This window comes from Lutimaribacter pacificus, from assembly GCF_900142185.1.
GTDB lineage: Bacteria > Pseudomonadota > Alphaproteobacteria > Rhodobacterales > Rhodobacteraceae > Lutimaribacter > Lutimaribacter pacificus.
Map to the genome: position 1 here is coordinate 55847 of NZ_FQZZ01000005.1, position 111914 is coordinate 167760.

Consider the following 111914-nt stretch of genomic DNA (forward strand, 5'->3'; position numbering starts at 1 on the left):
CTGCTGCTGAAAGGCTATGGGCTGACCACGGCGGAGTTCTTCTATCACATGCCCGATTATACCCATGTGCTGAACAGTTTCGTCTGGCAGGAGTACGACCTGGCCCCGGATCACCCGCGGCTGTTCAGCTTCATCGAGTTCTGGCAGGACGAGATCGAGGGCCCGCTGCATTCGGTGCGCTTTACCCATCGCCGGATGGTCGCGCCCGGCGAATGGCGCAACGTGGTGGGCGAGTTCACGCTGCACTGAAAAGGCCGGCGCCGTCCGGCACCAAAAAAACCGGCGACGGAATCCGTCGCCGGAGATTGGCCCGGGCGGGGGGAGTGAACCACCCGGGGAAAACTCTGCCGCTCAGGGGATGATGCGGGTGTATTTCACGCCTTCCAGCGTGGCCCCCACCAGCAGCCCGGCCTGGCCGAAGATCACCGCGAGCACCGGGGCGGTCGAGGTGGTGGTCTCGGCGCGGATATTCTCGCCCTTGTCGTTGAAGACATATTCGACATCGGCGCCGGCGGCCCAGCCCGAGGAGCGGCGGAAGCGCATCAGCGCCTCGTCGGTCATGAAGAACAGCACATGGGCGTATTGCTGCGCGCCGATCTGCAACCCGAAGCTGCCCTTGGTGGCGGAATAGTAATCCACCGTGGTGCCGCCCACGCGCAGTGCGCCGCGGCCATAGCCCGCGCCGAAGCCCAGCCCCGCCTCGGTCACCAGCGGCATCACCAGTTGCCCGGTGGATTTCGCCGATATGTCGCGGGTGGCGGGGTAGGAGGCGAACAGGTAGTTCAGCGTGGAATCGACGCGCGCGTCGATGGTTTCGGGGCCGGTACTGCCGATGCCGTTGCCGCAAGCTGCGGTTGCGCCTGCGCCGGCCAGGGCGGCCAGCGTGAAACTGCGTCGGGTGAAATGCGTCATGGCGATGCCTGTATTCTGTTTCATGTGCGGTTGACTGCTCTGCCGGCTTATGCCGCCGGTCTGGCGCTTAGTATAGGGGGTGAACGCGCATCTGTCACTACGGGTTGTGGCATTACGCGGGAAGCCGCGCCCGGCGGGGTCAGGGGGGGCGCTGCCCCCCTCTTGGGCCGCCGGCCCAATTCACCCCCCGGAGTATTGCGGGCAAGATGAAGCCGGGGCGCGGCCTATGCGTCGTTCAGGAGGCGCGCGACCTGAGGGGCGAAATAGGTCAGCACCCCGTCGCAGCCCGCGCGCCTGAAGCACATCAGGCTTTCCAGCATCGCCTTCTGCCCGTCGATCCAGCCGTTCTGCGCCGCGCCCGCGATCATCGCGTATTCGCCCGAGACCTGGTAGGCATAGGTGGGCGCACCGAAGGCGTCCTTTACCCTGCGGCAGATGTCGAGATAGGGCATGCCGGGTTTCACCATCACCATGTCCGCGCCCTCGCGCAGGTCGCGTTCGACAAGGCGCAGCGCCTCGTTCGAGTTGGCGGGGTTCATCTGGTATGTGCTCTTGTCGCCCTTGAGCGCGCCGGACGCGCCCACCGCGTCGCGGAACGGGCCGTAGAAGGCGCTGGCGTATTTGGCCGCGTAAGAGAGCAGCAGCACGTCCCGGAACCCTTCGGCTTCCAGCGCGCTGCGGATCGCGCCGATGCGGCTGTCCATCATGTCGCTGGGGCCGATGATGTCGGCGCCGGCGCGGGCCTGGCTGAGTGCCTGCTTGACCAGCGCCTCGACGGTTTCGTCATTGGGAATGCGGCCGTCCACCACGAAGCCGTCATGCCCGAGGCTGTTATAGGGGTCGAGCGCCACGTCGGTCATCACCGCGATCTCGATCCCGGCATCCCTGATCGCGCGGGTGGCGGTGTTGGACAGGTTGTCGGGGTTCCACGCCTCGGCGCAATCCTCGGACTTTTTCGCGGGGTCGGTATAGGGAAACAGGCAGATCGCGGGAATGCCCAGGTCCGCCGCCTCGCGCGCGGCCCTGACCGCGTTGTCGACCGAGAGCCGGTTGACCCCCGGCATCGAAGACACAGGCTCGGTCACGTTCGTGCCGTCGCGCAGGAAGATCGGCCAGATCAGATCGCCCGTGCCGAGCGTGTTTTCCTGCACCAGCGCACGGATCTGCGCATTCTGCCGCGTGCGGCGGAACCGTGTGGCGGGGAAGGGGGCCTGGCTGGGTTTCATGGTTTTCGTCCTCGGCTTGGGCGTTGCATTGCTCTGGCATGGAAATTCGCGCATCTCAAGGGTAGGAATTGCCGCAAAGGGGCGATAAGGAAGCGCGGTATCCTCGTGAGGCACGCCTTTGGACTGGTTCGACAATCTCACCGCCCTGATTGATCTGCGTTCGTTTTCCAGTGTCTGGTACTGGATCGCGCTGGCCGTCCTGTGGTCGACGGCAAGCCACTGGGTGCTGGGCATTCCCTTCGACATGGTCAGCCGCGCCGGCAGCCGGGGCGGGCAGGCCGAGGAGGACCTGGAGGATATCGCGCGGGTGATGACCAACCGCCTGCTGGGTATCTCGCGCGTTGCGGGGCTGTGGGTGCTGGGGCTGGCCTGTTTCCTGCTGACCTCGCTGGCGCTGATCGGGTTCCTTTACGGGATACAGATGGCGCAGGCGGTGTTCCTGATGGTCTTTCCCATGTCCGTCGTGGGGTTGCTGAGCCTGAACACCGCGCGGCTGATCCAGGAACGGCGCGCGCAGGGGCCGGACCTGCGCCGCATCCTGTGGCGGCACCGGGTCATGGTGCAGGTGATCGGCATGATCGCCATCTTCGTCACCGCCATGTGGGGGATGTACCAGAACCTGAGGGCCGGTATGGGCAATCATTTCGGCCCGCTGGGCGCGATCGAACAACAGGTGGACGATGACCCGAATAACGGTTGGGGGCGCCCCGGAGGGGTTTGACGCCCGCCTGATCCTGAACGAGGCGGCGCGCAGCGATGCGCCGGTGATCCATGTCGCGCGCGATGACAAGCGGATGGCGGCGATGGAGTCCGCCCTGCGCTTTTTCGCGCCCGACATGCCGGTCCTGCGCTTTCCCGGCTGGGATTGCCTGCCCTATGACCGCGTGAGCCCGCATGCCGATATCTCGGCTGCGCGGATGGCGACGCTGGCGGGGCTGGTACACGGTGCGCCGGGGCGGTTCGTGCTGCTGACGACGCTGAGCGCGGCGATGCAGCGCCTGCCCGCGCGCGATGTGCTGCGCGAGGCCGCGTTCACCGCCCGCGTGGGCGAGCGGGTGGACGAGGCGGCGCTGCGCGCCTTCCTGGTGCGGATGGGGTTCGTGCAGGCGCCCACGGTGACCGAGCCGGGCGATTACGCCGTGCGCGGCGGCATCATCGACATCTACCCGCCGGGCGAGGCCGGGCCGGTGCGGCTGGATTTCTTCGGCGACGTGCTGGACGGGGCGCGGCGTTTCGACCCGGTCAGCCAGCGCACCACGCAAAAGCTGGACCTGGTGGAACTGGCCCCGGTCAGCGAGGTGATCCTGGACGAGGCCGCGATCCTGCGGTTCCGGCAGAATTACCGGATCGAGTTCGGCGCGGCGGGCACCGACGACCCGCTTTACGAGGCGGTGAGCGCGGGGCGCAAGCATCAGGGCGTCGAACACTGGCTGCCGTTCTTCCACGAGCGGCTGGAGGTTCTGTTCGATTACCTGCCGGGGGCGAGCGTCACGCTGGACGACCAGGTGACGCCGACGCGGATAGGCCGCTGGGACGGGATCGTGGACCAGTACGAGACCCGCCGCCACGCGATGACGCAGAAGGGCCGGGGCGACACGGTCTACAAGCCGGTACCGCCGGGGCTGCTCTATCTCGACGATGCGGGATGGGAGGGCGCGCTGGCGGAGCGGCGCGTGCTGCAGTTCAGCCCGCTGCCGCAGGCCACCGGGCCGAATGTCATTGATGCGGGCGGGCGCGTCGGGCGCAGTTTCGCGCCCGAGCGGCAGGCCGAATCGTTGAGCCTGTTCGCGGCGCTGGCGGATCACGTGAAGGCGCGGCTGGAGGGCGGGCCGGTGGTGATCGCCTCGTATTCCGAGGGCGCGCGCGAACGGCTGGACGGGCTGATCGCCGACGAGGGGCTGATCGGCGCGGTGCATGTGCGCGACATGGGCGGTGTGGGCCGGCACGGGCTGCACCTGGCGGTCTGGGCGCTGGAACAGGGATTCGAGGCCGAGGGGCTGACCGTCATTTCCGAACAGGACGTCCTGGGCGACCGGCTGATCCGCGCGCCCAAGCGCCGCCGCCGGGCCGAGAATTTCCTGACCGAGGCGCAATCGCTGTCGCCCGGCGACCTGGTGGTGCATGTCGATCACGGGGTCGGGCGCTATCACGGGCTTGAGGTGGTGACGGCGGCGGGCGCCGCGCATGAATGCCTGTTGCTGGAATATGCCGAGGGCGCCAAGCTCTATCTCCCGGTCGAGAATATCGAGCTTCTGTCGAAATTCGGCCACGAAGAGGGGCTGCTGGACCGGCTGGGCGGGGGCGCGTGGCAGGCCAAGAAGGCGAAGCTGAAAGAACGTATCCGCGAGATGGCCGACCGGCTGATTCGCATCGCCGCCGAACGCGCGCTGCGCCGCGCGCCGGTGCTGGACCCGCCGCCCCACGCCTGGGAGGAATTCAGCGCGCGCTTTCCCTATACCGAAACCGACGACCAGCTGCGCGCGATCGGCGATGTGCTGGCCGACATGACCAGCGGGCAGCCGATGGACCGGCTGATCTGCGGCGATGTGGGATTCGGCAAGACCGAGGTGGCGATGCGCGCGGCCTTCGTCGCGGCGATGTCGGGGGTGCAGGTTGCGGTGATCGCGCCGACCACGCTGCTGGCACGCCAGCATTACAAGAGCTTCGCCGACAGGTTCCGCGGCTTCCCGCTGGATGTCCGGCCGCTGTCGCGCTTCGTGTCCGCGAAAGAGGCCGCGAAGACCCGCGAGGGGCTGGCGAAGGGCACCGTGGATATCGTGGTGGGCACCCATGCGCTGCTGGCGAAATCGGTGAAGTTCCAGAATCTCGGCCTGCTGGTCATCGACGAGGAACAGCATTTCGGCGTCGCCCACAAGGAGCGGCTGAAGCAGATGCGCTCGGACGTGCACGTGCTGACGCTGACCGCGACGCCGATCCCGCGCACGCTGCAACTGTCGCTGTCGGGCGTGCGGGATCTGTCGATCATCGGCACGCCGCCGGTCGACCGGCTGGCGATCCGCACCTATGTCAGCGAGTTCGACCCGGTCACCATCCGCGAGGCGCTGCTGCGCGAACATTTCCGGGGCGGGCAGTCCTTTTACGTGGTCCCCCGCATCAGCGACCTGCGCGAGATCGAGGAGTTCCTGCAGGCACAGGTGCCCGAAGTGTCCTACGTGGTGGCGCACGGGCAGATGGCGGCGGGCGAGCTGGACGACCGCATGAACGCCTTCTACGACGGCAAGTACGACGTGCTGCTGGCCACGACCATCGTCGAATCGGGGCTGGATATTCCCACCGCCAACACGATGGTGGTGCATCGCGCCGACATGTTCGGGCTGTCACAGCTTTACCAGATCCGTGGCCGGGTGGGACGCTCGAAAACGCGCGCCTATGCCTACCTTACCACCAAGCCGCGCACGCCGCTGACACCGGCGGCGGAAAAGCGGCTGCGCGTGCTGGGCAGCCTCGACAGTCTCGGCGCGGGGTTCACGCTGGCCAGCCAGGATCTGGATATCCGCGGCGCGGGCAACCTGCTGGGCGAAGAGCAGTCGGGCCAGATGCGCGACGTGGGTTACGAACTCTACCAGCAGATGCTGGAAGAGGCGATCGCCCGGATACGCGCGGGCGAGATGGAGGGGCTGACCGACGATGACGGGCAATGGGCGCCGCAGATCAACCTCGGCGTGCCGGTGCTGATCCCCGAGGATTACGTGCCCGACCTGGACGTCCGGCTGGGATTGTATCGCCGCCTCAGCAGCCTGCACAGCAAGGTCGAGCTGGAAGGCTTCGCCGCCGAGCTGATCGACCGCTTCGGCAAGCTGCCGAAAGAGGTGAACACGCTGCTTCTGGTCGTGCGGATCAAGGCGATGTGCAAGCGCGCCGGCATCGCCCGGCTCGATGGCGGGCCCAAGGGCGCGACGATCCAGTTCCACAACGACAGGTTCGCCTCGCCCCAGGGGCTGGTGGAATTCATCCAGGGGCAAAAGGGACTGGCCAAGGTCAAGGACAACAAGATCGTGGTGCGGCGCGACTGGAAGAACGAGGCCGACAAGATCAAGGGCGCCTTCGCTATCGCGCGCGACCTGGCCGAAAAGGTGATTGCCGAGGAAAAGGCGAAAAAGGCCAGGGCATAGCGCGGGGCGCGCGGGCGGGTTGTGAGTATTTTCAGAACGATGAAGGGCCGGGCGCACCCGCTGTTTCATCGTTCTGAAAATACTCAAAAAACCGCGTGGCGGGTCAGTGCGGCGTCCGGGCGGCGAACCACGTGCGGATGCGCGGGGCGATCCAGTCCCACAGGGCGGGCGCGCCGCGTGCGATGGGGGCGCCGACACGGGTTTCCACCTTGTCGAGCGTGGCATTGTGTTCCAGCCAGCTGACCCCGCCCGAGGCGAGGTTCTGGTTCGGCGGCTGGAACCGGTCGAGCGCCTTGGCGAATTGCGCGTCCGCGCTTTCGGCGGCTTCGAATTCGTCCCATAGCGCGCGCAGGTCGGCCGCCTGGTCGGACGGCAGCAGGCCGAAGATGCGGTCGGCCGCTTCCTGTTCGCGGGCGGCCACGGCGGCGTGGTCGATCTGGCCGTAGATCGGGTTGTCGCCGGCGTCGATTTCCACCAGGTCGTGCAGCAGCAGCATCCGTATGACGCGCGCGATGTCGACATCGCCGGGCGCGTGTTCGCCCAGCACCAGCGCGTAGAGCGCCAGGTGCCAGCTGTGTTCGGCCGAGTTCTCGGGGCGCGAGGCGTCGCAGAGCGTGGTGGCGCGGGTGACCGATTTCAGCCGGCAGGCCTCGTTCAGGAAGGCCATCTGCGCGTTGAGGCGGGCGGGGGCGGTCACGTGTCGTCCTGCGTCTTTTTCGCGGCGCGCGCCTTTTGCTGCAGCAGCTTGCGCGCGCGGGCGACGGCCAGCCGGACGCGGATCGCGGCCATGAACGCCTCTTGCGTGGGGGTGGAGGAGGCTTGCAACAGGTTGGACACCTCGGCGACGAGCCCCTCGTCGCCGGTGGCTTCCATGATCCTGATCGTGTCGCGTGCCAGTTCGTCGGCCAGATCCTCGGTCACGCCCATCGGATCACCGCGTGGTTTCTGTCAGGCGCCGCTTCACGTAGTCGGTCACGGTGTCGATCATCGTGTCCATATGCGGCTCTTCGAAGAAATGGCCGGCGCCCTCGATTTCCTCGTGGGTGATGGTGATGCCCTTTTGTTCGTGCAGCTTGTTCACCAGGCTGACGGTATCGGCGGGGGGCGCCACGCGGTCGGCGGTGCCGTTGATGATCAGCCCCGAGGCCGGGCAGGGGGCCAGGAACGAGAAATCGTACATGTTGGCGGGCGGCGCCACCGAGACGAAGCCGGTGATCTCGGGGCGGCGCATCAGGAGCTGCATCCCGATCCACGCGCCGAAGCTGAAGCCCGCGACCCAGCAATGCTTGGAGTTGTTGTTCATCGACTGCAGGTAGTCGAGCGCCGAGGCGGCATCCGACAACTCGCCCACGCCCTGGTCGTATTCGCCCTGGCTGCGCCCGACGCCACGGAAGTTGAAGCGCAGAACGGTAAAGCCCATATTGTAGAATGCGTAATGCAGGTTATACACCACCTTGTTGTTCATGGTGCCGCCGAATTGCGGATGGGGGTGCAGCACGATGGCGATCGGGGCATCCCGCTCTTTTTGCGGGTGATACCGGCCTTCGAGCCGACCTTCGGGTCCGGGAAAGATGACCTCGGGCATGGGTTTCCTTGTCAGCTGTGGCCTGGCGGGTAATCTTGACGAATTCGCTCAGGCACTTTAGAACCGTTCTAATCTTGCCGGCAGGGGCCGGCCGGGGCTTGATGCGAGATAAGCGTTTCGCCCTGCAAGGTCAATCTGTTGGCGGGGGTGGCCCATGAAACTGAGCACCAAGGGACGTTATGCGATGGTGGCGCTGGCCGATATCGCGCTGCAACCGAAGGGGCAACTGGTCACGCTGGGCGATATCTCGCGCCGGCAGGACGTGTCGCTGCCCTATCTCGAACAGCTGTTCGTCAAGCTGCGCCGGGCCGAGCTGGTGGAATCGGTGCGCGGGCCCGGCGGGGGCTACCGGCTGGCGAAACCCGCCAGCGATATCCGCATCGTCGATGTGCTGGCCGCGGTGGACGAGACCGTGGATGCCATGCACAAGGGCGCGGGCGCCAGCGGCGCGCTGTCGGGCAGCCGGGCGCAATCGCTGACCAACCGCCTGTGGGAGGGGCTGAGCGCGCATGTCTATGTCTTCCTGCACCAGACCCGGCTGTCGGACGTGATCGAGAACGACCTGGCGCCGTGCCCGGCGGTGCCGTCGCTGTTTTCCGTGGTTGACGAGGGATGAGGATATGTCACGCCGCGCCGGCGCGGCCCGCGTGGTATCGTCGGGCGGCCGGTGGACTGGCAAGGGCATCCTGTGCGAAGGCCGGGACATGAGAAGGCAGCAATTGTGACAAACCGTCGCGTATACCTGGATTACAACGCCACAGCCCCCCTGCGGCCCGAGGCGCGCGATGCCATGATCGCGGCGTTCGACCTTGTGGGCAACCCGTCGAGCGTCCATGCCGAGGGACGCGCGGCCAGGGGGCTGATCGAGCGTGCCCGCGGCCAGGTCGCCGCGGCGTTCGGGGCGGACGGGGCCGACGTGATCTTTACCTCGGGCGCGACCGAGGCGGCGGCGCTGGCCTGCGCGGGGCGGGGGCTGCACGGCGCGGGAATCGAACATGACGCGGTGGGCGCCTGGGTGGATGACAGCCTGCCCGTCGATGGCGATGGCCGGGTGACGGTGGCCGATCCGGCGCAGTCGGCAGTGCAGGCGGCCAATTCGGAAACCGGGGTGGTGCAGGATCTGCCGCAGGGGCTGGCGGTGGTCGATGCCACGCAGGCCTTCGGCAAGCTGCCCGTCGCGTTCAACTGGCTGGGTTGCGAGATGGCGCTGATCTCGGCGCACAAGCTGGGCGGGCCCAAGGGAATCGGCGCGCTGGTGGTGCGGCGCGGCACCGACGTGGCGGCGCAGCTGCGCGGCGGCGGGCAGGAGATGGGCCGCCGTGCGGGCACCGAGAACGTGGCCGCGATCGCCGGTTTCGGCGCGGCGGCCGAGGCCGCTGCGCGCGATCTGGCCGATGGCGTGTGGGACCGCGTATCTGGACTTAGAAAAATTCTAGAAAAGGCCATTGAGGCTGGATCAAAAGAGACTATTTTGGTCGGGAAAGCCGCGCGACGCCTGCCCAACACCTGTTGCTTCCTCACCCCCGGCTGGAAGGGTGAGACACAGGTGATGGCCATGGACCTTGCCGGTTTCGCCGTCAGCGCGGGCAGCGCCTGTTCCAGTGGCAAGGTGCGGGCCAGCAGGGTACTGACGGCAATGGGATATGACGAGGGGCAGGCGGCCTGCGCGATGCGCGTGTCGCTGGGCCCCGATACGAGCGAAGAAGACGTTCTGCGTTTCGCGGACGTCTGGTTGGACAAGTGGGAACGGCACCGCGCCCGCAGCGCGGCGTAACAGGAAAGGAAAGCCGATGACGGCACTGGACAAGGTAGAGGTGAAGGAAGGCGTCGATCAGGAAACGGTCGATGCGGTCAAATCCCTTGGCAAGTACAAGCATGGCTGGGAAACCGATATCGAGATGGAATACGCCCCCAAGGGGCTGACCCCCGATATCGTGCGGCTGATTTCCGACAAGAACGGCGAACCCGAATGGATGACCGAGTGGCGGCTGAAGGCGCTGGAACGCTGGGTCAACATGAAGGAACCCGACTGGGCGATGGTGGATTACCCGGAAATCGATTTCCAGGACCAGTATTACTATGCCCGCCCCAAGAGCATGGAGACCAAGCCGAAATCGCTGGACGAGGTCGACCCCAAGCTGCTGGCGACCTATGAAAAGCTGGGTATCCCGCTGAAGGAACAGATGATCCTGGCCGGCGTCGAGGGCGCCGAGGATGCCCCCGCCGAGGGCCGCAAGGTGGCCGTGGACGCGGTGTTCGACAGCGTATCGGTGGGCACCACCTTCCAGAAAGAGTTGCAGAAGGCCGGGGTGATCTTCTGCTCGATCTCGGAAGCGATCCGCGAACATCCTGAACTGGTTAAGAAATACCTCGGTTCGGTCGTTCCGGTGTCCGACAACTTCTATGCCACGCTGAACAGCGCGGTGTTTTCCGACGGCTCGTTCGTCTATGTGCCGCCGGGTGTGCGTTGCCCGATGGAACTGAGCACCTATTTCCGCATCAACGCCGAGAATACCGGCCAGTTCGAGCGCACGCTGATCATCGCCGACAAGGGCTCTTACGTCAGCTACCTGGAGGGCTGCACCGCGCCGCAGCGCGATATCGCGCAGCTTCATGCCGCGGTGGTGGAAATCATCGTCGAGGAAGACGCCGAGGTGAAATACTCGACCGTGCAGAACTGGTATCCGGGCGACGAGAACGGCAAGGGCGGCATCTACAACTTCGTCACCAAGCGCGCCGATTGCCGGGGCGACCGGGCCAAGGTGATGTGGACGCAGGTGGAAACCGGCAGCGCGGTGACGTGGAAATACCCGTCCTGCATCCTGCGCGGCGACGACAGCCAGGGCGAGTTCTATTCCATCGCCATCACCAACAACCACCAGCAGGCCGATACCGGCACCAAGATGACGCATCTGGGCAAGAACACCAAATCGCGCATCGTGTCGAAAGGTATCAGCGCGGGCTATGCGCAGAATACCTATCGCGGCCTCGTGTCGATGCACCCGAAGGCCAAGAACAGCCGCAACTATACCCAGTGCGACAGCCTGCTGATCGGCGACAAGTGCGGGGCGCATACGGTGCCTTACATCGAGGTGCGCAACAACTCGTCCCGCGTGGAACACGAGGCGACCACGTCGAAGGTGGATGACGACCAGATGTTCTATTGCCGCCAGCGCGGCATGGACGAGGAAGAGGCCGTGGCGCTGATCGTCAACGGTTTCGCCAAGGAGGTGTTGCAGGCGCTGCCGATGGAGTTCGCCATGGAGGCGCAGCAACTGGTCGCGATCTCGCTGGAAGGGTCGGTGGGCTGACGCCTGCCGCCGGACAGGGCATGGGCAATTCGCTTGGATATCTGGCGCGGACGCTGGCGCCGTTGCGCCCCGTGCGCATCGCCGATGTGGGGGCCAACCCCCTCGGGGCGCCGGTCTATGCCGGGGTGCTGCGTCATGACCTGGCCGAGGTCTGGGCGTTCGAGCCGCACCCGGATGCGGCCGCGGAACTGCGCGCCGGGGCACCTGCGAATGTGCATGTGCTGGAGCGCGCGGTGGGCCGGCCGGGGCGGGCGGTGTTCAACGCCTATCCTTCGGCGGAAATGTCGTCTTTGTATAAGATTTCGACACAATCCACCGGATATCTGGGGCATTTTCGTCGACATTTGAACAGTGAGGTTGAGGTGGAAATGACCCTCGACAGCCTCGACGGGATGCCGGACCTGCCCGCGATCGACTGCCTGAAGGTGGATGCGCAGGGCGCCGAGGTCGACGTGATCGAAGGCGCGCGGGCAAAGCTGTCGGGCGCCGTGGCCGTGGTGGCCGAGATGCGGTTCTATCGCCTGTATGACGGCGAGCCGGCATTGCACGATCTGGACCGCGCGCTGCGCGACCAGGGGTTCGTGCTGCACCGCTTCCTGCACCAGAAAGCAAGGATGCTGGGCAACAGCCAGGCCGCGCGGCTGAACCGCCGCGCCATCGGCAGCCAGTTGATAGACGGGGATGCGGTGTATATCCGCAACCTCGAAGACCGGGATGCGGTGACCGACGAACAACTGGCGCATCTGGCGCTGCTGGCCGATGGCGTGTTCGGCAGCCACGACCTTGCGCTGTGGTGCCTGGACGAGCTGGCGGCGCGTGGCGTCGTGCCGGGCAAGGCGGCGGCGAAATACGTGGACAAGCTGCCCGACGGGCTGAAGGCGGAAAGGATCGAGGCATGATCATCACAACGACCAACACGGTCGAAGGGCACCGCATCGTCGACTATCGCGGCATCGTCGTGGGCGAGGCGATCATGGGCGCCAATATCGTGCGCGACATATTCGCCAACGTGACCGATATCATCGGCGGCCGTTCGGGCGCCTATGAATCGAAATTGCAGGACGCGCGCGAAACCGCCCTGCGCGAGCTGGAGCATCGCGCGCTGGCGGCCGGCGGCAATGCGGTGGTGGGTGTCGACCTGGATTACGAGGTGGTGGGCCAGTCGATGCTGATGGTCTCGGCCTCGGGAACCGCGGTGGTGATCGAATGATCCGGCCCGCCGCCATGCCCTGAGATATCCCCGCGGGGGATGCAACTGATGACGCGGCCCGGACGGGCCGCCCCGAAACGCGAACTGGAAAGGAACGACCATGCTGGAAATCAAGAACCTGCACGTGCAGCTGGAGGAAGAGGACAAGAAGATCCTGAAAGGCGTCGACCTGACGGTCGAGCCGGGCAAGGTCCATGCGATCATGGGGCCGAACGGGTCGGGCAAGTCGACGCTCAGCTATGTGCTGTCGGGGCGCGACGGCTACGAGGTGACCGAGGGCACCGCCACGCTGGACGGTCAGGACCTGCTGGCGATGGAGCCCGAGGAACGCGCTGCTGCCGGCCTTTTCCTGGCCTTCCAGTACCCGGTTGAAATCCCCGGCGTCGGCAACATGACCTTCCTGCGCACCGCCGTGAACGCACAGCGCAAGGCGCGCGGGCAGGAAGAGATGTCGTCGACCGAGTTCCTCAAGGTGATCCGCGAAAAGGCGAAGGAGTTGCAGATCGACGCCGAGATGCTGAAACGCCCGGTCAATGTGGGCTTTTCCGGCGGCGAGAAAAAGCGCAACGAAATCCTGCAGATGGCCATGCTTGAGCCGCGGATGTGCATCCTGGACGAAACCGACAGCGGGCTGGACGTGGACGCGATGAAGCTGGTCAGCGATGGCGTGAACGCGCTGCGCGACGAGGGGCGCGGTTTCCTTGTCATCACCCACTACCAGCGCCTGCTGAACCACATCAGGCCGGACGTGGTGCACATCATGTCCAACGGCCGTATCGTCAAGACGGGCGGCCCGGAACTGGCGCTCGAGGTCGAGGAGAACGGATATGCCGATATCCTCGGGGAGGCGGTGTAATGGCTTTGCCACAGGTAAAACTCGACGCGACCGAGGCGCGGCTGGCGGCGCTGGCGCTGCCCGCGGGCGGTAGCTGGATCACCGCCGCGCGCGAGGCGGCACTGGCGCGCGTGCGCGAGATGGGCCTGCCGGGGCGGCGCGACGAATACTGGAAATTCACCCGCCCCGATACGCTGGTGCAGCCCGAGGCGCCGAAGGCCGCGCTGTTCAGCCATGACGAGGCCATGCCGTTCCTGGACCTGGACCGCATCTGCGTGGTGTTCGTGGACGGCGTGTTCGACGAGGAGGCCAGCGACGACCTGGGCGCCGCGGGTATCGAGATCGAGCGGCTGGCGATCGCGGGCGCGCAGGATATCCACTGGGCGCGCGACCTCTATGGCAAGCTGGAAGAGGCCGGGCAGAACCCGGTGATGCGCCCGCTGGCCGCGCTCAACACCGCCTTTGCGACGGATGGCGTGGCGATCCGGGTGACCGGCAAGGCGGAAAAGCCCGTGAGCCTGGTCTACCACCACCGTTCCGAGACCTCGGACGCGATGCTGCACCATGTCATCCGGCTGGAGCAGGGGGCGGAACTGACCGTGCTGGAAAACGGCCCCGCCGCGGCGCGGTTCAACAAGGTGATGGAGGTGGATGTCGCCGATGGCGCCACCTTCCACCACGTGCGCACGCAGGGGCGCGACCACGAACGCCGCGCGGCCACCCATATCTTTGCCCGGCTCGGCACCGAAAGCGTGTTCAAGAGTTTCACCATGACGGCGAACGGCGTGATGACGCGCAACGAATGCGTGATCGAGCTGACCGGCGACGACGCGGTGGCCCATGTGGCCGGCGCGGCGATGGGGGATGGCGATTTCCACCATGACGACACGGTGTTCATCACCCATGACGCGGTGAATTGCGAAAGCCGCCAGGTGTTCAAGAAGGTGCTGCGCAACGGTGCCACCGGCGTGTTCCAGGGCAAGATCCTGGTGCAGCCCGAGGCGCAGAAGACCGACGGCTACCAGATCAGCCAGTCGCTGCTGCTGGATGACGACAGCACCTTCCTGGCCAAGCCCGAGCTTGAGATCTATGCCGACGATGTGGCCTGTTCGCACGGCTCGACCACCGGCGCCATCGACGAGGACATGCTGTTCTACCTGCGCGCGCGCGGCGTGCCGCTGAAACGGGCGCAGGACCTGCTGGTGCTGGCCTTCCTCGCCGAGGCGGTCGAAGAGATCGAGAACCCGGCCCTGCGCGAAAGCATCACCGTGCGGCTGCAGGGCTGGCTGGAACGGCATTCGCACTGATGGCGCTGGTCACCGATATCGTGGCCACCTATCGCGGCCCGGGCCGCGTGGTGGCGCGGCTGCTGGCCGCGCCCGTCCACGAGGGCCGGGCGCTGGCGCTGCTGATGGGCGCGTGCATCCTGGTGTTCGTCAGCCAGTGGCCGGTCCTGGCCCGGCGCGCGCACCTGGAGGAGATGGACCTGCAGATGCTGTTGGGCGCATCGCTTCTGGCGTGGCTGTTCATCGCGCCGCTGATGTTCTACGTGCTGGCCTATGTGGCCTACCTGGTCATGCGGGCGATCGGTGGCCGGGGCGATGCCTATGCGGTGCGGCTGGCGATCTTCTGGGCATTCCTCGCGTCGTCGCCGCTGATCCTGCTGAACGGGCTGGTCGCGGGCTTCATCGGGCCGGGCATCCAGTTGCAGGTGGTCGGGGCCGCGTGGGTGGTGGTCTTTGCGTGGTTCGCCGTCACCGGGCTGCGCCGCGCCGGCTGGGGGGCTGTGTGATGCGATACGGGTTTGCCGACCTTGCGCGGGAAACCGTGTTCGACCCGCCCGGCGCCGCCGAGCGGGTGCTGACTTTCGAGATCGGGCGCAACGCGCTGTGGATGGCGCTGTTGCTGGCCACGGTGCTGAACGCGCTGCTGTTCAGCCTGTCGAACTATGTCTTCCCGTCGCAGATGCCGTTCTCGCCGATATTCGAGAACCCGATGCTCTATGCCATCGCGCAGGGCGGCGGGCTGGTGATCATGATCTTCGTGCTGACCTGGATCGGCAACATGATGGGCGGCAGCGGGCAGCTGGGCGACGTGCTGCGCGTCATGGTCTGGTTGCAGTTCATGCGGGTGCTGGCGCAGCTGGCGATCGTGTTCGTGGGGATCACGCTGCCGATGCTGGGCGGGATCGTGTCGATCCTGATCCTTGTCCTCAGCCTGTGGATACTGGTGCATTTCATCAACGCCGCGCATAGGTTCGGTTCGCTCGGCCGGGCCTTCGTGGTTCTGTTGCTGGCCGGGCTGGGGATCAGCTTTGGCTTTTCGATCATCCTCTTCGTTATCGGAGGGGCAGCCGTGGGGATCACTCCGAATGTATGATGTCGCAAAGATACGCGCCGATTTCCCGATCCTCGCGCGCGAGGTGAACGGCAAGCCGCTGGTCTATCTCGACAACGGCGCCAGCGCGCAGAAGCCGCAGGCGGTGATCGACGCCATAACGCGCGCCTATGGCCATGAATACGCCAACGTGCATCGCGGGCTTCATTACCTGTCGAACGTGGCGACCGAGAAATACGAAGCCGTGCGCGGCACCGTGGCGCGATTCCTGGGCGCGGCGGACGAAAGGGAGATCGTGCTGAACTCGGGCACGACCGAGGGGATCAACATGGTCGCCTATGGCTGGGCCATGCCCCGGATGGAGGCGGGGGACGAGATCGTCCTGTCGGTGATGGAACATCACGCCAATATCGTGCCCTGGCATTTCCTGCGCGAACGGCAGGGCGTGGCGCTGAAATGGGTCGATGTGGACAGCCGTGGCGCGCTGGACCCGCAAAAGGTGATCGACGCGATCGGGCCGAAGACGAAACTGGTCGCTATCACACACCTGTCGAACGTGCTGGGCACGGTGGTGGACGTCAAGGCGATCTGCCAGGCCGCGCGCGAACGGGGCGTGCCGGTGCTGGTCGATGGCAGCCAGGCGGCGGTGCACATGCCGGTCGACGTGGCCGATATCGGCTGCGATTTCTACGCGGTGACCGGGCACAAGCTGTACGGCCCGTCGGGATCGGGCGCGATCTATGTCCGCAAGGAGCGGATGGCCGAGATGCGCCCCTTCATGGGCGGCGGCGACATGATCCGCGAGGTGACGAAAGACGCCGTAAGCTATGCCGACCCGCCGATGAAATTCGAGGCGGGCACCCCCGGTATCGTGCAGACGATCGGGCTGGGCGTGGCGCTGGACTACATGATGGCGCTGGGGATGGAGAACATCGCCGCGCATGAGGCGGGGCTGGCGCGCTATGCCGCCGACCGCCTGTCGGGGCTGAACTGGCTGAACGTGCAGGGCACCGCGCCGGGCAAGGCGGCGATCTTTTCCTTTACCATGCAGGGCGCGGCCCACGCCCACGACATCAGCACGATTCTCGACAAGAAGGGCGTGGCGGTGCGCGCGGGCCATCACTGCGCCGGGCCGCTGATGGAGCATCTGGGCACGCCGGCGACCTGCCGCGCGTCCTTCGGACTCTATAATACCGAGGCCGAGGTGGACGCGCTGATCGACGCGCTGGAGCTGGCGCACGAGCTGTTCGGCTGAGCGATCGGCAAAGGTTCGCCGGGGCCGGGCCCCGCGACTGGCAAACTCACGCTTATCGGCGCCCGCCGGCGCAGGAGGCGCGTGCGCCGCACGGAATTGCGTCTAGCATCGCGGCATACAACCACCTGGAATGAGGGGATGCCGACATGATGAAACTGAAGATGACTGCCGTTCTGATCGCCCTGACCGCGCTGAGCGCCTGCGGACAGCCCGAGCCGGAGCCCACGCCGCAGCCGGTGATGCCGGAACCGGTGTACGACAAATACGGCAATCAGGTCGGCTGAAGCCGCAAGACTGCCTCGAAAATACGGGAAAGCGACCCGACCGGCCGCTTTCCGGCCTTCAAGCCTTCCGGGACCGGGGTGCCACCAGTGGCACCCCGGTTTCGGCTCCGGCCCGGACCGCCAAACCGCCCCCCTTGAGGATTTTTCGCCCCGCACCCGCCCATACCCGTTGCGGCGGGCAAAACGATGGCCTATAGACGCGGGCACGACGGACCCATAGCTCAGCTGGATAGAGCGCTGCCCTCCGAAGGCAGAGGCCAGAGGTTCGAATCCTCTTGGGTCCGCCATAGTTTCACCTATCGTTCGTCGCGGTGTTTATCCTTCTACGACACTCGACCCGGGCATCGCACGGCCGCCCCCCGGCCGGGCGATTGGTTGCCGTAAGGACTCCGCTTTGAGGGAGGATGTGGCTGCACGATAAACCGCCAGTCACAGCCGTTGGATCGCCCGACCCCGGTCGTGCTATGCCCCCTGTTGCGTATGGCCCGCTACCCCCGCCGCACGCCTGTGCGCAATTGCGTATAGGGGATCGTGGACAGGTCGCAGGGGTTGGCGCCGGGGGCGGTGGCGAACAGCACGCTGGGCGTGATCCGCTTGTAATCGGCCATGAAATGCACCGCGCTTTTCACGCAGATGATGGCGTGTTCGGCGGGTTCGATGCCGGCCACGCGAAAGAACTCCTGGTCGAGGTTCTGGCAGCGGGTGCTGCCCACCACCACGCGGATGCCGGTGCCGTCGAGGCGCAGCCCGGCGATGGGGCCGAGATCGGCCTGCGCGCCGCCGAACATCGGGCCGGAGCAGGTGAATTTCCCGTCCGACAGCGACTCGACCACCACGGTGGCGTGGACCGGCTCGGAATATTGCCGGTGCCCGCCGCCGAGGGCGATCCCGATCCGCGCGCCGATGCCGGCCTGGTGCGCGGCGGCCGCCGCGGCCGGGTCGTGCAGCATCGACAGCACCGCGTCGGGCGCACCGGCCGCGATCAGCGCGCGCAGGATGCCGGTGGTGTCGGATGTGCCGCCCGCGCCGGGATTGTCCTGCGGGTCGGCGATCAGCACCGGGCCCTGCATCGCCATCGCCTGCCGGACCGCCTGATCCGCCGGGACCAGCCGCGCGTCGAACAGCGGTTCGGCCGCGGCAAGCCGGGCCAGCATGTCGTCGGCGGCGGAATCCGCAGCCACCTGCGTGTCGGCATAGGCAAAGATCGACGGGCCGCAATCGGGAATATCGGCGGGCGGAAAGCCCATCGCCATGTCCACCGACACCGCATCCTGGCCGGGCAGGGCGGCATAAAGCTCCCTTGCCGGGCTGTGATCGGTGGTCTGCGCGGTGATCGGGGTCAGGAAATCGCCCTGCCGGTAGGCCCCGAACAGCGGCGCGGCCATCGCGCGCTCCAGCAGGGCGGCGGCGCGGGCGCCGGTTTCGGCGAAATCGGTATGCGGATAGGTGCGGTAGATCGTGACCACGCTGGCCAGCTCGAAAAAGGCGGGGCTGAGATTGCCGTGCAGGTCCAGGCTGACCGCGACCGGCAGGTCCGGCCCGATCCGGGCGCGGATGCGGCGCAGGATTTCCGCCTCGGCGTCAGGGTAGGCGCGGGTGACCATGGCGCCGTGCAGGTCGAGATAGACCGCGTCGGGGGCCGCCTGCGCGATGCCCTCGACGATGTCGCCGGTGATGGTGTCGAACGCCTCGTCGGTGACATAGCCGCCCGGCTCGGCCATCGCCCAGAGCACCGGCACCAACTCGTGACGGCAGGCGCGGATGAAGCCGGAAATCGGGATGTTCAGCCCGTCGAACACCGTGAAGATATCCGCCCCCCGGGTCAGCGCGGGCCAGGCGCCGGGATTGACGAACTGCTCCAGCGTGGTGGCGTCGGGGGCAAATGTGTTGGTCTCGTGCTGGAAGCCGGCGATGGCGATGCGGGTCATGTCCTGTCCTCGATTCTTTTCATCCGTTCCGATTCGTCCGTTTCCCCCGGCCCGGCAACCGTGGCGGCACGGTTTCGGGCGGCCGGCGGGGGCGGCGTTTCCTCGTCTGCCTAGTTTATTTGCATACAAACATCCCTGCTGCACGCATCGGGGCAGCCCCGTTTCGCACCGGCAGCATTACAAGCAGAGCTTGACATGTCACGGCACGTCAACCGAATGTTTTGAAAAGGATCAGGACGCCGGCCCTTAAGACCGGCAACAACACAGGGAGTCATCAATGCTTTTGGGTATGGGAACAATGACGCGGCGGGCCGTGCTGGCCGCCGCGCTGGCGGTGCCGGTGGCGGTGTCGTCCATCGCCTCGCCGGCGAATGCGGAAACGGTGATGCGGGTCATTCCGCATGCGGATCTCAAGAACCTCGATCCGATCTGGACCACCGCCTACATCTCGCGCAACCACGGCTACATGATCTATGACACGCTGTTCGCCATGGACGACAACTTTGTGCCGCAGCCGCAGATGGTCGATACCTGGACCACCTCGGATGACGGGCTGGTCTGGACGTTCGTGCTGCGCGACGGTCTGAAATTCCACGATGGCGCGCCGGTCACCGGCGAGGATGTCGTGGCGTCGCTGACGCGCTGGGGCGCGCGCGACGGCATGGGGCAGCAATTGTTCGGTGTGATCGACACGCTTGAGGCGCCGGATGAAAAGACCGTCGTGATGACGCTCAAGGAACCCTATGGCCTGGTGCTGGAATCGATCGGCAAGATTTCGTCGAACGTGCCCTTCATCATGCCCAAGCGCATCGCCGAAACCGACCCGTTCGAGCAGATCACCGAATACGTGGGCTCGGGCCCGTTCGTGTTCCAGGCCGACGAATGGGTGCCGGGTTCGACCGTGGTCTATACCAAGTTCGAGGATTACGTGCCCCGGGACGAGCCGGTTTCGGCCGCGGCGGGCGGCAAGATCGCCAAGGTCGACAAGGTGATCTGGCAGTATTTCCCCGACGCCACCACCGCGATGAACGCGCTGATGGCCGGCGAGGTCGATTTCTATGAACAGCCCGCGCCCGACCTGGCGCCGATCCTGTCGTCCAACCCCGATATCACGGTCGAGGTGAACGACCCGCTGGGCGGCATCGGTTTCGCGCGGTTCAACCACCTGTTGCCGCCCTTCGACGATGCCGATGTGCGCCGGGCCGCGATCATGGCGATGAAGCAGGAGGATTACCTGGCCGCCGGTGTGGGCGATCCGCAGTTCTGGAAAACCTGCTACTCGGTCTTTCCCTGCGGCACGCCGCTGGAAAACGATGCCGGTTCGGACGTGATGGCCACCGGCGATGTCGCGGCGGCCAAGACCGCGCTCGAGGCGACGGGCTATGACGGGACGCCCGTCGTGATCATGCAGCCCACCGATATCCCGATGCTTTCGGCCTTTTCGCTGGTGACGGCGGAAAAGCTGCGCAACGCGGGCTTTACCGTTCAGCTTGAGGCGATGGACTGGTCCACCCTGACCTCGCGCCGCGCGCTGCGCGACCCGGTGGGCGAGGGCGGCTGGAACATCTTTCACACCTGGTGGATCGGCGCCGACGTGATCGACCCGATGGCCATCGCCTTTTCGGGCAATCCCGACAAGGGCTGGTTCGGCTGGGCCGAGGATGCCGAGCTGGAAGAGGCGCGCACCGCCTTTGCCAAGGCCGGCAGCCTGGAGGAAAAGCAGGCGCTGGCCGCCAAGGTGCAGGAACGCCTGTGGGCGATCGGCGCGTCGGGCCAGCTGGGGCAGTTCTTTACCCCCGTGGCCTATCGCAACAACGTCAAGGGCCTGATCAAGTCGCCGGTGCAGTTCTTCTGGAACATGTCGGTCGAATGACGCCCTGAAACACCGGCCGCGCGCGGGGGGCGATCCCCCGCGCCGGTCCAGATAAAAAGACGCGGGGCCACATGCTTTTCTACATCTTCAAACGTGTCCTGATGACCATCCCCGTGATGATCGTCGTGGCGCTTTTCGTCTTCATGATGCTGCGGCTGTCGCCGGGCGACCCGGCGGCGGTGATCGCGGGCGATTACGCCACCGCCGAGGATGTGGAGCGTATCCGCGAACAACTGGGCCTGTCCGAGCCGATCGTCGTGCAGTTCACCAAGTGGCTGGGCCAGCTTGTCCAGGGCGACCTGGGCACCTCGATCTTTTCGAACAAGCCGGTGGCCGAGCTGATCGTGCAGCGGATCGAACCGACGATGCTGCTGGCGCTCAGCACCATCGTCTTCGCGGTGCTGGTCGCGGTGCCGCTGGGCACGCTGGCCGCCTATCGCGCCGGCAGCTGGGTCGACCGCTTCGTGATGCTGTTCTCGGTCGGCGGCTTTTCGGTGCCGGTCTTCGTGCTGGGATACGTGCTGATCTATATCCTGTCGCTCAAGCTGAAATGGCTGCCGGTGCAGGGCTACCGCTCGCCCTTTACCGAAGGGATCGGGCCGTTCTTCGCACATATCACCCTGCCGACCCTGACGTTGAGCGTGATCTTCATCGCGCTGATCGCGCGGATGACGCGCGCCTCGGTGATCGAGGTGCTGGAAGAGGATTACGTGCGCACCGCCCGCGCCAAGGGCCAGAGCGAGTTCAAGGTGCTGATGCGCCACGCGCTGCGCAACGCCGCCGTGCCGATCATCACCGTGATCGGCATTGGCATCGCGCTGCTGATCGGCGGCGTGGTGGTGACCGAAAGCGTCTACAACATCCCCGGGCTGGGGCGGCTGGTGCTGGATGCGGTGCTGGCGCGGGATTACCCGATCATCCAGGGGCTGATCCTGTTCTTCAGCTTCATCTACATCGTTCTGAACCTGCTGATCGACCTCAGCTATTCGCTTCTGGACCCGAGGATTCGTTACTGATGGCCGAGACTGCAACCCCCGCATCGCAGGCCGCCGCCCAGCCGAGCGTCTGGCGCATCGCGCTCAGGAACCGTTCGGTGTTCTGGGGCGGGCTCCTGCTTGTCATCATTGCGCTGATCGCGGTGTTCGGCGCGGTCTTTACGGTCGATCCGATAGCGATCAACCCGATTGCGCGGCTCAAGCCGCCGGGCGATTTCGGGCTGTTCGGCACCGACCAGCTGGGCCGCGACGTGTTCAGCCGCGTGGTGAACGGCGCGCGCATCTCGCTGACGGTGGGCGCGGCGGTGGCCGTGATCTCGATCGCCATCGGGCTGTTCCTGGGGCTGGTGGCGGGGTATTTCCGTTACATGGACGCGGTGATCATGCGGGTGATGGACGGGTTGATGTCGATCCCGGCGATCCTGCTGGCCATCGCGCTGATTTCGTTGTCGGGGGCGACGCTGCTGACGGTGATCACCGCCATCGTCATCCCCGAGATCCCGCGCGTGGTGCGCCTTGTGCGGTCCGTCGTGCTGACCGTGCGCGAGGAACCTTACGTCGAGGCCGCGATCGCCGCAGGCACGCGCACATGGCTGATCATGCTGCGCCACGTGCTGCCCAACACCATCGCGCCGCTGATCGTGCAGGCGACCTATGTCTGCGGCTCGGCCATGCTGACCGAGGCGATCCTGGGCTTTCTGGGCGCGGGCATCCCGCCGGAAATCCCGTCCTGGGGCAACATCATGTCCGAGGGCCGGACGTTTTTCCAACTGACACCGTGGATCATCTTCTTTCCCGGCGCAGCCCTGGCGGTGACCGTTCTGGCGGTCAACATCGTCGGCGACGGCCTGCGAGATTCCCTCGATCCGCGTATCGCGAGGACCATGCGATGAGCCCCATTCTCGATATTCGCGGCCTGACCGTCAGCCTGCCGAAACAGGCCGACCGGCCCTATGCGATCAAGGATATCAGTTTCAGCGTCAATGCCGGTGAAATCGTCTGCGTGGTGGGCGAATCCGGCTCGGGCAAATCCGTCACCTCGTTCACGGTGATGGGGCTGCACGACAAGCGCGCGCTGACGCCGGTGGCGGGCGAGATCCTGCTGCAGGGCGACAACATCCTGAACGCATCCGACGCCAAGATCCGCCGGCTGCGCGGCGAGAAGATGGCGATGATCTTTCAGGAGCCGATGACCGCGCTGAACCCGGTGGCCCCGGTGGGCGAGCAGATCGGTGAGATGCTGGAAATTCACACCAGCCTGTCGGGCTCCAGGCGCAAGGCCAAGGTGTTGCAGGCGATGCGCGACGTGCACCTGCCGGACCCGGAGAAGATGTATCACTCCTACCCGCACCAGTTGTCGGGCGGTCAGCGCCAGCGCATCGTGATCGCCATGTCGCTGGTGCTGGAGCCGGTGCTGCTGATCGCGGACGAACCCACCACCGCGCTGGACGTGACCACGCAGGCGCAGATCCTGTCGCTGATCAAGGAGTTGCAGGAACGCCGCGGCATGGGCGTGCTGTTCATCACCCACGATTTCGGGGTGGTGGCCGACATCGCCGACCGCGTGGTGGTCATGCAGAACGGCGAAATCGTCGAGCAGGGCCCGGTCGATCAGGTGCTGGGTGCGCCCGGCCATCCCTATACGAAGATGCTGATCGGGGCCGTGCCCTCGATGACGCCGCCGGACCGCGCCGAGGTTACCGGCGAAACCGCGCTGTCGGCCACGCATCTGAACAAGCAATACGGCCACAAGGGCATGTTCGGCCGCGGCCGGGTGGTGGATGCGGCCAATGACGTGAATTTCATCGTGCGGCGGGGCGAAACCCTGGGCATCGTGGGCGAATCCGGGTCGGGCAAATCGACCGTGGCGCGCTGCGTCATGCGCCTGATCGACCCAAGCTCGGGCGAGGTCATGATCGGCGATACCGACATTGCCACCTTGCGCGAGGACAAGCTGCGCCCGCATCGCCGCGACATCCAGATCGTGTTCCAGGACCCGTACCGCTCGCTCAACCCGCGTCGCACGGTGGGGCAGTCGATCACCGAGGGGCCGGTGAATTTCGGCGTCAGCCAGGCCGAGGCACTGGAGCGCGCCAGGCGGCTAATGTCGATCGTCGGGCTGGCGCCCGAGGCGCTCGACCGCTTTCCGCACCAGTTTTCCGGCGGCCAGCGGCAGCGTATCTGCATCGCGCGGGCGCTGGCGATGGAGCCGATGGTGCTGATCGCGGACGAGGCGGTATCGGCGCTGGACGTGTCGGTGCAGGCGCAGGTTCTGGACCTGCTCGAAGACGTGCGCGACGAATTCGACCTTGCCATGCTGTTCATCACCCACGACCTGCGGGTGGCGGCCCAGATCTGCGACCGCATCATGGTGATGCGCAAGGGCGTGGTGGTGGAAAATGGCCCCACCGCCGAGGTGTTTTCCAACCCGCAGCACGAATACACCAGGTCGCTGCTGGCCGCCGCGCCGGGGCACGGCGTGTTCGACAAGGAAACCGCCTGATCCGGGCCGGGGCGGCGTCAGCCGCCCCACGCCTGCGGCATGCCGAAGCCCTGTTCCAGGATCTCGCCCGCCATCAGCGCGATATCCTCGCGCCAGGGCGGGCTGACGATCTGCACGCCCGACGGCACGCCGTCCACGATCCCGCTGGCCACCGACAGGCCCGGCAGGTCCAGAAGCGGCAGCGCGATCTGGCTGAGCTGTGCCTCCCATATCCGGTCGAGCGCGGCCGCGCCGGTCAGGTCCTCGTCGCGCCTGAAGGGCAATTCGCCCGAAACCGGCATCAGCACCACGGGGTAATCTGCCAGGAACATCCGCCATTCGCGCATCAGCGCCAGCCGGCGTTGCAGGGCGGCGCCAAGCTGGCCGGGCCGGAATTCGGCCGCGCGCGGGGCGAAGCGCGCGATCAGGGCCTGCGCCCCGGCATCGCCCTCGGCCTCGGCGGTGGCGGCCTTGTCGGCGAAACCGTCCATCAGCCACAGGTCGATCTGCAGCTCCTTTGCCTCGGTCAGCGGCGGCACGCTTGCCGGTTCCTCGACCTCCCACCCGGCGGCGCGCAGCATGGCGGCGGCGCGGTCCAGATCGTCGAGGATGCGCGGATCGACCGCCATTCCGTCGGGCCGCCGGATCAGCGCGGCGCGGCGGGGCAGGTCGGGGCCGGTCAATGGCACCGGGCTGCACAGCGGATCGCGCGGGTCCTCGCCCGACATCACCTCGAGCGCGAGGCGCAGGTCGTCCACGCGCAGCGCCAGCGGTCCGCTGACCGCCATCAGCTGCGGCCCGATCAGGCGTGCGCCGCCGGTCAGGTTGTAGCTGGGCACGCGCCCGACCGTGGGGCGCAACCCCTGCACGCCGCAGGCATAGGCCGGATAGCGGATCGAGCCCGCGATATCGGTGCCATGCGCGATATGGCCCAGCCCCGCCGCCGTGGCCGCACCGGCCCCGCCCGACGATCCGCCCGGCGTCAGGTCGGGGTTGCGCGGGTTCAGCGTGGTGCCGTGCTGCGCATTGGATGTGAACCAGCGATAGGAAAACGCGGGTGTGTTGGTGCGCCCGACGATCACCGCATCCTCGTCCCGCATCCGCGCGACAAAGGGGCTGTCCTCTTCCGCCACCAGGTCGGCGGCCAGCCGGGTGCCGTTTGTCGTGGCGAAACCCGCCTGGTCGGCGATCACCTTGATCGTCACCGGCACGCCCGCCAGCTTGCCCGCGCGCCCGCCCGCCCTGATACGCTTTTCCAGCGCCCCGGCCGCTTCCATCGCCTGTTCCCCGCAATCCTGCACGATGGCGTTGATCTGCGGGTTCAGCGCGGCCACGCGATCCAGCGTCGCGCGCGTGACGGCAACCGGGCTGAGCGTGCCGCGCGTGACATGGTTGGCAAGGCTGCGGGCGGACAGGGACAGGGGATCTGTGGTCATGGGCAATTCCGGTTCTGGACGCGGCAGGATGCGCCGCAAACCCAGCTTAGACCGGAGATCGGGGGGACAAAACCGGCATTCGCACCCGTCATGCGATTGTCGGGCCGCTGGCCGCTCGACAGAGGGGGCGGGCGGGGCTACCGTCGGGATACCGCCACCGATCCTCAGGGAGTGCCCGATGACTGTCATGCCCCAAATCGCCGCCGCCGAAAGCGACCTGGTCGAGATTTTCGAAGACCTGCACGCCAACCCCGAAATCGGGTTCGAGGAAACCCGCACCGCGCAGATCGTCGCCGAAAAGCTGCGCGCCTGGGGTGTGGACGAGGTGCATACCGGCATCGGCGGCACCGGCGTCGTCGGGCTGATCCGGGGCAAGGGCACCGGCAACCGCTGCGTCGGGTTGCGCGCCGACATGGACGCGCTGCCGATCGACGAGGCATCGGGCCTGTCCTATGCCTCGAAAAACGCGGGCAGAATGCATGCCTGCGGCCATGACGGGCATACCACGATGCTGCTGGGCGCGGCGCGCTACCTGGCGGAAACCCGCGATTTCGACGGCACTGCCATGGTCGTGTTCCAGCCCGCCGAAGAGGGGCTGGGCGGTGCGCGCCGGATGCTGGCCGAGGGCCTGTTCGAGCGGTTCCCCTGCGACGAGATCTATGGCCTGCACAACAACCCGATGGCCGCCCCGGGCGAGGTGTCGCTGGTCAAGGGGCCGGCGATGGCGGGGGCGCAGTTCTTCGATATCACCGTGCGCGGGCAGGGCAGCCACGCCGCCATGCCGCACCAGTCGCGCGACGCGCTGGTGATCGCCGCCTCGCTGGTGGGCCAGATCCAGACCGTCGTCAGCCGCAACGTGCCCGCCACCGAAACCTGCGTGGTGTCGGTGACGCAGATCCATTCCGGCGCGGCCTATAACGTGGTGCCCGCCGAGGCGCGGCTGGCCGGGACGATCCGCTATTTCAGCGACGGGATGCGCGACCTGGCCGAGGCGCGCATGGCCGACCTGTGCAAGGGCGCCGCGCTGGCCTTTGGGGTCGAGGTCGATTTCGACAGCCACAACGTCTTTGACGTGCTGCTGAACGATGCCGACCTGTCCGACGCCTACCTGGATGCCGCGCGCGAGGTGGTGGGCGCCGACAAGGTGCGCGAACACGACACGCCGCTGACCGGGTCCGAGGATTTCGCCGATATGCTCAAGGTGGTGCCCGGCGCCTATTGCATGGTCGGCCATTCCGGCGACACGCCGCTGCACAATCCCGGTTTCGTGCTGGGCAAGGATATCCTGCCGGTGGGCGCGTCGCTGCTGGCGCGGATCGTGGAAAAGCGCCTGCCGCTGGGCTGAGCCCTAGCCGCGATAGCGCGCGACGAAATTGCGCAGGATCTTTTCGGGCTGGTCCACATGGGCGGCGCGGCAGGTGGCGATCAGGTTGTCGGCCTCATCAGGGTGGAAATATCCCTTGTTGCGATAGAGCCGGATGCGCGTTTCGAACACCGCGCCATCGGCCTCGGGGTGGAACTGCGTGGCGTAGATGTTGCGCCGGACCCGGATCATCTGGAACGGGCAGGGGGCCGAGGACAGCAGGTGCACCGCCCCGTCGGGCAGGTGCTGCACCGCCTCCTTGTGGCCGACGAAGGCGGCAAAGCGGTCGGGCAGCCCGGCCATCACCGGATCGTCCTGCGCCGCATCGGTCAGCGCGCATTCGACCGGGCCGACGGGTTCGCCGTAACGCTCCTTGCTGACGCGCGCGCCGAGGTGATGCGCCAGGATGCCGATGCCGTAACAGCAGCCCATGAAGGGCGTGTCGCTTTCGGTGATCGCAGGCATCAGCGACAGGATCTGCGCCTCGATCCGCGCCTCGGTGGGGTCTTTTTCGTCGGGCGCATCGCTGACGCAGCCGGGGCCGCCGCCCACGATGACACCGGAACAGGCCGCCAGATCAATGTCCGAAGGCAGGTTTTCCCGGTCCAGCCGGATGCGGCGGGTTTCGGCCGGCGACAGCCCGCCCTTGGCCAGGAAGGCCGCGTATTCATCGTCGGACGCTTCGGTTTCGGGGCGCAGTTGCAGGATCAGAAAGGGGCGCATGGCGGTCTCCGACAGGTGTCCGCGTTGTGACGCGCGCCGGGCGCAGGCGCAAGCCCCGGTGCCGGTTTGATCTGGATCAATGTCCGAATCTCCTGATTATATGCTACATTCGGAATATTCTTTTGATGGGAGGTTGCGATGCCGATGTCGCGCATGACGATCCTGGGCGGGGTGCTGGCCGTCGCACTGAGCGGCGCGGCAGGCGCGCAGCAGGCCCCGGCGATCCCCGGCAGCGACAGCACCGCCGACCATACCAAGTTCGAAATCCTGAAACAGGATTTCAAATCCGGCCCCGAGGTGACGGCCGCCTGCATCAGCTGCCATACCGAGGCAGACGACCAGATGATGCATTCGATCCATTTCAACTGGGATTTCGATCACCCCGAAACCGGCCAGAAGCTGGGAAAACGCAACGTCATCAACGCCTTCTGCGGATCGGTCGCGGGGAACGAGCCGCGCTGCACCTCCTGCCACGCGGGCTATGGCTGGGAGGATATGAACCAGCCGCCGCCGCAGCAATCGACCGCGGTCGATTGCCTTGTCTGTCACGACCGCTCGGGCCAGTATACCAAGACCGCGACCGGCGCGGGCCATCCGCCGCTCGACCCGGTGAAACCCGGCACCACGACGATCACCGGCGCGCCGGCCTGGGCGGTGGACCTGTCGAAAGCCGCGCAATCGGTGGGGATGCCGGGGCGCGACAATTGCGGCAACTGCCATTTCTACGGCGGAGGCGGCGATAACGTGAAGCACGGCGATCTCAGCTCGGTGCTCTACGATCCGCCGCGCGCCGTCGATGTGCACATGTCGGCCGAGGGCGAGAATTTCACCTGTTCCACCTGCCATGTCACCGACAAGCACCAGTGGGACGGTTCGCGCTATGCCGCCCATGCCTCGGACATGAAGGGCACCGGCAAGCCCGGCCAGCGCCGCGATGTCGCCACCTGCCAGAGCTGCCACGGCAACACCCCGCATGAGGCGAATATCATGGGGGCCAAGCTGAACGATCACACCGATGTGCTGGCCTGCCAGACCTGCCACATCCCCGAATTCGCGCGCGGCGGCGTGGCGACAAAAACATGGTGGGACTGGTCGACCGCCGGCAAGCTGAAGGACGGCCAGCCCTACCACGAAGAGGAGTTCACCCAGTCGGACGGGCAGCACCTGCATACCTACCTGTCGACCAAGGGCAATTTCCGCTGGGAAGAGAACGTCAAACCGATCTACGCCTGGTTCGACGGGCAGGTCGAATACACCACCGGCGACAAGGTGATCGACCCCGCGCAGGTGGTCGAGGTCAACAAGGTCAAGGGCGAACGCGGCGATGGCCGCAGCCGCATCTGGCCCTTCAAGCGGATGGAGGGGCGGCAGGCCTACGATTCGCAGCTCAACCACCTGGTCTTTACCCATGTCTGGGGGCCGACGACCGACACCGCCTTCTGGACGAATTTCGACTGGGGCAAGGCGATCGACGCCGGGATGAAGGCGGCGGGCCGCGAATACTCGGGCCAGTTCGATTTCGTCGACACCCATATGTACTGGCCGATCACCCATATGGTTGCCCCGGCCGAACAGGCGCTGAAATGCGGAAGCTGCCATTCCGAGGACGGGCGCATGGTGGGGCTGGCGGGCGTGTTCCTGCCGGGCACCGACAGCAACGGCATCGTCGGCATCCTGGGCAGGCTTCTGGTGCTGGCCACGCTGGCGGGCGTGTTGCTGCACGGCGTTCTGCGGATATTCAGCGGCAGGAAAGGGGGCCATCATGGCTAAGCGTTGCGTCAAGGTCTATCCGCGGTTCGAACGCTTCTGGCACTGGGCGCAGGTGGTGCTGATCCTGACGCTGCTGTTCACCGGGATGGGGCTGAACGGGGTGCATTCCGCGCTGCATTTCGGCCCGGCGGTGATGCTGCACACGGTCGCCGCGCTGGCGTTGCTGGCGCTGTGGATATTCGCGACCTTCTGGCTGTTCACCACCGGCACCTGGCGGCAGTTCATCCCCAAGATCGAGGGCATGATCGCGGTCGCGCGGTTCTATGCCTACGGTGTCTTCAGGGGCGAGGAGCATCCTTACAAAAAGATCTTCTGGCGCAAGCACAACCCGTTGCAGGCGGCCACCTATTTCGGGCTCAAATGGTTCGTCTTTCCCGCCATCTGGGTCACTGGCATCGCCTATCTGACCTATAATATCTGGGCCGGGTCGGTCGCGGCGCCGGTCGCCTGGATCACGGCCATCGCCAATGCGCACCTGCTGGCGGCCTATGTGATCGTGGCCTTCGTGATCGTGCATGTCTATCTGCTGACCGTCGGCCACGGGTTCCGCAGCCACGTGACGCCGATGATCACCGGCTATGACACCATCGACCTGACGCCGGAACAAGAGGCGTATCTGGAAACCAACGAACCGGGGCGGCTGAAACCGGCGGAATAGGGCGCGTCAGAACCGCGTGCCCATCAGCCGGTCGATCGGGGCGAAATCGTCGGTCAGCACCAGCGGCGCGCGGTTGGTCAGGATCGCCCCGATGGTGCTGTCGGCCAGCCGGGCAAAGCGGATCGGCGCGGGCGACTGGCCGTCCAGCTTGACGACGGGCGTTTCCGACCGGCCCGCCGCGAGGATGAACACCATCCGCTCGCCGGGGGCGGGGCGGCGCGCCTCGCTCCAGACCTCGACCACGGGAAAGACCTGCTGCAACGTCACGACCATCGAGGCGAGCGCGCGCAGGTTGTCGGCATGGTCCACCACGTTCATCAGGTACGATCCGCCCGGCTCCAGCCGGTCGCGCACAAGTTCGAAGAACTCGCGCGTGATCAGGTGCGGCGGCACGGCGATATCGGTGAAGGCATCGCCGACGATCACGTCATACCGGTCGGGCCGGTTGCGCAGGGCGGCGCGGGCATCCTCGGTCAGCACGGTTGCACGCGCGGGATCGAACCAGAAATCGCGGATCGCAACCTCGGTCACCGCGGGGTCGATCTCGGCCACGGTCACGGCGGCGGGCGGCGTGGTCTGTGCCCATTTGCGCGGCACCGAGAACGTGCCGCCGCCGATGAAGAAGGCCGAGAAATCGCGCCGCCCCATACGCGCCTGCGCCAGCAGGTCGAAAAGCGCGGCACTGTCATAGAACATCACATCCGGCAGGTCGCGCGCGCCGCGGCCATGCACAAGGTGATCCAGCACCATCATGTGCACCGGGCTGTTCGGATCGGCGCTGATATCGACGGTGCGGATGCAGAAATAATCGCTTTCGCGGGTGCAGGGGCTGGGTTGCGCCAGCGCGGCGCCCGCCAGCGCCAGCCCCGCCAGAAAGGACAACCCGGTCCAGAGCCAGGCCACCGCCGCGCCTGCGCGCCGCGCCCAGAGCAGCAGCAGCGCGGCGGCGGCAAGATAACTCAGCGTCACCGCCACCAGCGTACCCGCCGAGCCCAGCCACGAGATGAAGACGAACCCGGCCAGCAGCGTCCCGGCAATGGCCCCGATGGCCCCCGCGGCGAACATCGCCCCCAGCGCCCGGCCCGAGGTGCCGGGGTTGGCCGCCACGGCGATCTGGGCGAGCACGGGGGCGGGAACACCCGCGAAAAAGGACGGCAGGAAAAACGCGATCGAGCACAGCGCGACGATGGCGACGATCTGGTTTTCCGTCATCGGCAGCACGGCGGCGGCGCCCCAGCGCAACAGGAACAGCGCGGCGGCGGTGGACAGCGCCGCGCCGATCATGCCCCAGCCCGTCCAGCGCAGGGCGCGCGCGCTTTGCATCTCGGCGATGCGCCCGCCGGCCCAGTGACCGGCGGAAAACCCCGCCAGCACCACCGCGATGATCGAGGTCCAGGTATAAAGCGACATGCCGACATAGGGCGCCAGCATCCGCCCGGCGACGATCTCGACCACCAGGGAGGCGGCGGAAACCGCTGCCTGCACGATCACCAGCAGCGGTACGGAGGGAAGGTTGCGCGGGGCGGGAAGGGGTGCGTCGGTCATGGCGACGATATTCGCCGCAATTGCCGGTCACGCAACAAAAAACCGCCCCGGGCGGGACGGTCGGTGCGGGGTTCGGTGCTGCGGCCTGCGCTCAGCTGCCCCAGCTGCGGACCGGGCCGCAATCCATATGCACGAAGTTCGAGCGCGAATAGCGCCCCACGCCCCCGGCGCGGCAGGCCGAGGCGGCGCGCGCCATCTGGTTGACCGAGCGCGAGGCAAGCCGCAGGTCGGCAGCCTCGCCGCGCATGTGGAGGGAATTCTTGGCCACGCCGGACGAGCGGCGGCGCAGCATCGCGTTGGTTTCGGGGCTGCGATAGCCCGACAACAGCATGTAGGGTTCGTTCACGTCCAGCAGGTTATGGGCGGCGGCCATGATGTCGATCGTGCGCAGGTCGATGTTGATGATCTTGTTGTTGCGCCAGTCGCGCATGAAGAAATTGATCTCTTTCACCGCGTCGCCGATGTAATCGCCCTCGATCCAGTAGATCATGTCGAGCCGTTCGCCCGTCCGGCCGTTATACATCTTGACGCGCCGGATATCGCCCGACCCGCGAAGAAACCCTGCTGCGTTGGAGAATGTCGGCGCCGCCGTTACTGCTGTTGCTGCGAATGCGCCCAAAAGTGCCCTGCGGGTGAGGCCCGCGTCACGCTGTTCCGTCATATCCTTAGCGCCCGTCCCGTCGCTTACCTGTGTCTTGCCGTGACGTTGCACGGCTTCTGCCATCTCATCCCCAGATGCACCGTTTTTATGGCACATCTCGAATCGCTGTCCAAGCGCGGATTCATTACAATACGGAGTATCAAGGGTTTTCGGCGATTTTCTGCGCAAAGCGTGTCGCCTGTGCCCGATTTGCGCGAAACCCGCGGTGTTGGCGCATCATCTGCAAAAGCTTTCGCGCGCTGGACGGAATGTGAATGGACAGCGTCGCGGCGATCTCGCATCAGTGATCTGTCTGTCCGCACGATGTTGCCAAACGATTGAAGAGGATCACGATGTTCATTTCACCGACCCGTTCCGGGATTGTCCGGTTCATGGCCGGGTTTTTTGCCCTTTTCGTTTCGCTTTCCCTCGCCGCGCCGGTCGAGGCCGAGATGACGGCCTTCCGGCAGGCGGTGGCCAGCTCCGCCGCCCGGGACAAGGATATCGCCGCCTTCTACCAGTCGCGCGAATACAAGCCGTTCTGGACCGCCGCCAATGCCGGTGCCAGGCGCCGCGCCCTGATCGAGGCGCTGAGCGATGCGCCCGAGCACGGGCTGCCCGCGCGCCGCTACGATGTGGAGGGGCTGCTGGCCCGGCTCGACGCGGCCAGGACGCCCAAGGCGCGCGGCATCGTCGAGGTCGAGATGAGCCGCGTCTTCGTGCAATATGCGCGCGACGTGCAGACCGGCGTATTGGTGCCGGGCCGCGTCGTCAGCGACATCAAGCGCGAGGTGCCCTATCGCGAGCGGCTGTCCTACCTCGAGAATTTCGCCAGGTCGCACCCGCGCGGGTTCTTCCGCGCGCTGCCGCCGGACAGCAACGAATACACCCGCCTGATGAAAGAGAAAAAGAAGCTGGAGTCGCTTCTCGGGGCGGGCGGCTGGGGGGCGCAGGTGCCCGCCGGGGCGCTGAAACCGGCGGATACCGGCGCGGCCGTGGTGGCGCTGCGCAACCGCCTGATCGCCATGGGGTTCCTGCGCCGCACCACCACGCAGAGCTATGACGCGGCGATCCAGAAGGCGGTGCAGCAGTTCCAGCTCGCGCACGGGCTTGAGGCCGACGGTGTCGCGGGTGCCTCGACCATGGCCGAGATCAACAAGGATGCGGGCGAGCGGCTGCAATCCGTCCTCGTCGCCATGGAGCGCGAACGCTGGATGAACATGCCGCGCGGCGAGCGGCATATCCTTGTGAACCTGACCGATTTCACCGCAAGGGTGATGGATAACGACACGCTCACCTTCGAGACACGCTCGGTCGTGGGGGCGACCGCGTCCGACCGCCGCAGCCCGGAATTCTCGGACGTGATGGAGTTCATGGTCATCAACCCCACCTGGAACGTGCCGCGCTCGATCGCGGTCAAGGAATACCTGCCGATGTTCCAGCGTAACCCCAACGCTGCGGGCCATTTGCGGCTGGTGGATTCGCGGGGCCGCACCGTCAGCCGTTCGGCGGTGAATTTCGGGGCCTATACCGCGCGCACATTCCCGTTCAACATCAAGCAGCCGCCGGGGCAGCGCAACGCGCTGGGGCTGGTAAAGTTCATGTTCCCCAACAAATACAACATCTACCTGCACGACACCCCGGCCAAGAACCTGTTTTCCCGCGAGGTGCGGGCCTTTTCCCATGGCTGCATCCGCCTGCAGGAACCCTTCGATTTCGCCTATACGCTGCTGTCCAGGCAGACCGACGACCCCGAGGGCTTTTTCCGCGCCAAGCTGAACACCGGGGTCGAGACCGTGGTGCCGCTGGAACAGCCGGTGCCGGTGCACCTGATCTATCGCACCGCCTTCACCAAGGCGAAGGGGCACATGCAGTACCGCCGCGACATCTATGGCCGCGACGCGCAGATCTGGTCCGCGCTGAGCGAGGCAGGGGTGGCGCTGCGGGCGGTTCAGGGATAAGTCTGCCCCGACAAGTTCGGGGTCTGACATGAGCCACACGATCAGGGAAATCGCCGATGCGCTGGGGGCCGTGGCCCTTGGCGCGTCGGATATTCGCGTCACCGGCGTGGCCGAACCGGCGATGGCCGGGCCGGACGACCTGGCGCTGGCGATGAAACCCGCCTTTGCCGAAGGGCTGGCGCAGGGTCGCGCGCGCGCGGCGCTGGTCTGGGACGGGGCCGACTGGCAGGCGCTGGGGCTGAAGGCCGCGATCGTCGCGCCGCGCCCGCGCTACGCGATGGCGGGCCTTAGCGCGATGATGGACCCGGGCCAGGGCTTTGCCCCCGGCATCCACCCTTCGGCGGTGATCGACCCCTCGGCGGAACTGGGCGAGGGTGTCAGCGTCGGGCCTCTGGCGGTGATTTCCGCCGGCGCGCGGATCGGGGCCGGATCGGTGATCGGGCCGCATTGCTTTGTCGGCGTCGATACCGAAATCGGGCAGGGCGCGTTCCTGCGCGAGGGCGTGCGGATCGGCGCGCGCGTGCGGATCGGCGCGCGGTTCATCGCGCAGCCCGGTGCGGTGGTGGGCGCCGACGGGTTTTCCTTCGTCACGCCCGAGCAAAGCAACATCGAACGTGTCCGCGACAGCCTGGGCGACCAGGGCGAGATCGCCAGCCAGTCCTACGCGCGCATCCACAGCCTCGGCGGCGTCACCATCGGCGACGACGTGGAACTGGGCGCCAACAGCTGCATCGACCGCGGCACCGTGCGCGACACGGTGATCGGCAACGGGGTGAAATTCGACAACCTCGCCCAGATCGGCCACAACGTCACCATCGGCAACGACTGCCTGATCTGCGCGCAGGTCGGCGTGGCGGGCTCGACCCGGGTGGGCAACAACGTGGTGCTGGGCGGGCAGACCGGGGTCAGCGACAACCTGTTCATCGGCGACAACGTGATCACCGGCGGCGCGACAAAGGTGCTGGCCAACGTGCCCGCGGGCCGTGTCATGCTGGGCTATCCGGCGATGAAGATGGACGCCCATATCGAAACCTACAAGGCGCTGCGCCGCCTTCCGCGCCTGATCGGCCAGGTGGCCGCATTGCAGAAAGCGGTTTTCAAGCCGGGCGAGAGTGACTAAATCAGCGCCATGAAGTCAGGAGAGCCGGGCATGAGCGTCAAGGACAAGGTTATCGGGATCATCGCGGAGCAGGCGGTGCTGGAGCCGTCGGACGTCACGATGGACAGCACGCTTGAGGATTTGGGCATCGACAGCCTCGGGCTGGTGGAATCGATCTTCGCCATCGAAGAGGCGTTCGACATCTCGGTGCCCTTCAACGCCAACGAACCCGAACAAAGCGATTTCGACATCTCGTCGGTGGCGAAAATCGTCGAGGGCATCGAAAAACTCGTGGCCGAGCAACACGGATGAAGCGAGTCGTCATCACGGGCGCAGGCACGATCAACGCGCTTGGCCATGACGTGCCCGAAACGCTTGTGGCGATGCGCGAAGGGCGCTGCGGGATCGGCCCGCTGGAATTCCGCGATGTCGAGCGGCTGTCGATCGCCATCGGCGGCCAGGTCAAGGAGTTCGAGGCCGAAGGTCGCTTCAATCGCCAGCAGATGACGCTCTACGACCGTTTCACCCAGTTCACGCTGGTGGCCGCGAAAGAGGCCATCGCGCAATCGGGGCTGGAATTCATCGGCGAACTGGCCGCCCGCGCGGGCGTCGTGCTGGGCACCGCGGGCGGCGGCGTCAGCACCTGGGACGACAATTACCGCGCGGTCTATGAAGAGGGGAAGAACCGGGTTCACCCCTTCGTCGTGCCCAAGCTGATGAACAATGCGGCCTGTTCGCATATCAGCATCGAATACAACCTCAAGGGTCCGTCCTTTACCGTGTCCACCGCCTGCGCGTCGTCGAATCACGCGATGGCGCAGGCGTTCCAGATGGTGCGCTCGGGGATGGCGCCCGCGATGGTGACGGGCGGGTCGGAATCCATGCTGTGCTTTGGCGGGGTGAAGGCATGGGAAGGTCTGCGGGTGATGTCCAAGGACGCCTGCCGCCCGTTTTCCGCCAACCGCAACGGCATGGTGCAGGGCGAGGGGGCGGGCATCTTCGTCTTCGAGGAATACGAGCACGCCAGGAAACGCGGCGCCGAGATCCTGGCCGAGGTGGCGGGATTCGCCATGTCCTCGGACGCGTCCGACATCGTGATGCCGTCGAAACAGGGCGCGGCGCGCGCCATCTCGGGGGCGCTGGCGGATGCGCGGCTGAACCCCGAGGACGTGTGTTACATCAACGCCCACGGCACCGGCACGGCGGCAAACGACAAGACCGAATGCGCCGCGGTGGCCGATGTGTTCGGCCGCCACGCCGACGACCTGATGATTTCCTCGACCAAATCCATGCACGGCCACCTGATCGGCGCCACCGGCGCGGTGGAGTTGCTGGCCTGCATCATGGCGCTCCGCGACGGGGTGATCGCCCCCACCATCGGCTACGAGGAATTCGACCCCGAATGCGCGCTGGACGTGGTCCCGAACGAGGCGCGCGAGGCGAAGGTCGATGTAGCGCTGTCGAACGCCTTTGCCTTCGGCGGGCTGAACGCGGTGCTGGCGCTGCGCAAGGTCTGAGCGCCCCGGCACCGGTATCGCCCGGGCCGATGGCGTTTTTCTTGAGTATTTTCAGAACGATGAAGGGCCGGACCGCTCAGGCGTCCTCTTTCGGGCGCAGGGCGAGCCAGATCAGCGCGCCGCCCGCCAGCACCAGGAAGGGCGCCATGGCGAGGTTGACGCTGGCCCAGCCCTCGACCGGGCTGCCGCCCGAGCAGTTCATCAGCCCGCCCGAGGACAGCGAGGCAAAGGTCACGCCGCCAAAGACGATAAGATCGTTCATGCCCTGCATCCGGCCGCGTTCATGCGCCTCATGCGCGCCGGCCAGCATCGTGGTGGCGCCGATGAAGCCGAAATTCCAGCCCACGCCCAGCAGGATCAGCGCGATGAAGAAGTTTTCCAGTTCGACCCCCTGCAGCGCCACGACGCCGGCGGCGGCAAGGATGGTCAGCCCCGTGGCGACCACCTTGGTCACGCCGAAGCGCGCGATAAGGTGGCCGGTGAAGAAACTGGGCACATACATCGCAAGCACATGCGCGGTAACGATGTCGGCGGCGTCGCCTTCCTCGAACCCGCAGCCCACCACCGCCAGCGGCGTCGAGGTCATGACAAGGTTCATCAGCGCGTAGGACACCATCGCGCAGATCACCGCGACCGCGATCACCGGGGTGGTGATCAGCTCCCACCGGGTGCGGCCACGGGGGGCGTCCGCGCTCGGGACCGGGGGTTTGGGGATGTCGAGGAACAGGAACAGGACCGAGCCTATGACGTTCACCGCGATCACCGTCAGGTAGGTGCCGAGGAACGGGATGACCATCGCCTGGCTGGTGACCTTGACCAGCTGCGGGCCGATGATGGCCGAGGCCAGCCCGCCGGCCATGACGTAGGAAATCGCCTTGGGGCGAAACTCGTCCGAGGCGGTATCGGCGGCGGCGAAGCGATAGAACCCCTGCGCCGACATGTAGACGCCGGTGAACAGGCTGCCGGCCAGGAAGACCGGGAAGGAGTTGAGGTAGAGCCCGTAGGCGCTTATCCCGCCGCCGAGCGCGCCGCAGCCGGTGCCGACCCAGAACCCGGCGCGCCGCCCGTATTTCTGCATCAGGTGCGATACCGGCGTCGCCGCCATCATCGAGCCCAGAACGATCAGCGAGATCGGCAGCGTCGCCCAGCACGGGTTGCTGGCCAGCGCCTGACCGGCCAGCCCGCCGAAGGTGAAGATCATCGGCATCTGCGCGCCCAGGATGGCCTGGGCCAGCACGAGAACCACGACATTGCGCCTTGCGCGCGTGTCTGTGGAGGGAGTCTGGGCGATATCGGTCATGGGCAGATTGCTAGACCGGGCGCGCAACCTGCGCAAGATTGAATATGATCAATTGCCGGGACCGGCGCGGCGGCGGGTCAGCCCTTGTCCTTGCCGACGTTCTCGGCAAAGGCCACCTCGAAGGCGGCCTGTTTCTCCGGGCTGGCCCCGGTCTGGTTCTCGGCCTTCCACTGGTCGTAGGGCATTCCGTAATATATCTCGCGCGCGTCCTCCTTGGACATCTCGATGCCGCGCTCGGCGGCGGCCTCCTGGTACCAGCGCGACAGGCAGTTGCGGCAGAACCCGGCCAGGGTCATCAGGTCGATATTCTGCACGTCCCTGCGGTCTTCCATCAGGTGTTGGCGCAGGCGGCGAAAGGCGGCGGCCTCGATCTCGGTGCGGGTCTGGTCGTCCATATCGGTCTTCCTTCTGTCTGCCGGCAAATGTGGGGCCGCGGGCGCAGCGGGTCAATCGCCGATATGGGCCAGCGCGCGGGTCAGCAGCGGTACCAGCCGCGCGGCCCAGGCCTTTTGATCCTCTTCCGCCTCGATCAGGTCGTTGCGGATCTCGATCAGCGTGTTGTGGCGCTGATGCGCGATGGCGTGGCGCGCGATGGCGTCGCCCGGCAGGTGCCCGCCATAGGGCTCGTTCTCGCCCACGCAAAGATCGGGCTCGGCCCGCAACAGCTCCAGCAGCGGGCGCGAAAACCGCGTATCGGCGGCATAGAGCACGCCCACATGCCAGGGGCGCGGCGGGCGGCCCTGCAACTGGCGGGTATAGGAATGGACCGACACGATCACCGTATCGTCCCGTCGCGCCGCCATCCGCGCCACCGCGTCGTGATAGGGGCGATAGCAGCGCATCAGCCGTTCCTGCAGCGCCTCCGCGCCGGCGTGGCGGTTGCCGGGGATGATCGTGCCATCGTAAAGCTTCATCAGCAGGGTCGGGTCGTCCTCGCCCCGGTTGGGGTCGATCACCAGGCGCGAGAAATTGGACAGCACCGCCGGGGCGTCCAGCAGTCGCGCCAGTTCCCGCGTCACGCCCGCCGCGCCCACGTCATAGGCGATATGCCGGCCCATGTCGCCCGCGGCCAGCCCCAGGGTTCCGCCGTTCACGAAGGGCGGCACCGTGTTCGCCGCGTGATCGCAGGTGATCAGCCAGCGCGATTTTGCGGCGCCATTGACGATTTCAAAGGGTTCGTATGTCATCGGACTGTCATTTCCTTTCCGCACGCTCTAGGACAGAAACGGCCGGATTGGAATTGCCGCCGAGCGAAAAACGCGCCCGCGCGCGCAGGAAAAGGAAAGGGGCGGGATGAGACGCCACCGCAACGTGAAAATCGTGGCCACGCTGGGGCCCGCATCGAACGATTACGAGATGATCCGCGCGCTGCACGAGGCCGGGGCGGACGTGTTCCGCCTGAACATGAGCCATGGCAGCCATGACGAGATTCGCGCCCGCCACGCCATCATTCGCCAGGTCGAGCGCGACCTGGACAGCCCGATCGCGATCCTGGCCGACCTGCAGGGGCCGAAACTGCGCGTCGGCGAATTCGCCGATGGCGAGGAAGAGTTGCAGGAGGGCGCGTCCTTCCGGCTCGACCTCGATCCGGCGGCGGGGGACGGTGCGCGGGTCTGCCTGCCGCATCCCGAGATTTTCGCCGTGCTGGAACCCGGCGCGCGGCTGCTGGTCAACGATGGCAAGATCCGCCTGACGGTGCGCGACTGCGGCAAGGATTTCGCCGATTGCACCGTGACGGTGGGCGGCACGATCTCGAATCGCAAGGGGGTGAACGTGCCCGACGTGGTGCTGCCGCTGGCGGCGCTCTCCGAAAAGGACCGGGCCGACCTGGAATTCGTCTGCCAGCTGGGGATCGACTGGCTGGCGCTGTCCTTCGTGCAGCGTCCCGCCGACGTTGAAGAGGCGCGCGCGCTGGCCGATGGCCGCGCCGCGATCCTGTCGAAGATCGAGAAACCCGCCGCGGTCAAGGCGTTCGACGACATCCTTGCCGTCAGCGACGGGATCATGGTGGCGCGCGGCGACCTGGGGGTGGAACTGCCGGTGCAGAACGTGCCGCCGATCCAGAAACGCCTTGTGCGCCGGTGCCGCGCTGCCGCCAAGCCGGTGATCGTGGCGACCCAGATGCTGGAATCGATGATCGAGTCGCCGATGCCCACCCGGGCCGAGGTGTCGGACGTGGCCACCGCCATCTACGAGGGCGCCGACGCCATCATGCTGAGCGCGGAATCGGCCGCCGGCGATTACCCGGTCGAGGCGGTGACGACGATGGACAACGTCGCCGTCGAGGTCGAAAGCGACCCCACCTATATCGAGGTGATCGAGGCCAGCCGCCGGGCCGAGCGCCACACCATCGCCGACGGCATCGTCGCCGCCGCGCGCGAGATCGCCGAGACCACGGATATCAGGGCGATCTGCTGCTATACCGAAAGCGGCACCACCGCCGCGCTGACCGCGCGCGAACGCCCGCGCGTGCCGATCATCGGCATGACCTCGATCCGCGGCACCGCGCGGCGGCTGGCGCTGACCTGGGGGGTGAACTGCGTGATGACGGGCGAGCTCAACCGCTTCAAGATGGCGGTGGTCAATGCCGCCCGCGCGGCGCGCGCGCAGGGCTATGCCAGCGAAGAGGACCAGATCCTGGTGATCGCGGGCGTGCCCTTCAACGTGCCGGGCACCACCAACATCCTGCGCGTGGCACCCTGCGCCGAACATTTGATTTTCGCCTCCGACCCGGAGTAACCTGTCGCAACGCCAACAAACCGGGCAGGGCAGGGTAAATGGTTTTCGACAGCGACCTGATCTTCATCACGGGGCTTGTGCTCTGTGTCTTTGCGATCCCCTCGATCGTCAGCGCCTTTTCCGACCGTCGCGCCCCGCGCGTGGCGACGCTGGTGCTGATGGCGGGCGGCGCGATGGTGGTCTGGGCGATCCAGAGCCAGCCGGGCGGCTACCGGATCGAGGATATCCCCGACGTCTTCGTGCGCGTCCTGGCGCGCTTCATCTGAGCGCCAATTCGGCCTTGCCAATCGCGGCGCGGGCTTCTATACGGCGCACTCTACCTCGCGCGGCCGGCCGGAGTGGCATGCCGAGTCGTGCGTGAACCGACCTAAAAAAGGAGACGGAAATGCCCAAGCTGAAGACGAAATCGAGCTGCAAGAAGCGGTTCAAGGTGACGGCCAAGGGCCGCATCAAGGCAGGCCAGGCCGGCAAACGCCACGGCATGATCAAGCGCACCAACAAGTTCATCCGCGACGCGCGGGGAACCACGACGCTGTCCAAGGCTGATGAGCAGATCATCAAGCCGATGATGCCCTACGCGCGCTAAGGAGGTCTGAGACATGTCCCGAGTCAAAGGCGGAACCACCACCCACGCCCGTCACAAGAAGGTCATCAAGGCCGCCAAAGGTTACTATGGCCGCCGCAAGAACACCTTCAAGGTCGCCCGCCAGGCGGTCGACAAGGCCAACCAGTACGCCACCCGCGACCGCAAGAACCGCAAGCGCAATTTCCGCGCGCTGTGGATTCAGCGGATCAACGCCGCCGTGCGCGCCCATGATGAATCGCTGACCTATTCGCGTTTCATCAACGGCCTGACGCTGGCCGGCATCGAGGTGGACCGCAAGGTTCTGGCCGATCTCGCCGTGCACGAGCCCGAGGCGTTCGGCGCCATCGTGGACCAGGCGAAAGGCGCGCTGGCCGCCTGACCGGCCCGCCGCACCCCGTGATTTTCGACAGGACGCCGCCGGACCCCCGGCGGCGTCTTTCGTTGCGCCGTGGCGTGCCTGCCCGCGCGGGGCGCCTGCCTGCACGGGCAGGACGCCTCCGGCGGGAGTATTTGCGGAACGATGAAGCGGCGGGGGGCAACAGCAGGGCGCTTGCGCTTTGGCCCGGGGGCGGCTAGTCAGGCGCCGACCCTGCGGAACGAGGCTGAGATGGACGAGCTGCGCAACACATATATCGAGCGGATTGCCAAGGCGGCCGACGAGGCCGCGCTGGAGGATGTGCGGCTCCAGGCGCTTGGCAAGAAGGGCGAAATCAGCCTGAAGATGCGCGAGCTGGGCAGGATGGACCCCGAGGAGCGCAAGACGGCGGGCCCCGCGCTCAACGCGCTCAAGGACGAGATCAACAGCGCCATCGCGGCCCGAAAGGTGGCGCTGGAGGACAGCGCGCTGGACGAGCGGCTGAAAACCGAGTGGCTGGACGTGACGCTGCCCGCGCGCGAGCGTCGCCAGGGCACCATCCACCCGGTCAGCCAGGTCACCGAAGAGGTGACCGCGATCTTCGCCGATATGGGCTTTGCCGTGGCCGAGGGGCCGCGCATCGAAAGCGACTGGTACAATTTCGACGCGCTGAACATCCCCGGCCACCACCCCGCGCGCGCCGAGATGGACACGTTCTACATGCACCGCGAAGAGGGCGACGCGCGTCCGCCCTTCGTGCTGCGCACCCATACATCGCCGGTGCAGATCCGTTCGATGGAGGCGCAGGGCGCACCCATTCGTATCATCTGCCCCGGCGGCGTCTATCGCGCCGATTACGACCAGACCCACACGCCGATGTTCCACCAGGTCGAAGGGCTGGCGATCGACCGCGATATCTCGATGGCGAACCTGAAATGGGTGCTGGAAGAGTTCTTTTCGGCCTATTTCGGCACGAGCGTCAAAACCCGGTTCCGCGCCTCGCATTTCCCGTTCACCGAACCCTCGGCCGAGGTCGATATCCAGTGTTCGTGGCAGGACGGCACCGTGAAGGTGGGCGAGGGCGACGACTGGCTCGAGGTGCTGGGCAGCGGCATGGTGCATCCCCATGTGCTGCGCTCGGGCGGGATCGACCCGGACGAATGGCAGGGCTTTGCCTTCGGCATGGGGATCGACCGGATCGCCATGCTGAAATACGGCATCCCCGACCTGCGTGCGTTCTTCGACAGCGACCTGCGCTGGCTGCGCCATTACGGTTTCTCGGCGCTGGACGTGCCGACGATCCGCGGCGGGCTGAGCCGGTAGAACCGGGGGCTTGCCCCCCTGCGGGCATGGCGTGCAGGGTAGGGGCATCCCAACGATGGAGTGCCCATGCCCCTGTTTTCCCACGAGAACCGTGAACGCAATGCGGCCACGCGCCGGGTCTATGCCGCCTATGAGATTGCGCATACCGCCGTGGATTTCCTGGCGGCGATCTCGTTCCTGGTGGGCTCGGTCCTGTTTCTTTTCCCCGATTACGAGGGCCCGGCGGTCTGGCTGTTCATCGTCGGCTCGGTGTTTTTCTGCATGAAGCCAACCTTGCGGCTGGCGCGCGAAATCCAGCTTTGGCGCATGGGGCAGATCGAGGAACTGGCCGGGCGCATGGGCGAATAGGTGCAGGCCCTTTCGCCCGTGGCCGCGATGGGCTATGAGCAGGCCAACATGTCTCATAACCCGCAGCAGGCCCATGAAATTCACGCTTTCCTGGCTGAAACGCCACCTGGACACGACCGCGACGCTTGACGAAATCCTGTACGCCCTGACCGATCTGGGGCTCGAGGTCGAGGGGGTGACCGACCCCGCCGCGCGCCTGGGGGCCTTTACGCTGGCCCGTGTGCAATCGGCCGAACAGCATCCCGATGCCGACCGGCTGCGCGTCTGCATGGTGGAAACCGACGAGGGCGTGAAACAGATCGTCTGCGGCGCCCCCAACGCGAGGGCGGGGATCACCGTGGTTCTGGCGAAACCGGGCGATTACGTGCCGGGCATCGACGTGACCCTGTCGGTTGGCAAGATCCGCGGCGTGGAAAGCCACGGCATGATGGCCTCGGAACGTGAGCTTGAGCTGTCGGACGAACACGATGGCATCATCGAACTGCCCTCGGGCGAGGTGGGTCAGACATTCACCGACTGGCTGGCCCAGAACGCGCCGGAAAAGGTCGATCCGGTGATCGAGATCGCGATCACGCCGAACCGGCAGGATGCGTTGGGCGTGCGGGGCATCGCGCGCGATCTGGCGGCGCGCGGCCTTGGCACGATGAAACCGGTCGAGGAACACAAGATCGCGGGCAGCTATCCGTCGCCCATCGCCGTGTCGATTGACGAGGATACCCGGCAGGACGGGTGCGAGATCTTCGCCGGTCGCCTGATCCGGGGCGTGAAGAACGGCCCCAGCCCGAAATGGTTGCAGGACCAGCTGCGCGCCATCGGTCTGCGTCCGATCAGCGCGCTGGTGGATGTGACCAATTTCTTCACCTTCGACCGCAACCGCCCGCTGCATGTTTTCGACGCCGACAAGGTGCAGGGCAACCTGCGCATCCATCGCGCGACGGGTGGCGAGACGCTGATCGGCCTCGATGAAAAGGAATATACCTTCGCGCAAGGCCAGGTGGTGATTTCCGACGATACCGGGATCGAGTCGATTGCCGGGATCATGGGCGGGCTGGCCACCGGCTGCACCGGGGACACGGTGAACGTGTTTCTCGAGGCGGCGGTCTGGGACCGGGTGCAGATCGCCCATACCGGCCGCGCGCTGAAAATCAACTCGGACGCGCGGTATCGCAACGAACGCGGGATCGACCCGGACTACAACATGCAGGCGATCGAGGACGCCACCGCGATGATCCTCGAACTCTGCGGCGGCGAGCCGTCCGAGGTGGTCGTCGCGGGCGCGGTGCCCGATACCGCCCGCGCCTACGAGTTGAAGCCCGCGCGGGTGCAAAGCCTTGTGGGCATGGACATCCCCGAGGCACAGCAGCGCGCCACGCTCGAAGCGCTGGGGTTCCGGCTGGAGGGCAACATGGCCTGGGTGCCAAGCTGGCGCCCCGACGTGACCGGCGAGGCCGACCTGGTGGAAGAAGTGGCGCGCGTCGCCTCGCTGACCAAACTCGAAGGCAAGCCGATGCCGCGCGCCAATGTGGGCGTGCCCGCGCCGGTGATGACCGCCGCGCAAAAGCGCGAACAGATCGCGCGGCGCACGGCGGCGGCGCTGGGGTATAACGAATGCGTCACCTACAGCTTCATCGACAAGGCGTCGGCCACGCTGTTCGGCGGCGGCGATGACGCCACGATGCTGGCCAACCCGATCAGCTCGGAGATGAGCCATATGCGCCCCGACCTGCTGCCGGGGCTGTTGCAGGCCGCCGCGCGCAACCAGGCGCGCGGGATCATGGACCTGGCATTGTTCGAGGTCGGCCCCGCCTTTTCCGGCGGCGAGCCGGGCGAACAGGCGGTGGCGGTCAGCGGCGTGCTGATCGGGCGCAACGGGCCCAAGGACGTGCATGGCGCGGCGCGGCCGGTCGATCTGTTCGACGCCAAGGCCGACGCACAGGCGATCCTGTCGGCGCTTGGCGCGCCGGACAAGGCGCAGGTCATGCGCAACGGGCCGGGCTGGTTCCATCCCGGCCGCCACGGCGTGATCTGCCTTGGCCCGAAAAAGCAACTGGCGGTCTTCGGCGAATTGCACCCCAGGGTGCTGCGCGAGATGGATGTGAAGGGTCCCGCCGTGGCCTTCACGATCTGGCCCGCCGAGATCCCCGAGCCGAAGAACAAGACCGCCAGCCGCGGCGCGCTGACCCTGCATGACCTTCAGGCGGTTGAACGCGATTTCGCCTTTGTCGTCGATACGGATGTCGAGGCGCTGACGCTGGTCAACGCGGCCGCGGGCGCCGACAAGGCGCTGATCGACAGCGTGCGCGTCTTCGACGAATTCATCGGCGGCAGCCTGGGCGAAGGCAAGAAATCGCTGGCCATCACCGTGCGCCTGCAACCGACCGAAAAGACCCTGAAAGAGGCCGAGATCGAGGCGGTCAGCCGCAAGATCGTGGAAAAGGTGGTCAAGGCGACGGGCGGCGCGCTGCGCGGGTAAGCCGGGGCAAAGGGGGGCCGATGAAGGTACAAGACGCGGATTTCTGGGACGAGGCCGCCCTGCGCTATGCCGCGCGCGAGGTTATGGACCCCGCCGCCTATGAGGCCACGCTGGCGCGCACGCGGCACCACCTGTCGCCGGATCACCGGGTTCTGGAAATCGGCTGCGGAACCGCCGCGACGGCGCTGCGCCTGACCGATGCGGTGGCGGAATATGTCGCCAGCGACCGGTCGGCGGGCATGTTGCGGCAGGCCCGCGCAAGGCTGGACCGGGCCGATTGTCCCAACCTGTCGCTGTTGCAGGCGGGGCTGGACGATCCGGCGCTGGCCGGGGCCGGGCCGTTCGACGCGCTGCTGGCCTTCAACCTTCTGCACCTTCTGCCCGGGCTCGAGACCGGGCTGGCCTCTATCCGGGGGCTTCTGAAACCCGGCGGGCTGTTCATCTCGAAAACCATCTGCCCCAAATGCGCGCCGATGCCGCTGGCGTATCGCGCGGCGTTCCTGGCGTGGCCGCTGTTACGGCGGATGGGCAGGGTTCCGCCCGATTTCCGGCACCTGCAAGTGTCCGAACTGGATGCCGCGATTACCGGGGCGGGGTTCGAAGTTGTCGAGACCGGGTATTACCCCGCGCGCCCGCCCAGCCGTTTCGTGGTGGCGCGGCTGGTGGCTTGACCGCCGCTTGCCCGCCTGCCAGCATTTCCCCCAAGGGGGTGGCCCATGGCGCAGTTTCGCAACCGGCAAGAGGCAGGGCAGGCACTGGCCGACGCGGTGGCGGCGCTGAACCTGCCTGCGCCGGTGATTCTGGCCCTGCCGCGCGGCGGCGTGCCGGTGGCGGCGCCGGTGGCCGACCGGCTGGGCGCACCGCTTGACCTGGTGATGGTGCGCAAGATCGGGATGCCGGGAAACCCCGAACTGGCCGCCGGTGCCGTGGTGGACGGGCCCGCGCCCTACAGGCATTTCAACCGTGATATCATGGCCCATGCGGGGCTGGCCGAGGACGACCTTGCCGCCACCGTCGCGCATGAACTGGGGGTGATCGCCCGGCGCCGCGCGGTTTACCTTGAAAACCGCGCGCCCGTTTCCCTGTCGGGGCGCGACGTGGTGGTGGTGGATGACGGAATCGCCACCGGGGCCACGATGCGCGTGGCGCTGATGGCGGTGCGCGACCAGGGGCCGCGCAGCGTGACGGTGGCGGTGCCGGTGGGCGCGCCGGAGGCAGAGGCCGAATTCGCACGGCTGGCCGATCACGTGATCTGCCTGTTGCGGCCGCAGCCGTTTTTCGGCGTCGGACAGGGGTATGAGGATTTCGGCCAGACATCGGATGACGAGGTGGTGGCGCTGTTGCAGGGGCAGGGCGGGGCAGGTAAGCCTGAACCCGACACGACATGAGGGAGCGCGCAGATGCTTAAGGTTTACCTGTCGGGCGAGATCCACACCGACTGGCGCGAGCAGATCACCGAAGGGGCCAGGGGGCTGGACGTGGAATTTTCCGCGCCCGTCACCGACCATGCCGCCAGCGACGACTGCGGCGTGGCGATCCTCGGGGGTGAGGATGACAAATACTGGCACGACCACAAGGGCGCGATGGTGAACGCGATCCGCACCCGCAAGGGCATCGCCGATGCGGATGTGGTGGTGGTGCGCTTTGGCGAGAAATACCGGCAATGGAACGCGGCCTTCGACGCGGGCTATGCCGCGGCGCTGGGAAAGTCGCTGATCGTGCTGCAACAGCCCGATCACGATCATGCGCTGAAAGAGGTGAATGCCGCCGCCCTCGCCGTGGCGCGCGAGCCGGCGCAGGTGGTGCAGATCCTGCACTACGTGCTGACCGGCAAGCTGCCGGGGTGACGCGGATCATCGAAACCGACGCGGATGTGGCCGAAGGGGCGGCGTGGCTGGCGGCCCGTTGCCCGCGCATGGCCCATGCCCATGAGCTGTGCGCGCCCCTGCCGCTGCGCCGCCGCCCCGACGGGTTCGCCCAGTTGCTGAGCGCGATCGTCAGCCAGCAGGTCAGTGTCGCCTCGGCCAACGCGATCTGGGCAAAGCTGGAAGCGGCGGAACTGACCGAACCGCAGGCCATTCTTGCGCTCGGCGAGGACGATCTGCGCGCGCAGGGGCTGAGCCGGCAAAAGGCATCCTATGCCCGTGCGCTGGCAGGTGCCGGGATCGACTTTGCCGCGTTGCGCGATGCGCCGACGGCCGAGGTGATCGAAACCCTGACCGCGGTCAAGGGTATCGGCGTCTGGACGGCCGAGATCTATGCCAAGTTCAGCCTGGGCCATGCCGACGTGTTCGCGGCGGGCGACCTGGCGCTGCAGGAAGGGGCGCGGATGCTGTATGACCTGCCCGAACGGCCGACCGAACGGCAGGTTCGCCAGATGGCCGAGGCATGGTCGCCCTGGCGGTCGGTTGCGGCGCGCATCCTTTGGGCCTACTACCATGTCAGAAAACAACGCGAGGGGATCAGATGACACGGGTTTTGACCGCCGGGCGCAAGGAGCCGGTCTCGGGCAGTACGAGGTCCGTCGTGGTGTTCCTGCATGGCTATGGCGCGAACGGCGCCGACCTGCTGGGGCTGGCCGATGTTCTGGGTGAACACCTGCCGGATACGCTGTTCGTGGCGCCCGACGCGCCGGAATCGATCCCCGGCATGCCCTTCGGCTACCAGTGGTTCCCGATCCCCTGGCTGGACGGCTCGTCCGAGGAGGAGGCCGCGCGCGGCATGGCGGCGGCGGTCGATGACCTGAACGCGTTTCTCGACGCGCTGCTGGTGGACGAGGATCTGCTGCCCGAACAGATGGTGCTGTTCGGGTTCAGCCAGGGCACGATGATGAGCCTGCACGTCGCCCCCCGCCGCGAGGACGAGATCGCCGGGGTGGTGGGGTTCTCGGGGCGGCTTTTGAACCCCGAGCTTCTGGGTGACGAGGTGCAGAGCCGCCCGCCGGTTCTGCTGGTGCATGGCGATGCCGATGACGTGGTGCCGGTGCAATCGCTGCCCGAGGCCGCCGAGGCATTGCAGCAGGCCGGCTGGCAAGAGGTCTATGCCCATATCATGAAGGGCACCGCGCACGGGATCGCGCCCGACGGGCTGTCCGTCGCGCTGGCCTTCATGCGGGACAAGTGCGGGCTGTAACCCCTTGTAATCACGTCAAAAGGCGACGCCCCTGCCGGAAGGACCGGGCAGGGGCGTTCCTGGGTTTGTGGTCCGGCACCTCGGGGGTGAAATACGGCCCCCCGCCGCCTGCAACCGGGAAAATGCAATTTCTGCAATATGTCGGCTAAAGGCTTTGTTTGAAAAGTCTTTCTCCTCACAGCGCGAGTTAGCCGGGACGCGCACGATTCGGCATCATCAAGATTGATGATTGCGCAGCCGTGCGGGCCTGTTTTTCGCCCGCCGCCGCGCGCCGCGCTGCCACAGGCCGGTGGCGCGCTCCAGCACCGTCCGGGTGTGGCTGTAGAACAGGTACTGCCCGGCATCGGGCAGCACCTCGACCGGATAGGCGGCAAGGTCGGGCAACAGCCGCCGGGCCTGGTCGGGGCGATAGATCGCGTCCTCGGCCCCCAGCAGGACCAGTGCCGGGATCGCCGGGTCGAGCGCGCGGATCGTGTCGGAAAAATCGTGGAGCGACACGAACCCGTCCTTTGAAAATGCCTCGCCGCCCTGAACGATGGTGTGTTGCAGCATGGTGCCCAGGCTTTGCAGGATCTGCGGGTCGTCCGCCAGCCGCGCATCGGCGGGGCACAGGCCCAGTATCCGCCGCATCATGTGCTGTGGGCCGCGCACGTCGATCGAGGCGACGGCGACCCGCGTCAGGAACCGCAGCGCCAGCGCCGAGCGCAGGTAGGTCTGCGCCATCGTGCGGGTCGGGTTGGGCATCAGGGCGATCATCCGGTCATCCATCACCGCGCCATGGGCGACATTGAGCAGCCCGGCGCAGCGGCGCGGATACATATGCGCGAATGTCACCGCGATCCCGGCCGAAGACATCAGCCCCAGCACCAGCGCCGCGTCGATCCCGAGATGATCCAGCAACTCGCGGCAGTCGCGCGCGGTGCGTTCGACCAGCGCCATGCCGCTCAGGCTGACGCTGTCGGACGCGCCGAAGCCGGGGCGCGACGGCGCTATGATGCGCCAGCCGGTGTCGCGCGCAAGCCGCTGGATATGCGGGGGCAGGGCGGTGCCGCCCATCATGTTGTGCAGGAACAGCAGCGGCCGGCCCCGCGGATCGCCCATCTCGCGAAAGCTGAGCAGGCGGCCGTCCGAGGTCAGGATCGAGTGCAGGTCGTCATCCGCGCCGCCATCGTTCCGCCCGCCGAGCCGCGTGGCCAGCGCCACGGTTTCAAGCTGGGTGCAGATCAGCAGGGTCTGGCGGACCAGGTCGGCCAGCGAGGCCGCGCCGGTCTTTTCCAGCAGCCTGCGAATCTGCGTGCGGACCGTGTTGACCGACACGCCGCGCGCCGCGGCGATCCGGTCGGGCGTCTGGCCGCCGACCAGCCCGTGCAGCACCCCGGCCTCGGCGGCGCTCAGCTCGAACCGTTCGGACAGCCGGGTCCAGGCGGGGCTGTCGGCCTGGCCGGGTTTCGTCAGCACGACAAGGCAGGCGGGGTCGCCGGTTTCTGCCCCGTCCTCGCCGGTGCCGTCCTGCAGGCTGATGACCGCGCAATCGGTCAGCCGCCCCTCGCCATCGGGAAGCGGCACGATATCGGTCCGCCGCGTGGCGGTCAGGGTGCGGACCGCGCGGGCCAGGTCGGGCTGGCGGAGCGGATCGGCCTCGCCCCCGTCCAGCAGGGCGCGCGCCGCCGCGTTCATGTGGCGCAGGGTCATGTCGCGGCTGCACAGGAAGGCCGGCGTCGTGAACGAGGCGACAAGCTGCTCGTCGCGGCCGTGCTTGCGGCGGCGGCGGCCCATCGCGGCAAAGATCCCCAGCGCCCTGTTGAAATGGGTCAGGTGCGGGCCCTGCCGGTCGAGATCCGGCGTGCGCGCCATGTAGTTTTCCCAGACCTGCACGAGGTCGTCATAAAGCGCCGGGTCCGCTGTCGAGGAATAGGTCACCTCGAGCAGTCGCGAAAAAACCGCGTCCCTGTCTTCGTCCTTTGGCATTCCGATCCTGCCGCGCGCATTCACTGTCGCCCCAGATTAGTCGGCGGTCATGGGCCTTGTCGAGCGAAAGCCCCCTGCGGATTTGTCATTTGCCTGTTTCAATGGCAGGCTAAATGCTGCGGCGCATACTCTATATCGTAGGGCTTGCCCGGTGCGAAACGCGATATATAGTGATGCTTAGCTGGGGCGGGTCGTCCCGTTCTGGTGTCGAGGCATAAGGCAGACCGGACGGAGGACGAGTCCCCATGGATGGCGATTTCAGAACGGAATTTGTAAGGGAACCGACAGGGCTGCGGCGCCATCCCGCCCTGGTGCTGAACGCGGATTACCGGCCGCTGTCCTATTACCCGCTGTCGCTCTGGCCCTGGCAGGAGGCGGTCAAGGCGGCCTGGCTGGACCGGGTGGATATCGTCGCCGAATATGACGAGGTGGTGCGCAGCCCGTCGACGGTGATCAGGATACCCTCGGTCGTCGTCCTGAAGGATTACGTCAAACCCCGGAAGCGCGTGGCCTTCACGCGCTTCAATCTTTTTCTGAGGGACGAATTCTGCTGCCAGTATTGCGGCTCGCGCGGGGAGCTGACCTTCGATCACGTGGTGCCGCGCGCGGCGGGCGGCGTGACGAGCTGGGAAAACGTGGTGGCCGCCTGCGCGCCCTGCAACCTGCGCAAGGGCTCCAAGACGCTGCGGCAGTCGGGGCTGCACCTGCGCAAGCCGCCGCGCGCGCCGGGGGCAGAGGAGCTGCGCAATCTCGGGCGCAAGTTTCCGCCCGGGCACCTGCACGAAAGCTGGATCGACTTTCTGTATTGGGACGCGGAACTGGAGTCCTGAGAGCGGCGCGGCGCACCCGTCTGGAACAGCCGCGCAGCCGCCATGCGATGCCCTTTGTTGCGCCCTCCCGAAGGGCGAAAAACGGCGACTCCAAGAACGACGCCCCCGCAGTTTCCTGCGAGGGCGCTTTTTCGAACTGTCGGCGGTCGTTGACCGATCAGCCCTTTTGCGGCTCGCCTGCGCCTGTGCCCGGCGCGGTGGCGACGCTGGCGGTGGCCGCCTTGTTGCCGGGCTTGCCCGACAGCGGATCGTCCTGACGCTGCACCGAGCCTTCGAAATGCGCGCCGCTTTCGATGGCGATGGTCTTGTGGATGATGTCGCCCTCGACCCGCGCGGTCGAGCTGAGCCGCACCTTGAGGCCGCGCACGCGGCCCACGATACGGCCGTTGATCACCACGTCATCGGCGATCACCTCACCCTTGATGGTGGCGCTTTCGCCGATGGTCAGCAGGTGGGCGCGAATGTCGCCTTCGACATTGCCCTCGACCTGGATATCGCCGGTGGTCTTGATGTTGCCGGTGATATGCAGGTCGGCCGACAGAACCGATGCCGGCGGCTTGGGCTTGGGTGCGGATTGCGATTTGAAATCGGCGCTGGGTTTCGGCGCCGCGGTTTCGGGGGCTGCGGGTTTTGCAGCGTCTGCGGCCTTGGGGCCGGGCTCGTTGATTTTGCTCTTAGAAAACATCGTTTGCAGCCTTGATATAGATCATGGGATTGACGGCCTTGCCGCCGACGCGCACTTCGTAGTGCAGGTGGGGGCCGGTCACGCGTCCAGAGGCCCCCATATCACCGATACGCTCCCCGCGCGAGACCCTTTGGCCAACTTTCACGCTCAGCCGGGACATATGGGCATAGCGGGTTTCGATACCGAACTGATGCTGGATCTTGACCAGCCGGCCATAGCCCGAGGACCAGCCGGCATGGGTGACGACACCGTCGGCGGTGGCGTAAAGCGGTGTGCCGACGGGGCCGGCGAAATCGACGCCCTTGTGCAGGCGGCGGCCGCCGGTTTTGGGATCGCGGCGATAGCCGAAACCGCTGGTAAAGCGATAGCCCGCCTTGACCGGGATGGCGAAGGGGGCGGCCTCGGCGGCGATGCGGTAAAGGTTCAGCCGGTCCATCTGGTCCAGCAGCCGGTTGGCGCGGTCGGTGCCGTAGGCCGGCATTTCGCCCTTGGTGGAAAAGCTGATCGGCGTCAGTGGGCCGCCCTGGCCGGAATAGCCCTGCCGGACCTGGCTGATCAGGCTGTCGGTATTCATGCCGGCGGCGCGGAACATCTTGTCCAGCGGCTTGACCGAGATCGCCATCGCCTCTTCCAGCTGGCGGAAGATCTGGTCGTTCTGGTCCTGCATCAGCTTGAGCTTGAGCGTCAGTTCGTCGGCCTGCAACAGCGCGTCCTGCGCGTCGGCCTCGATCCTGTCGCGTTCGGCGGCGGTTTGCGCCAGCGCCATCGACAGCATGTCGAGCGTGCCCTCGGCAGCCTGACCGGCGCTGGCCAGCACGCCGTTGCCGGTATCCTCGGCGCCTTCGGATTTGAGCGTGGCCAGTTCGGTGCGCGCGGCATCGCGTTCATGCATGGTGCGGCGCAGGGTGGTCTGGATCACCTCGATCCCGGTTTCCAGCTCGCGGCGGCGGTTTTCCGATTCCAGCAATTGCGACTGCATCACCGAGATCTGCTGCAGCGCCGAGTTGAACCGCTCCTGCGCGGCGTGGGCCTCGGAAAAACGCAGGTCGCGCTGATGGGCCAGCACGTTCAGCCGTTCCTCGTACATGCGCTGATCGCGCTTGGCCTGTTCGCGGAAATTGCCCGATCCGATCGAATCCATCAGCAGGATCGCGGTGGCGATCGTCGCCCAGGCCACCAGGAGGGCACTGCCGGAAAAGGCCAGAAGCTGGGTATGCGGGCGCAGCCGGATGAATCTTGTGTCGTTGTCCGAGCGGAGAAAGAGCCGCTTTTCGGGGAACCAGCGTTCGAGGAATGCGTGGGTGCGTATTGCCAGCCGAGTTCTCAACAAACCGTCCCTTGTCCCATTGAGGCGAGGGCGCACCCTTTCGGGAGCGCCCAGAAGGTGCTTACCCAGAGCGCCCCCAAGGCGCAACATCTTTGGGGGCGGCATGGCGAGGTCTGGCCGATTCGGCAGAAAACCGCCGATATTCAATGGGGTGGATCGGGGCCGTCACACGGCGCGCGGCGGCACCTCGTCGGCCAGCGGCCAGTAGAAATCCGGCGGCAGCCCGGCCTCGGCGCGCTTTTCCTCGTTGAAGGGCGGTTTCAGCGCGCCGTGGAAATACCGCCGCACGAGGTCGTGGAACGCATCCTTGGGGTCGCGGTTGTCGCGCCCGCACAGGAAGTGGAACCACTTGGAGCCATAGGCGACATGCCCCACCTCTTCGGCGTAGATGGTTTCCAGCGCGGCAACCGCGCCTTCCTCTCCGGCCTTCCTGAAGATGTCGATCATGCCGGGCGTCACGTCCAGCCCGCGCGCCTCCAGCACCATGGGCACGACGGCCAGCCGGCCGGGCAGGTCGTCGCGCGTATCCTCGGCCGCGCGCCACATCCCGGCATGGGCCGGCAGTGCGCCGTAATGGCTGCCCAGTGCTTCAAGGCAGTCGCATATCAGGTTGAAATGCTTGGATTCCTCGTCCGCGGATTTCACCCAGTCGTCGTAGAAGCCGGGCGGCATCGGCACATGGCCGAAACGTGCGATGATGTCCCAGTGCAGGTCGACCGCGTTCAGTTCGATATGCGCCACCGCGTGCAGGATGGCGATGCGGCCCGCCGGGCTGCCGGGGCGGCGGCGGGGCACATCGCGCGGGTCCAGCAGTTCGGGCCTTTCGGGCCGGGCGGGGCGCAGCGGCGGGCTGGCCGTGCCCACCGGGATCGGCGTGCCCGCCTTGCGCGCGGCGAACCATGCCGCCGCGTGCCGGTGCGACAGCGCGGTCTTTTCGCGCCCGTCGGCGGTGGTCAGAACCTCGACCGCCATGTCCGTCAATGACTTGCTCACAGCGCCTTCGCGGCCTCCAGCACCTCTTCGGCGTGGCCATCGACCTTTACCTTTGGCCAGGCGCGGGCGATGTTTCCCTGACCGTCGATCAGGAAGGTTGACCGCTCGATCCCCATGAAGGTCTTGCCGTACATCTTCTTTTCCTTCCACACGCCGTAATCCTCGCATGTGGTGCCGGCCTCGTCCGACAGAAGCGGCACGGTCAGATCCTTCTTGGCGATGAATTTCTCGTGGCTGGCCACGCTGTCCTTGGATATGCCGAACACCTGAACCCCGAGATCGAGGAATGTCTGGTAAAGCCCGGAAAAGGCGATATTTTCCTTTGTGCAGCCCGAGGTGTCGTCGCGCGGGTAGAAGAACAGGACGACCGGCGCGGGCCTGAGCGCCGACAGGCTGACGCTGTCGCCGCCGTCGCGCGGCAGGGTAAAGTCGGGTGCGGTATCGTTTTCGGCGACCATCGGCAATTTCTCCCCTCGTATGAAATTCGTGAGTTCCATATTAGGACGGGGCAGGCAAGAATAAAGGCGGTAAGGCAGAACGCACGTGACAGAAGACACGCCGCAGACGGACACGCAGGTAACGACACGCCCCAGGCACCGATGGCTGCCCCGGCTGCTCTGGTCGCTGGGCGTGGTCCTTGTGCTGTTCGCGGCGACGATGGCGGCGCTGCAATGGACGGTCGGGCGCGATTTCGTGGCGCCCGGCTGGTTGCGGGACGAGGCGCAGGCGCGGCTGAACCGCAATTCCGGCGGCCTGTCCGTCAGCGTGGGCGATATCGTCGCCCGCGTCGAAGAGGGCTGGCGCCCGCGGGTGATCCTGCGCGATGTCGACGTGGCCGGGCCCGACGGGCAGTTGCTGGCCAGCCTGGCCAATGTGGATGCCGGGCTGGCGATGGCACCCTTGCTGCGCGGCAGGCTGCAACCGGCGCGCATCCGGCTGTCGGGCGCGTCGTTGCGGCTGCGCCGGCTGTCGGACGGCAGTTTCGACATCGCCTTTGGCGACACGCTGGCGCCGGTCGGGCAGGGCGCGACGCTGGGGCTGCTGATGAAGGGGCTGGACGACCTGCTGATGAGCCCCGAATTCGCCGCGCTGCGCCGGGTCGAGGTCGAGGCGCTGACATTGCGATACGAGGATATGCGCCTGAACCGCGGCTGGACCGTCGATGGCGGGCGGCTGCGGCTGGAACGCTCGGGCGATGCGCTGGACCTGAGCGCGGACCTTGCCCTGCTGGGCGGCGGCGATACCGTCACCACGCTGGAGCTGAACTATGACAGCGTGATCGGCAAGGCGGCGGCGCGGTTCGGCGCGAACCTGTCCGACATGGCGGCGCAGGATATCTCAGTCCATTCCCCGGCGCTGGCCTGGCTCGACGTGCTGCGCGCGCCGATCTCGGGGGCGATGCGGGTGGCGATAGGCGATGACGGGCAGCTTGGCCCGCTCAGCGCCGCGTTGCAGATCGGCGAGGGCGTGCTGCAGCCCACCGACGAAACCCGGCCGATCCCGTTCGAAAGCCTGCGCGCCTACATGACCTATACGCCGGGGGCGCAGCGGCTGGTCTTCGACGACCTGACGCTGGTCAGCAAATGGGCGACAGCCCGGGCCGAGGGTGTTTCGGTGATGAAGGGGATCGAGAACGGATGGCCCAATGAATTCATCACGCAACTGACCGTGACCGAGATCAGCGCCAATCCCGACGACCTTTACCCCGAGCCGGTGGCGCTGGAGGGGGCGGATGCCGATTTGCGCCTGCGGCTGTCGCCCTTCGATCTGGAAATCGGGCGCATGACGGTGCGCGACCAGGGTCAGGTCGCGCAGCTGAGCGGGCGGTTGCAGGCCGCCCCCGACGGCTGGGTGCTGGGGCTGCGCGGCGCCATGGACGAGGTCGCGCCCGAGCGTGTGCTGGCGCTCTGGCCCGGGCGGGTCAAGCCGCGCACCCGCACCTGGATCGAAGAGAATATCGGCACCGCCCGGCTGCGCGATATCGAACTGGCCTATCGCAGCGTCCCGCGCGAGGGGCCGGACCTGTACCTGGGGCTGGGGTTCGAGGATGCGGATATCCGCTATCTCAAGGGGTTTCCGCCGATCACCGGCGCGGCGGGGCAGGCCAGCCTGCATGACAGCCGCTTCGTGGCCAGCGCCGACCGCGGACAGGTCACCGCGCCGCAGGGCGGGCGGGTCGACGTGGCGGGCACCACCTTCGTGGTGCCCGATGTGCGCATCCGCCAGGCCCCGGCGCAGGTGATGCTGCGCGCACGCTCGACCATCACGGCGGCGCTGTCGCTTCTCGATCTCGATCCGTTCAATTTCCTGAGCAAGGCCGGGCAGCCGGTGACGCTGGCCGATGGCCGGGCCGAGATCGACGGCGCCATCGACATCGTTCTGAAGAAGGGCCTGCAACCCGAGGAAGTGCGCGTCGATGCCCGCGCCCGGCTGCGCGACGCACGCAGCGACAAGATCGTGCCGGGCCGCGTGCTGGCCGCGAAGGAGCTGGATGTCCGTGTCGCCGACGACATGCTGCGGATCGAGGGGCCGGGCCGGATCGGCAAGGTGCCGTTCGACGGCGCGTGGGAAAGCCCGCTGGGCAAGGGGGCGACCGGCAGCCGCGTCACCGGCGAGGTCGAACTGTCGCAGCTTTTCGCCGACGAGTTCAATATCGGCCTGCCCGGCGGCAGCCTGTCGGGCCGGGCCGCCGCCACCGTGGCGATCGAATTGCCCAAGGGCGGAGAGCCGGCATTCTCGCTGCGATCCGACCTCGGGGGGCTTGGCCTGTCGCTGCCGCAGATCGGCTGGTCGCTGCCGCAGGACCGCACCGGCACGCTGGAGGTTGCGGGGCTGCTGGGCACGCCGCCCCGGATCGACCGGCTGCTGCTGGACGCGCCGGGGCTGCGGGCGGGCGGGACGATCCGCCTGGGCGAAGGCGGGCAACTGGCCGAGGCGCGGTTCGACCGGGTGCAGGCGGGCGACTGGCTGGATGCGCCGGTTACGCTGACCGGGCGCGGGGCGGGCGCGGCCCCGGCGGTGTCGGTCACCGGCGGCACGGTCGACCTGCGCCGCACCTCGATCGGCGGCGGCGGCTCTGGCGGGGCCGGTGGCGGGCCGATCACCCTGGCGCTCGACCGGCTGCAGATCTCGGAAGGTATCGCGCTGACCGGGTTCCGGGGCGAGTTCGCCACCGCGCAGGGGATGGATGGCGCGTTCACCGGGCGGGTGAACGGCGCGGCGCCGGTTTCGGGCCGGGTCGCCCCGCGCGACGGGCGCAGCGCGTTCCGCATCCTGTCCGACGATGCCGGCGCGGTCTTTGCCGCCGCCGGGCTGCTGAAACGCGCGCATCAGGGCGCACTGGACCTGACCCTGCTGCCCGCCGGCGGGCGCGGCAGCTATGACGGGTTTCTCAAGGTCCGGCAGGTGCGCCTGCGCGAGGCCCCGGCGCTGGCCGAGCTTCTGAACGCGGTCAGCGTGGTGGGGCTGCTGGAACAGCTCAGCGGCACCGGCATCCTGTTCAACGAGGTCGATGCCGAGTTCCGCCTGACCCCCGAGCAGGTGATCGTCACCGGGTCTTCGGCCACCGGCGCGTCGCTGGGCATCTCGATGGACGGCACCTATGACATGGTGAACGACCGGATGGACATGCAGGGGGTGTTTTCGCCGCTTTACCTGCTCAACGGTATCGGATCGGTGCTGACCCGCAAGGGCGAGGGGTTGATCGGCTTCAATTACCGGCTTACGGGAACCGCCGAGGCGCCGCGCGTTCAGGTCAACCCGCTGTCGATCCTGACGCCCGGCATGTTCCGCGATATCTTTCGCAGGCCCGCCCCAAAGGTGACGCAATAGACGATGAAACTTGCCGATTTCGATTTCGACCTGCCCGAGCGGCTGATCGCCACGCGCCCGGCGCGGCCGCGCAGTTCGGCCCGCCTGCTGGTGGCCGAAGGCGACGCGATCCGCGATGCCCATGTGTTCGACCTGCCCGGTATCCTGCGCCCGGGTGACCGGCTGGTGCTGAACGACACCCGCGTGATCCCCGCGCGGCTGACCGGCCAGCGCCACCGCGACAGCGGGCAGGGGCCGGTCAGCGCCCGGATCGAGGTGACGCTGCTGGAGCCGCGTGCCGACGGCACGTGGGCGGCGCTGCTCAAGCCGCTGCGCAAGATGGATATCGGCGAGGACATCGTGTTCTCGCCCGAGCTGTCGGCCACGCTGGAGGCGCGCGAGGACGGGCAGGGGCTGTTGCGGTTCAACCTCGCGGGCGAGGATTTCGATGCCGCGCTGGCGCAGGCGGGCGCGATGCCGCTGCCGCCCTATATCGCCGCCCGCCGCCCGGCCGATGCGCAGGACAAGGACGACTATCAAACCGTCTGGGCCGCGCGCAGCGGCGCTGTTGCCGCGCCCACCGCGTCGCTGCATTTCGACGAACCGCTGCTGGCGGCATTGCGCGCGCGCGGCATCGCCTTTACCCATGTGACGCTGCATGTGGGTGCGGGCACCTTCCTGCCGGTCAAGGTCGAGGATGTGACCACCCACAGGATGCACGCAGAATGGGGCGAGGTCAGCGCAACCGCCGCCGCCGAGATTGCCGCGACCAGATCGGCCGGTGGCCGCGTGATCCCGGTGGGCACCACCGCGCTGCGGCTGATCGAAACCGCGGCGCGCGACACCGGCGCGATCCGCGCCTGGGAGGGCGAGACCGACATCTTCATCTATCCCGGTTTCGAATTCCGCGTGACCGACGCGCTGATGACCAATTTCCACCTGCCGAAATCCACGCTGATGATGCTGGTCTCGGCGCTGATGGGGCGCGAGCGCGTGCGCCGTATCTATGACCACGCGATTGCAAACGACTATCGCTTCTTTTCCTATGGCGATGCCTCGCTGCTGATCCCGCCCGGAGCTTGATCCGCGCGGCGGTCTGTGAGAGGCGTCTTATCAACTGGAATGAGTCGCAATCGGGCCACCGGGACGCGGCCAAAGCGGATAAAACCGCATTTGAGCGGCAAGGGAGTGTGACGTGTTTCAGGTTCTTTCGAATACTTGGGCGCTCTTGCTGGGCATGGCGCTGCTGATGCTGGGCAACGGGCTTCAGGGCTCGTTGCTGGGTGTGCGGGGCGAGGCGGCGGGGTTTTCCACCTTCGAGCTGTCGCTGGTCATGTCGGCCTATTTCGTCGGCTTCCTGGGCGGCTCGCGCCTGACGCCGGAGCTGATCCGCCGGGTCGGGCATGTGCGCGTCTTCGCGGCGCTGGCCAGTTTCATCTCGGCGGTGCTGATCCTCTATCCGGCGTTCCAGAATCCCTATCTGTGGATCGCCGGGCGTGTGCTGATCGGGTTCTGTTTCTCGGGCGTCTACGTGACCGCGGAAAGCTGGCTGAACAATTCGGTCAGCAACGACCAGCGCGGGCAGGCGCTGTCGCTTTACATGATGGTGCAGATGATCGGGATCGTGGCGGCGCAGGGGTTGCTGAACATTCCCGACGCCAGCGGTTTTCTGCTGTTCATCATCCCCTCGGTGCTGGTGTCGGTGTCCTTCGCGCCGATCCTGCTGTCGATCTCGCCCACCCCGGCCTTCGAGGCGACCAAGCCGATGACCCTGCGCCGGCTGTTCGGCATATCGCCGCTGGGCTTCATGGGGATGCTGCTGCTGGGCAGCGTGTTCTCGGCGCAGTTCGGCATGGCGGCGGTGTTCGGCGCCGAGGCCGGGCTGAGCCTGGCGCAGATCTCGATCTTCGTGTCGGCGTTCTATGTGGGCGCGACGCTGCTGCAATACCCGCTGGGCTGGCTGTCGGACCGGATGGACCGGCGGGTGCTGATCTGCGTGTCCTCGGCCGTCGGCGGGCTGGGGGCGTTGCTGGCCTTCGGTTTCGGCACCAGCTACAGCGTGTTGCTGGTCGGCGCCTTCCTGATCGGGGGTATGTCCAACCCGCTCTATTCGCTGCTGCTGGCCTATACCAACGACTTTCTCGAGGTCGAGGACATGGCCGCGGCCTCGGGCGGGCTGATCTTCGTCAACGGGCTGGGCGCGATCGCCGGCCCGCTGGTCACCGGCTGGCTGATGAGCGTGATCGGACCCTACGGTTATTTCACCATCATTGCCGCGCTGCTGCTGGCGCTGTCGGGCTATGCCGCCTACCGGATGACGCAACGCCCGTCGCCCACTGTGCACGAGACCAGCGCCTATACCCCGGTCATGCCCACCGCCTCGGTCGTTGCCGTCGAGGCGGCGCAGGAATACGACGCCGAAATGGCCGAAGAGGCGGAAAGCGGCGACGGGCAGTAACGAAATGTCGCATTTGAAGCAAAACTTTACTGTCATTTCCGCGATTGTGACGTGTAAGATTCAGGGCAGGGGCATTGGGAGAGTAAGGAGGCTCCTATGGTGACGGTGGACGAGGTTCTGAAATACTGGCTGGACGAGGTGGGACCGGACGGCTGGTATGCGGGAGGAGAGGCTTTGGATCGGCAGATCCGGGACAGGTTCCTCAAGGCCTGGGAAAATGCCAGCGAGGGCGCATACGGCCTGTGGCTGACCTATCCCAACGGCGCATTGGCTTATATCATTTTGCTTGATCAATTTCCGCGCAACATGTTCCGCGGCGGGGCGAAAAGCTTTGCCACCGACGCGGTGGCGCTGGCGGCGGCCAAGACGGCGATCGACCGCAAATGGGATATGCGGATCGACGAACCGGCCCGGCAGTTTTTCTACATGCCGCTGATGCATTCCGAAAACCTGTGCGACCAGGAACGCTGCGTGCGGCTGATGTGCGAAAGGATGCCGGAAACCGGCGCGGCCAACCTGCTTCATGCCAAGGCGCATCGCGAGGTGATCCGGCAGTTCGGCCGCTTCCCCTATCGCAGTGCCGCGCTGGAACGGCCGACGAACCCGGCCGAGGATGCGTATCTGGCGGCCGGCGGCTATGGCCATACCGTGCAGCAGATGCAGGAATTGCAAAAGGCAAGCTGACCGCGCGGCCAGCCGTTCCGATGCCGGTGTTTCACCGCGCCTTCCGCGCGGGCCGATGGCCTGCGCCTGCGCCGTTGTAAGGCGTGGGGAAATAGTTTAATGCTTAACTAATTCTGGAATCGGAGGTGCGCATGGCCGCCAAATCGTTCGATGTCGTCGTGATCGGGGCCGGCCCCGGCGGGTATGTGGCCGCGATCCGGGCCGCGCAACTGGGGCTGAGCGTTGCCGTGGTCGAACGCGAACACCTGGGCGGTATCTGTCTGAACTGGGGCTGCATCCCGACCAAGGCGCTGCTGCGCTCGGCCGAAGTGTTCCACCTGATGCACCGCGCCAAGGAGTTCGGGCTGAAGGCCGAGGGCATCGGCTATGACCTGGACGCGGTGGTGAAACGCTCGCGCGGGGTGGCCAGGCAACTGACCGGCGGTGTCGGGCACCTGCTGAAGAAAAACAAGGTCACCGTGATCATGGGCGCGGCGACGATCCCCGCCAGGGGCAAGGTCAGCGTCAGGACCGACAAGGGCACCGAGGAACTGACCGCCCCGAACATCATCCTCGCCACCGGGGCGCGGGCGCGCGAATTGCCGGGGCTCGAGGCCGATGGCGATCTGGTCTGGGCCTACAAGCACGCGCTGCAACCGCCGCGGATGCCGAAAAAGCTGCTGGTCATCGGCTCGGGCGCGATCGGGATCGAATTCGCCAGCTTCTTTAACACGCTGGGCGCGGATACCACCGTGGTCGAGGTGATGGAACGTATCCTGCCGGTCGAGGACGCGGAAATCAGCGCCTTCGCGAAAAAGCAGTTCGAAAAGCAGGGCATGACGATCCGCGAAAAGGCGACGGTCAAGCAACTGGATCGCGCCAAGGGCAAGGTGACCGCCCATATCGAACAGGGCGGCAAGACCGAGAAACTTGAATTCGACACCGTGATTTCCGCGGTCGGCATCGTCGGCAATGTCGAGGGGCTGGGGCTGGAGGAACTGGGCGTCGAGATCGACCGCACCCATGTGGTGACCGACGCGTTCTGCCGGACAGGCGTCGAGGGGCTGTATGCCATCGGCGACGTGGCCGGTGCGCCATGGCTGGCGCACAAGGCCAGCCACGAGGGCGTGATGGTGGCCGAGATGATCGCCGGCAAGGACGTGCACCCGGTCAGGCCCGACAGCATCGCCGGCTGCACCTATTGCCACCCGCAGGTGGCCAGCGTCGGCCTGACCGAGGCGCAGGCGAAAGACGCGGGCCATGACATCAAGGTGGGCCGCTTTCCCTTTATCGGCAACGGCAAGGCCATCGCCCTGGGCGAGCCCGAGGGCATGGTGAAAACCGTGTTCGACGCGAAAACCGGCGAATTGCTGGGCGCGCATATGGTCGGCGCCGAGGTGACCGAGCTGATCCAGGGCTACGTGGTGGGCCGGGAGCTGGAAACCACCGAAGCAGAGCTGATGCACACGGTGTTCCCGCATCCGACGCTGTCGGAAATGATGCATGAATCCGTTCTGGATGCCTGGGGCCGGGCGATCCATTTCTGAGGTCCTGACGCCCGCGGCAAAACGAAGGGCGCCGGAGGGTCCGGCGCCCTGTGAATTGGTCGGGGCGCTTAATGGGCGATCATTTCGTGCACGATCTCCTCGCCGCTCAGGGAGGAGGGGTAATAGGTGGGCCAGTTGGTCACTTCTTCCAGCAGGGCAGCGCGGTCGTTGCCCCAGTAGAGGTGAAAATGCCCCGCGTCGGTCGGTGCGATGGCGTGGTCGCTGAACTGGACGAATTGCGGCGCGTCCGCATCGCCCGCCGTTTTCTCGAAGATATAGCGCACGCCGCGATTGCCCTTCTTGTAGGTCAGCACCTCGTACCCGTCCGAGGCATATTGCCCCGAAACCGGGCCGGCATCGCCGTAGAAAGTAAAGGTTTCGCCCTCGATCGTGATCCTGTCCACGTCGGTGCGATAGCCGATGGCGTAATAGTCGTGATAGGCGTCGGCGCTGCGGTCGCCGTGCTCGGCCTTGTGCGCCATCACGGGGGCCAGTGTGCCGTCCTCAAGATAGGGATAAACCGACTGCCAGTCGCCCTGCCAGTCGGCCAGCGTGCGGGGTTTGATCTCGTCATCCTCGAAATAGCCGTTGTAGATGCGCTCGGCCACCTCATCGTGGCTGTGCGAATGGTCATGCGCGTGGCTGTGGTCATGATCCGTGTCGGAGCTTTGCCCAAGGGCCTGCGTTCCGATGATCAGGGCTGCACCGATTGCAATCGCGCCAAGGGGGCGGGGGATCTGCATGTTTCCATCCTCGTTTTCTGTTCACAGAGATTCGATATGCTATAACATAACAAATATGGATTAATCGGATCGGTTCCGGCTGACAAGGGGGCCTTGCCATTGAGTTTCGCGCATGGATACCCAAGTGATGCGCATCCCGCCGCCTTTGCGCGGATCGAGCGGCCCTGAACCTCTGGAAAATGACGGCCCCTGTCTTTTGTTTCTTTTTTGTTCTCATTTTTCGGTTGGATACCGGGCCGCGCTCAATTAAGTTTTCCGCAACACTCCCGGGAGTCTGTCATGGCGGATCTGAAACAGATCGAAGTGCGCGGTGCGCGCGAACATAATCTCAAGAATATCGACGTCGATATTCCGCGCGACCGGCTGGTGGTGATCACCGGGCTTTCGGGCTCGGGCAAGTCGAGCCTTGCCTTCGACACGATCTATGCCGAGGGGCAGCGCCGTTATGTCGAAAGCCTGTCGGCCTATGCGCGGCAGTTCCTCGACATGATGGAGAAACCGGATGTGGATCATATCAGCGGCCTCAGCCCCGCGATCTCCATCGAGCAAAAGACGACCTCGAAAAACCCGCGCTCGACCGTGGGCACGGTGACCGAGATTTACGATTATCTGCGGCTGCTCTTCGCCCGCGTCGGCACGCCCTACAGCCCCGCCACCGGCCTGCCGATCGAGGCGCAGCAGGTGCAGGACATGGTCGACCGCGTGATGGCGATGGAGGAGGGCACGCGCGCCTACCTGCTGGCCCCCATCGTGCGCGACCGCAAGGGCGAATACCGCAAGGAATTCCTGGAACTGCGCAAGCAGGGTTTCCAGCGCGTCAAGGTCGATGGGCAGTTTCACGACCTGGACGAACCGCCCACGCTGGACAAGAAATTCCGCCATGACATTGACGTGGTGGTGGACAGGATTGTCGTGAAAGAGGGGCTGGAAACCCGGCTGGCCGACAGTTTCCGCACCGCGCTGGACCTGGCCGACGGGATCGCGGTTCTGGAAACCGCCCCGCGCGAGGGCGAGCCGGAGCGCATCACCTTCAGCGAGAATTTCGCCTGTCCCGTCAGCGGCTTCACCATCCCCGAGATCGAGCCGCGGCTGTTTTCCTTCAACGCGCCCTTCGGGGCCTGCCCGGTATGCGACGGGCTGGGGATGGAGCTGTTTTTCGACGAACGGCTGGTGGTGCCCGATCAGAACCTGAAAATCAGCGATGGCGCCCTGGCGCCCTGGCGCAAGGGCAAAAGCCCCTATTTCCTGCAGACGATCGAGGCCATCGCCCGGCATTACGAGTTCGACAGGAACGCGAAATGGAAGGATCTGCCCGCCCATGTGCAACAGGTGTTCCTGTTTGGCTCGGGCGACGAGGAAATCCAGTTCCGCTATGACGAGGGCGGGCGCGTCTATCAGGTCAGCCGCGTGTTCGAGGGCGTGATTCCCAACATGGAACGCCGTTACCGCGAAACCGACAGCAACTGGGTGCGCGAGGAATTCGAACGCTACCAGAACAACCGCCCCTGCGGCGCCTGCGGCGGCTATCGCCTGCGCGACGAGGCGCTGGCGGTCAAGATTGCCGGGCTGCATGTGGGGCAGGTGGTCGAAATGTCGATCCGCGAGGCCCATGACTGGTGCGCCTCGGTGCCCGAACACCTGACGAAGCAGAAGAACGAGATCGCCCGCGCGATCCTCAAGGAAATCCGCGAAAGGCTGGGTTTCCTGAACAATGTCGGGCTGGAATACCTGACGCTCAGCCGCAGCGCGGGCACCCTGTCGGGCGGCGAAAGCCAGCGTATCCGGCTGGCCAGCCAGATCGGCAGCGGGCTGACGGGCGTGCTTTACGTGCTGGACGAACCCTCCATCGGACTGCATCAGCGCGACAATTCGCGGCTTCTGGATACGCTCAAGAACCTGCGCGACCAGGGCAATACCGTGCTGGTCGTCGAACACGACGAAGAGGCGATCCGCGAGGCCGATTACGTCTTCGACATCGGCCCCGGCGCGGGCGTGCATGGCGGGCAGGTGGTCAGCCAGGGCACACCGGCGCAGGTGGCGGCCGACGCGGCCAGCCTGACCGGGCAATACCTGTCGGGCGCGCGCGAAATCGCGGTGCCCACTGAGCGGCGCAAGGGCAACAAGAAGAAGGTGACGGTGGTCAAGGCCACGGGCAACAACCTGAAAGACGTGACTGCCGAGTTTCCGCTGGGCAAGTTCGTCTGCGTCACAGGCGTGTCGGGCGGCGGGAAATCCACGCTGACGATCGAAACGCTGTTCAAGACCGCCTCGATGCGGCTGAACGGCGCGCGCCAGACGCCGGCCCCCTGCGAGACGATCAAGGGGCTGGAGCATCTGGACAAGGTGATCGACATCGACCAGCGTCCCATCGGCCGCACCCCGCGGTCGAACCCGGCCACCTATACCGGCGCGTTCACGCCGATCCGCGACTGGTTCGCCGGTCTGCCCGAGGCCAAGGCGCGCGGTTACAAGCCGGGGCGCTTCAGCTTCAACGTCAAGGGCGGGCGCTGCGAGGCCTGCCAGGGCGATGGCGTCATCAAGATCGAGATGCATTTCCTGCCCGATGTCTATGTCGAATGCGAAACCTGCAAGGGCGCGCGCTACAACCGCGAAACTCTGGAAATCCGGTTTAAAGGCAAGAGTATAGCCGATGTTCTTGATATGACGGTCGAAGAGGCGCAGGAGTTCTTCAAGGCGGTGCCGTCGATCCGCGAAAAGATGGATGCGCTGGTGCGCGTCGGGCTTGGCTATATCAAGGTGGGCCAGCAGGCCACCACCCTGTCGGGCGGTGAGGCGCAGCGCGTCAAGCTGTCCAAGGAGCTGGCCAAACGCTCGACCGGGCGCACGCTCTACATCCTCGACGAACCCACCACGGGGCTGCATTTCGAGGATGTGCGCAAGCTGCTGGAGGTGCTGCACGAGCTGGTCGAGGCGGGTAATACCGTGGTGGTGATCGAACACAACCTCGATGTCATCAAGACCGCCGACTGGATCATCGACATCGGCCCCGAGGGCGGCGATGGCGGCGGCGAGATCGTGGCCACCGGCACGCCCGAGGACGTGGCCGGGGTCGAGCGCAGCCATACCGGGCGCTATCTCAAGCCGATGCTGCGGGCGGGCAGGGTGGCGGCGGAATAGCCGCCGCTCAGTTCAGGATCGCGGCCGCGGCGCCGATCAGGTCCAGCACGACCTTGGTGTCACGATCCACCCGCAGCACCTGGTCGCCGATACGGTAATAGGTTTCGTGCGGGTCAAGGCCCCAGCGGCCGGGGTCGCGGATGACGATGTAATCGCCCGTCACCCGGTCGCCCACGCGATAGCCGGATTTCGCCAGCCCGGGCGGCACGCAGGCGGGGCTTTTCCTGGCAAGGCCGGGCGGGCAGCCCTTGGGTCCTGCCTGGGCGGGGGAAAATCCGGTGGCCATCAGGGCGGCAAGCCCGATGGCAAGGTATTCTGCGCGGGTCATGCGGGGCCTCCTTGCGGTGTGGTCACAAGGATAGGCCGGGCCGCTGGCCCTGGCCACCGCGCGGGCGGCGCACAGGCAAAAGGCCGCCCATCGGGCGGCCTTTCATCGGGTGTAGCCCGCTTACCCGGTCTTGCAGGTGTTGATCCCGAGAAGCGAGTAAAGCAGGCAGGACCCCATCAGCCCGGTGGCCAGCGGAACGACACCGATCCACATCCACCAGCCATAGCCCATGAGCGCGCCGATGATCAGAAGCACGCCGATGACGACGCGAACGATACGGTCGATATTGCCGACATTCTTGGTCATGTGATGTCCTTTCGGAACTGTATGCGATATTTCTGATATGATAGGCGAATTGCCCGTCATGCGCCATGTCATTTTGACGCGGGCGCGCTCAGCGCGTGCCCAGCAGGATCGAGAACAGCCCGATCATGGCAAGGATCTCGCTGCTGTTGTTGTCGACCCGGACGACGCGCTGGTTGACCACGCGGTACCGTTGCCCGTGCGGCAGGGGCGGCAACCGGCGCAGTTGCGCGGGGCTGAGCGCGCGGCCGGGCAGGGGGCGCTGCACGCGATGCCGGGGCGCCGGCCCCCAGTCGCGCCGCCCGTCCCGGCCGATACGGCTGGCGCCGTGATCCTGCCGGTAGGCGGGCTGGTATGCCCGGCGGCCCGGGCCGTCATGCCACTGGTGCGATTGCACGTGCCGGGGCTGTTTGCCGTAATCGGCCGCCATTGCGGCGGGGCTGAACCCGACAAGAAGAGCGGCGGCAAGGATGGCTGTACGTTTCATCTCGAAGTCCTTTCGCGGTTTGCGGTGCGGTTCGAGAGGTGAAACGGCACAGCCCCGCCCATCCGTTGCGGGCGGGGCTCACGTTCGCGTTATGACCGGGCGATCAGCCCCGGTGGCGCTTTTCAAAGCGCGGCAGCATGGCGCTGAAATCCATGCCGCGGCCGCCCTCGTCCTCGACGAAGCGGCGATACAGCTCCAGCGCGGCCTGGCCCATCGGGGTGTCGGCATCCGCCGCCTCGGCGGCCTGTTGCGACAGGCCCAGATCCTTGAGCATCAGCTCGGCCGCGAAACCGGGCTTGTAATCGTTGTCGGCGGGCGATTGCGGCCCGACGCCCGGCGCGGGGCAATAGGCGTTCATCGTCCAGCTATAGCCCGACGAGGTGCTGACCACGTCGAACATCTTTTGCCGGTCCAGCCCCAGCTTGTCGGCCAGCGCGAAAGCCTCGCAGGTGGCGATCATGGTGACGCCGAGGATCATGTTGTTGCAAATCTTGGCGGCCTGGCCTGCGCCCGCGTCGCCGCAATGCACGGCCTTCTGGCCCATGATGTCGAACAGCGGTTCGGCCCTGGCGAAGGCATCGGCGCTGCCGCCGCACATGAAGGTCAGCGTGCCCGCCGTGGCCCCGCCCACGCCGCCCGATACCGGCGCGTCGACAAAGCCGAGCCCCGCCTCCGTGGCCTGTCCGGCCACCGCGCGCGCGCTTTCGACATCGACAGTCGAGCAATCGACCAGCGTCGCGCCCTTGTCCATCGCGGGGATCACCTCGCCCGCGACGGTGCGCAGGATCTGGCCGTTGGGCAGCATGGTGATCACCACGTCGGCCCCTTTGGCGGCCTCGGCGCCGCTGGCGGCCTGTGCCACGCCCTCGACCGTGACGCCGGCGGCGTCAAAGCCCGTCACCTCGTGCCCGGCGGCGACGAGGTTGGCGGCCATCGGCGCGCCCATGTTGCCCAGTCCGATGAATCCGATTTTCATTGCTCAGTTCTCCTCCTCGAAGGTCAGGGTATCGGCGCCAAGCGGCGCCAGCATGGCGGTCACATCGGCCCGGCTCACGCCGTCCAGCGCGTGCCGCCACTGCGGGTTGCGGTCCTTGTCGATGATCGCGGCGCGGATGCCTTCCAGGAAATCCGCATGTTCCATTGCGCGCCAGGTAAACCGGTATTCCATGTCCAGGGCCGCGCGGATGCCGTCTGCGTCACGCAGGCGGCGCACCATCTCGATCGTGCAGGCCATCGACAGCGGCGCGTTGCGCGTCATGGATTTCAGCGCCGCCGCCGCCAGTTCGCCCCCGTCGGCGCGCAGGGTGTCAAGGATGTCGGCCAGCGTGTCGCCCGCGAACAGCGCGTCGATCTGCGCCGCCTGCGGGGCAAGCGTGCCCCCGGGCGGCGTGGTGGCGGCATCCGCGACGATACCGGCATCGCCCGTCGCGCACAGTTCGGCGATCAGGGCGGGCCAGTCGGCCTCGGGGATGTAGCTGTCGGCAAACCCGGCAAGGATCGTGTCGGCCGGTCCCAGCCGTGCGCCGGTCAGGCCCAGGTATTCCCCCAGCCGGCCCGGCGCACGCGCCAGGATCAGCGAGCTGCCCACATCCGGCACCAGCCCGATGCTGCATTCCGGCAGGGCGATCTGGATCGTGTCGCCGACGATGCGGTGGCTGCCATGGCAGCCGATTCCCACGCCGCCGCCCATGGAAAAGCCCTGCATCAGGCTGACCACCGGCTTGGCATATTCGAACAGCGCGGCATTCATGCGGTATTCGTCGGTCCAGAAGCGGTGCCCGTAGGCGTAATCCCCCGCCACCCCCGAGCGGTAGAGCGCGGCGATATCGCCGCCCGCGCAGAACGCCTTGTCGCCGGCGGCGTCGATCACCACCAGTTTGACCGCATCGTCCTGCGCCCAGTCGCGCAGCGCGGCATGGATCGCCAGCGCCATGTCATGCGTCAGCGCGTTCAGCGCCTTGGGCCGGTTCAGGGTGATACGGCCGGCATGGCCTTCGGTTCGGATGTCGATTTCGGTCATCGGATATATCTCTGTTGGGCGCAATGTCGGGCGGCGATGCCCGGCGGCAGGCCGGGCCGCGCCCGACCCTCCCCCTGCGGGGGCGCATTGTCAACGTCATGTGCCGGCGCGGCGCCACGGGTGAAACGGGCGCCGCGCATCGGTCTCAGCCCCGGTCGGCCAGCATCTGCCGGCTGACGATCAGGCGCATGATCTCGTTCGTGCCTTCGAGGATCTGGTGCACGCGCAGGTCGCGCACGATCTTTTCCACCCCGTAATCGGCCAGGTAGCCATAGCCGCCATGCAGTTGCAGGCACTGGTTGGCCACGTCGAAGGCGTTGTCGGTCACCAGCAACTTGGCCATCGCGCAGAATTTCGTGGCATCCGGCGTGCCGTTGTCCAGCTTCCACGCGGCCTGCCGCAGGAAGGTGCGCGCCGATTCCAGCTTGACCTCCATCTCGGCCAGGCGGAATTGCAGCGCCTGGAACTGGTCGATGGTTTTGCCGAAGGCCTTGCGCTCGCCCATATAGGCCAGCGTCAGGTTCAGCGCCTGCTGTGCGCCGCCAAGCGCGCTGGCCGCGATGTTCAGCCGCCCGCCATCCAGCCCCGCCATCGCATAGACGAAACCGCGGCCTTCCTCGCCGATCAGGTTGTCCAGCGGCACCATGCAATCGTCGAACTGAACCTGCGCGGTGGGCTGGCTGCGCCATCCCATCTTGTCCTCGAGCCCGCCATAGGACAGCCCGTCGGCCCCCGATTCCACCACCACGGTGGAAATGCCCCTGGGCCCGTCATCGCCGGTGCGCACCATGGTGACATAGGCATCGGAATAGGACCCGCCCGAGATGAACGCCTTGGTCCCGTTCAGCCTGTAGCCTTCGTTCGTCCTGTCCGCGCGGGTGCGCAGCGCGGCCGCGTCCGAGCCCGAGCCGGGTTCGGTCAGGCAATAGGAAAACACCTTTTCCATGCTGCACAGGTCGGGCAGCCATTTCTGCTTGGTCTCGTCGCTGCCGAACTTGTCGATCATGCCGCCGCACATGTTGTGGATCGACAGGAACGACCCGACCGAGGGGCAGGCCATCGCCAGCGCCTCGAACACCAGCGTCGCGTCCAGCCGGCTGAGGCCGGAGCCGCCGTAGTCCTCGGACACGTAGATGCCGCCAAGGCCCAGCTCGGCCACGCGGGGCCACAGCTCCCTGGGGATGGTGCCCTGTTTTTCCCAATCCTGCGCGTGGGGTGCGATATGTTCCTGCCCAAAGGCAAAGGCCATATCGAAGATCGCTGTCTGCTCCTCGCTCAGCGCATAGTCCATCAGTCTCCTCCCGGGATGCGGCGAATTGAACGGCTGTTTAATTTCCGATCCTTACAACAGTTTTTCAGGCAGGGAAAGCAGCCTACAGATCGGCGTGAAACTCGTCGATCAGATGCGCCACCACCGCGCGCATGGCATCCCCGTGGTCGCGGCCGGTTTCGCGGGCGCGGGCATAGACACCGCGTTGCTGGCTGGCGGAATTGCCCGCCCGCACGATGGCGCGGGTGTTTTCGACCTCGGCCAGCGCCCCCAGCGCCTGCGCGTCGTCGGCGACCAGCGCGATCAGCTCTTCGGCCAGCGTGTCGTAGGGGACGATTTCACGGATGCCGAAATCGATCAACCCTTCGGTCAGGCCGTATCGCTGCGCGCGCCAGCGGTTTTCGTTGACAAGGAAGGCGTCGTAGATCCGCCACCGCTGGTTGGTCAGGCTGAGCCGCCACAGCATCCGCGTCAGCGACTGGATCAGCGCGGCCAGCGTCAGCGTGGTTTCCAGCCGGGGCGAGACATCGCAGATCCGCGCCTCGATCGTCGGAAAGCGGGACGAGGGGCGCAAATCCCACCAGATCTTGCTGGCGTCCTCGATCACCTCAAGTTCGGTCAGCGCCTGCACCGAGCGTTCGAAACTGCCCCAGCCCTCCAGCCGTGGCGGCAGCCCGGTGCGCGGCAGGTTGTCGAACACCGTCAGCCGGTAGGATGACAGCCCGGTGTCCTCGCCCTGCCAGTAGGGCGAAGAGCAGGACAGCGCCAGAAGGTGCGGCAGGAAATAGACCAGCTGGTTCATCAGGTCGATGCGCTGGTCCTTTGCGGCGATGCCCACATGCACATGCATCCCGCAGATCAGCATCCGCCGCACCACGCCCGCCAGGTCCTGGCGCAGGTCGTTATAGCGGTCCTTGTCGGTGTGGTGCTGGTCGCGCCAGTCGGCAAAAGGATGGCACGAGGCCGCGATGGGCGCGAGGTTGTAATCGGCCGCGATGCGCGCCACCGTGCTGCGCAGGTGGCGCAGATCCTCGCGCGCCTCGGCGACATTGGCGCAGACGCGGGTGCCGATCTCGACCTGGCATTCCAGGAACTCGGGGCTGAACTGCCCTTCCAGCGCGGCGGCACAGCGTTCCATCAGCCCGTCCGGGGCAGGGGAGAGCGCCAGGCTGTCGCGGTCGACCAGCAGGTATTCCTCTTCCACGCCGATGGTGAAATCGGGTTGCGCGATGACCATCGGCTGTCCCTCCCTGTGCCGGGCTGTGCGGGCAGTTCAGCACGATCCGTCCCGGTTCGGCAAGCATGGGGGCAAAAAAGAAACGGCCCCCGAGGGGGCCGCTTCGTAATTTCGCATCGCGTTGCCGTAAAGGCTTACGCGGCTTTCTTGCGGCGGCGCAGCGCGGCCATGCCGCCAAGACCGGTCAGCAGAAGCAGGCCGCCGGCGGGCAGCGGAACGACGGCTGCTGCAGCGGTGACGTTGGCATAGATGCCCAGCGTCGAGGTGCCGTTTTCGGGGTTGAACCACAGGCCACCCGCGAACGTTCCGTCGCTGCCACCGACCAGGCTGGCCGAGAAACCGTCCAGCGTCAGGCCTTCGCCCAGATCGAGGGGCAGGGTCCAGCCGAAGTCAAAGCCACCGAGAGCCACGGCAAAGATCTCGTCGCCGGTGGGGTTGGTGGTGTTCTCGATGGTGAACTTGACCTCTTCGCTGCCGGTATGTGCCGAGGGCGAGCTCAGCATCAGGTCGATCACGGCTTTCGCGGTGAACTCGTCCGGCGTGATATCTTCCGGCGAGCTGGCATTGTACCAGGTCAGGCTGCCGACCAGGTATTGACCCGCGCCGCTGGGCACGTTGTGCGAGAAGCTTTCGTCATTGATCGTCAGCGAGCTGCGCGCAGGGTTGCTGTGGTTATGGCCATCGGTTTCACCGGGCCATTCGAGGGTCGAGGTGCCAAGGCCGCTTGCGCCATCAACACCGCCGGTGCACCAGAACAGGAACGAACTCGTGCAGGTGTAGCCGCCGTTCTCATTCGTGAATTCACCGCTGCTGCTGCCCGACAGCGTGGCAGCCGAGGCTCCGGTCGCCATCGCCGCCGTGAACAGGCCGGCCAAAAGAAGTTTTCCCAATTCCATATCGAAATCCTTTCGAAATCTTGTTCGTGTCAATAAGGCAGCTTGTTTCCGGCGCAGGTTCCAGACGTAACTGTCCCTAAGTCTTCCGGTCGCGGGTCACGACCCTGTGATACGCTGCCATAATCCTGCCCGCTTTCCAACATAATCATGAGAATTCAGACCGCTGCCGCGAGGAATGTGGGCAAAATTGTGGATAAGCCCCGGATTGTCGGAAACAATCCGTGGAGAACCCTGGTTCGTGCCGATTTATGGAAACAATGGGGCCTGATCTGGCGTGTATCCGCAATGCGTATACATCCCTGGGTTTTGCCCGGGCAATACCGTCCATAGCCTGATTCGACGCGGATTCACATCCATTCCGGCCGATCCCCGCCGGACCGGCCAGAACCTGCCGGCCACCGGAGCGAAAACGCCCGGCTCTCCTGCGACGCGCGCCAGGGTTGCGCCGCAATGCATCTGTATGTTTTGATTGGAGCTATTCTCGAAAGCACATTTTCAACAGGAGGGCCATTTCATGCCCAGCGAAAACCGGGTCGCCGTGGCGGTCATTCACGGCATGGGAAGCCAGGGCGACAAGGCCCAGGGCAACGATCAGATCAGTTTCTCGGCCGATCTCTATCGCGGGTTGCGCAGCCGTATCGGCGCCGCGCGGTTCGACCGGCTTGTCGGCTGGCGCGAAATCTTCTGGGCCGACATCCTGCAGTTGCGCCAGCAGGAATACATCGACGACGCGCTGGCGGGTGAGGCGCGCTGGATGAAGACGCGCGAATTCGTGATGCACCGGCTCGCCGATGCCGCGGCCTATCGCTATGAAAGGGACCCGAACGCCTTTGTCTATCCCGCGGTGCATGACCGTGTCCGCGCTGCCATCGCGCATCTGGAAACCGTCACCGGCGCCGGGGTGCCGCTGATCGTGCTGGCGCATTCGCTGGGCGGGCATATCATGTCGAACTACATCTGGGACATGCAGCACGGGCATACCGACGCCCCGACGCCGTTCCAGCGGTTCCAGACGATGGCGGGCATGATCACCTTCGGCTGCAACATCCCGATCTTCACCTTCGCCTATCCCCGCGACAAGGTGCAGGCCATCGCCCGCCCGGGCACGCATATCCCCCCGGGCCGGCAGCTGACCCCCTGGTGGCTGAGTTTCAACGACCGCGACGATCCGCTGGGAATGCCGCTGCGCCACGCGGGCGACGGGTACAGGGCGCTTTACGACTCCGGCGAGCTGCGCGAGCACTGGATCGACACCGGCAACATCTTCACCTCGTGGAACCCGGCCTCGCATAACGGGTACTGGAAGGATGCCGATTTCCAGCAGCCCGTGGCCGGGATGATCGAGGCCGCGATGCGGATCGGGTCGCTGGCGTGAACGGGGGGGCGACGTTAATGCCCTCGTTTCGGGCAGTTATTGTCTCTGATGTTTTGTCAATGCCAGACTTGATGGGGGATTGTTTTCAGATTCTGAGATTGTTGGGGTAAATACATGAAATAAGGCGACAATACGGCACGGGCTTGCTAAGGGGGAACGAACCCGCGTCAGGATGTTTGGACGGGGGAATGGTAGTTATCAGATGGGAATTGAATACATGTTCAGGAAAATCGTTCTGTCCGCCGCGTTCGCCGTTGGGGCCGTAAGCGCTGCACAGGCAGCGACCTATACGTTCGACTTCACGGTGCCGCGCGCCGATAATCAGGAGGCGCAGTATTACACCTCGAACGAGGATGCCAGTTTCGGCGTGACGGTCGAAGGTTTCTATTACAGCCTGCTCGGCTCGTCCTACGTTCAGGGCGGAGCGATCGACGTCGATTCCAATTCCTACGGGCTGATCAGCCAGAACGGCTGGGACGAGCATCACACGATCGACAGCTGGGGCAGTGACGAGTCGATGAAGTTCACCTTCGACAATGGCGCACTGGTCACGCTGACCAATATCGTCATCAGCTGGGCGGAAGGGTATGGCTGGTACGACCTGTTCGGCGACGACAGCCTTATCGGCTCGTCGCGCTTCGGGACGCCGGCCTCGTCGGATGAATATAACAGCTTTGCCGTCGGCACGCGGACGCATTCGATCTATTATCACAGGACCTGCGGCAACCGGTTCTCCGGGTACTACAACTGCTCGTACACGGATTACAAGGAATCCGGTATCAAGATCGAATCCATCACTGTGGAATATACCGCGCCGCCCAGTGTCGTGCCGCTGCCCGCAGGCGCACCGCTGCTGCTTGGCGGTTTTGGCGCGCTGGCCTTCCTGCGCCGCCGCAAATCCGCCTGAGCGGGACCGCGAGACAAAGGTAAAGGCGCCGTTTTCCGGCGCCTTTTTCTTTTATCCGGCCGGCGATCCGTCTTTGGCCCCTTCGGCATCGCCTGTTCTTCCCGGTCCGGGCAAACGCGGTGCGTTAGCGACCCGAAGGATCGGAGCCGCGGATGGTCGTGTAGAACAGATGGTCCGGGCCAAACAGGGTGTCGAGCGTTCCGCCGGGGATCGTGCAATGCTGCATGACCTCGTCCTCGCTTTGGCACAGGCGGACATGGATGCCCCCGACGGCCTTCGCGGCAATGGCGAACATATGCGCCATTCCATATTTCCAGCTTTCCCGCGTCAGGATCACAAGGCGCAACTCGTGCCCCTCGCACGCAAAGATGGATCGGAGCCAGTCGGTAAACCCGAGCACCTCGGTAAAGCGGGCATCATATTGATCGGCCTCGCGGGTGTCGATCAGGGCGACACAGTCAAATGGCGGGGTGTCGTTGTCGAGGATCGTGGCCGTCGCCACATCCCTCATCTGAACAAGGGAGACCTGTCCATGAAACCGCAACAGCGTAAGCTTCAGGTCGTTCCGAAGGTAGAACCCGATCATCGTGCAACCCAAACCCAGACATTGCGCGGGTCGCCGGGATCGTTGCGGAAAGGGACCATGGCGCACCATGGTCCCTATAGGCTGTTTTGTCGCTTCAGTCCATGGCCTTGAAGTTGAATTCGCCGCCTTCCTTGATGCCCGAGGGCCAGCGCGAGGTCACCGTCTTGGTGCGGGTGTAGAACTTGAACGCGTCCGGCCCGTGCTGGTTCAGGTCGCCGAAGGCCGATTTCTTCCAGCCGCCGAAGGTGTGATAGGCCAGCGGCACCGGGATCGGCACGTTGATACCGATCATGCCGATATTGATCCGGTTGGCGAAATCGCGCGCGGCGTCGCCGTCGCGGGTGAAGATCGCCGTGCCGTTGCCGTATTCGTGGTCCATCGCCAGGCCGACCGCCTCTTCGTAAGAGGCCGCGCGCACGGTCGACAGGACCGGGCCGAAGATCTCTTGCTTGTAGATGTCCATGTCGGGCGTCACGCGGTCAAAGAGGTGCGGGCCGACAAAGAACCCGTCCTCGTACCCCTGCAGGCTGAAATCGCGGCCATCGACCACCAGCTCGGCGCCCTGGTCCACGCCCGACTGCACCAGCCCGAGGATCTTTTCCTTGGCGGCAGCCGTCACCACGGGGCCGTAATCCACGTCGTCACCGGCGGTGTAGGGCCCGACCTTCAGCGCCTCGATGCGCGGCACCAGCTTTTCGATCAGGCGGTCGGCGGTCTCGTCGCCCACCGGCACGGCCACCGAGATCGCCATGCAGCGTTCGCCCGCCGCGCCATAGCCCGCGCCGATCAGCGCGTCGGCGGCCTGGTCCATGTCGGCGTCCGGCATGATGATCATGTGGTTCTTGGCGCCGCCGAAACACTGCACCCGCTTGCCGTTCGAACAGCCGCGGCCATAGATGTATTCGGCGATCGGGGTCGAGCCGACGAAGCCGATCGACTGGATCACCGGATGGTCGAGGATCGCGTCCACCGCTTCCTTGTCGCCGTTGACGACCTGCAGGATGCCCTTGGGCAGCCCGGCCTCTTCCATCAGTTCCGCCAGCATCAGCGGCACGGACGGGTCACGCTCGGACGGTTTGAGGATGAAGGCGTTGCCGCAGGCGATGGCGGGCGCGAACATCCACATCGGGATCATGGCCGGAAAGTTGAAGGGCGTGATGCCCGCGGTCACGCCCAGCGGCTGACGCATGGAATACATGTCGATGCCGGGGCCGGCGCTGTCGGTGAATTCGCCCTTCAGCAGTTGCGGCGCGCCGATGCAGTATTCCACCACTTCCAGGCCGCGCTGCACGTCGCCCTTGGCGTCGGGAAAGGTCTTGCCGTGTTCGCGGCTCAGCGCCTCGGCCAGCTTGTCCATGTCACGGTTCAGCAGATCGACGAATTTCATCATCACCCGCGCGCGGCGCTGCGGGTTGACCGCGCCCCAGGCGGGCTGGGCGGCGGCCGCCACCTCGACCGCGCGGGCCATTTCGTCGGCGCCGGCCAGCGGGCATTTCGCCTGCACTTCGCCGGTGGCGGGGTTGTAGACATCCGCGAAACGGCCGGACGTGCCTTTGACATGTTCGCCGTTGATGTAATGGGTCAGTTCCTGCATGGGATTCCTCCTCTCGATGCTGGGCGCAGGATAGGCTTGCAAATTTCCCGGCGATAGGGGCAAGTTTCCAAAAAGGCATTGCAAAAATGCATGGAGGTGCCGGGCATGACCAGCAACGATCTGCATTGGGACGATCTGCGCATCTTCCTGGCGGTGGCGCGCAGCGAAAGCCTGTCGGGCGCGGGCAAGATCCTGCGCGTCGACCCGGCCACCGTCGGCCGCCGCATTGCCCGGCTCGAGGAACGGATGGGCGCGCCGCTGTTCGCCAAGTCACCACAGGGTTACGCGATGACCGATGCGGGCCAGCGCCTGCTGGTCCATGCCGAGCGCGCCGAACAGGCGCTGGCCGGCGCGCTTGAGGAAGTGCGCGGCCAGCCCGGCACGCTGTCGGGCCAGATCCGCATCGGCGCACCGGATGGCTGTGCCAATTACCTGTTGCCGCAGGTCTGCATGCGGATCATGCAGGACAACCCCGACCTGGAGGTGCAGATCGTCGCGCTGCCGCGCGTGGTGAACCTGTCCCGGCGCGAGGCCGACATGGCCATCGCCGTCAGCCCGCCCGCCACCGGCCGGCTGCTGGTGCAGAAGATCACCGATTACAGGCTGCATCTTGCTGCCGCGCGCAGCTACCTGGACCATCACCCGCCGATCCGGGCGCTGGACGACCTGCGCGGCCACCGCATCATCGGCTATATCCCCGACATGATCTTCGACAAGGAGCTGGATTACCTGCACGAGATCGGGGTCGAGAGGGTGGCGATGGCGTCGAACTCGGTTCCGGTGCAGTTCAACTGGGTGTGCCAGGGCGGCGGCATCGGGGTGGTGCACGATTTCGCCATCCCCTCGGGGCAGGGTATCCGCAGGATATTGCCCGACCTGATCAGCCTGACGCGCAGCTTCTACCTGATCCGCCATGCCGACGACCGGCGGCTGGAACGGCTCAACCGTTTCGCGGTGGCCCTGTGCGACGGGCTGAAGGCCGAGGTTCAGCGGCTCGAAGCGCAAAGCTGAGCACGCGACTTGACAGATTGTCGCATCCCGTGGACGCTGGATTTCCACGCATAGCTACGGGAGGAACGTCACATGCTGGTCCACCAGATCCTCAAGTCCAAGGGCGACGGCACCGTTTTCACGGTCAGGCCCGGAACGCTGGTGTCGGATGCGGCGCAGGTTCTGGCCGAACGGCGGATCGGGGGCCTCGTGGTGTCGAAGGACGGCAAGTCGGTCGACGGTATCCTGTCCGAGCGCGACATCGTGCGCAGCCTGGCGCTGCGCGGGGCGGTCTGCCTGTCCGAGGCGGTCGACGACATGATGACGCGCAACCCGTCCTGCTGTTCGCGCAACGACACCGCCGACGACGTGCTGCAACGGATGACCGACGGGCGGTTCCGCCACATGCCGGTGACCGAGAATGCCGAGCTGGTGGGCATCGTCACCATCGGCGACGTGGTCAAGGCGCGGCTCGAGGAACTGGCGATGGAGCGCAACGCGCTGGAAGGCATGATCATGGGCCACTGAGGGCCCGGTCAGGGCGGTACCCGGAAAAACGGGTTGCATTCGGGGGCGCAATATTATTGCGTTCGCAAAACGCCAATCAGCCGCCAAGCGAGGGACAATCATGCGCATCGGCCTTTACCCCGGCACCTTCGATCCGATCACGCTGGGTCATATCGACATCATCCGCCGCGCCGCGACGCTGGTCGACCGGCTGGTGATCGGCGTGGCGATCAACCGCGACAAGGGGCCGCTGTTCTCGCTCGAGGAACGGGTCGAGATGATCGAGGCGGAATGCGCCGCGCTGAGCCGCGAAACCGGGACCCAGATCGTGGCCCACCCGTTCGAGAACCTGCTGATCAACTGCGCCCACGATGTCGGCGCCCAGGTGATCGTGCGCGGCCTGCGCGCGGTTGCGGATTTCGAATACGAGTTCCAGATGGTCGGCATGAACCGTGCGCTGGATGCCTCGGTCGAAACCGTGTTCCTGATGGCCGATGCCCGCCACCAGGCGATCGCGTCCAAGCTGGTCAAGGAAATCGCGCGGCTGGACGGGGATGTTACGAAATTCATCCCTGCCATGGTCAAGGAACGGCTGCTGACCAAGCTCGGCAAGGTGTGACAAGGCGGGCGGGTCTGCCGCCTGATCCTTCCGTATTGCCGCAACAGAGGGTATCGCCCGGCCGTGGTCGGGCGATGCCCGGGCCGCTGCGCGGCCGTTCCGGGCAGGGTAGCCCCCCTCAACAGCCGCTCATCCCCGCCTCATATCCCCGGATCGGTCCGGCGGATGAACTCGGCACACGCCTGCGGATGCGTCAGCGGCAGCATATGGCCGCCCTGCGTCACCTCCAGCCTGATCGCGGGATGATCGGCCACCAGCTTGCGGCCCTGGGTTTCGACCGACAGGATGCGGTCGTCTTCCCCGAACAGCACGGCCACCGGCACCGGCATGTCGGCATAGCCCGCGCGCATCCATTTGATATCGGCCAGCGACGCCATGTAATCGCGGCTGGTGTTGAAGAACGAAACGGGGCGCAGCCCCAGCAGCCCGCCGCCCTTCGTGCTGTAATCGGGTGGCACGGGGTCGGGGCCGAAGATAAGGTCGAACACCATATCGGTGCTGCGCAGCCCGATCGGCGTGGCCAGCGTCCAGGCCAGCGCCTTGCGCACAAGATCGGACTTGATGCCGAGGCTCGCAAAGGCGGCCGAGGGCGCATCGCCCCCGCGCGTCAGCGGCGCCAGCAGGGCAAGGCCGCGCGCCTTTTCCGGGAAATCCTGCGCCAGGCATACGGCGATGGCCCCGCCCAGCGAATGCCCGACGATCAGCGGGCGCTCCAGCCCCAGCGCATCGATCGCCTCGGCCACGTAACCGGCCTGCGCGCGCGGGTTGGCGGGGGCGTCGTCGGGCCGGTCGGACCAGCCCATGCCGGGGCGGTCGATGGCGATGCAGCGATGGGTGGCCGACAGCGCATCCACCAGCGCGTAATCGAAATTGCCCAGTTGCGCGCCAAGCCCGTGGATCATCACGATGGCGGGGCCCTGGCCCTTGTCGACGTAATGCAGCCGCCCGGTGGAAATGTCCATGAACTGCCCGCGCGGCGGCACCGCCGCCTCGACCTTGCGCATGGTGTTCCAGGTGAACCAGACCAGCGCCGTCACGGTCGCGGCGATCAGCAGGACCAGCAGCCAGATTACCGTCATCATTGCGAAACCCTCCTGTCCGCGCCGGGATCAGGATAGGGGCAGGGTGCGGCGCAGGCCAGCGATCCGTGGCGTCACCGCCAGAAGGCCAGCCATTCGATCAGCTCCAGCCCCTTTTTCGCCAGGAACAGCAGGTTCGCCCCGTCACAGGCGAAGGCGTCGATGCCGATGGCGGCAAGAATGCTCAGCCCCAGGCCGATGGCGATCTGGTTTGTCATGGGCAAGGTCCGGCCTTACGGGATCAGGTGCCCCAGATATGGCCGAGCGCGGGGCGCAGCGCAAGCCGCCACGCCCCGGCAGGGATCACAGGGCGCGCTGCCCGATCGCCGCGGCCACGTCGGCCATGCGGCAGGAAAAGCCCCATTCGTTGTCATACCACGCCAGCACGCGCACCAGCCGCTTGCCGATCACCTTGGTCTGGTCGGGCGCGAAGATCGAGCTTTCCTCGGTATGGTTGAAATCGACCGAGACCTTGGGTTCGGGATCGTAGCCCAGGATACCCTTCAGCGCGCCCGATGCGGCCTCGGCCACCACGGCGTTCACGTCCTGCGCCGTCACGTCCTTGCCCGCGACAAAGGTCAGGTCCACCGCCGACACGTTCGGCGTCGGCACCCGGATGGCCGAGCCGTCCAGCTTGCCCTTCATCTGCGGCAGCACCTCGCCCAGGGCCTTGGCCGCGCCGGTCGAGGTGGGGATCATGCTCATCGCCGCGGCCCGCGCGCGATACAGGTCCTTGTGGCGGCGGTCGAGCGTGGGCTGGTCGCCGGTATAGGAATGGATCGTGGTCATGATGCCGCTTTCGATGCCGATTTCCGCATCCAGCACCTTGGCCAGCGGCGCCAGGCAGTTCGTCGTGCACGACCCGTTCGAGATCATCACGTCGCCCCTGGCAATCTGGTCGTCGTTCACGCCCATCACGATGGTCTTCTGCACGTTCTTCGCGGGCGCCGAGATCAGCACCGCCTTCGCACCACGCTCGATATGCTTTTGGCTTTTCTCGCCGTCGTTGAAATTGCCGGTGCATTCCAGCACCACGTCGACGCCGGACCAGTCCAGCTCGTCCATGTCGTAGGTGGAAAACATCTCCATCTCGCCATGGCCCAGGTCCATCATCCGCTCGCCGGTCTTCACCTCGTTGCGAAAGCGTCCGTGCACGCTGTCATAGCGGATCAGGTGGGCGGCGGTGTCCAGCGGGCCGGTGGCGTTCACCTTGACCACGCGCACGTCCTCGCGCGCGGTTTCCGCGATATGCATGAGGGTACAGCGCCCGATGCGGCCAAATCCGTTGATGCCAAGCGTGATGGTCATGACTGTCTCCAATGTATTCCGTTGTGGCGGGTATAGCCGCCGGCACCCGGGGCGGAAAGCCACGAAAACGACGCATGCGGCGGCTGTTAGCGCAAAAATACAGGCGGTTGCGCTAACAGCTTCCGCCCGGTCCGGGCTTGTCCCCGCGCGCGCATCGGTTAGGCTGTCGGCCAACGCGGGAAACGGGGGAAAGAGGTAAGGGGTATGAGCGGGCTACTGGCACTTCTCGACGACGTGGCGGCCATCGCCAAGGTCGCGGCGACCAGCGTCGACGACATCGCGGCGGCGGCCACCAAGGCGGGCACCAAGACGGCGGGCGTCATCATCGACGACGCGGCGGTGACGCCGAAATACGTGCAGGGCTTCGCGCCCGCGCGCGAATTGCCGATCATCTGGCGCATCACGCGGGGGTCGTTCTTCAACAAGCTGGTGATCCTGTTGCCGGTGGCGATGCTGCTGGCGAATTTCGCGCCATGGATGATCACGCCGCTGCTGATGCTGGGCGGCTCCTACTTATGTTTCGAAGGCGCGGAAAAGATATTCCATGCGCTGTTTCCCCATGCCGACAAGCATGTCGAGGCCGACATGTCGGTCAAGGACCCCGGCCACCTGGAAGAGGAAAAGGTCAAGGGCGCGATCAAGACCGATTTCATCCTTTCGGCCGAGATCATGACCATCGCGCTGGCCGCGATCGAGGCGCCGAATGTCTGGATGCAGGCGGCCACGCTGGCGGTGGTGGGCGTGCTGGTGACCGTCGCGGTCTACGGCTCGGTCGGGCTGATCGTGAAGATGGACGATGTCGGGCTTTACATGGCGCAGCAGGGGCGCACCGGGGCCGGCCGCGCCTTTGGCCGGGGGCTTGTCCGGTTCATGCCGGTGCTGCTCAGGATACTCTCCGTCGTCGGCACGGCGGCGATGCTCTGGGTCGGCGGCTCGATCATGGTGCACGGGCTGCACGATCTCGGGGTGCATTCCCCCTATGACGAGGTCAAGCACCTGGCAGAACTCGCCGCCGGTGCCGTGCAGAACGGCGTGGCGGGCGCGGTGAACTGGCTGGTCACGGCCTTCTGCGACGGGGTGCTGGGGCTGATCTGGGGCGTGATCCTGATCCCTGTCGCCACCCGCATCGTCGGCCCGCTGATCGGTGCCGTGACCGGCGGCAAGGCGGCGCATTGAAACCCCGGATATAAGGAAAGGCCCCGCAGGGCCCTTCCTCTCTCTGCAAATATCCCGGGGGGAGGCGCCGCAGGCGACGGGGGGCAAACCCCCTGCCACGTCTCAGCCCAGCAGGCGCTTGACCTCGGCCGCCACCGCCTCGGCCGTGATGCCGAATTTCTCGTACAGCACCTCGGCCGGGGCGGAGGCGCCGAAACCCGACATACCCACGAACCCGGCCTTGGCCTCGCGCCCGCGCTCGCCCAGCAGCCAGCGGTCCCAGCCCTGGCGCATGGCGGCCTCGACGCCCACGCGCACGGGACCGGCAGGCAGCACGCGGCGGCGATAGGCCTCGTCCTGTTCGGCGAACAGCTCCATGCAGGGCATCGACACCACGCGGGTGCCGATCCCGTCGGCCTCCAGCGCGGCGCGCGCGGCCATGGCGATTTCCACCTCGGAACCGGTGGCGATCAGGATCGCCCGGCGCTTGCCCGCCTCGGCATCGGCCAGCACATAGGCGCCCTGCGCGGTCAGGTTCCTGGTCTTGTGCTCGGAGCGCAGCGTCGGCAGGTTCTGCCGGGTCAGCGACAGAACCGAAGGCGTCGTTTTCGCACCCAGCGCCAGTTCCCACGCCTCGGCGGTTTCCACCGTGTCGCAGGGGCGGAACACCATCGTGTTGGGCGTCGCGCGCGAAATGGCCAGGTGTTCGACCGGCTGGTGGGTCGGGCCGTCCTCGCCCAGCCCGATGCTGTCATGGGTCATGACGAACACGCTGGGGATCTTCATCAGCGCGGCCAGCCGCATCGCGGGGCGGGCGTAATCGGTGAACGCCATGAAGGTGCCGCCATAGGGCCGGATGCCGCCATGCAGCGCCATGCCGTTCATCGCCGCGGCCATGCCGTGTTCGCGGATGCCCCAGTGGATGTAGCGGCCCTTGCGGTTGTCCACGTCGAACACGCCCAGATCGGCGGTTTTCGTGTTGTTCGATCCCGACAGGTCGGCGGAACCGCCCACGGTTTCGCCCATCACCGGGTTCACCACCTCCAGCACCATTTCGCTGGATTTGCGGGTGGCGACCTTGGGCGCGCTTTCGCTGACCTGCTTTTTCAGCGCGCGGATCACCGCCGACAGTTTCCTGGGCACCTCAAGGGCATAGCGGCGTTCGAACTCGGCGCGCTTGCGCTCGGACAGGGCGGCAAGGCGATCCTCCCATGCCGCGCGCTCGGACGCGCCGCGGCGGCCGATCTCTTCCCATTGCGCCTTGATGTCGGCGGGCACGTCGAACGGGCCGCCCGTCCAGCCATAGACGGCTTTGGCGGCGGCCAATTGCTCGGGGTCGGTCAGCGCACCGTGCCCTTTTGAGGTGTCCTGCGCCGCGTGGCCAAGCGCGATATGCGTCTTGCAGGCGATCATCGACGGTTTCGCCGATGCCCTGGCGGCCGTGATTGCCGCGTCGATCGCCGCCGGGTCGTGGCCGTCGATCTCCTGCACGTGCCAGCCCGCGGATTTGAAGCGCATCACCTGGTCGGTGGAATCGGCCAGGCCGACCTCGCCGTCGATGGTGATGTTGTTGTTGTCCCAGAACACGATCAGGTGGCCCAGCTTCTGCCGGCCGGCCAGCGTGATCGCCTCCTGGCTCACGCCTTCCATCAGGCAGCCGTCGCCGGCGATCACATAGGTAAAGTGGTCGACGATCTTCCGGCCGAACTCGGCGCGCTGAAGCTCCTCGGCCATGGCAAAGCCTACGGCGTTGGAAATGCCCTGGCCCAGCGGCCCGGTGGTGGTTTCCACCGCGTCCAGCAGGAAGTTTTCCGGGTGGCCCGCCGTGCGCGCGCCCCACTGGCGGAAATTGCGCAGTTCCTCCAGCGTGACCTGTTCATAGCCGGTCAGGTAAAGCAGCGAATAGATCAGCATCGAGCCATGCCCCGCCGACAGGATGAAACGGTCACGGTCGGGCCATTTCGGCGCGGCGGCGTCGAATTTCAGGTGCTTTTCGAACAGCACCGTCGCCACGTCGGCCATGCCCATCGGCATGCCGGAATGGCCGGAATTGGCGGCATGGACCGCATCGAGCGTCAGCGCGCGGATCGCGGCGGCGCGCATCCAGTGTTCGGGATTGGCGGAGCGGAGGGCTGAGATGTCCACGGGTGGCGTTCCTTCGATGAGCAGCACGGGGTTCCTGCGCTAATACCAGCCCACCCGCCAAGATCAAGCACGCGGGCTAAGTGCTTGGGCGCAAAGGGGGCGCATTTTGTTCGGGCATTGGCTAAACTGCGGGAAAACCGGGCGCGGGGCGATTCGGCGATTCCGTGCCCCGAATTGCAGGCGGGTGCGGGGGCGATGACAGGCGGACCGCGCCGACAGAACGAATAGGGGCTTGAGCGCGATGAGCGATATCGTTGAACTTGAACGGCGCCTGACGGCCGCGATGGACCGCATCGCGCGCGGGGTCGATGGCATCGGCGGGGCAGGGACGGCCGATGCGGACGAACTGGCCGCGCTGAAACAGGCGCTCGAGGATGAAAGATTGGTGACCGCCCAGCTTGAGGAGCGGGTGAGGACGCTGCACGCGCGCGAGGAGGAGGCGACAGCCGCCCTGCAGGCCGAGCTGGACAGCGCGCGCAACGCGATGCAGCGCCTCGATTCCGAGTTGCAGCGCCTGCGCAAGGCCAACGAGCAGCTGCGCGACAGCGTGGCGCAACTGTCCGAGGCGAATGCCGCCGGCGTGGCCGAGCCGCACCTGATCAACAAGGCGATGCTGGCCGAGCTCGAGGTTCTGCGCGCCGCCCGCGCTGCCGACGTGGCCGAGGCCGACGCGATCATGGCCACCATCGCACCGCTGCTGAGCGAAGAGGAGGGCGAAGATGCCTGAGGTGGAAATCCGTATCGGCGGCCGCGCCTTCGAGGTCTCCTGCCAGGAGGGCGAGGAACATTACCTGCAGGCCGCCGCCAACATGCTCGATACCGAGGCCAGCGTGCTGACCCAGCAGATCGGGCGGTTGCCCGAGGCGCGGATGCTGCTGATGGCCGGGCTGATGCTGGCCGACAAGACCGCCGGGGTCGAGGATCGCCTGCGCGAGGCGCAGGGCAGGCTGGCCGAGATGCAGGCCGAGATCGACCGCCTGAAAAGCGCACCCCCGCCCGAGCCAGAGCGTATCGAGGTCGCCGTGGTGCCGCCGCAGGTGACCGAAACGCTGGCCGAACTGGCCGCCCGCGCGGAATCGATCGCCGCCAGCCTCGAAGACCATACCCGCGGCTGAGCCGGCTGCGATGTCGCGTAAAGGCTGTCGATGAAATCTTCGGCAGCTGAGTATATTGGATGCTCGCTTAGGCAGACTTTCTACCGTTCGCGTTGTTTCGCAACAGAGGGCACCGCACGGCCGCGGTCGGGCGATCCGACGTTTGTGACTGGCAGTTTATCGTGCCGCCACCTCGTACCTCAGACCGTGGCGCCTGCGGCAGCCAATCGCCCGGCCGGGGGGCGGCCGTGCGATGCCCGGGCCGCTGCGCGGCTGTTCCGGGCAGGGTGCGTCTCGTTGACAGGAAAAATCAGGCGTTCGCTTCGCGGATCTTGTCGGCGGCGTCCTTGTCATAGGCCACGCCCTGTTCGTCGAAAAGCTGGTCCAGCTCGCCCGACAGCGTCATTTCGGTGATGATGTCGCAGCCGCCCACGAACTCGCCCTTCACGTAAAGCTGCGGGATCGTCGGCCAGTCGGAATAGTCCTTGATGCCCTGCCGGATCGCGTCGTCGGCCAGCACGTTCACATCGGCGTAATCCACGCCCATGTAATTCAGCACCCCCGCCACGCGCTGCGAGAAACCGCATTGCGGCATGGCCTTGGTGCCCTTCATGTAAAGCACGACGTCGTGGGATTTCACCGTTTCGTCGATGCGGGTCTTTGCGTCTGCGTCGCTCATGGTCGCTTCCTTGGTATCTGGCTGTCAGTCCCGTCCCTTCGGAACGAAGGTGCGGGCGTATTCCTGCGGGTCGCGCGGCACCCGCCATGTGGTGTCGTGGCCGCCCAGGCCGGACGAATAATGCGATTGCATCTCGTGGTAACCGGTGCCCGGCTCACTGCCCCTTTCGGTGCCCTTGAAATCGCGCTGCCGCCGGATACCGATGATCGCGGCGACCGCAAGGATCAGCACGATCAGGATCGGTATGGTCAGCCCCTCGCTCATCGCCTCAGTCCGGGGCGCGGGTGGTCAGGGCCAGCGCGTGCAACTCGCCGCTGGGCCCGTCCATCTTGCCCTTGAGCGCGGCATAGACCGCGCGCTGCTGCTGCACCCGGTTCTTGCCGCGAAAGCTTTCGTCGATCACCACGGCGGACATGTGCACGCCATCGTCGCCCTCCACGATGATCCGGGCGTCGGGAAAGGTCTCGCGCAGCAGGTTCTCGATTTCCTGGGGATGCATCGGCATGTGCTGCTTCTCCTGTCGTCGTCACTTAAAGATGTAGTTCCGATCCCCCGGCTCCGCAAGGGATCGGAGGGGGTTAGCCCAGTGCCCCGGCAAAGCTGCCGCGATAGAGCGCGGACAGCTCGTCGAGCGGCGCCTCGGCCCCGCCCAGCCGCACGGTGTCGCCGGTGAAACGCCCCACGGTTTTCATCGGCACGCCGGCCTTGCCGGCCGCGATCATCAGCGCCTCGGCCTGATCGAAATTGCACGCGATCAGGTAACGGCCCTGATCCTCGCCGAAAAGCTGGGCCATGTCGTCGTCGTCGATATGAACGCCGACGCCGCCGGCCTCGGCCATCTCGAACGCGGCCAGCGCCAGCCCGCCATCGGACAGGTCCGTGCAGGCCTTGATCAGCTCATGATTGTCGCGCACGAATGCGCCATGCCGCCGCTCGGCCTCAAGGTCCACATGCGGCGCATCGCCATCCTCGCGGTTGAACACCTCGTAAAGCAGCGCGGACTGGCCCAGATGGCCCTGCGTGTCCCCCAAAAGCAGCGCCACGTGCCCGTCGCGCGCCTGGCCCGCGATCACCTTGTCCTCGCCCTCGATCAGGCCCACGGCGCAGATCGTCGGCGTCGGCAGGATCGCCTGACCGTCGGTTTCGTTGTAAAGCGACACGTTGCCCGACACGATGGGCGTGTCCAGCGCGCTGCAGGCGGCGCCGATGCCTTTGATGGCGCCGACGAACTGGCCCATGATCTCGGGCTTTTCGGGGTTGCCGAAATTCAGGTTGTCGGTGGTGGCCAGCGGTCGCGCGCCCACCGCGCAAAGGTTGCGGAACGCCTCGGCCACCGCCTGCTTGCCGCCCTCGACAGGGTTGGCGCGCACATAGCGCGGCGTCACGTCCGAGGTGAAGGCCAGCAGCTTGTCGGTGCCGTGCACCCGCACGATCCCCGCACCCATTCCGGGCGTCTGCACCGTGTCGGCCATCACCATCGTATCGTATTGCTCGTACACCCACTGTTTCGCGGCATAGTTGGGGCTGGATACCAGCGCGCGCAGCGCGTCGACGGGATCGACGCCGGGCACATCCTCCAGCGCCTGCGCCTCGGGCGTTGCGACCCAGGGGCGGTCGTATTCCGGCGCCGACGAGCTGAGTTTCGACAGCGGCAGGTCGGCCTTCACCTCGTTGCCGTGCAGGATCAGGAACCGGTCCTCGGCGATGGTTTCGCCGACGATGGCGAAATCCAGATCCCATTTCTCGAACACCGCGCGCGCCTCGGCCTCTTTCTCGGGGCGCAGCACCATCAACATGCGTTCCTGGCTTTCGGAAAGCATCATCTCATAGGCGGTCATTTCCGCCTCGCGCTGGGGCACGTCGTCCAGTTGCAGCCGGACGCCCAGGCCGCCCTTGTCGCCCATCTCGACCGCCGAGCAGGTCAGCCCGGCCGCGCCCATGTCCTGGATCGAGATCACCGCGCCGGTGGCCATCAGCTCCAGCGTGGCCTCCATCAGCCGCTTTTCGGTGAACGGGTCGCCCACCTGCACGGTGGGGCGCTTTTCCTCAATGGTTTCATCGAACTCGGCGCTGGCCATCGTCGCGCCGCCCACGCCGTCGCGCCCCGTCTTGGCGCCGAGATAGACAACCGGCATGCCGACGCCCGAGGCGGCGGAATAGAAAATCTTGTCGGCATCGGCCAGCCCGGCGGCAAAGGCGTTCACAAGGCAGTTGCCGTTATAGGCGGGGTGGAACCGCACCTCGCCGCCCACGGTCGGCACGCCGAAACAGTTGCCGTAGCCGCCGATCCCTTCGACAACGCCATGCACCAGTTGCCGGGTCTTGTGATGACCGACCTCGCCGAAGGACAGGCTGTTCATCGCCGCGATGGGCCGCGCGCCCATCGTGAACACGTCGCGCAGGATGCCGCCCACGCCGGTGGCCGCGCCCTGGTAGGGCTCGATATAACTGGGGTGGTTGTGGCTTTCCATCTTGAAGACCACCGCCTGGCCGTCGCCGATATCCACCACGCCCGCGTTCTCGCCCGGGCCGCAGATCACCTGCGGGCCCTCGGTGGGCAGGGTGCGCAGCCATTTCTTCGACGATTTGTAGGAACAATGCTCGTTCCACATGGCCGAGAAGATGCCCAGCTCGGTAAAGCTCGGCTCGCGTCCGATGATTTCCAGAATGCGGTCGTATTCGTCGGGCTTCAGCCCGTGGCTTTCGATCAGGTCTTGGGTGATCTTGGGCTCTTCCATCTGCGATATCCCCCGGGGTCGCGCGCGGCTTGGTGGTGTCGGGCCTCCTTTACGGCATCGCGCGGGCAGGGGAAAGGGGCGCTGTGGCGCAGCCGGGCATTGACCCGCACCGCGCCACCGCCTTGACTGGGGCAGGCAAACAGGAGGCGTCATGGATATCCTGCAAAACCCCCATCGCGGCACCGGGCTGTCGCCCGATGCGCCATACCCGTCCACCGATGCCGCCCGCGTGGCGGCGATGCTGGCGCGCTGCCCGGCCCATGCCGAAACGCCGCTGGTTTCGGCGCCCGGCCTCGCCGCCGCGTCGGGTGTAGCCGAACTGTGGGTCAAGGACGAACGCGGGCGTATGGGGCTGGGCAGTTTCAAGGCGCTTGGTGCGGCCTATGTGATCGCCTGCGATGCCGGGGCGGGGCAGGCGGCGGGGCGCAGCTATGTCACCGCCAGCGCGGGCAATCACGGGTTGTCGGTCGCGGCGGGGGCGCGGGTGTTCGGCGCGCGGGCGGTGGTCTGCCTGTCGGACACCGTGCCCGAAGTCTTTGCCGAACGGCTGCGCGCCGAGGGCGCCGAGGTGCGCCACGCCGGCGCCGACTATGCCGCCAGCATGGACGCCGCCGAACGGGCCGCGCGGGACGAGGGCATGGTGCTGCTGTCGGACAGCTCGTGGGCCGGCTATACCGACATCCCGTACCGCCTGATGGAGGGCTACCTGCAGCTTGCCGCCGAGGTGGCCGCACAGATCCCCGCACCGCCCAGCCATATCCTGCTGCAGGCCGGTGTCGGCGGGCTGGCCGGGGCGGTGGCGGCCTTTGCGCGTCATGCCTGGGGCGATGGCCCGCGGATCGTCGTGGTCGAACCCGCCGCCGCCCCGGCGCTGCACCATGCCATCGCGGCGGGCAGGGCGGTGGACACCACCGGCCCCGAAAGCTGCATGGGGCGGCTGGATTGCAAGACCGCCAGCTGGATCGCCCTGCGGGGCCTGTCGCGCGATGCCGATGCCTTTGCGCTGATCTCCGAGGACGAGGTGCAGGCGGCCATGCCCGTGCTGGCGGATGCGGGGCTGGCCACCACGCCCTCGGGCGGGGCCGGGCTGGCGGTGCTGCTGGCGGGGCTGGACCTGCCGGGGGAGGCGCGGGTGCTGACGATCCTGTCCGAGGCCCCGGAATGAGCGCGCGCGGGTTTGCGCAGGCGGAATACGAGGCCCGGCTGACCCGCGCGCAGGCATTGATGTCAAAGGCGGGGCTGGGCGGGCTGCTGCTGACGACCGAGCCCGAGATACGCTATTTCACCGGCTTCCTGACGCGGTTCTGGGAAAGCCCGTCGCGCCCGTGGTTCCTGATCGTGCCGGCGGCGGGCGATCCCGTCGCGGTGATCCCGTCGATCGGGGCGGCGCTGATGGGGCGGACATGGATCACCGATATCAGGACATGGCCCGCACCGCGGCCCGGGGACGATGGCGTCAGCCTGCTGGCCGCGACGCTGGACGAGGTGGCGGAGGGCCCGGTCGGCATCCCCTCGGGGCCCGAGACGCATCTGCGGATGCCGCAGGCCGATTTCGCGCGGTTACGGGCCAAAACCGCGCGGTTCCTGCGCGACGATGCCGGGATCACCGCCCGGCTGCGCGCGGTGAAATCCGGGGCCGAGATCGACAGGATCGCCCATGCCTGCCGGATCGCCGCCCGCGCCTTTGCCCGCGTCCCCGAAATCGCAGCGCCAGGTATGCCGCTGTCGCAGGTGTTTCGCCGGTTCCAGATGCTGCTGCTGGAGGAGGGCGCCGACTGGGTGCCCTACCTTGCGGGCGGGGCCGGGCCGCTGGGTTATGCCGACGTGATCTCGCCCGCCGACGACAGGCCGCTGGCCAGGGGCGATGTGCTGATGCTGGATACCGGCGCGCTGTGGGACGGGTATTTCTGCGACTACGACCGGAATTTCGCCATGGGCACGCCCGATCCGCGCGTCCTGTCTGCCCATGACAGGCTGCTCGGGGCCGCGCAGGCCGGGCTTGAGGCGGCGCAGCCCGGCGCGCGGGCCTGCGACGTGCACGCAGCCATGGCGCGTATCTGCGGTGCGGACGAGGGCGCGGGGCGGCTGGGGCACGGGCTGGGCATGCAACTGACCGAGGGGCTGTCCCTGACGGCCGCGGACCGCACCGTGCTGGAGCCGGGCATGGTGATCACGCTGGAACCGGGGGTTGAAACCGGCGGTGGCAACATCCTTGTGCATGAAGAGAATGTCGTGATCCGGCAGGGCGGCGCGCAGATCCTGTCGCCCTGGGCCGACACGCTGGCCCGCCTGGCGTGACCGCAAAAAAAGGCCGAGCACTAAGCTCGGCCAAAGTCCAACAGGGAGGTATGAAGATGATGAGAAACTAGTCGTCATCACCGTCAATTGCGGAATTAGTTATCTGTTTGCGTACAATCAAGGACAATAACGCCGCGGGTGCAGCATGGCCGGTATGCATCATGCGCATGGCTAACTTAACCTGTTAGCTAAGGGCCTGATCTTTCAGTTGTTTGCGATAGGTGATGATTTCGTCCTGCACGAAATCGCGGAAGGCGGAAACCCGCTTGGAGTGGCGCAGCTCTTCGGGATAGGCCAGAAATACCGGCACTTCGACCGATTCCACCTCGGGTAGTATCCGCACGAGATCGGGAAAGTCCTGCGTCAGGTAGTCGGGCAGCACACCGATGCCAAGGTCGTTCAGCACCGCCTGCAGCACCCCGAAATAGTTGTTCACCGTCAGGGTCGAGCGCAGATCGTATGTCATGATCTCCTGCACCAGCGTGGCGCCCGCGCCGACCTGCGCCGAACTGGGATTCTGGCAGATCAGCCGGTGGGGGCTGATATCCTCGATCCTTTCGGGCAGGCCGTGCCGTTCGAGATACTTGGGCGAGGCGTAAAGCTGCATCCGCACGGCCATCAGGCGCTTGCGGATCAGGTCGGCCTGGCTGGGTTCCTTCATGCGGATGGCGACATCGGCCTCGCGCATGGGCAGGTCGAGTACACGTTCCTCGAGCATCAGGTCGATCTTGAGGTCGGGGTATTTCTCGTAAAGCGCGGGCAGGCGGGGGGCCAGCCACAGGCTGCCGAATCCGGTCGTGGTGGTCACGCGCAATTCGCCGAACACCTCGTCCTCGCTGTCGCGGATGCGGGCGGCGGCGGCATCCAGCCGCTTGGCCATCGCATTGGTCGCGTCGAACAGCAATTCCCCCTGTTCGGTGAGAATCAGCCCCCGTGCGTGGCGGTGGAACAACGTGGTGTTCAGGCTTTCCTCAAGCGCGCGGATCTGCCGGCTCACGGCGGATTGACTGAGGTGCAGCGCCTCGCCCGCATGGGTCAGGCTGCCGGCATCCGCGACCGCGTGAAAAATTCTGAGTTTGTCCCAATCCATATCCGCAACTTCCGAGTTCCTCGTTGCCGATACACGGAATATTCGAAAAGATAACGGTTTGCATCCCTCTTACGCCGGGTCATTGGCGCTAAATTCCTTTCTAGGTCACAATTTTTGACCTAAAATGATGCGCAATTGGGCTATAGTGTCGATCGAGGCGCAACAGGGGAGGGCACCATGACGAAACCCGAGGTTTCACTGAACGACCGGTTCGATCTGGAAAAATCGCCGGTGCTACTGAACGGCACGCAGGCGCTGGTCCGGCTGATGCTGATGCAAAAGGCCCGCGATGCGGCAGCGGGGCTGGACACGGCGGGGTTCGTTACCGGCTATCGCGGATCGCCGCTGGGTGCGGTCGACATGCATATGCGCCGGGCCGAAAAGGTCCTGGCGCAGTCGGACGTGAAGTTCCAGGAAGGGCTGAACGAGGATCTGGCCGCCACCGCGATCTGGGGCAGCCAGCAGGCCGAATTGCGCGGCGAGGGCCGGTTCGACGGGGTGTTCGGCCTGTGGTACGGCAAGGGGCCGGGGATCGACCGCACGGGCGACGTGATGCGCCATGCCAACATGGCCGGCACCAGCGCCCATGGCGGTGTGCTGATGGCGATGGGCGACGACCATACCGGCGAATCCTCGACCGTGCTGCACCAGTCGGAATGGGCGCTGGTCGATGCCTATATGCCGGTGGTCAGCCCTGCGGGCGTGCAGGAGATCCTGGACTACGGGATCTACGGCTATGCGCTCAGCCGGTTCGCCGGGGTCTGGGTCGGGCTGAAGACCATGAAGGACACGATCGAGGCGACCGCCGTGGTGGATGGCCGGCCCGACCGCATGCAGCTTGTCCGCCCCGAGTTCGACATGCCCGACGGCGGGCTGAACATCCGGCTGGTCGACGACCGCGTCGCGCAGGAGGCGCGGCTGATCGACTACAAGCGCCAGGCCGCCGAGGCGTTTGCCCATGCCAACGGCATCGACAGGCGCATATGGGGCAAGCCCGGTGCGCGGATCGGGCTGGTGAGCCATGGCAAGAACTGGCTGGACCTTGTGCATGCGCTGTCGCTGCTGGGCATCGACGAGGCCGAGGCCGAGCGGCTGGGCATCACCACCTACAAGGTGGGGCAGGTCTGGCCGCTGGACATGAAGGGCTTTCACCACTGGGCCGAGGGGCTGGACCTGATCATCGTGGTCGAGGAAAAGCGCAAGCTGATCGAGGTGCAGGTCAAGGAGGCGATTTTCGACGACCGGCGCGGCCGCCGCGTCTATGGCTGGCACAAGGGCCAGAACGGGCCGGAACTGTTCCCCAGCCGCTGGGCGCTGGACCCGGTGATGATCGCCGAGAAACTGGGCGACATCCTGATCGAGGAAGGCCGCGACACCGACGGGATCAAGGCCGGGATGGCCGCGCTGGACGAGATCAGGCGCAACGACAATGCCGAGGAAATCGCCGCGCGCCTGCCGTATTTCTGCTCGGGCTGTCCGCATAACAGCTCGACCAGGGTGCCCGAGGGCAGCCGTGCCTATGCCGGGATCGGCTGTCACTTCATGGTGCAGTGGATGGACCGCGACACGCTGGGCTATACCCATATGGGCGGCGAGGGCGCGAACTGGATCGGCGAGGCGCCGTTTTCCAGCCGGGGGCATGTGTTCCAGAACCTTGGCGACGGCACCTATAACCATTCGGGCATCATGGCGATCCGGGCCGCCTTGGCGTCGGGCGTGAACATCACCTACAAGATCCTCTACAACGACGCGGTCGCCATGACCGGCGGGCAGGGCAACGAGGGCGGGCTGGATGCCTATCGCATCGCCGACGAGGTGCGCGCGATGGGGGTGAAAGAGGTCTTTGTCGTCTATGACGAGAAAGAGGATGTGGACCTGTCGCGCTTTCCCAAGGGGATCGAAACCTTCGAACGCGCCGAGATGGACAATGTTCAGAAACGCGCGCGCGAGGTGCCGGGGGTGTCGGTCATCCTTTATATCCAGACCTGCGCGGCCGAGAAGCGCCGCCGCCGCAAGCGCGGCACTTTCCCCGATCCCGACCGCCGGGTGTTCATCAACACCGATGTCTGCGAAGGCTGCGGCGATTGCGGGGTGCAGTCGAACTGCGTTTCGATCGTGCCGGTGGAAACCGAACTGGGCCGGAAACGGGCGATCGACCAGTCGAGCTGCAACAAGGATTTTTCTTGCCTGAAAGGGTTTTGCCCCTCGTTCCTCACGCTTGAGGGGGCGAAGGTGAAAAAGGCCGCGACGACCGAGCTGGAGCTGCCGCACATGCCGGAACCGGCGCTGCCCGCGATTGACGGGACCTGGAACGTGGTGGTGACCGGGGTTGGCGGCACCGGGGTGGTGACGATCGGCGCGGTGCTGGCGCAGGCGGCCCAGATCGACGGCAAGGGCGCCGCGATGATGGAGATGGCGGGGCTGGCGCAAAAGGGCGGCGCTGTGCATATCCATTGCCGGCTGGCGGAAAAGCCCGACGACATCAGCGCGGTGCGCGTCGCCACGGGCGAGGCCGACGCGCTGATCGGCGGCGACCTGGTGGTCAGCGCCGGGGCCAGGACGCTGGGCCTGACCCGTCAGGGCCGCACCGGCGCGGTGGTCAACAGCCACGAGATCATCACCGGCGATTTCACCCGCAACACCGAGTTCGCCCTGCCCACCGACCGGCTGACGCTGGCGCTGGAGGCGCGGCTGCGCGACCGGGTGATCCTGTTCGACGCCTCGGAACTGGCCAAGGCGACGCTGGGGGATTCGATCTTTTCCAACATGATGATCTTTGGCGCCGCGTGGCAACGCGGGCTGGTGCCGGTCAGCTATGAGGCGATCAGGACCGCCATCGAGCTGAACGGCGCGGCGGTCGAACGCAACCTGCGCGCCTTTGAAATCGGCCGCTGGGCGGCGCTGAACCCCGAAGAGGCGGGCCGCCTGATCGAACCCAAAGTGGTGGAAAAGCCGAAATCGCTGGACGAAAGGATCGCCTTCCGCGCCGACCGGCTGGTGGCCTATCAGGGCAAGCGGCTGGCGAAACGCTATCGCAAGCTGGTGGACGGTATCGACGATCCGCGCCTGAAAGAGGCGGTGGCCAGGGGCTATCACAAGCTGCTGGCCTACAAGGACGAATACGAGGTCGCGCGCCTGCATCTGGACAGCTACGAAAAGGCACGGCAGGAGTTCGAGGGCGATTTCAAAATGTCCTTCCACCTCGCCCCGCCGATCCTGTCGCGGCAGGGCCCGGACGGGCGCCCCGCCAAGCGCGAATTCGGCCCCGGCATGATGCGCTGGTTCCGCCTGCTGGCACGGATGAAGGGGCTGCGCGGCACGCCGCTGGACCCGTTCGGCCGCTCGACCGAGCGCCGGATGGAGCGCGCGCTGATCGCGCAGTACGAGGCCGACATGGCCGACATCCTGCCCAAGGTGACGCCGCAAACGCTGGATATCGCGGTGGCGCTGGCGGAATTGCCGCTTCAGATCCGCGGCTTCGGCCCGGTGAAGGAGGCCAATGAACGCAAGGCCGCGAAACGGCGCGAGGACTTGCTGGCGGCCTTCCGCGACGGCGGGTCGGGGCTGGCCCGCGCGGCGGAGTAACCGCCGCCGCGCCGCCCGCGTGGCGGGCTGTCACGCGATCTTCAAAAACTCTGGCCAGACTCGCCGCAGCGGCGTAAATCGGCGCCAGAGTTTCAGGAAGGACGCCACGATGCCGGGCCAGCGTCATATCGCCCGCGACATATCCTATGCGCATTCCGCCGCCACCCGCGGCGGGCGTGCCATGATCCGCGTGATGGAAAACGTCACCGGCCGGATCGGCCTGATCCGCCGCGCGGCGGGGTATGAGCACGAGGTCGCGGCGGGCCGCGATTTCTGGCAGGTGATGGTCGACCGCTACGGGCTGAGCCTTGAGGTGGCGGGCGGCAGCCTGTCGAACATCCCCGCCAACGGGCCGCTGATCCTGATCGCCAACCACCCTTACGGTATCCTCGACGGGCTGATGATGGGGCACATCCTGTCCACGGTGCGGGGCGATTTCCGCATCCTTGCGCACAAGGTCTTTCGCAAGGCCGAAGACCTGGACCGCATCATCCTGCCGGTGAATTTCGACGAAACCCGCGCGGCGGTGCAGGAAAATCTGGCGACTCGGAAAGAGGCGCTGCGCTACCTGTCCAATGGCGGCGCGATCGGCATCTTTCCCGGCGGCACGGTGTCCACCGGGGCAAGGCCGTTCTCGCAGCCGATGGACCCGGGCTGGCGGTCCTTCACCGCGCGGATGGTGGCCAAATCCGGCGCGACCGTGGTGCCGGTCTATTTCGACGGGCATACCAGCCGCCTGTTCCAGATCGCCAGCCACCTGCATTCGACCCTGCGCATGGGGCTGCTGCTCAAGGAGTTTCGCAAGCGCGTGGATACGCCCGTGCGGGTGGCGGTGGGGCGCCCCATCGCGCAGGCCGAGCTGGCGGCGCGGGCGGGCGACTCGAAGGCAATGATGGATTTCCTGCGCAAAGCCACCTATGAGTTGTCGCCGACGCCGCTGGCATCCTATGACTACGGCTTTGAATTCGAGGAAAAACACCGCGCGTGACGCGCGGCAGAACGGACGATTCCCATGGCAGTTGGCATTTTCGATTCCGGCCTTGGCGGCCTTACCGTACTGGACGCGGCGCGCAGGCGGCTGCCGGACGTGCCCTTCGTCTATTTCGGGGACAGCGCGCACGCGCCCTATGGGGTGCGCGACGCCGACGACATCTATAACCTGACGACGGCGGCGGTCGAACGGCTGTGGGCGGCGGGGTGCGACCTGGTGATCCTGGCGTGCAACACCGCCAGCGCCGCCGCGCTGCGCCGGATGCAGGAATCCTGGGTGCCGCGCGACAAGCGCGTGCTGGGCGTCTTCGTGCCGCTGATCGAGGCGCTGACCGAGCGGCAATGGGGCGACAACAGCCCGCCGCGCGAGGTTGCGGTCAAGCATGTGGCGCTGTTCGCCACGCCCGCCACCGTGGCCAGCCGCGCGTTCCAGCGCGAACTGGCGTTCCGCGCCATCGGCGTCGATGTCGAGGCGCAGGCCTGCGGCGGGGTGGTGGACGCCATCGAAGAGGGCGACATGATCCTGGCCGAGGCACTGGTGCGCAGCCATGTCGACGCGCTGAGGCGCAAGATGCCCAGCCCCGAGGCGGCGATCCTGGGCTGCACCCATTACCCGCTGCTGCAGGACGTGTTCCAGGATGCGCTGGGGCCCGATGTCAGCGTCTACAGCCAGGCCGACCTCGTGGCCGAAAGCCTGGCCGATTACCTGGAACGCCATCCCGGCATGCTGGGCAGCGGCACCGACGGGATGTACCTGACCACCGGCGATCCGCGCCGGGTGTCGAGCCGCGCCACGCAATTCCTGCGTCGCCAGATCACCTTTGAACAGGCGTGACGGGGCAGGGCGGGCAAGGACAATAGGTAGCAGCCTGTCCTCTTGGCAGGGATGCGGCGAAGGCATATCTTAGAACCGTTCGAATGAATGCCGCTTGGAACGGGAATGGCCCCATGAAGTCGCTGAAGAAAACCCGCCGGATTCAGGTGATCGCCCTGGCTGCCGTGGCGCTTGTCGTGTCGACCGCGCTGATCGGTTACGCGATGCGCGACGGGATCAACTTTTTCCGCTCGCCGGTGCAGGTCCTGGCCGAGCCGCCCGCCCCGACCGAGGTGTTCCGCATCGGCGGCCTGGTGGCCGAGGGCAGCCTGAAACGCGGGCAGGGCGAGACGATCCGCTTCGACGTGACCGATGGCGGCGCTACGATTCCCGTCACCTATACCGGCGTTCTGCCCGACCTGTTCGAAGAGAACCAGGGCATGGTCGGTACCGGAAAATACATCAACGGTGTCTTCGAAGCCTCTGAAATCCTTGCGAAACACGATGAAACCTACATGCCCAAGGAAGTCGTCGACGCGCTGAAGGAACAGGGTGTCTACCAGGACCCGAACGGTAGCTAACCGGCCCGTTAACCACTGACCCGCCACGCTTTGCCGGCACGCGAAGCGAAAGGCGGGTTTCATGCCAGACATCGAGGATATCGCGCGCGCCATCGTGGCGCGCGAAGGCGGGTTCGTGAACGACCCCGACGACCCCGGCGGCGCCACCAACCATGGCGTCACCATTCACACGCTGCGGCGGCTCGGGTTGGACCTGACCGGCGACGGGCGGATCGACACCGCCGATATCCGCCGCCTGACGCCGGGGGATGCCGAGCGGATATTCCTGCGGCACTATTTCCACGGCCCCCGCATCGACGCCTTGCCCGGCGCGCTGCAACCCGGCGTGTTCGACATGTATGTGAACGCCGGCGCCAACGCGGTGAAGATCCTGCAACGCCTGCTGCGCCAGATGGGGCAGGACGTGGCGGTGGACGGGGTGATCGGCCCGCAGACCATCGCGGCCGCCGATGCGGCGGCGCGCGCCGCGCCGGACCATATCGCCGACGCCTACGGCATCGCGCGGCGCAACTATTACTTCCGCATCGCCGACGGGCGCGCGGCCAGCCGCAAATACGTGCGCCGCCGCGACGGCGGCAAGGGCGGCTGGATTCTCCGGGCCGAGGAATTCATCTCGCCCCGCTATCACCTGACCTGCGCCGAGTTCGACGAAAGGATACGCGCATGGCACTGATCGACAGCGCACTCAACGCGATCTTCGGCAATGGCGGGGCCGGGCTGCGCCACACCGCCGGGCTGTTCCGCGAAAACGCCGAGGCCGCCGGCGCGCGTGCCGCGGACCGGCACGCCGCCGCCCTGGCGCAGTTCGGGGCCGAGTTCACGACCGCCCCCGGCCGCAGCCGGTTCGACCGGATCGTCGACGCGCTGAACCGCCTTCCGCGGCCGGCGCTGGCGCTGGGGACGGTGGGCCTGTTCGTGGCGGCGATGGTCGATCCGGTATGGTTCGCCGCGCGGATGCAGGGCATCGCGCTGGTGCCCGAACCGCTGTGGTGGCTGCTGGGCGCGATCGTCAGCTTCTATTTCGGCGCGCGCCACCAGGCCAAGGGGCAGGAGTTCCAGGCCAGCCTTGCGCGCAGCATGGCCCGGCTGCCTGCCATGGCGGACGATCTTGCGCGGCTGCGGCGGGCCGGGGCGGAAACGCCCGGCGTGGCGCGCAGCGAGGGCGACGCCGACCTGACCCTCGGCGCGCTGCGCCCCGACGCCAACCCCGCGCTCGAGGCGTGGAAACATGGGGGCGGGCGGCGCTGACCGCGACATGTTGAACAGGCGGGCAGAATCGGATTTGCCCGCCCGTTCTTAAGGCATATAACAAGGGCATGATTACAGAACTCGGCCACTTCGCCCTTGTCCTCGCCTTTCTCGTCGCCATCGTTCAGGCGGTGGTGCCGCTGATCGGCGCCCATAAACGCTGGCCCGGCTGGATGTCCGTGGCCGAGCCCGCCGCCAATGCGCAGTTCCTGCTGACGGCGTTTTCCTTTGCAGCGCTGACCTATGCCTTTGTCACCTCGGATTTCTCGGTCCGGCTGGTGACGCTGAACAGCCATTCGCTGAAACCGATGATCTACAAGATCTCGGGCGTGTGGGGGAACCACGAGGGTTCGATGCTGCTCTGGGTGCTGATCCTGACGCTGTTCGGCGCGATGGCCGCGTGGTTCGGCGGCAATCTGCCGCCCACGCTCAAGGCGCGGGTGCTGGCGGTGCAATCGGCGATCTCGGTGGCGTTCTTTGCCTTCATCCTGTTCACCTCGAACCCGTTTCTGCGGCTGGCGGTGCCGCCCTTCGACGGGCAGGACCTGAACCCGCTGCTGCAGGACCCGGGCCTCGCCTTCCACCCGCCTTTCCTCTATCTCGGCTATGTCGGGCTGAGCATGGCGTTCTCCTTCGCCGTGGCCGCCCTGATCGAGGGGCGCGTCGACGCCGCATGGGGCCGCTGGGTGCGGCCCTGGACGCTGGCGGCCTGGGTGTTCCTGACCATCGGTATCGGGCTGGGCAGCTGGTGGGCGTATTACGAACTGGGCTGGGGCGGCTTCTGGTTCTGGGACCCGGTCGAGAACGCATCGCTGATGCCGTGGCTGATCGCCGCCGCGCTGCTGCATTCGGCCATCGTGGTGGAAAAGCGCGAGGCGCTGAAAAGCTGGACCATCCTGCTGGCGATCATGGCCTTCGGGTTCAGCCTGATCGGCACCTTCATCGTGCGGTCGGGCGTGATCACCAGCGTCCACGCCTTTGCCAACGATCCCGAACGCGGGGTGTTCATCCTGCTGATCCTGGGCGTGTTCATGGGCGGTGCGCTGATCCTGTATGCCGCGCGCGCGCAGGCGATGGAGGCCAAGGGCGTGTTCGGCATGGTCAGCCGCGAAAGCGCGCTGGTGTTCAACAACATTCTGCTGGCGGTCAGCGCCTTCGTCGTCTTCGTCGGCACGATCTGGCCGCTGGTGGCGGAGCTGGCCTTTGCCCGCAAGCTGTCGGTCGGGGCGCCGTTCTTCAACATGGCCTTCACGCCGTTCTTCGTGATCCTGGGCGCGATCCTGCCGGTGGGCGCGATGATGCCGTGGAAGCGCGGCAGCCTTGCGCGGGCCTTCCGCCCGCTGCGCGGGGCCTTCGTGCTGGCGCTGGCGCTGGCCGCGCTGGCCTTTGCGCTGCAGACCGGGCGCAGCGCGCTGGGGCCGGTGGGGCTGTTCCTGGGCGCTTGGCTGGTCTTCGGTGCCGCCGTGGATATCTGGAGCCGCACCGGACGCGGCGCGATCGGCGAACGGCTGCGCCGCCTGGTCCGCCTGCCGGGCGCCGACTGGGGCAAGGCCGTGGCCCATGCCGGGCTGGGCGTGACCATGTTCGGCATCGCCGGGCTGATGGCCTGGGAGGCCGAGGATATCCGCGTGGTGCAGAAGGGCGAAAGCTTTGACATCGCGGGCTATACCCTGACCCTGCAGGAGGTCGAGCGCGTGCAGGGCCCGAACTATATCTCGACCATGGGCACGGTCCAGGTGGCGCGGGGGACGCGCGTGATCTCGACCCTGCACCCCGAGAAACGTTCCTACCCGGTGGCCCAGATGCCCACGACCGAGGCCGCCATCGACAACGGTTTCCTGCGCGATGTCTATGTCGTGATCGGCGATCCGCAGGACAATGGCGGCTGGGCGGTGCGCACCTATTACAAGCCGCTGGCGAACTGGATCTGGGGCGGCGCGATCCTGATGGCGCTTGGCGGTTGCCTCAGCCTGGGCGACCGCCGCTATCGCGTGGCCGCGGGCGCGCGGCGTATGCGTGGCGCGGCGGGGGTGCCGGCGGAATGAAACATCTGCTTCTCGCCCTGATGCTGGCGGTTCTGCCGCTGTCGCCGGCGCTTGCCGTGCAGCCCGACGAGGTGCTGGACGACCCCGTGCTGGAGGAACGCGCGCGCGAACTGTCCAGGGGGCTGCGCTGCCTTGTCTGCCGCAACGAAAGCATCGACGATTCCAACGCCACGCTGGCGCGCGACCTGCGCCTTCTGGTGCGCGAACGGCTGGTGGCGGGCGACAGCGATGACGAGGTGATCGACTATGTCGTCGACCGCTATGGCGAATACGTGCTGCTGCAGCCGCGTGCCACCGGCGCGAACTGGCTGCTCTGGGCGGCGGGGCCGATCATGCTGATCCTCGGTGCCGGGATCGCCATTGTCTATCTGCGCCGCCGCGAGGCCGCGCCCGAACCCGTGGAAACGGCGGCGCTCAGCGACGAGGAAAAGGCCCGTCTGAACGATATTCTGGACAAGTGACGCCCGGTCCCCCCTTTTTCTTGCCACGCGGGCGGGTATGCTGCGCGGGACACGGAACAGGGAGGGTTCGCGCATGGATTACCAGACCATCACCTATGAGGTTGCCGACGATATCGCGGTGATCGCGCTTGATCGCGAAGACAGGATGAACGCGCTGAACGCGCAGATGCGGGCCGAGATCGCGGATGCCGCGCGGCAGGCGCCGAACGACGCCCGCGTCATGGTGCTGACGGGCAAGGGCCGGGCGTTCTGCTCGGGGCAGGATCTGAGCGACCGGGCGAACGCCGCCAACGTGGATGTGGAGCGCACGCTGCGCGACGAATACGGGCCCATGCTGCGCGCGATCTATGACAGCCCGATCCCGACGATCAGCGCGGTGAACGGTGCGGCGGCCGGCGCCGGCGCCAACCTTGCGCTGGCGGCGGACGTGGTGATCGCAACCGAAAGCGCCTATTTCCTGCAGGCCTTCACGCGCATCGGCCTGATGCCCGATGCCGGCGGCACCTACTGGATGACCCGCGGCATGGGCGCGGCCAAGGCGATGGGCGCGGCGCTGTTCGCCGACAGGATCAGCGCAAGGCAGGCCGACGACTGGGGCCTGATCTGGGAAGCGGTGGCCGACGACGCCTTCGAATCGACGTGGAAGGCGCGGGCGGCGCATCTGGCCAAGGGGCCGACCATGGCCTATGCCCATGTCAAGCAGGCGATCCGGCAGGCCTGGGACAACACGCTTGAGGATCAGCTTGGGCTGGAGGGGCGGTTGCAGGGCAAATGCGGCAAGACCCGCGATTTCCAGGAGGGCGTCCTGTCCTTCCTCGAAAAACGCCCCCCCCATTTCGAAGGTCGCTGACCGCGCGGTTCCACGGACAGCGAAAAGGGCGCCACCGGGCGCCCTTTTTCTTTACCGATGCGCTGGGGCCTTACCCGGTGGCTGCCAGCGGCTCGCGCGCGATCAGGACGATGTCTTCGGCGGTCAGGGTTGCGCCCGCGCCGCTTACCGTGGCCAGAAGCTGCGCGTTGAGCGATACCAGCGCGTCGCCCCCGGCATTCTGCGTGACCGTGACCTCGGGGTCGATCAGCGCGGCATCGTGGCTGATCGTGATGATATCCGCCCCGGGTTCGTAATCGGCGATCAGGGCAGGCTCGGTCTGGTCGATCCAGTCGCCCAGGATGAAGGTGTCGTCGCCCTCGTCGCCCGTCACATGGTCGTCGTCGCCGATCAGGATGGTATCGTCGCCATAGCCCCCCGACATCACGTCGCCCTCGTCCGATTGCGGGGTGACCGTCTCGGGGAAGATCGCGTTGCCGTCGCCGTCCAGAAGATCGTCGATCCCGAGGTCGACGCCGACAAGGATATCGTGGCCCACGTCGCCGGTCATCGTGTCGGCACCGTTGCCTCCGATCAGCAGGTCGTCGTCCTGCGCGCCGTGCAGCGCGTCGTCGCCGTCGCCGCCCAGGATCATGTCGTCGCCGGTGCGGCCATAGAGTTGATCGTCGCCCGCACCGCCGATCAGCGTGTCGTCACCGCCCGACCCGTCAAGCGAATCCGCCCCGTCCTCGCCGGACAGCAGGTCGTGGCCCACGCCGCCGATCATCGTATCGTCGCCCGCGCCACCGATCATCGTGTCCTTGCCCTGTGCGCCGTAAAGCGCGTCATCGCCTTCGTCGCCCCGCAGCAGGTCGTCGCCGAGGCGCCCGAACAGAAGATCGTCGCCTGCGCCGCCATCCAGCGTGTCGTTGCCATCCGAGCCGTCGAGCGAATCCGCCCCGTCCTCGCCCGACAGCATGTCGTCGCCGGCCTGGCCCAGCAGCGTGTCGTCGCCCGCGCCGCCAAGCACGGTGTCATCGCCATCGCCGGCCGCGATCCGGTCGTCGCCGCTGGTGCCGGTCACCAGGTCGCTGCCATCGGTGGGCGGCGGTGTCACCTGTTCGGCGCCGCTGTCTTCGCCGGGTGTGCCGGGCGTATCGTCGTCGTCATCGTCGTCGAAAGCTTCGGCCAGAAGCGCGCCGACCGCGCCGAAACCCAGAACGCTGAGCAGAATAATTTCCACCATCACCGATTCTCCCTCTTACCCGGATCGCCACAAAGTTGCCCGATTTGAGCATGATTTCGCCACAAACGGAATTGGCATTCAGTGGCAAAATCCCGGCTATTTCCAACAGTTTCGGGGACAGTGGTGGAGGGGCTGCGGGGCTGTTCGCAAAGTGGAAACAAGGGGCGTCGGCCCCGCGCACCCCTCAGGCGGCATAGCTGCGGCGCAGGATCTCGACCGGTTCGAACCCGGCGCCGGCATTGCGGATGATGGCGAACACCTCGCCATCCGCCCGCAGTTCGGCGTCGCCGCTCAGCGGGTTCAGGTAGGTTTCGAACACCGGCGCGGCACCGGCGCGGTCATGGGCGTAGGTCACGATATCCGAGCGGGGGTCGAAATCGGTGATCGTCACCGGCGGCTGGCCGCGATACCAGTCGCCCAGGGCGATCTCGTCGGCGCCGTCGCCTGTTGTGACGGTATCGGCCCCGCCGGCCACCACGGTATCGTCGCCATCGCCGAGGTCGACGACATCGCCCGCATCGCCGGGCTGGTCGAAATCGTAGAGAAAGGCGAGGTCGCCGAAACTGCGCGCGCCCGCGGCCGATCCGGTCAGCGCCGCCTCGTCCAGCACCCCGGCGCTTTCCACGAAATCGTGGCCATCCCCGCCATACAGCGTATCGGCGCCGTATCCGCCCGAGATCACGTCGTCCTGCGCCCCGCCGGTGATCAGGTCGTCGCCATCGAGGCCGAACAGCCAGTCATTGCCGCTGCCGCCCGACAGGGTGTCGTCACCGCCATAGCCCAGCAGCAGGTCAGACCCGCCGCCGCCCGACAGGCTGTCGTCGCTGTCGCGCCCGGTCAGCGCCTCGGCATCGTCGCCGCCTTCGACCGTGGTGTCCCCCTCGTCGGGGACAAGGCCGCTCAGCCCGAACAGCATGCCCATCGCCATCAACATTGCCGCAATCATCTCTGCCTCCTGCTGGTTTCGGGCAGGATCGGGCAGGGGGGTTAACCGCGGCTTCACGGCGGCGGCGGCCGGCGAGAATTGTCGATCAAATTGAAACAATTAAGGTTGCTTGCGGAAACATGAAAAAGGGCGCCCCGAAAGGCGCCCCCGGTCATTCCATGTGCCGCCGGTCAGCGGTCTTCGACATCCACGTAGTCGCGCTCGGTCTCGCCGAGATAGAGCTGCCGCGGGCGGCCGATCTTCATCTGCGGATCGCCGATCATTTCCTTCCACTGGCTGATCCAGCCCACCGTGCGGCTGAGCGCAAAGATCGGCGTGAACATCGAGGTCGGGAAGCCCATCGCCTCAAGGATGATGCCCGAGTAGAAATCGACGTTCGGGAACAGCTTTTTCTCGGCGAAATAGGGATCTTCCAGCGCCTGTTTTTCCAGCTCCTTGGCGACCTGCAGGATCGGGTTGTCCTCGATCCCCAGCAGGTCCAGCACCTCGTCGGCCGATTGCTTCATCACCTTGGCGCGCGGATCGAAGTTCTTGTAGACGCGGTGGCCGAACCCCATCAGGCGGAACGGATCGTCCTTGTCCTTGGCGCGGGCGATGAATTCGGGGATGCGCTCGACGCTGCCGATTTCCTTGAGCATCTCAAGGCAGGCCTGGTTCGCGCCGCCATGCGCGGGCCCCCACAGACAGGCGATACCGGCGGCGATGCAGGCAAACGGGTTCGCCCCCGAGGACGAGGCCAGCCGCACCGTCGAGGTCGAGGCGTTCTGCTCGTGATCGGCGTGCAGGGTAAAGATCCGGTCCATTGCGCGGCTCAGGATCGGGTTCACCTCGTATTTCTCGGCCGGCACGCTGAAGCACATGTGCAAAAAGTTGGCCGCGTAATCCAGGTCGTTGCGCGGATAGACGAAGGGCTGGCCGATCGAATACTTGTAGGCCATCGCCGCGATGGTCGGCATCTTGGCGACCAGGCGGATCGACGCGACCTCGCGCTGCCAGGGGTCCGAGATATCGGTCGAATCGTGGTAGAAGGCCGACATCGCGCCGACCACGCCCACCATGGTGGCCATCGGATGCGCATCGCGGCGGAACCCGCGGAAGAAATTATGCATCTGCTCGTGGATCATCGTGTGGCGCGTCACGCGCAGCTCGAAATCCTCAAGCTGGGCGGCGGTCGGCAGCTCGCCGTAAAGCAGCAGGTAGCACACTTCGAGGTAATGCGACTTGGCCGCCAGCTGGTCGATCGGGTAACCGCGATGCAGCAGCACCCCGGCGCCGCCGTCGATATAGGTGATCGTGCTGTCGCAGCTTGCCGTCGAGGTGAAGCCCGGATCGTAGGTGAACACGCCGGCATCGGCATAAAGCTTGCGGATGTCGATCACGTCCGGCCCGGCCGTCGGGCTGTGCATAGGCAGCTCAAAGCTCTTTCCGTCGAAAGAAAGCGTGGCAGTCTTGGCAGTTTCTGTCATGGCCTAATTCCCTTCCTCAATCGCCGCGGACGCGGGCGCGCCGGGCTGTCCTATTCGGGGCGTCTGAAATCCGGGTTAACCGGCCTCAGCCCGCCGCGTCGGTCAATCGGGCAAGGGTTTCCTCGCGCCCGAGAACCAACATCATGTCAAAGACACTGGGTGTCGCAGATCGTCCCGCCAAGGCCGCCCGCAAGGGGCCTGCCAGCTTGCCGAACTTGGTGTCCTTGTTTTCGGCAAATTCGGTCGTGACGGCCTCGAGCGCGTCTCGCGTCCAGCTAGCATTTTGCAGATGCGGCGTCAATTCTTTCAGTATACCACGGGATACATCATCGAGGTTTCCGGCGGCCTTCTGATCCGGCACGATCGGGCGTTCCGCAAGCGCGAAATGCCCTTTTTCAAGGAGTTCTGGAAAGGTTTTTGCCCGCTCCTTGAGGCAGTACATCGCCTTGCCCAGCAACGCTGCCCTCGCGTCATCCAGCGCCGGTTGCCCGGTCACGGCAAGAAATGCCTGCAATTCTTGCAGCAGTGCAGCATCCTCGGCTGCCGCGATATGCTGGCCGCAGAGGTTTTCCAGCTTCTTGAAATCGAACCGCGCGGCGCTTTTGCCGATACCGTCCAGGTCGAACCATTCCTGCGCCTGCGCGTCGGTGAAAAATTCGTCGTCGCCATGGCTCCAGCCCAGCCGCGCCAGGTAGTTGCGCATACCGGCGGCAGGGTAGCCCATCTTCTGATACTCGTCGACGCCAAGCGCGCCGTGGCGTTTCGACAGTTTCTTGCCGTCCGGCCCGTGAATCAGCGGGATATGCGCCCAGACCGGCACCGGCCAGCCCATCGCGTCATAGATCAGCATCTGCCGCGCGGCGTTGTTCAGGTGGTCGTCGCCCCGGATCACGTGGGTCACGCCCATGTCGTGATCGTCGACCACCACCGCCAGCATGTAGACCGGCGTGCCGTCGCTGCGCAGCAGGACCATGTCGTCCAGCTGGTCGTTGCGGATCGTCACGTCGCCCTGCACCCGGTCGCGGATCACCGTCTGGCCGTCCTGCGGGGCCTTTATGCGGATCGCATAAGGTGCGTCGGGGTGGGTTGCCGGGTCGGCATCGCGCCAGGGCGAGCGATAGAGGGTCGAACGCCCCTCGGCCCGCGCGGCCTCGCGGAAGGCCTGGATCTCGTCCTGGGCGGCAAAGCACTTGTAGGCCTTGCCCTCGGCCAGCAGCTGATGCGCCACCTCGGCGTGACGCGTCGCGCCCGCCGCCTGGCTGACCACGTCGCCGTCGTGATCCAGCCCCAGCCATTCCATGCCCTTCAGGATCACCTGCGTCGCCTCGGGGGTGGAGCGTTCGCGGTCGGTATCCTCGATCCGCAGCAGGAACCTGCCGCCGCGGCCGCGCGCGTAAAGCCAGTTGAACAGCGCCGTGCGCGCGCCGCCGATATGCAGATAGCCGGTGGGCGAGGGCGCGAAGCGGGTGACGACGGGATCGGTCATGGCCGGTGGTTAACCTTTCGGTAAGCATGTTGAAGCTAGCGTTGGCGCCTGTCTACCGATGCGCAATGCGGGGGGCAAGGGATGCGGATATGGAACCGGGTCGCGGCGGTGCTGGCGGCGCAGCGCGGGCACCTGTTCCCCTGGGTGCCGGTGGCGCTGGCCTGCGGGATCGGGACCTATTTCGCGCTGCGGTGGGAGCCGGGCCTGCCGCATTACCTGATCGCTTGCGGCGTGGCGCTGACCTGCGGCGCGCTGGCCAGCCGCGCCGGGGCGGCGCTGGGGCCGCTGCTGTGGCTTTGCGCGCTGCTGCCCGCGGGCGCGGTGCTGGCGGGCGCGCGGGCGCATGGCGTCGCCGCGCCGGTGCTGGAGTTTCGCTATTACGGCCCGGTCGAGGGGCGGATCGCGGGTATCGACCGCTCGGCCTCGGACGCGGTGCGGCTGGTGCTGGACCGGGTGCGGCTGGACGACGTGCCGCCCGCCCGGACGCCCGCGCGGGTCCGCGTGTCGCTGCATGGCGAACAGGGCTTTGCCCCGCTCGACCCCGGCCGCCGCGTGATGATGACGGCGCATCTGGGCCCGCCCTCGGGCCCGGTCGAGCCGGGCGGCTTCGATTTCCAGCGCCACGCCTGGTTCCTGCGGCTGGGCGCGGTGGGCTATACCCGCACGCCGGTCTTGCTGGCCACGGATACGCGGGAGGGCGCCCGGCTGGCCACGCTCCGCCACGCGCTGTCGCAGCGGGTGCAGGCGGCGCTCCCGGGCGAGCGGGGCGCATTCGCCGCCGCCATCATGACCGGCGACCGCGCCGGGATCGGCCAGGACACGTTGCAGGCGCTGCGCGAGTCCAACCTGGCGCATCTGCTGGCGATCTCGGGGCTGCATATGGGGCTGCTGGCCGGCTTCGTCTTTGCCACGTTCCGTGTCGCCTTCGCGGCGGTGCCGTGGCTGGGGTTGCGGCTGCCCGCCAAGAAACTGGCGGCGGGCCTCGCGCTGGCCGTCGCGGCGGGATACCTGGCGCTGTCGGGCGGCAATGTCGCGACCGAGCGCGCCTTTGTCATGGTCGCCGTCATGCTGGTGGCGGTCATGCTGAACCGCCGCGCCCTGTCCCTGCGCGCGGTGGCGGTGGCGGCGGTGATCGTGCTGGCCCTGCGCCCCGAGGCGCTGCTGGGCCCCGGGTTCCAGATGAGCTTTGCCGCCACGACAGCGCTGGTGGCCGCGTTCGGGCTGATCCGCGACCGTGGCGGCCTGCCGGGGCCGAAATGGCTGCAACCGGCGCTGGCCGTTGCGGTCTCGTCCGCCGTGGCCGGGGCCGCGACCGGGCCGGTTGGGGCGGCGCATTTCAACCAGATCGCCCATTTCGGCCTGCCGGCGAACCTGTTGTCGGTGCCGCTGATGGGGATTCTGGTGATGCCCGCGGCGGTGCTGGCGGGCCTGCTGATGCCCTTCGGGTTTGAGGGGATCGCGCTCTGGGTCATGGGGCAGGGGCTGGGCTGGGTGCTGGCGGTCGCGCACCGGGTGGCCGGGATCGAGGGGGCCACCGGCGGCATCGTCGCGCCGGGGTCGCAGGTCTTGCCGCTGATGGCGCTGGGGGCCTTGCTGCTGGCGCTGTGGCAGGGGCGGCTGCGCTGGCTGGGGCTGGCGCCGGTGGCCTTGTCCGTCCTGCTCTGGGCCGGGACCGAAAGGCCGCCGATCCTGGTGGCCGACAGCGGCGCGCTGGTCGGCGTGATGACCGACAAGGGCCGCGTGCTCAGCGCCGCGCGCGGGGCGGGGTTCGTCGCGACCGTCTGGCTGGAGAATGACGGGCGGCCCACCGATCAGGAAAAGGCGGCGCTCGGCTGGACGGGGGCGGTGGACCTGGGGCAGGGGGCATGGCTGCACGCGGCCAGGGGAAAGCGCGCGGTTTTCGATGCGGATTGCGCGGTTCGGGACTGGCTGGTGACCAATGTGCCGAACCCCGGCGGCAAGCCCTGCCTGATCCTCGATCCCGGCAAGCTGCGCGACAGCGGCGCGCTGGCGATCTGGCCCGGAAAGGACGGGCCG

At 66.5% G+C, this 111914-nt stretch carries 106 protein-coding genes and 1 tRNA gene (2 of these 107 running past the window's edge); 65 read left to right on the plus strand and 42 right to left on the minus strand.

Translation table 11 applies throughout. The annotated features are described in order from the left end of the window. Nucleotides 1-249, plus strand: the 3' portion of a protein-coding gene (locus tag F3H87_RS13615; protein ID WP_149787449.1) for an usg protein. Its footprint begins 21 nt before the window's first position; 249 of the gene's 270 nt are visible here — the last part of the coding sequence; the start codon falls outside the window, past its left edge; the stop codon is at nt 247-249. Between the two features lie 102 nt (nt 250-351). Here F3H87_RS13615 and F3H87_RS13620 read toward each other — a convergent pair whose 3' ends face one another. Together F3H87_RS13620 and hemB are read right to left on the minus strand one after the other, a co-directional pair. Further along, entirely contained in the window at nt 352-936 is a 585-nt protein-coding gene (locus F3H87_RS13620) for a lipid-binding SYLF domain-containing protein (protein WP_394852155.1), read from the minus strand. Between the two features lie 200 nt (nt 937-1136). Next, nucleotides 1137-2138 carry a porphobilinogen synthase gene (gene hemB / locus F3H87_RS13625; RefSeq protein WP_149787450.1) on the minus strand — a complete coding sequence of 334 codons (1002 nt, stop codon included), beginning with the start codon at nt 2136-2138 and terminating at the stop codon, nt 1137-1139. 118 nt (nt 2139-2256) lie between these two features. Here hemB and F3H87_RS13630 point away from each other — a divergent pair, with 118 nt between their 5' ends. Next, complete coding sequence (locus F3H87_RS13630; RefSeq protein ID WP_223228065.1) at nt 2257-2859, plus strand: component of SufBCD complex; 603 nt, start codon at nt 2257-2259, stop codon at nt 2857-2859. Beyond that, the gene (gene mfd, locus F3H87_RS13635) at nt 2819-6271 is read left to right on the plus strand and encodes a transcription-repair coupling factor (RefSeq protein WP_149787451.1); all 3453 of its coding nucleotides are present in this window, start codon (nt 2819-2821) and stop codon (nt 6269-6271) included. Before F3H87_RS13630 ends, mfd begins: the two co-directional genes overlap by 41 nt. 103 nt (nt 6272-6374) lie before the next feature. Here the strand turns inward: mfd and F3H87_RS13640 are convergent, their stop codons facing one another. From F3H87_RS13640 to F3H87_RS13650, 3 genes are read right to left on the minus strand one after another with little or no spacing between them, the layout of a single operon-like run. Further along, the gene (locus F3H87_RS13640) at nt 6375-6938 is read right to left on the minus strand and encodes an HD domain-containing protein (RefSeq protein WP_149787680.1); all 564 of its coding nucleotides are present in this window, start codon (nt 6936-6938) and stop codon (nt 6375-6377) included. A gap of 26 nt (nt 6939-6964) precedes the next feature. Then, nucleotides 6965-7198 (minus strand): hypothetical protein, encoded by a 234-nt coding sequence (locus F3H87_RS13645; protein ID WP_149787452.1) that lies wholly within the window; start codon nt 7196-7198, stop codon nt 6965-6967. Between the two features lie 4 nt (nt 7199-7202). After that, nucleotides 7203-7856: an alpha/beta hydrolase gene (locus F3H87_RS13650; protein ID WP_149787453.1), complete on the minus strand. Its 654-nt coding sequence runs from the start codon at nt 7854-7856 to the stop codon at nt 7203-7205. A 154-nt stretch (nt 7857-8010) separates the two neighbouring features. Between F3H87_RS13650 and iscR the strand changes: the two genes are divergently transcribed. The 12 genes from iscR (at nt 8011) to F3H87_RS13705 (ending at nt 17375) form a co-directional block, all read left to right on the plus strand. Next, nucleotides 8011-8472, plus strand: coding sequence for a Fe-S cluster assembly transcriptional regulator IscR (iscR, locus tag F3H87_RS13655; protein ID WP_149787454.1), 462 nt, complete (start codon nt 8011-8013; stop codon nt 8470-8472). Between the two features lie 105 nt (nt 8473-8577). Further along, nucleotides 8578-9630 carry a cysteine desulfurase family protein gene (locus tag F3H87_RS13660; protein ID WP_223228066.1) on the plus strand — a complete coding sequence of 351 codons (1053 nt, stop codon included), beginning with the start codon at nt 8578-8580 and terminating at the stop codon, nt 9628-9630. Between the two features lie 16 nt (nt 9631-9646). Further along, nucleotides 9647-11167, plus strand: coding sequence for a Fe-S cluster assembly protein SufB (sufB, locus tag F3H87_RS13665; RefSeq protein WP_149787455.1), 1521 nt, complete (start codon nt 9647-9649; stop codon nt 11165-11167). Nucleotides 11168-11187: 20 nt separating this feature from the next. Next, nucleotides 11188-12066, plus strand: a complete 879-nt coding sequence (locus F3H87_RS13670; protein ID WP_149787456.1) for an FkbM family methyltransferase — start codon at nt 11188-11190, stop codon at nt 12064-12066. Beyond that, the gene (locus F3H87_RS13675) at nt 12063-12377 is read left to right on the plus strand and encodes a heavy metal-binding domain-containing protein (protein WP_149787457.1); all 315 of its coding nucleotides are present in this window, start codon (nt 12063-12065) and stop codon (nt 12375-12377) included. Before F3H87_RS13670 ends, F3H87_RS13675 begins: the two co-directional genes overlap by 4 nt. A gap of 100 nt (nt 12378-12477) precedes the next feature. Further along, nucleotides 12478-13233 carry a Fe-S cluster assembly ATPase SufC gene (gene sufC, locus F3H87_RS13680; RefSeq protein WP_149787458.1) on the plus strand — a complete coding sequence of 252 codons (756 nt, stop codon included), beginning with the start codon at nt 12478-12480 and terminating at the stop codon, nt 13231-13233. Continuing rightward, nucleotides 13233-14519, plus strand: coding sequence for a Fe-S cluster assembly protein SufD (sufD, locus tag F3H87_RS13685; RefSeq protein ID WP_149787459.1), 1287 nt, complete (start codon nt 13233-13235; stop codon nt 14517-14519). The genes sufC and sufD overlap by 1 nt, the downstream gene beginning before the upstream one ends. Beyond that, a complete protein-coding gene (locus F3H87_RS13690; protein ID WP_149787460.1) occupies nt 14519-15004 on the plus strand; it encodes a YIP1 family protein in 486 nt (161 codons plus the stop codon). Before sufD ends, F3H87_RS13690 begins: the two co-directional genes overlap by 1 nt. Further along, entirely contained in the window at nt 15004-15591 is a 588-nt protein-coding gene (locus F3H87_RS13695) for a Yip1 family protein (protein ID WP_149787461.1), read from the plus strand. Before F3H87_RS13690 ends, F3H87_RS13695 begins: the two co-directional genes overlap by 1 nt. Beyond that, nucleotides 15584-16804 (plus strand): cysteine desulfurase, encoded by a 1221-nt coding sequence (locus F3H87_RS13700; RefSeq protein ID WP_149787462.1) that lies wholly within the window; start codon nt 15584-15586, stop codon nt 16802-16804. The genes F3H87_RS13695 and F3H87_RS13700 overlap by 8 nt, the downstream gene beginning before the upstream one ends. 146 nt (nt 16805-16950) lie before the next feature. Beyond that, the gene (locus tag F3H87_RS21830; protein ID WP_188129164.1) at nt 16951-17088 is read left to right on the plus strand and encodes a hypothetical protein; all 138 of its coding nucleotides are present in this window, start codon (nt 16951-16953) and stop codon (nt 17086-17088) included. A 210-nt stretch (nt 17089-17298) separates the two neighbouring features. Continuing rightward, nucleotides 17299-17375 (plus strand) — tRNA-Arg (locus F3H87_RS13705). Nucleotides 17376-17576: 201 nt separating this feature from the next. On the opposite strand, the gene F3H87_RS13710 is transcribed toward F3H87_RS13705, so the two are convergent. Next, entirely contained in the window at nt 17577-19016 is a 1440-nt protein-coding gene (locus F3H87_RS13710; protein ID WP_149787463.1) for a M81 family metallopeptidase, read from the minus strand. 277 nt (nt 19017-19293) lie between these two features. Here F3H87_RS13710 and F3H87_RS13715 point away from each other — a divergent pair, with 277 nt between their 5' ends. The 4 genes from F3H87_RS13715 to F3H87_RS13730 all read left to right on the plus strand — a co-directional run bounded on the left by F3H87_RS13715 (nt 19294) and on the right by F3H87_RS13730 (nt 24387). Next, a complete protein-coding gene (locus tag F3H87_RS13715) occupies nt 19294-20889 on the plus strand; it encodes an ABC transporter substrate-binding protein (protein ID WP_223228067.1) in 1596 nt (531 codons plus the stop codon). 71 nt (nt 20890-20960) lie between these two features. Further along, a complete protein-coding gene (locus F3H87_RS13720; protein ID WP_149787464.1) occupies nt 20961-21905 on the plus strand; it encodes an ABC transporter permease in 945 nt (314 codons plus the stop codon). Then, complete coding sequence (locus tag F3H87_RS13725; RefSeq protein ID WP_149787465.1) at nt 21905-22777, plus strand: ABC transporter permease; 873 nt, start codon at nt 21905-21907, stop codon at nt 22775-22777. Before F3H87_RS13720 ends, F3H87_RS13725 begins: the two co-directional genes overlap by 1 nt. Further along, nucleotides 22774-24387 carry an ABC transporter ATP-binding protein gene (locus F3H87_RS13730; protein WP_149787466.1) on the plus strand — a complete coding sequence of 538 codons (1614 nt, stop codon included), beginning with the start codon at nt 22774-22776 and terminating at the stop codon, nt 24385-24387. Before F3H87_RS13725 ends, F3H87_RS13730 begins: the two co-directional genes overlap by 4 nt. Nucleotides 24388-24404: 17 nt before the next feature. Here F3H87_RS13730 and F3H87_RS13735 read toward each other — a convergent pair whose 3' ends face one another. Beyond that, nucleotides 24405-25802: an amidase family protein gene (locus F3H87_RS13735; protein ID WP_149787467.1), complete on the minus strand. Its 1398-nt coding sequence runs from the start codon at nt 25800-25802 to the stop codon at nt 24405-24407. A 178-nt stretch (nt 25803-25980) separates the two neighbouring features. On the opposite strand from F3H87_RS13735, the gene F3H87_RS13740 reads away from it, so the two are divergent. Beyond that, nucleotides 25981-27147 (plus strand): M20 aminoacylase family protein, encoded by a 1167-nt coding sequence (locus F3H87_RS13740; protein ID WP_149787468.1) that lies wholly within the window; start codon nt 25981-25983, stop codon nt 27145-27147. A gap of 3 nt (nt 27148-27150) precedes the next feature. Here the strand turns inward: F3H87_RS13740 and F3H87_RS13745 are convergent, their stop codons facing one another. Next, nucleotides 27151-27888 (minus strand): glutamine amidotransferase, encoded by a 738-nt coding sequence (locus tag F3H87_RS13745; protein ID WP_149787469.1) that lies wholly within the window; start codon nt 27886-27888, stop codon nt 27151-27153. A gap of 138 nt (nt 27889-28026) precedes the next feature. Here F3H87_RS13745 and F3H87_RS13750 point away from each other — a divergent pair, with 138 nt between their 5' ends. After that, complete coding sequence (locus tag F3H87_RS13750) at nt 28027-29658, plus strand: tetrathionate reductase family octaheme c-type cytochrome (RefSeq protein WP_223228068.1); 1632 nt, start codon at nt 28027-28029, stop codon at nt 29656-29658. Next, nucleotides 29651-30316 carry a cytochrome b/b6 domain-containing protein gene (locus F3H87_RS13755; RefSeq protein ID WP_149787470.1) on the plus strand — a complete coding sequence of 222 codons (666 nt, stop codon included), beginning with the start codon at nt 29651-29653 and terminating at the stop codon, nt 30314-30316. Before F3H87_RS13750 ends, F3H87_RS13755 begins: the two co-directional genes overlap by 8 nt. 6 nt (nt 30317-30322) lie before the next feature. Here the strand turns inward: F3H87_RS13755 and F3H87_RS13760 are convergent, their stop codons facing one another. Beyond that, nucleotides 30323-31861 carry a fused MFS/spermidine synthase gene (locus F3H87_RS13760; RefSeq protein WP_149787471.1) on the minus strand — a complete coding sequence of 513 codons (1539 nt, stop codon included), beginning with the start codon at nt 31859-31861 and terminating at the stop codon, nt 30323-30325. Nucleotides 31862-31952: 91 nt separating this feature from the next. Next, nucleotides 31953-32522, minus strand: a complete 570-nt coding sequence (locus F3H87_RS13765) for a YcbK family protein (protein ID WP_149787472.1) — start codon at nt 32520-32522, stop codon at nt 31953-31955. Between the two features lie 332 nt (nt 32523-32854). On the opposite strand from F3H87_RS13765, the gene F3H87_RS13770 reads away from it, so the two are divergent. From F3H87_RS13770 to F3H87_RS13785, 4 genes are read left to right on the plus strand one after another with little or no spacing between them, the layout of a single operon-like run. Beyond that, nucleotides 32855-34462: a L,D-transpeptidase family protein gene (locus F3H87_RS13770; RefSeq protein WP_394852156.1), complete on the plus strand. Its 1608-nt coding sequence runs from the start codon at nt 32855-32857 to the stop codon at nt 34460-34462. A gap of 28 nt (nt 34463-34490) precedes the next feature. Next, nucleotides 34491-35582 carry a UDP-3-O-(3-hydroxymyristoyl)glucosamine N-acyltransferase gene (gene lpxD, locus F3H87_RS13775; RefSeq protein WP_149787473.1) on the plus strand — a complete coding sequence of 364 codons (1092 nt, stop codon included), beginning with the start codon at nt 34491-34493 and terminating at the stop codon, nt 35580-35582. Between the two features lie 30 nt (nt 35583-35612). Next, entirely contained in the window at nt 35613-35873 is a 261-nt protein-coding gene (locus tag F3H87_RS13780; RefSeq protein WP_149787474.1) for an acyl carrier protein, read from the plus strand. Next, nucleotides 35870-37078: a beta-ketoacyl-[acyl-carrier-protein] synthase family protein gene (locus tag F3H87_RS13785; protein ID WP_149787475.1), complete on the plus strand. Its 1209-nt coding sequence runs from the start codon at nt 35870-35872 to the stop codon at nt 37076-37078. The genes F3H87_RS13780 and F3H87_RS13785 overlap by 4 nt, the downstream gene beginning before the upstream one ends. A 76-nt stretch (nt 37079-37154) precedes the next feature. Here F3H87_RS13785 and F3H87_RS13790 read toward each other — a convergent pair whose 3' ends face one another. The 3 genes from F3H87_RS13790 to F3H87_RS13800 form a co-directional block, all read right to left on the minus strand. Continuing rightward, the gene (locus F3H87_RS13790; RefSeq protein WP_149787476.1) at nt 37155-38378 is read right to left on the minus strand and encodes an MFS transporter; all 1224 of its coding nucleotides are present in this window, start codon (nt 38376-38378) and stop codon (nt 37155-37157) included. A gap of 77 nt (nt 38379-38455) precedes the next feature. Further along, on the minus strand, nt 38456-38773 hold the full coding sequence (locus F3H87_RS13795) for a DUF1244 domain-containing protein (protein WP_149787477.1): 318 nt from the start codon (nt 38771-38773) through the stop codon (nt 38456-38458). Between the two features lie 51 nt (nt 38774-38824). Beyond that, nucleotides 38825-39565: an N-formylglutamate amidohydrolase gene (locus F3H87_RS13800; protein WP_149787478.1), complete on the minus strand. Its 741-nt coding sequence runs from the start codon at nt 39563-39565 to the stop codon at nt 38825-38827. A 106-nt stretch (nt 39566-39671) separates the two neighbouring features. On the opposite strand from F3H87_RS13800, the gene pyk reads away from it, so the two are divergent. From pyk to F3H87_RS13860, 12 genes are all read left to right on the plus strand, one after another. Further along, nucleotides 39672-41117, plus strand: a complete 1446-nt coding sequence (gene pyk / locus F3H87_RS13805; protein WP_149787479.1) for a pyruvate kinase — start codon at nt 39672-39674, stop codon at nt 41115-41117. Between the two features lie 38 nt (nt 41118-41155). Next, a complete protein-coding gene (locus F3H87_RS13810; protein ID WP_149787480.1) occupies nt 41156-41383 on the plus strand; it encodes a hypothetical protein in 228 nt (75 codons plus the stop codon). A gap of 119 nt (nt 41384-41502) precedes the next feature. Further along, nucleotides 41503-41703 (plus strand): 50S ribosomal protein L35, encoded by a 201-nt coding sequence (gene rpmI / locus F3H87_RS13815; protein WP_090025533.1) that lies wholly within the window; start codon nt 41503-41505, stop codon nt 41701-41703. A 13-nt stretch (nt 41704-41716) separates the two neighbouring features. Further along, on the plus strand, nt 41717-42082 hold the full coding sequence (gene rplT, locus F3H87_RS13820) for a 50S ribosomal protein L20 (RefSeq protein WP_090025535.1): 366 nt from the start codon (nt 41717-41719) through the stop codon (nt 42080-42082). A gap of 228 nt (nt 42083-42310) precedes the next feature. Beyond that, nucleotides 42311-43381 carry a phenylalanine--tRNA ligase subunit alpha gene (pheS, locus tag F3H87_RS13825; RefSeq protein WP_149787481.1) on the plus strand — a complete coding sequence of 357 codons (1071 nt, stop codon included), beginning with the start codon at nt 42311-42313 and terminating at the stop codon, nt 43379-43381. A gap of 66 nt (nt 43382-43447) precedes the next feature. Then, nucleotides 43448-43729 (plus strand): YrhK family protein, encoded by a 282-nt coding sequence (locus F3H87_RS13830; RefSeq protein ID WP_149787482.1) that lies wholly within the window; start codon nt 43448-43450, stop codon nt 43727-43729. Between the two features lie 73 nt (nt 43730-43802). After that, nucleotides 43803-46202 (plus strand): phenylalanine--tRNA ligase subunit beta, encoded by a 2400-nt coding sequence (gene pheT / locus F3H87_RS13835; protein WP_149787483.1) that lies wholly within the window; start codon nt 43803-43805, stop codon nt 46200-46202. A gap of 20 nt (nt 46203-46222) precedes the next feature. Continuing rightward, nucleotides 46223-46873: a class I SAM-dependent methyltransferase gene (locus tag F3H87_RS13840; protein WP_149787484.1), complete on the plus strand. Its 651-nt coding sequence runs from the start codon at nt 46223-46225 to the stop codon at nt 46871-46873. Between the two features lie 45 nt (nt 46874-46918). After that, on the plus strand, nt 46919-47590 hold the full coding sequence (locus F3H87_RS13845; RefSeq protein WP_149787485.1) for a phosphoribosyltransferase: 672 nt from the start codon (nt 46919-46921) through the stop codon (nt 47588-47590). Nucleotides 47591-47602: 12 nt separating this feature from the next. After that, nucleotides 47603-48049: a YtoQ family protein gene (locus tag F3H87_RS13850; RefSeq protein WP_149787486.1), complete on the plus strand. Its 447-nt coding sequence runs from the start codon at nt 47603-47605 to the stop codon at nt 48047-48049. Beyond that, on the plus strand, nt 48046-48672 hold the full coding sequence (locus F3H87_RS13855; protein ID WP_223228069.1) for a DNA-3-methyladenine glycosylase family protein: 627 nt from the start codon (nt 48046-48048) through the stop codon (nt 48670-48672). The genes F3H87_RS13850 and F3H87_RS13855 overlap by 4 nt, the downstream gene beginning before the upstream one ends. Then, entirely contained in the window at nt 48669-49334 is a 666-nt protein-coding gene (locus tag F3H87_RS13860) for an alpha/beta hydrolase (protein ID WP_149787487.1), read from the plus strand. The genes F3H87_RS13855 and F3H87_RS13860 overlap by 4 nt, the downstream gene beginning before the upstream one ends. A gap of 216 nt (nt 49335-49550) precedes the next feature. On the opposite strand, the gene F3H87_RS13865 is transcribed toward F3H87_RS13860, so the two are convergent. Next, a complete protein-coding gene (locus F3H87_RS13865) occupies nt 49551-51302 on the minus strand; it encodes an alpha/beta fold hydrolase (protein ID WP_149787488.1) in 1752 nt (583 codons plus the stop codon). Nucleotides 51303-51547: 245 nt separating this feature from the next. Between F3H87_RS13865 and F3H87_RS13870 the strand changes: the two genes are divergently transcribed. Beyond that, the gene (locus F3H87_RS13870; protein ID WP_149787489.1) at nt 51548-52132 is read left to right on the plus strand and encodes an HNH endonuclease; all 585 of its coding nucleotides are present in this window, start codon (nt 51548-51550) and stop codon (nt 52130-52132) included. A 157-nt stretch (nt 52133-52289) separates the two neighbouring features. Here F3H87_RS13870 and F3H87_RS13875 read toward each other — a convergent pair whose 3' ends face one another. The 4 genes from F3H87_RS13875 to F3H87_RS13890 all read right to left on the minus strand — a co-directional run bounded on the left by F3H87_RS13875 (nt 52290) and on the right by F3H87_RS13890 (nt 55595). Next, nucleotides 52290-52817, minus strand: a complete 528-nt coding sequence (locus tag F3H87_RS13875) for a bactofilin family protein (RefSeq protein ID WP_149787490.1) — start codon at nt 52815-52817, stop codon at nt 52290-52292. Next, on the minus strand, nt 52807-54144 hold the full coding sequence (locus F3H87_RS13880) for a M23 family metallopeptidase (RefSeq protein WP_149787491.1): 1338 nt from the start codon (nt 54142-54144) through the stop codon (nt 52807-52809). Before F3H87_RS13880 ends, F3H87_RS13875 begins: the two co-directional genes overlap by 11 nt. A gap of 165 nt (nt 54145-54309) precedes the next feature. Beyond that, entirely contained in the window at nt 54310-55116 is an 807-nt protein-coding gene (locus F3H87_RS13885; protein ID WP_149787685.1) for a ferritin-like domain-containing protein, read from the minus strand. A gap of 17 nt (nt 55117-55133) precedes the next feature. Continuing rightward, nucleotides 55134-55595, minus strand: coding sequence for a peroxiredoxin (locus F3H87_RS13890; RefSeq protein WP_149787492.1), 462 nt, complete (start codon nt 55593-55595; stop codon nt 55134-55136). An 85-nt stretch (nt 55596-55680) separates the two neighbouring features. Between F3H87_RS13890 and F3H87_RS13895 the strand changes: the two genes are divergently transcribed. The 5 genes from F3H87_RS13895 to lpdA all read left to right on the plus strand — a co-directional run bounded on the left by F3H87_RS13895 (nt 55681) and on the right by lpdA (nt 63615). Further along, nucleotides 55681-58968 carry an AsmA family protein gene (locus F3H87_RS13895; RefSeq protein WP_149787493.1) on the plus strand — a complete coding sequence of 1096 codons (3288 nt, stop codon included), beginning with the start codon at nt 55681-55683 and terminating at the stop codon, nt 58966-58968. 3 nt (nt 58969-58971) lie between these two features. Further along, the gene (queA, locus tag F3H87_RS13900) at nt 58972-60030 is read left to right on the plus strand and encodes a tRNA preQ1(34) S-adenosylmethionine ribosyltransferase-isomerase QueA (RefSeq protein WP_149787494.1); all 1059 of its coding nucleotides are present in this window, start codon (nt 58972-58974) and stop codon (nt 60028-60030) included. Between the two features lie 112 nt (nt 60031-60142). Then, entirely contained in the window at nt 60143-61405 is a 1263-nt protein-coding gene (locus tag F3H87_RS13905) for an MFS transporter (RefSeq protein WP_149787495.1), read from the plus strand. Between the two features lie 96 nt (nt 61406-61501). Continuing rightward, complete coding sequence (locus F3H87_RS13910) at nt 61502-62089, plus strand: DUF924 family protein (protein WP_149787496.1); 588 nt, start codon at nt 61502-61504, stop codon at nt 62087-62089. 131 nt (nt 62090-62220) lie between these two features. Continuing rightward, on the plus strand, nt 62221-63615 hold the full coding sequence (lpdA, locus tag F3H87_RS13915; protein ID WP_149787497.1) for a dihydrolipoyl dehydrogenase: 1395 nt from the start codon (nt 62221-62223) through the stop codon (nt 63613-63615). Nucleotides 63616-63683: 68 nt separating this feature from the next. On the opposite strand, the gene F3H87_RS13920 is transcribed toward lpdA, so the two are convergent. Next, a complete protein-coding gene (locus F3H87_RS13920; RefSeq protein WP_149787498.1) occupies nt 63684-64358 on the minus strand; it encodes a ZinT family metal-binding protein in 675 nt (224 codons plus the stop codon). A gap of 279 nt (nt 64359-64637) precedes the next feature. Here F3H87_RS13920 and uvrA point away from each other — a divergent pair, with 279 nt between their 5' ends. Next, nucleotides 64638-67496, plus strand: a complete 2859-nt coding sequence (gene uvrA / locus F3H87_RS13925; protein WP_149787499.1) for an excinuclease ABC subunit UvrA — start codon at nt 64638-64640, stop codon at nt 67494-67496. A gap of 7 nt (nt 67497-67503) precedes the next feature. Here the strand turns inward: uvrA and F3H87_RS13930 are convergent, their stop codons facing one another. The 8 genes from F3H87_RS13930 to F3H87_RS21980 form a co-directional block, all read right to left on the minus strand. Further along, entirely contained in the window at nt 67504-67824 is a 321-nt protein-coding gene (locus F3H87_RS13930; protein ID WP_223228070.1) for an excinuclease ABC subunit A, read from the minus strand. A 120-nt stretch (nt 67825-67944) separates the two neighbouring features. After that, on the minus strand, nt 67945-68130 hold the full coding sequence (locus tag F3H87_RS13935) for a YgaP family membrane protein (RefSeq protein ID WP_149787500.1): 186 nt from the start codon (nt 68128-68130) through the stop codon (nt 67945-67947). 88 nt (nt 68131-68218) lie between these two features. Continuing rightward, nucleotides 68219-68614, minus strand: a complete 396-nt coding sequence (locus tag F3H87_RS13940; RefSeq protein WP_149787501.1) for a hypothetical protein — start codon at nt 68612-68614, stop codon at nt 68219-68221. A gap of 103 nt (nt 68615-68717) precedes the next feature. After that, nucleotides 68718-69590 (minus strand): 3-hydroxyisobutyrate dehydrogenase, encoded by an 873-nt coding sequence (mmsB, locus tag F3H87_RS13945; protein WP_149787502.1) that lies wholly within the window; start codon nt 69588-69590, stop codon nt 68718-68720. Nucleotides 69591-69593: 3 nt separating this feature from the next. Then, nucleotides 69594-70634, minus strand: a complete 1041-nt coding sequence (locus tag F3H87_RS13950; RefSeq protein WP_149787503.1) for an enoyl-CoA hydratase/isomerase family protein — start codon at nt 70632-70634, stop codon at nt 69594-69596. 145 nt (nt 70635-70779) lie between these two features. Continuing rightward, a complete protein-coding gene (locus F3H87_RS13955; protein WP_149787504.1) occupies nt 70780-71925 on the minus strand; it encodes an acyl-CoA dehydrogenase family protein in 1146 nt (381 codons plus the stop codon). Nucleotides 71926-72007: 82 nt separating this feature from the next. Further along, the gene (locus F3H87_RS13960; RefSeq protein ID WP_149787505.1) at nt 72008-73141 is read right to left on the minus strand and encodes a carboxylate-amine ligase; all 1134 of its coding nucleotides are present in this window, start codon (nt 73139-73141) and stop codon (nt 72008-72010) included. 134 nt (nt 73142-73275) lie between these two features. Further along, nucleotides 73276-74037, minus strand: a complete 762-nt coding sequence (locus tag F3H87_RS21980) for a choice-of-anchor K domain-containing protein (protein ID WP_223228071.1) — start codon at nt 74035-74037, stop codon at nt 73276-73278. Between the two features lie 514 nt (nt 74038-74551). Here F3H87_RS21980 and F3H87_RS13970 point away from each other — a divergent pair. Next, nucleotides 74552-75412: a hypothetical protein gene (locus F3H87_RS13970; RefSeq protein ID WP_149787506.1), complete on the plus strand. Its 861-nt coding sequence runs from the start codon at nt 74552-74554 to the stop codon at nt 75410-75412. A 217-nt stretch (nt 75413-75629) separates the two neighbouring features. Beyond that, complete coding sequence (locus F3H87_RS13975; RefSeq protein ID WP_188129165.1) at nt 75630-76319, plus strand: VPLPA-CTERM sorting domain-containing protein; 690 nt, start codon at nt 75630-75632, stop codon at nt 76317-76319. 124 nt (nt 76320-76443) lie between these two features. On the opposite strand, the gene F3H87_RS13980 is transcribed toward F3H87_RS13975, so the two are convergent. Continuing rightward, entirely contained in the window at nt 76444-76905 is a 462-nt protein-coding gene (locus tag F3H87_RS13980; protein WP_149787508.1) for a hypothetical protein, read from the minus strand. Nucleotides 76906-76999: 94 nt separating this feature from the next. Continuing rightward, nucleotides 77000-78499: a CoA-acylating methylmalonate-semialdehyde dehydrogenase gene (locus F3H87_RS13985; protein WP_149787509.1), complete on the minus strand. Its 1500-nt coding sequence runs from the start codon at nt 78497-78499 to the stop codon at nt 77000-77002. Between the two features lie 105 nt (nt 78500-78604). On the opposite strand from F3H87_RS13985, the gene F3H87_RS13990 reads away from it, so the two are divergent. The 3 genes from F3H87_RS13990 to coaD all read left to right on the plus strand — a co-directional run bounded on the left by F3H87_RS13990 (nt 78605) and on the right by coaD (nt 80615). Next, nucleotides 78605-79510 (plus strand): LysR family transcriptional regulator, encoded by a 906-nt coding sequence (locus F3H87_RS13990; protein WP_149787510.1) that lies wholly within the window; start codon nt 78605-78607, stop codon nt 79508-79510. A gap of 72 nt (nt 79511-79582) precedes the next feature. Continuing rightward, nucleotides 79583-80017, plus strand: coding sequence for a CBS domain-containing protein (locus tag F3H87_RS13995; protein ID WP_149787511.1), 435 nt, complete (start codon nt 79583-79585; stop codon nt 80015-80017). A 100-nt stretch (nt 80018-80117) separates the two neighbouring features. Further along, on the plus strand, nt 80118-80615 hold the full coding sequence (coaD, locus tag F3H87_RS14000) for a pantetheine-phosphate adenylyltransferase (RefSeq protein ID WP_149787512.1): 498 nt from the start codon (nt 80118-80120) through the stop codon (nt 80613-80615). Between the two features lie 140 nt (nt 80616-80755). Here the strand turns inward: coaD and F3H87_RS14005 are convergent, their stop codons facing one another. From F3H87_RS14005 to gap, 3 genes are all read right to left on the minus strand, one after another. After that, a complete protein-coding gene (locus F3H87_RS14005) occupies nt 80756-81697 on the minus strand; it encodes an alpha/beta fold hydrolase (RefSeq protein ID WP_149787513.1) in 942 nt (313 codons plus the stop codon). Nucleotides 81698-81768: 71 nt separating this feature from the next. After that, entirely contained in the window at nt 81769-81912 is a 144-nt protein-coding gene (locus F3H87_RS21835; RefSeq protein WP_188129166.1) for a hypothetical protein, read from the minus strand. Between the two features lie 85 nt (nt 81913-81997). Then, complete coding sequence (gap, locus tag F3H87_RS14010; RefSeq protein ID WP_149787514.1) at nt 81998-83002, minus strand: type I glyceraldehyde-3-phosphate dehydrogenase; 1005 nt, start codon at nt 83000-83002, stop codon at nt 81998-82000. Nucleotides 83003-83206: 204 nt separating this feature from the next. On the opposite strand from gap, the gene F3H87_RS14015 reads away from it, so the two are divergent. Further along, nucleotides 83207-84178: a DUF808 domain-containing protein gene (locus tag F3H87_RS14015; protein WP_149787515.1), complete on the plus strand. Its 972-nt coding sequence runs from the start codon at nt 83207-83209 to the stop codon at nt 84176-84178. 102 nt (nt 84179-84280) lie between these two features. On the opposite strand, the gene tkt is transcribed toward F3H87_RS14015, so the two are convergent. Beyond that, nucleotides 84281-86302, minus strand: a complete 2022-nt coding sequence (tkt, locus tag F3H87_RS14020) for a transketolase (RefSeq protein WP_149787516.1) — start codon at nt 86300-86302, stop codon at nt 84281-84283. A 241-nt stretch (nt 86303-86543) separates the two neighbouring features. Here tkt and F3H87_RS14025 point away from each other — a divergent pair, with 241 nt between their 5' ends. Both F3H87_RS14025 and F3H87_RS14030 read left to right on the plus strand, forming a co-directional pair. After that, the gene (locus F3H87_RS14025) at nt 86544-87029 is read left to right on the plus strand and encodes a hypothetical protein (RefSeq protein ID WP_149787517.1); all 486 of its coding nucleotides are present in this window, start codon (nt 86544-86546) and stop codon (nt 87027-87029) included. Then, nucleotides 87022-87417: a cell division protein ZapA gene (locus F3H87_RS14030; protein ID WP_149787518.1), complete on the plus strand. Its 396-nt coding sequence runs from the start codon at nt 87022-87024 to the stop codon at nt 87415-87417. Before F3H87_RS14025 ends, F3H87_RS14030 begins: the two co-directional genes overlap by 8 nt. A gap of 289 nt (nt 87418-87706) precedes the next feature. On the opposite strand, the gene grxD is transcribed toward F3H87_RS14030, so the two are convergent. From grxD to purL, 4 genes are all read right to left on the minus strand, one after another. Then, entirely contained in the window at nt 87707-88075 is a 369-nt protein-coding gene (grxD, locus tag F3H87_RS14035) for a Grx4 family monothiol glutaredoxin (RefSeq protein WP_149787519.1), read from the minus strand. A 24-nt stretch (nt 88076-88099) separates the two neighbouring features. Beyond that, nucleotides 88100-88339 carry a hypothetical protein gene (locus F3H87_RS14040; protein WP_149787520.1) on the minus strand — a complete coding sequence of 80 codons (240 nt, stop codon included), beginning with the start codon at nt 88337-88339 and terminating at the stop codon, nt 88100-88102. Nucleotides 88340-88343: 4 nt separating this feature from the next. Beyond that, nucleotides 88344-88580 carry a BolA family protein gene (locus F3H87_RS14045; RefSeq protein ID WP_149787521.1) on the minus strand — a complete coding sequence of 79 codons (237 nt, stop codon included), beginning with the start codon at nt 88578-88580 and terminating at the stop codon, nt 88344-88346. Between the two features lie 73 nt (nt 88581-88653). Beyond that, nucleotides 88654-90813, minus strand: coding sequence for a phosphoribosylformylglycinamidine synthase subunit PurL (gene purL / locus F3H87_RS14050; protein ID WP_149787522.1), 2160 nt, complete (start codon nt 90811-90813; stop codon nt 88654-88656). A gap of 151 nt (nt 90814-90964) precedes the next feature. On the opposite strand from purL, the gene F3H87_RS14055 reads away from it, so the two are divergent. Together F3H87_RS14055 and F3H87_RS14060 are read left to right on the plus strand one after the other, a co-directional pair. After that, a complete protein-coding gene (locus tag F3H87_RS14055) occupies nt 90965-91978 on the plus strand; it encodes a pyridoxal-phosphate dependent enzyme (RefSeq protein WP_149787523.1) in 1014 nt (337 codons plus the stop codon). Further along, nucleotides 91975-93111, plus strand: a complete 1137-nt coding sequence (locus tag F3H87_RS14060) for a M24 family metallopeptidase (RefSeq protein WP_149787524.1) — start codon at nt 91975-91977, stop codon at nt 93109-93111. The genes F3H87_RS14055 and F3H87_RS14060 overlap by 4 nt, the downstream gene beginning before the upstream one ends. A gap of 184 nt (nt 93112-93295) precedes the next feature. On the opposite strand, the gene F3H87_RS14065 is transcribed toward F3H87_RS14060, so the two are convergent. Beyond that, entirely contained in the window at nt 93296-94201 is a 906-nt protein-coding gene (locus F3H87_RS14065) for a LysR family transcriptional regulator (protein ID WP_149787525.1), read from the minus strand. A gap of 177 nt (nt 94202-94378) precedes the next feature. Between F3H87_RS14065 and F3H87_RS14070 the strand changes: the two genes are divergently transcribed. From F3H87_RS14070 to F3H87_RS14110, 9 genes are all read left to right on the plus strand, one after another. Beyond that, the gene (locus F3H87_RS14070) at nt 94379-97786 is read left to right on the plus strand and encodes an indolepyruvate ferredoxin oxidoreductase family protein (RefSeq protein ID WP_149787526.1); all 3408 of its coding nucleotides are present in this window, start codon (nt 94379-94381) and stop codon (nt 97784-97786) included. Nucleotides 97787-97895: 109 nt separating this feature from the next. Beyond that, nucleotides 97896-98774, plus strand: a complete 879-nt coding sequence (locus F3H87_RS14075; protein ID WP_149787527.1) for a lysophospholipid acyltransferase family protein — start codon at nt 97896-97898, stop codon at nt 98772-98774. 24 nt (nt 98775-98798) lie between these two features. Further along, on the plus strand, nt 98799-99611 hold the full coding sequence (locus F3H87_RS14080; RefSeq protein ID WP_149787528.1) for a glutamate racemase: 813 nt from the start codon (nt 98799-98801) through the stop codon (nt 99609-99611). A 113-nt stretch (nt 99612-99724) separates the two neighbouring features. Continuing rightward, a complete protein-coding gene (gene ccmE / locus F3H87_RS14085; RefSeq protein ID WP_149787529.1) occupies nt 99725-100171 on the plus strand; it encodes a cytochrome c maturation protein CcmE in 447 nt (148 codons plus the stop codon). A 61-nt stretch (nt 100172-100232) separates the two neighbouring features. Next, nucleotides 100233-100844: a holin-associated N-acetylmuramidase gene (locus F3H87_RS14090; protein ID WP_149787530.1), complete on the plus strand. Its 612-nt coding sequence runs from the start codon at nt 100233-100235 to the stop codon at nt 100842-100844. Then, nucleotides 100835-101419 (plus strand): holin family protein, encoded by a 585-nt coding sequence (locus F3H87_RS14095; protein ID WP_149787531.1) that lies wholly within the window; start codon nt 100835-100837, stop codon nt 101417-101419. Before F3H87_RS14090 ends, F3H87_RS14095 begins: the two co-directional genes overlap by 10 nt. 68 nt (nt 101420-101487) lie before the next feature. Continuing rightward, nucleotides 101488-103464, plus strand: a complete 1977-nt coding sequence (locus F3H87_RS14100; protein WP_149787532.1) for a heme lyase CcmF/NrfE family subunit — start codon at nt 101488-101490, stop codon at nt 103462-103464. Further along, nucleotides 103461-103925 (plus strand): cytochrome c-type biogenesis protein, encoded by a 465-nt coding sequence (locus tag F3H87_RS14105; protein ID WP_149787533.1) that lies wholly within the window; start codon nt 103461-103463, stop codon nt 103923-103925. Before F3H87_RS14100 ends, F3H87_RS14105 begins: the two co-directional genes overlap by 4 nt. Before the next feature lie 73 nt (nt 103926-103998). Continuing rightward, complete coding sequence (locus F3H87_RS14110) at nt 103999-104775, plus strand: enoyl-CoA hydratase-related protein (RefSeq protein WP_149787534.1); 777 nt, start codon at nt 103999-104001, stop codon at nt 104773-104775. Nucleotides 104776-104845: 70 nt separating this feature from the next. On the opposite strand, the gene F3H87_RS14115 is transcribed toward F3H87_RS14110, so the two are convergent. The 4 genes from F3H87_RS14115 to gltX all read right to left on the minus strand — a co-directional run bounded on the left by F3H87_RS14115 (nt 104846) and on the right by gltX (nt 109877). Further along, a complete protein-coding gene (locus F3H87_RS14115; RefSeq protein ID WP_149787535.1) occupies nt 104846-105979 on the minus strand; it encodes a calcium-binding protein in 1134 nt (377 codons plus the stop codon). 184 nt (nt 105980-106163) lie between these two features. Next, complete coding sequence (locus tag F3H87_RS14120; protein WP_149787536.1) at nt 106164-106925, minus strand: calcium-binding protein; 762 nt, start codon at nt 106923-106925, stop codon at nt 106164-106166. A 170-nt stretch (nt 106926-107095) separates the two neighbouring features. After that, nucleotides 107096-108391, minus strand: coding sequence for a citrate synthase (gltA, locus tag F3H87_RS14125; RefSeq protein ID WP_149787537.1), 1296 nt, complete (start codon nt 108389-108391; stop codon nt 107096-107098). 85 nt (nt 108392-108476) lie between these two features. Next, complete coding sequence (gene gltX / locus F3H87_RS14130; protein WP_149787538.1) at nt 108477-109877, minus strand: glutamate--tRNA ligase; 1401 nt, start codon at nt 109875-109877, stop codon at nt 108477-108479. Nucleotides 109878-109958: 81 nt separating this feature from the next. Between gltX and F3H87_RS14135 the strand changes: the two genes are divergently transcribed. Beyond that, a protein-coding gene (locus F3H87_RS14135) for a ComEC/Rec2 family competence protein (RefSeq protein WP_149787539.1) crosses the window boundary here: on the plus strand, nt 109959-111914 show its 5' portion. It continues 72 nt past the right edge of the window; only the first 1956 of its 2028 coding nucleotides appear in the window; its start codon is at nt 109959-109961; the stop codon falls past the right edge of the window.

Bases quoted from the DNA above. Each gene is read 5' to 3' on its own strand.
- F3H87_RS13620 (WP_394852155.1), bottom strand. From the start codon at position 936: ATGAAACAGAATACAGGCATCGCCATGACGCATTTCACCCGACGCAGT.
- hemB (WP_149787450.1), bottom strand. From the start codon at position 2,138: ATGAAACCCAGCCAGGCCCCCTTCCCCGCCACACGGTTCCGCCGCACG.
- mfd (WP_149787451.1), top strand. From the start codon at position 2,819: ATGACCCGAATAACGGTTGGGGGCGCCCCGGAGGGGTTTGACGCCCGC.
- F3H87_RS13640 (WP_149787680.1), bottom strand. From the start codon at position 6,938: ATGGCCTTCCTGAACGAGGCCTGCCGGCTGAAATCGGTCACCCGCGCC.
- F3H87_RS13645 (WP_149787452.1), bottom strand. From the start codon at position 7,198: ATGGGCGTGACCGAGGATCTGGCCGACGAACTGGCACGCGACACGATC.
- F3H87_RS13650 (WP_149787453.1), bottom strand. From the start codon at position 7,856: ATGCCCGAGGTCATCTTTCCCGGACCCGAAGGTCGGCTCGAAGGCCGG.
- iscR (WP_149787454.1), top strand. From the start codon at position 8,011: ATGAAACTGAGCACCAAGGGACGTTATGCGATGGTGGCGCTGGCCGAT.
- sufB (WP_149787455.1), top strand. From the start codon at position 9,647: ATGACGGCACTGGACAAGGTAGAGGTGAAGGAAGGCGTCGATCAGGAA.
- F3H87_RS13670 (WP_149787456.1), top strand. From the start codon at position 11,188: ATGGGCAATTCGCTTGGATATCTGGCGCGGACGCTGGCGCCGTTGCGC.
- F3H87_RS13675 (WP_149787457.1), top strand. From the start codon at position 12,063: ATGATCATCACAACGACCAACACGGTCGAAGGGCACCGCATCGTCGAC.
- sufC (WP_149787458.1), top strand. From the start codon at position 12,478: ATGCTGGAAATCAAGAACCTGCACGTGCAGCTGGAGGAAGAGGACAAG.
- sufD (WP_149787459.1), top strand. From the start codon at position 13,233: ATGGCTTTGCCACAGGTAAAACTCGACGCGACCGAGGCGCGGCTGGCG.
- F3H87_RS13690 (WP_149787460.1), top strand. From the start codon at position 14,519: ATGGCGCTGGTCACCGATATCGTGGCCACCTATCGCGGCCCGGGCCGC.
- F3H87_RS13695 (WP_149787461.1), top strand. From the start codon at position 15,004: ATGCGATACGGGTTTGCCGACCTTGCGCGGGAAACCGTGTTCGACCCG.
- F3H87_RS13700 (WP_149787462.1), top strand. From the start codon at position 15,584: ATGTATGATGTCGCAAAGATACGCGCCGATTTCCCGATCCTCGCGCGC.
- F3H87_RS21830 (WP_188129164.1), top strand. From the start codon at position 16,951: ATGATGAAACTGAAGATGACTGCCGTTCTGATCGCCCTGACCGCGCTG.
- F3H87_RS13710 (WP_149787463.1), bottom strand. From the start codon at position 19,016: ATGACCCGCATCGCCATCGCCGGCTTCCAGCACGAGACCAACACATTT.
- F3H87_RS13715 (WP_223228067.1), top strand. From the start codon at position 19,294: ATGCTTTTGGGTATGGGAACAATGACGCGGCGGGCCGTGCTGGCCGCC.
- F3H87_RS13720 (WP_149787464.1), top strand. From the start codon at position 20,961: ATGCTTTTCTACATCTTCAAACGTGTCCTGATGACCATCCCCGTGATG.
- F3H87_RS13725 (WP_149787465.1), top strand. From the start codon at position 21,905: ATGGCCGAGACTGCAACCCCCGCATCGCAGGCCGCCGCCCAGCCGAGC.
- F3H87_RS13730 (WP_149787466.1), top strand. From the start codon at position 22,774: ATGAGCCCCATTCTCGATATTCGCGGCCTGACCGTCAGCCTGCCGAAA.
- F3H87_RS13735 (WP_149787467.1), bottom strand. From the start codon at position 25,802: ATGACCACAGATCCCCTGTCCCTGTCCGCCCGCAGCCTTGCCAACCAT.
- F3H87_RS13740 (WP_149787468.1), top strand. From the start codon at position 25,981: ATGACTGTCATGCCCCAAATCGCCGCCGCCGAAAGCGACCTGGTCGAG.
- F3H87_RS13745 (WP_149787469.1), bottom strand. From the start codon at position 27,888: ATGCGCCCCTTTCTGATCCTGCAACTGCGCCCCGAAACCGAAGCGTCC.
- F3H87_RS13750 (WP_223228068.1), top strand. From the start codon at position 28,027: ATGCCGATGTCGCGCATGACGATCCTGGGCGGGGTGCTGGCCGTCGCA.
- F3H87_RS13755 (WP_149787470.1), top strand. From the start codon at position 29,651: ATGGCTAAGCGTTGCGTCAAGGTCTATCCGCGGTTCGAACGCTTCTGG.
- F3H87_RS13760 (WP_149787471.1), bottom strand. From the start codon at position 31,861: ATGACCGACGCACCCCTTCCCGCCCCGCGCAACCTTCCCTCCGTACCG.
- F3H87_RS13765 (WP_149787472.1), bottom strand. From the start codon at position 32,522: ATGACGGAACAGCGTGACGCGGGCCTCACCCGCAGGGCACTTTTGGGC.
- F3H87_RS13770 (WP_394852156.1), top strand. From the start codon at position 32,855: ATGTTCATTTCACCGACCCGTTCCGGGATTGTCCGGTTCATGGCCGGG.
- lpxD (WP_149787473.1), top strand. From the start codon at position 34,491: ATGAGCCACACGATCAGGGAAATCGCCGATGCGCTGGGGGCCGTGGCC.
- F3H87_RS13780 (WP_149787474.1), top strand. From the start codon at position 35,613: ATGAGCGTCAAGGACAAGGTTATCGGGATCATCGCGGAGCAGGCGGTG.
- F3H87_RS13785 (WP_149787475.1), top strand. From the start codon at position 35,870: ATGAAGCGAGTCGTCATCACGGGCGCAGGCACGATCAACGCGCTTGGC.
- F3H87_RS13790 (WP_149787476.1), bottom strand. From the start codon at position 38,378: ATGACCGATATCGCCCAGACTCCCTCCACAGACACGCGCGCAAGGCGC.
- F3H87_RS13795 (WP_149787477.1), bottom strand. From the start codon at position 38,773: ATGGACGACCAGACCCGCACCGAGATCGAGGCCGCCGCCTTTCGCCGC.
- F3H87_RS13800 (WP_149787478.1), bottom strand. From the start codon at position 39,565: ATGACATACGAACCCTTTGAAATCGTCAATGGCGCCGCAAAATCGCGC.
- pyk (WP_149787479.1), top strand. From the start codon at position 39,672: ATGAGACGCCACCGCAACGTGAAAATCGTGGCCACGCTGGGGCCCGCA.
- F3H87_RS13810 (WP_149787480.1), top strand. From the start codon at position 41,156: ATGGTTTTCGACAGCGACCTGATCTTCATCACGGGGCTTGTGCTCTGT.
- rpmI (WP_090025533.1), top strand. From the start codon at position 41,503: ATGCCCAAGCTGAAGACGAAATCGAGCTGCAAGAAGCGGTTCAAGGTG.
- rplT (WP_090025535.1), top strand. From the start codon at position 41,717: ATGTCCCGAGTCAAAGGCGGAACCACCACCCACGCCCGTCACAAGAAG.
- pheS (WP_149787481.1), top strand. From the start codon at position 42,311: ATGGACGAGCTGCGCAACACATATATCGAGCGGATTGCCAAGGCGGCC.
- F3H87_RS13830 (WP_149787482.1), top strand. From the start codon at position 43,448: ATGCCCCTGTTTTCCCACGAGAACCGTGAACGCAATGCGGCCACGCGC.
- pheT (WP_149787483.1), top strand. From the start codon at position 43,803: ATGAAATTCACGCTTTCCTGGCTGAAACGCCACCTGGACACGACCGCG.
- F3H87_RS13840 (WP_149787484.1), top strand. From the start codon at position 46,223: ATGAAGGTACAAGACGCGGATTTCTGGGACGAGGCCGCCCTGCGCTAT.
- F3H87_RS13845 (WP_149787485.1), top strand. From the start codon at position 46,919: ATGGCGCAGTTTCGCAACCGGCAAGAGGCAGGGCAGGCACTGGCCGAC.
- F3H87_RS13850 (WP_149787486.1), top strand. From the start codon at position 47,603: ATGCTTAAGGTTTACCTGTCGGGCGAGATCCACACCGACTGGCGCGAG.
- F3H87_RS13860 (WP_149787487.1), top strand. From the start codon at position 48,669: ATGACACGGGTTTTGACCGCCGGGCGCAAGGAGCCGGTCTCGGGCAGT.
- F3H87_RS13865 (WP_149787488.1), bottom strand. From the start codon at position 51,302: ATGCCAAAGGACGAAGACAGGGACGCGGTTTTTTCGCGACTGCTCGAG.
- F3H87_RS13870 (WP_149787489.1), top strand. From the start codon at position 51,548: ATGGATGGCGATTTCAGAACGGAATTTGTAAGGGAACCGACAGGGCTG.
- F3H87_RS13875 (WP_149787490.1), bottom strand. From the start codon at position 52,817: ATGTTTTCTAAGAGCAAAATCAACGAGCCCGGCCCCAAGGCCGCAGAC.
- F3H87_RS13885 (WP_149787685.1), bottom strand. From the start codon at position 55,116: ATGGCGGTCGAGGTTCTGACCACCGCCGACGGGCGCGAAAAGACCGCG.
- F3H87_RS13890 (WP_149787492.1), bottom strand. From the start codon at position 55,595: ATGGTCGCCGAAAACGATACCGCACCCGACTTTACCCTGCCGCGCGAC.
- queA (WP_149787494.1), top strand. From the start codon at position 58,972: ATGAAACTTGCCGATTTCGATTTCGACCTGCCCGAGCGGCTGATCGCC.
- F3H87_RS13910 (WP_149787496.1), top strand. From the start codon at position 61,502: ATGGTGACGGTGGACGAGGTTCTGAAATACTGGCTGGACGAGGTGGGA.
- lpdA (WP_149787497.1), top strand. From the start codon at position 62,221: ATGGCCGCCAAATCGTTCGATGTCGTCGTGATCGGGGCCGGCCCCGGC.
- F3H87_RS13920 (WP_149787498.1), bottom strand. From the start codon at position 64,358: ATGCAGATCCCCCGCCCCCTTGGCGCGATTGCAATCGGTGCAGCCCTG.
- uvrA (WP_149787499.1), top strand. From the start codon at position 64,638: ATGGCGGATCTGAAACAGATCGAAGTGCGCGGTGCGCGCGAACATAAT.
- F3H87_RS13930 (WP_223228070.1), bottom strand. From the start codon at position 67,824: ATGACCCGCGCAGAATACCTTGCCATCGGGCTTGCCGCCCTGATGGCC.
- F3H87_RS13935 (WP_149787500.1), bottom strand. From the start codon at position 68,130: ATGACCAAGAATGTCGGCAATATCGACCGTATCGTTCGCGTCGTCATC.
- F3H87_RS13940 (WP_149787501.1), bottom strand. From the start codon at position 68,614: ATGAAACGTACAGCCATCCTTGCCGCCGCTCTTCTTGTCGGGTTCAGC.
- mmsB (WP_149787502.1), bottom strand. From the start codon at position 69,590: ATGAAAATCGGATTCATCGGACTGGGCAACATGGGCGCGCCGATGGCC.
- F3H87_RS13950 (WP_149787503.1), bottom strand. From the start codon at position 70,634: ATGACCGAAATCGACATCCGAACCGAAGGCCATGCCGGCCGTATCACC.
- F3H87_RS13955 (WP_149787504.1), bottom strand. From the start codon at position 71,925: ATGGACTATGCGCTGAGCGAGGAGCAGACAGCGATCTTCGATATGGCC.
- F3H87_RS13960 (WP_149787505.1), bottom strand. From the start codon at position 73,141: ATGGTCATCGCGCAACCCGATTTCACCATCGGCGTGGAAGAGGAATAC.
- F3H87_RS21980 (WP_223228071.1), bottom strand. From the start codon at position 74,037: ATGGAATTGGGAAAACTTCTTTTGGCCGGCCTGTTCACGGCGGCGATG.
- F3H87_RS13970 (WP_149787506.1), top strand. From the start codon at position 74,552: ATGCCCAGCGAAAACCGGGTCGCCGTGGCGGTCATTCACGGCATGGGA.
- F3H87_RS13975 (WP_188129165.1), top strand. From the start codon at position 75,630: ATGTTCAGGAAAATCGTTCTGTCCGCCGCGTTCGCCGTTGGGGCCGTA.
- F3H87_RS13980 (WP_149787508.1), bottom strand. From the start codon at position 76,905: ATGATCGGGTTCTACCTTCGGAACGACCTGAAGCTTACGCTGTTGCGG.
- F3H87_RS13985 (WP_149787509.1), bottom strand. From the start codon at position 78,499: ATGCAGGAACTGACCCATTACATCAACGGCGAACATGTCAAAGGCACG.
- F3H87_RS13990 (WP_149787510.1), top strand. From the start codon at position 78,605: ATGACCAGCAACGATCTGCATTGGGACGATCTGCGCATCTTCCTGGCG.
- F3H87_RS13995 (WP_149787511.1), top strand. From the start codon at position 79,583: ATGCTGGTCCACCAGATCCTCAAGTCCAAGGGCGACGGCACCGTTTTC.
- coaD (WP_149787512.1), top strand. From the start codon at position 80,118: ATGCGCATCGGCCTTTACCCCGGCACCTTCGATCCGATCACGCTGGGT.
- F3H87_RS14005 (WP_149787513.1), bottom strand. From the start codon at position 81,697: ATGATGACGGTAATCTGGCTGCTGGTCCTGCTGATCGCCGCGACCGTG.
- F3H87_RS21835 (WP_188129166.1), bottom strand. From the start codon at position 81,912: ATGACAAACCAGATCGCCATCGGCCTGGGGCTGAGCATTCTTGCCGCC.
- gap (WP_149787514.1), bottom strand. From the start codon at position 83,002: ATGACCATCACGCTTGGCATCAACGGATTTGGCCGCATCGGGCGCTGT.
- F3H87_RS14015 (WP_149787515.1), top strand. From the start codon at position 83,207: ATGAGCGGGCTACTGGCACTTCTCGACGACGTGGCGGCCATCGCCAAG.
- F3H87_RS14025 (WP_149787517.1), top strand. From the start codon at position 86,544: ATGAGCGATATCGTTGAACTTGAACGGCGCCTGACGGCCGCGATGGAC.
- F3H87_RS14030 (WP_149787518.1), top strand. From the start codon at position 87,022: ATGCCTGAGGTGGAAATCCGTATCGGCGGCCGCGCCTTCGAGGTCTCC.
- grxD (WP_149787519.1), bottom strand. From the start codon at position 88,075: ATGAGCGACGCAGACGCAAAGACCCGCATCGACGAAACGGTGAAATCC.
- F3H87_RS14040 (WP_149787520.1), bottom strand. From the start codon at position 88,339: ATGAGCGAGGGGCTGACCATACCGATCCTGATCGTGCTGATCCTTGCG.
- F3H87_RS14045 (WP_149787521.1), bottom strand. From the start codon at position 88,580: ATGCCGATGCATCCCCAGGAAATCGAGAACCTGCTGCGCGAGACCTTT.
- purL (WP_149787522.1), bottom strand. From the start codon at position 90,813: ATGGAAGAGCCCAAGATCACCCAAGACCTGATCGAAAGCCACGGGCTG.
- F3H87_RS14055 (WP_149787523.1), top strand. From the start codon at position 90,965: ATGGATATCCTGCAAAACCCCCATCGCGGCACCGGGCTGTCGCCCGAT.
- F3H87_RS14060 (WP_149787524.1), top strand. From the start codon at position 91,975: ATGAGCGCGCGCGGGTTTGCGCAGGCGGAATACGAGGCCCGGCTGACC.
- F3H87_RS14065 (WP_149787525.1), bottom strand. From the start codon at position 94,201: ATGGATTGGGACAAACTCAGAATTTTTCACGCGGTCGCGGATGCCGGC.
- F3H87_RS14070 (WP_149787526.1), top strand. From the start codon at position 94,379: ATGACGAAACCCGAGGTTTCACTGAACGACCGGTTCGATCTGGAAAAA.
- F3H87_RS14075 (WP_149787527.1), top strand. From the start codon at position 97,896: ATGCCGGGCCAGCGTCATATCGCCCGCGACATATCCTATGCGCATTCC.
- F3H87_RS14080 (WP_149787528.1), top strand. From the start codon at position 98,799: ATGGCAGTTGGCATTTTCGATTCCGGCCTTGGCGGCCTTACCGTACTG.
- ccmE (WP_149787529.1), top strand. From the start codon at position 99,725: ATGAAGTCGCTGAAGAAAACCCGCCGGATTCAGGTGATCGCCCTGGCT.
- F3H87_RS14090 (WP_149787530.1), top strand. From the start codon at position 100,233: ATGCCAGACATCGAGGATATCGCGCGCGCCATCGTGGCGCGCGAAGGC.
- F3H87_RS14095 (WP_149787531.1), top strand. From the start codon at position 100,835: ATGGCACTGATCGACAGCGCACTCAACGCGATCTTCGGCAATGGCGGG.
- F3H87_RS14100 (WP_149787532.1), top strand. From the start codon at position 101,488: ATGATTACAGAACTCGGCCACTTCGCCCTTGTCCTCGCCTTTCTCGTC.
- F3H87_RS14105 (WP_149787533.1), top strand. From the start codon at position 103,461: ATGAAACATCTGCTTCTCGCCCTGATGCTGGCGGTTCTGCCGCTGTCG.
- F3H87_RS14110 (WP_149787534.1), top strand. From the start codon at position 103,999: ATGGATTACCAGACCATCACCTATGAGGTTGCCGACGATATCGCGGTG.
- F3H87_RS14115 (WP_149787535.1), bottom strand. From the start codon at position 105,979: ATGGTGGAAATTATTCTGCTCAGCGTTCTGGGTTTCGGCGCGGTCGGC.
- F3H87_RS14120 (WP_149787536.1), bottom strand. From the start codon at position 106,925: ATGATTGCGGCAATGTTGATGGCGATGGGCATGCTGTTCGGGCTGAGC.
- gltA (WP_149787537.1), bottom strand. From the start codon at position 108,391: ATGACAGAAACTGCCAAGACTGCCACGCTTTCTTTCGACGGAAAGAGC.
- gltX (WP_149787538.1), bottom strand. From the start codon at position 109,877: ATGACCGATCCCGTCGTCACCCGCTTCGCGCCCTCGCCCACCGGCTAT.